This is a genomic window from Parapontixanthobacter aurantiacus (assembly GCF_009827635.1).
GTDB lineage: Bacteria > Pseudomonadota > Alphaproteobacteria > Sphingomonadales > Sphingomonadaceae > Parapontixanthobacter > Parapontixanthobacter aurantiacus.
This window is the reverse complement of record NZ_WTYW01000001.1, coordinates 759,933-873,340: the sequence shown is the minus strand read 5'-3', so window position 1 is coordinate 873,340 and position 113,408 is coordinate 759,933. Positions and strand designations below refer to the sequence as shown.

Annotated in this window: 111 protein-coding genes, 4 tRNA genes, 1 other RNA gene and 2 pseudogenes (2 of these 118 cut by a window edge); 62 read left to right on the top strand and 56 right to left on the bottom strand. The window is 60.1% G+C overall.

Annotated features, from left to right (window positions below; genetic code table 11):
- Nucleotides 1–378 carry the 3' portion of a hypothetical protein gene (locus GRI38_RS04255; protein WP_160681654.1) on the top strand. It extends 27 nt beyond the left edge of the window, so 378 of the gene's 405 nt are visible here — the last part of the coding sequence; the start codon falls outside the window, past its left edge; it ends in the stop codon at nt 376–378.
- Nucleotides 379–637: 259 nt separating this feature from the next.
- Nucleotides 638–1,174 (top strand): annotated as a pseudogene (locus GRI38_RS13915) (FxDxF family PEP-CTERM protein); the annotation flags it as partial.
- An 81-nt stretch (nt 1,175–1,255) separates the two neighbouring features.
- Here GRI38_RS13915 and GRI38_RS04245 read toward each other — a convergent pair.
- From GRI38_RS04245 to GRI38_RS14325, 10 genes and pseudogenes are all read right to left on the bottom strand, one after another.
- The gene (locus GRI38_RS04245) at nt 1,256–2,038 is read right to left on the bottom strand and encodes an N-acyl amino acid synthase FeeM domain-containing protein (protein ID WP_160681653.1); all 783 of its coding nucleotides are present in this window, start codon (nt 2,036–2,038) and stop codon (nt 1,256–1,258) included.
- Between the two features lie 204 nt (nt 2,039–2,242).
- Nucleotides 2,243–2,593: a hypothetical protein gene (locus GRI38_RS04240; protein ID WP_160681652.1), complete on the bottom strand. Its 351-nt coding sequence runs from the start codon at nt 2,591–2,593 to the stop codon at nt 2,243–2,245.
- 158 nt (nt 2,594–2,751) lie between these two features.
- Complete coding sequence (locus GRI38_RS04235) at nt 2,752–4,275, bottom strand: DUF3987 domain-containing protein (RefSeq protein WP_237487342.1); 1,524 nt, start codon at nt 4,273–4,275, stop codon at nt 2,752–2,754.
- Nucleotides 4,272–5,186, bottom strand: coding sequence for a DUF7146 domain-containing protein (locus GRI38_RS04230; RefSeq protein ID WP_160681651.1), 915 nt, complete (start codon nt 5,184–5,186; stop codon nt 4,272–4,274). Before GRI38_RS04230 ends, GRI38_RS04235 begins: the two co-directional genes overlap by 4 nt.
- On the bottom strand, nt 5,183–5,446 hold the full coding sequence (locus GRI38_RS04225; RefSeq protein WP_160681650.1) for a hypothetical protein: 264 nt from the start codon (nt 5,444–5,446) through the stop codon (nt 5,183–5,185). Before GRI38_RS04225 ends, GRI38_RS04230 begins: the two co-directional genes overlap by 4 nt.
- On the bottom strand, nt 5,443–5,607 hold the full coding sequence (locus GRI38_RS04220; protein WP_160681649.1) for a hypothetical protein: 165 nt from the start codon (nt 5,605–5,607) through the stop codon (nt 5,443–5,445). The genes GRI38_RS04225 and GRI38_RS04220 overlap by 4 nt, the downstream gene beginning before the upstream one ends.
- 177 nt (nt 5,608–5,784) lie before the next feature.
- Complete coding sequence (locus GRI38_RS04215; RefSeq protein ID WP_160681648.1) at nt 5,785–5,997, bottom strand: helix-turn-helix transcriptional regulator; 213 nt, start codon at nt 5,995–5,997, stop codon at nt 5,785–5,787.
- Nucleotides 5,998–6,128: 131 nt separating this feature from the next.
- Entirely contained in the window at nt 6,129–6,788 is a 660-nt protein-coding gene (locus GRI38_RS04210; RefSeq protein WP_160681647.1) for a hypothetical protein, read from the bottom strand.
- Nucleotides 6,789–7,067: 279 nt separating this feature from the next.
- On the bottom strand, nt 7,068–8,063 hold the full coding sequence (locus tag GRI38_RS04205; protein WP_237487341.1) for a tyrosine-type recombinase/integrase: 996 nt from the start codon (nt 8,061–8,063) through the stop codon (nt 7,068–7,070).
- A 33-nt stretch (nt 8,064–8,096) separates the two neighbouring features.
- Nucleotides 8,097–8,369, bottom strand: a pseudogene (locus GRI38_RS14325) (Arm DNA-binding domain-containing protein); the annotation flags it as partial.
- 321 nt (nt 8,370–8,690) lie between these two features.
- Here GRI38_RS14325 and GRI38_RS04200 point away from each other — a divergent pair.
- The 4 genes from GRI38_RS04200 (at nt 8,691) to GRI38_RS04185 (ending at nt 11,207) form a co-directional block, all read left to right on the top strand.
- Nucleotides 8,691–9,041: a PilZ domain-containing protein gene (locus GRI38_RS04200; protein ID WP_160681645.1), complete on the top strand. Its 351-nt coding sequence runs from the start codon at nt 8,691–8,693 to the stop codon at nt 9,039–9,041.
- Between the two features lie 79 nt (nt 9,042–9,120).
- The gene (gene ribB, locus GRI38_RS04195) at nt 9,121–10,380 is read left to right on the top strand and encodes a 3,4-dihydroxy-2-butanone-4-phosphate synthase (protein WP_160681644.1); all 1,260 of its coding nucleotides are present in this window, start codon (nt 9,121–9,123) and stop codon (nt 10,378–10,380) included.
- A gap of 5 nt (nt 10,381–10,385) precedes the next feature.
- Nucleotides 10,386–10,808, top strand: a complete 423-nt coding sequence (gene ribH, locus GRI38_RS04190; RefSeq protein WP_160681643.1) for a 6,7-dimethyl-8-ribityllumazine synthase — start codon at nt 10,386–10,388, stop codon at nt 10,806–10,808.
- 96 nt (nt 10,809–10,904) lie between these two features.
- Nucleotides 10,905–11,207, top strand: a complete 303-nt coding sequence (locus GRI38_RS04185; protein ID WP_160681642.1) for a hypothetical protein — start codon at nt 10,905–10,907, stop codon at nt 11,205–11,207.
- Nucleotides 11,208–11,237: 30 nt separating this feature from the next.
- Here the strand turns inward: GRI38_RS04185 and eno are convergent, their stop codons facing one another.
- Complete coding sequence (eno, locus tag GRI38_RS04180; protein ID WP_160681641.1) at nt 11,238–12,527, bottom strand: phosphopyruvate hydratase; 1,290 nt, start codon at nt 12,525–12,527, stop codon at nt 11,238–11,240.
- Between the two features lie 159 nt (nt 12,528–12,686).
- Here eno and GRI38_RS04175 point away from each other — a divergent pair, with 159 nt between their 5' ends.
- From GRI38_RS04175 to GRI38_RS04150, 6 genes are all read left to right on the top strand, one after another.
- Entirely contained in the window at nt 12,687–13,244 is a 558-nt protein-coding gene (locus tag GRI38_RS04175; protein WP_202389835.1) for a hypothetical protein, read from the top strand.
- A gap of 101 nt (nt 13,245–13,345) precedes the next feature.
- Nucleotides 13,346–13,828: a phage holin family protein gene (locus GRI38_RS04170; RefSeq protein WP_160681640.1), complete on the top strand. Its 483-nt coding sequence runs from the start codon at nt 13,346–13,348 to the stop codon at nt 13,826–13,828.
- Nucleotides 13,825–14,184: a hypothetical protein gene (locus GRI38_RS04165; protein WP_160681639.1), complete on the top strand. Its 360-nt coding sequence runs from the start codon at nt 13,825–13,827 to the stop codon at nt 14,182–14,184. Before GRI38_RS04170 ends, GRI38_RS04165 begins: the two co-directional genes overlap by 4 nt.
- 42 nt (nt 14,185–14,226) lie before the next feature.
- On the top strand, nt 14,227–14,802 hold the full coding sequence (locus GRI38_RS04160; RefSeq protein WP_160681638.1) for a hypothetical protein: 576 nt from the start codon (nt 14,227–14,229) through the stop codon (nt 14,800–14,802).
- A gap of 104 nt (nt 14,803–14,906) precedes the next feature.
- Complete coding sequence (locus GRI38_RS04155) at nt 14,907–15,137, top strand: DUF4170 domain-containing protein (RefSeq protein ID WP_160681637.1); 231 nt, start codon at nt 14,907–14,909, stop codon at nt 15,135–15,137.
- Complete coding sequence (locus tag GRI38_RS04150; RefSeq protein ID WP_160681636.1) at nt 15,134–15,622, top strand: GNAT family N-acetyltransferase; 489 nt, start codon at nt 15,134–15,136, stop codon at nt 15,620–15,622. Before GRI38_RS04155 ends, GRI38_RS04150 begins: the two co-directional genes overlap by 4 nt.
- Nucleotides 15,623–15,641: 19 nt before the next feature.
- Here the strand turns inward: GRI38_RS04150 and greA are convergent, their stop codons facing one another.
- From greA to carA, 4 genes are all read right to left on the bottom strand, one after another.
- The gene (gene greA, locus GRI38_RS04145; protein ID WP_160681635.1) at nt 15,642–16,109 is read right to left on the bottom strand and encodes a transcription elongation factor GreA; all 468 of its coding nucleotides are present in this window, start codon (nt 16,107–16,109) and stop codon (nt 15,642–15,644) included.
- Between the two features lie 121 nt (nt 16,110–16,230).
- Complete coding sequence (gene carB / locus GRI38_RS04140; protein WP_160681634.1) at nt 16,231–19,584, bottom strand: carbamoyl-phosphate synthase large subunit; 3,354 nt, start codon at nt 19,582–19,584, stop codon at nt 16,231–16,233.
- Nucleotides 19,584–20,180: a hypothetical protein gene (locus GRI38_RS04135; protein WP_237487340.1), complete on the bottom strand. Its 597-nt coding sequence runs from the start codon at nt 20,178–20,180 to the stop codon at nt 19,584–19,586. The genes carB and GRI38_RS04135 overlap by 1 nt, the downstream gene beginning before the upstream one ends.
- Nucleotides 20,177–21,358 carry a glutamine-hydrolyzing carbamoyl-phosphate synthase small subunit gene (carA, locus tag GRI38_RS04130; protein ID WP_160681632.1) on the bottom strand — a complete coding sequence of 394 codons (1,182 nt, stop codon included), beginning with the start codon at nt 21,356–21,358 and terminating at the stop codon, nt 20,177–20,179. Before carA ends, GRI38_RS04135 begins: the two co-directional genes overlap by 4 nt.
- A gap of 144 nt (nt 21,359–21,502) precedes the next feature.
- Between carA and GRI38_RS04125 the strand changes: the two genes are divergently transcribed.
- The 9 genes from GRI38_RS04125 (at nt 21,503) to GRI38_RS04085 (ending at nt 30,433) form a co-directional block, all read left to right on the top strand.
- A complete protein-coding gene (locus tag GRI38_RS04125; protein WP_160681631.1) occupies nt 21,503–21,955 on the top strand; it encodes a GatB/YqeY domain-containing protein in 453 nt (150 codons plus the stop codon).
- A gap of 48 nt (nt 21,956–22,003) precedes the next feature.
- Complete coding sequence (dnaG, locus tag GRI38_RS04120) at nt 22,004–23,902, top strand: DNA primase (protein ID WP_160681630.1); 1,899 nt, start codon at nt 22,004–22,006, stop codon at nt 23,900–23,902.
- A gap of 3 nt (nt 23,903–23,905) precedes the next feature.
- The gene (gene rpoD / locus GRI38_RS04115; protein ID WP_160681629.1) at nt 23,906–25,930 is read left to right on the top strand and encodes an RNA polymerase sigma factor RpoD; all 2,025 of its coding nucleotides are present in this window, start codon (nt 23,906–23,908) and stop codon (nt 25,928–25,930) included.
- Between the two features lie 237 nt (nt 25,931–26,167).
- A complete protein-coding gene (locus GRI38_RS04110; RefSeq protein ID WP_160681628.1) occupies nt 26,168–27,070 on the top strand; it encodes a polysaccharide pyruvyl transferase family protein in 903 nt (300 codons plus the stop codon).
- Nucleotides 27,071–27,135: 65 nt separating this feature from the next.
- The gene (gene rpiB, locus GRI38_RS04105; RefSeq protein WP_160681627.1) at nt 27,136–27,582 is read left to right on the top strand and encodes a ribose 5-phosphate isomerase B; all 447 of its coding nucleotides are present in this window, start codon (nt 27,136–27,138) and stop codon (nt 27,580–27,582) included.
- 10 nt (nt 27,583–27,592) lie between these two features.
- Nucleotides 27,593–28,903: a serine hydroxymethyltransferase gene (gene glyA, locus GRI38_RS04100; RefSeq protein WP_160681626.1), complete on the top strand. Its 1,311-nt coding sequence runs from the start codon at nt 27,593–27,595 to the stop codon at nt 28,901–28,903.
- Between the two features lie 20 nt (nt 28,904–28,923).
- Nucleotides 28,924–29,205, top strand: a complete 282-nt coding sequence (locus GRI38_RS04095) for a hypothetical protein (RefSeq protein WP_202389925.1) — start codon at nt 28,924–28,926, stop codon at nt 29,203–29,205.
- Nucleotides 29,206–29,208: 3 nt separating this feature from the next.
- The gene (gene nrdR / locus GRI38_RS04090; protein ID WP_160681625.1) at nt 29,209–29,712 is read left to right on the top strand and encodes a transcriptional regulator NrdR; all 504 of its coding nucleotides are present in this window, start codon (nt 29,209–29,211) and stop codon (nt 29,710–29,712) included.
- Nucleotides 29,705–30,433 (top strand): RNA methyltransferase, encoded by a 729-nt coding sequence (locus tag GRI38_RS04085; protein ID WP_160681624.1) that lies wholly within the window; start codon nt 29,705–29,707, stop codon nt 30,431–30,433. The genes nrdR and GRI38_RS04085 overlap by 8 nt, the downstream gene beginning before the upstream one ends.
- A gap of 1 nt (nt 30,434) precedes the next feature.
- Here the strand turns inward: GRI38_RS04085 and GRI38_RS04080 are convergent, their stop codons facing one another.
- On the bottom strand, nt 30,435–30,746 hold the full coding sequence (locus tag GRI38_RS04080; RefSeq protein ID WP_160681623.1) for a chorismate mutase: 312 nt from the start codon (nt 30,744–30,746) through the stop codon (nt 30,435–30,437).
- A gap of 203 nt (nt 30,747–30,949) precedes the next feature.
- Between GRI38_RS04080 and rpsD the strand changes: the two genes are divergently transcribed.
- Nucleotides 30,950–31,564 carry a 30S ribosomal protein S4 gene (rpsD, locus tag GRI38_RS04075; protein WP_160681622.1) on the top strand — a complete coding sequence of 205 codons (615 nt, stop codon included), beginning with the start codon at nt 30,950–30,952 and terminating at the stop codon, nt 31,562–31,564.
- 62 nt (nt 31,565–31,626) lie between these two features.
- On the opposite strand, the gene GRI38_RS04070 is transcribed toward rpsD, so the two are convergent.
- The gene (locus GRI38_RS04070; RefSeq protein ID WP_160681621.1) at nt 31,627–33,606 is read right to left on the bottom strand and encodes an alpha/beta hydrolase family protein; all 1,980 of its coding nucleotides are present in this window, start codon (nt 33,604–33,606) and stop codon (nt 31,627–31,629) included.
- Nucleotides 33,607–33,840: 234 nt separating this feature from the next.
- Between GRI38_RS04070 and GRI38_RS13910 the strand changes: the two genes are divergently transcribed.
- On the top strand, nt 33,841–34,011 hold the full coding sequence (locus GRI38_RS13910; RefSeq protein WP_237487339.1) for a hypothetical protein: 171 nt from the start codon (nt 33,841–33,843) through the stop codon (nt 34,009–34,011).
- Here the strand turns inward: GRI38_RS13910 and tgt are convergent, their stop codons facing one another.
- Nucleotides 34,012–35,136, bottom strand: a complete 1,125-nt coding sequence (gene tgt / locus GRI38_RS04065; RefSeq protein ID WP_160681620.1) for a tRNA guanosine(34) transglycosylase Tgt — start codon at nt 35,134–35,136, stop codon at nt 34,012–34,014.
- A 38-nt stretch (nt 35,137–35,174) separates the two neighbouring features.
- On the opposite strand from tgt, the gene GRI38_RS04060 reads away from it, so the two are divergent.
- Nucleotides 35,175–35,972, top strand: a complete 798-nt coding sequence (locus tag GRI38_RS04060) for a TSUP family transporter (RefSeq protein WP_202389833.1) — start codon at nt 35,175–35,177, stop codon at nt 35,970–35,972.
- Nucleotides 35,973–35,984: 12 nt separating this feature from the next.
- Here the strand turns inward: GRI38_RS04060 and queA are convergent, their stop codons facing one another.
- The 5 genes from queA to GRI38_RS04035 form a co-directional block, all read right to left on the bottom strand.
- On the bottom strand, nt 35,985–37,016 hold the full coding sequence (gene queA / locus GRI38_RS04055; RefSeq protein WP_160681619.1) for a tRNA preQ1(34) S-adenosylmethionine ribosyltransferase-isomerase QueA: 1,032 nt from the start codon (nt 37,014–37,016) through the stop codon (nt 35,985–35,987).
- Nucleotides 37,017–37,057: 41 nt separating this feature from the next.
- On the bottom strand, nt 37,058–37,741 hold the full coding sequence (locus GRI38_RS04050; RefSeq protein WP_160681618.1) for a peptidylprolyl isomerase: 684 nt from the start codon (nt 37,739–37,741) through the stop codon (nt 37,058–37,060).
- A gap of 117 nt (nt 37,742–37,858) precedes the next feature.
- Nucleotides 37,859–38,365 (bottom strand): pantetheine-phosphate adenylyltransferase, encoded by a 507-nt coding sequence (gene coaD, locus GRI38_RS04045; RefSeq protein WP_160681617.1) that lies wholly within the window; start codon nt 38,363–38,365, stop codon nt 37,859–37,861.
- 11 nt (nt 38,366–38,376) lie between these two features.
- A complete protein-coding gene (locus GRI38_RS04040) occupies nt 38,377–39,276 on the bottom strand; it encodes a polyprenyl synthetase family protein (RefSeq protein ID WP_160681616.1) in 900 nt (299 codons plus the stop codon).
- A 16-nt stretch (nt 39,277–39,292) separates the two neighbouring features.
- Nucleotides 39,293–39,544 carry an exodeoxyribonuclease VII small subunit gene (locus GRI38_RS04035; RefSeq protein ID WP_160681615.1) on the bottom strand — a complete coding sequence of 84 codons (252 nt, stop codon included), beginning with the start codon at nt 39,542–39,544 and terminating at the stop codon, nt 39,293–39,295.
- A gap of 84 nt (nt 39,545–39,628) precedes the next feature.
- On the opposite strand from GRI38_RS04035, the gene GRI38_RS04030 reads away from it, so the two are divergent.
- Genes GRI38_RS04030 through GRI38_RS04020 form a run of 3 tightly spaced genes read left to right on the top strand, consistent with a single transcriptional unit; the run spans nt 39,629 to nt 43,275 of the window.
- The gene (locus tag GRI38_RS04030; protein ID WP_160681614.1) at nt 39,629–40,309 is read left to right on the top strand and encodes a hypothetical protein; all 681 of its coding nucleotides are present in this window, start codon (nt 39,629–39,631) and stop codon (nt 40,307–40,309) included.
- A 10-nt stretch (nt 40,310–40,319) separates the two neighbouring features.
- Nucleotides 40,320–42,566, top strand: coding sequence for a phosphoribosylformylglycinamidine synthase subunit PurL (purL, locus tag GRI38_RS04025; protein ID WP_160681613.1), 2,247 nt, complete (start codon nt 40,320–40,322; stop codon nt 42,564–42,566).
- Between the two features lie 22 nt (nt 42,567–42,588).
- The gene (locus tag GRI38_RS04020; protein WP_160681612.1) at nt 42,589–43,275 is read left to right on the top strand and encodes a nitroreductase family protein; all 687 of its coding nucleotides are present in this window, start codon (nt 42,589–42,591) and stop codon (nt 43,273–43,275) included.
- A 16-nt stretch (nt 43,276–43,291) separates the two neighbouring features.
- Here the strand turns inward: GRI38_RS04020 and GRI38_RS04015 are convergent, their stop codons facing one another.
- Together GRI38_RS04015 and serB are read right to left on the bottom strand one after the other, a co-directional pair.
- The gene (locus GRI38_RS04015) at nt 43,292–44,146 is read right to left on the bottom strand and encodes a Coq4 family protein (RefSeq protein ID WP_237487338.1); all 855 of its coding nucleotides are present in this window, start codon (nt 44,144–44,146) and stop codon (nt 43,292–43,294) included.
- 81 nt (nt 44,147–44,227) lie between these two features.
- Nucleotides 44,228–45,112, bottom strand: coding sequence for a phosphoserine phosphatase SerB (gene serB / locus GRI38_RS04010; protein ID WP_337191235.1), 885 nt, complete (start codon nt 45,110–45,112; stop codon nt 44,228–44,230).
- Between serB and miaA the strand changes: the two genes are divergently transcribed.
- The 9 genes from miaA (at nt 45,105) to GRI38_RS03965 (ending at nt 54,842) form a co-directional block, all read left to right on the top strand.
- On the top strand, nt 45,105–46,067 hold the full coding sequence (gene miaA, locus GRI38_RS04005) for a tRNA (adenosine(37)-N6)-dimethylallyltransferase MiaA (protein ID WP_160681610.1): 963 nt from the start codon (nt 45,105–45,107) through the stop codon (nt 46,065–46,067). The genes serB and miaA overlap by 8 nt on opposite strands.
- 111 nt (nt 46,068–46,178) lie before the next feature.
- Complete coding sequence (gene ilvB / locus GRI38_RS04000) at nt 46,179–47,927, top strand: biosynthetic-type acetolactate synthase large subunit (RefSeq protein ID WP_160681609.1); 1,749 nt, start codon at nt 46,179–46,181, stop codon at nt 47,925–47,927.
- On the top strand, nt 47,924–48,436 hold the full coding sequence (gene ilvN, locus GRI38_RS03995) for an acetolactate synthase small subunit (RefSeq protein ID WP_160681608.1): 513 nt from the start codon (nt 47,924–47,926) through the stop codon (nt 48,434–48,436). Before ilvB ends, ilvN begins: the two co-directional genes overlap by 4 nt.
- Nucleotides 48,437–48,491: 55 nt before the next feature.
- Nucleotides 48,492–49,526, top strand: coding sequence for a ketol-acid reductoisomerase (gene ilvC / locus GRI38_RS03990; RefSeq protein ID WP_160681607.1), 1,035 nt, complete (start codon nt 48,492–48,494; stop codon nt 49,524–49,526).
- A 47-nt stretch (nt 49,527–49,573) separates the two neighbouring features.
- Nucleotides 49,574–50,230, top strand: coding sequence for a YceI family protein (locus tag GRI38_RS03985; RefSeq protein ID WP_160681606.1), 657 nt, complete (start codon nt 49,574–49,576; stop codon nt 50,228–50,230).
- An 89-nt stretch (nt 50,231–50,319) separates the two neighbouring features.
- Nucleotides 50,320–50,703, top strand: a complete 384-nt coding sequence (locus tag GRI38_RS03980) for an I78 family peptidase inhibitor (protein WP_160681605.1) — start codon at nt 50,320–50,322, stop codon at nt 50,701–50,703.
- A gap of 184 nt (nt 50,704–50,887) precedes the next feature.
- Nucleotides 50,888–52,591 carry a 2-isopropylmalate synthase gene (gene leuA / locus GRI38_RS03975; RefSeq protein WP_160681604.1) on the top strand — a complete coding sequence of 568 codons (1,704 nt, stop codon included), beginning with the start codon at nt 50,888–50,890 and terminating at the stop codon, nt 52,589–52,591.
- A gap of 170 nt (nt 52,592–52,761) precedes the next feature.
- Complete coding sequence (locus tag GRI38_RS03970) at nt 52,762–53,811, top strand: amidohydrolase family protein (RefSeq protein WP_160681603.1); 1,050 nt, start codon at nt 52,762–52,764, stop codon at nt 53,809–53,811.
- 74 nt (nt 53,812–53,885) lie between these two features.
- A complete protein-coding gene (locus tag GRI38_RS03965; RefSeq protein ID WP_160682455.1) occupies nt 53,886–54,842 on the top strand; it encodes an NAD(P)H-dependent flavin oxidoreductase in 957 nt (318 codons plus the stop codon).
- Here the strand turns inward: GRI38_RS03965 and GRI38_RS03960 are convergent, their stop codons facing one another.
- Nucleotides 54,843–55,271 carry a flavodoxin family protein gene (locus GRI38_RS03960; protein WP_419880258.1) on the bottom strand — a complete coding sequence of 143 codons (429 nt, stop codon included), beginning with the start codon at nt 55,269–55,271 and terminating at the stop codon, nt 54,843–54,845.
- A 141-nt stretch (nt 55,272–55,412) separates the two neighbouring features.
- Here GRI38_RS03960 and recJ point away from each other — a divergent pair, with 141 nt between their 5' ends.
- Nucleotides 55,413–57,200, top strand: a complete 1,788-nt coding sequence (gene recJ, locus GRI38_RS03955; protein WP_160681601.1) for a single-stranded-DNA-specific exonuclease RecJ — start codon at nt 55,413–55,415, stop codon at nt 57,198–57,200.
- 30 nt (nt 57,201–57,230) lie between these two features.
- Here recJ and GRI38_RS03950 read toward each other — a convergent pair.
- Nucleotides 57,231–57,305, bottom strand: a tRNA-Glu gene (locus GRI38_RS03950).
- Between the two features lie 103 nt (nt 57,306–57,408).
- On the opposite strand from GRI38_RS03950, the gene GRI38_RS03945 reads away from it, so the two are divergent.
- The 7 genes from GRI38_RS03945 (at nt 57,409) to phoB (ending at nt 64,781) form a co-directional block, all read left to right on the top strand.
- Entirely contained in the window at nt 57,409–58,683 is a 1,275-nt protein-coding gene (locus GRI38_RS03945) for a sensor histidine kinase (RefSeq protein ID WP_237487337.1), read from the top strand.
- A 198-nt stretch (nt 58,684–58,881) separates the two neighbouring features.
- A complete protein-coding gene (locus GRI38_RS03940; RefSeq protein ID WP_160681600.1) occupies nt 58,882–59,925 on the top strand; it encodes a substrate-binding domain-containing protein in 1,044 nt (347 codons plus the stop codon).
- 14 nt (nt 59,926–59,939) lie between these two features.
- Complete coding sequence (gene pstC, locus GRI38_RS03935) at nt 59,940–61,325, top strand: phosphate ABC transporter permease subunit PstC (protein WP_160681599.1); 1,386 nt, start codon at nt 59,940–59,942, stop codon at nt 61,323–61,325.
- A gap of 2 nt (nt 61,326–61,327) precedes the next feature.
- Nucleotides 61,328–62,578, top strand: a complete 1,251-nt coding sequence (gene pstA, locus GRI38_RS03930; protein ID WP_160681598.1) for a phosphate ABC transporter permease PstA — start codon at nt 61,328–61,330, stop codon at nt 62,576–62,578.
- A gap of 17 nt (nt 62,579–62,595) precedes the next feature.
- Nucleotides 62,596–63,363, top strand: a complete 768-nt coding sequence (pstB, locus tag GRI38_RS03925) for a phosphate ABC transporter ATP-binding protein PstB (RefSeq protein WP_202389894.1) — start codon at nt 62,596–62,598, stop codon at nt 63,361–63,363.
- Nucleotides 63,360–64,031 (top strand): phosphate signaling complex protein PhoU, encoded by a 672-nt coding sequence (gene phoU / locus GRI38_RS03920; RefSeq protein ID WP_160681596.1) that lies wholly within the window; start codon nt 63,360–63,362, stop codon nt 64,029–64,031. The genes pstB and phoU overlap by 4 nt, the downstream gene beginning before the upstream one ends.
- 60 nt (nt 64,032–64,091) lie before the next feature.
- Entirely contained in the window at nt 64,092–64,781 is a 690-nt protein-coding gene (gene phoB, locus GRI38_RS03915; RefSeq protein ID WP_160681595.1) for a phosphate regulon transcriptional regulator PhoB, read from the top strand.
- Between the two features lie 3 nt (nt 64,782–64,784).
- On the opposite strand, the gene GRI38_RS03910 is transcribed toward phoB, so the two are convergent.
- From GRI38_RS03910 to GRI38_RS03900, 3 genes are read right to left on the bottom strand one after another with little or no spacing between them, the layout of a single operon-like run.
- Nucleotides 64,785–65,522 carry an extensin-like domain-containing protein gene (locus GRI38_RS03910; RefSeq protein WP_237487336.1) on the bottom strand — a complete coding sequence of 246 codons (738 nt, stop codon included), beginning with the start codon at nt 65,520–65,522 and terminating at the stop codon, nt 64,785–64,787.
- Nucleotides 65,515–66,981 (bottom strand): UdgX family uracil-DNA binding protein, encoded by a 1,467-nt coding sequence (locus GRI38_RS03905; RefSeq protein WP_160681593.1) that lies wholly within the window; start codon nt 66,979–66,981, stop codon nt 65,515–65,517. The genes GRI38_RS03910 and GRI38_RS03905 overlap by 8 nt, the downstream gene beginning before the upstream one ends.
- Nucleotides 66,978–68,222, bottom strand: coding sequence for a putative DNA modification/repair radical SAM protein (locus tag GRI38_RS03900; protein WP_160681592.1), 1,245 nt, complete (start codon nt 68,220–68,222; stop codon nt 66,978–66,980). The genes GRI38_RS03905 and GRI38_RS03900 overlap by 4 nt, the downstream gene beginning before the upstream one ends.
- A gap of 176 nt (nt 68,223–68,398) precedes the next feature.
- On the opposite strand from GRI38_RS03900, the gene GRI38_RS03895 reads away from it, so the two are divergent.
- Nucleotides 68,399–68,881 (top strand): pyridoxamine 5'-phosphate oxidase family protein, encoded by a 483-nt coding sequence (locus GRI38_RS03895; protein WP_160681591.1) that lies wholly within the window; start codon nt 68,399–68,401, stop codon nt 68,879–68,881.
- Between the two features lie 51 nt (nt 68,882–68,932).
- Here the strand turns inward: GRI38_RS03895 and GRI38_RS03890 are convergent, their stop codons facing one another.
- A complete protein-coding gene (locus GRI38_RS03890; protein WP_160681590.1) occupies nt 68,933–70,363 on the bottom strand; it encodes a sodium-dependent transporter in 1,431 nt (476 codons plus the stop codon).
- 135 nt (nt 70,364–70,498) lie between these two features.
- On the opposite strand from GRI38_RS03890, the gene panB reads away from it, so the two are divergent.
- Nucleotides 70,499–71,371 carry a 3-methyl-2-oxobutanoate hydroxymethyltransferase gene (gene panB / locus GRI38_RS03885; RefSeq protein ID WP_160681589.1) on the top strand — a complete coding sequence of 291 codons (873 nt, stop codon included), beginning with the start codon at nt 70,499–70,501 and terminating at the stop codon, nt 71,369–71,371.
- A 9-nt stretch (nt 71,372–71,380) separates the two neighbouring features.
- Nucleotides 71,381–72,439, top strand: coding sequence for a DUF475 domain-containing protein (locus GRI38_RS03880; RefSeq protein ID WP_160681588.1), 1,059 nt, complete (start codon nt 71,381–71,383; stop codon nt 72,437–72,439).
- Here GRI38_RS03880 and GRI38_RS03875 read toward each other — a convergent pair.
- The 4 genes from GRI38_RS03875 to GRI38_RS03860 form a co-directional block, all read right to left on the bottom strand.
- Nucleotides 72,426–73,358, bottom strand: coding sequence for a bile acid:sodium symporter (locus GRI38_RS03875; RefSeq protein ID WP_160681587.1), 933 nt, complete (start codon nt 73,356–73,358; stop codon nt 72,426–72,428). The genes GRI38_RS03880 and GRI38_RS03875 overlap by 14 nt on opposite strands.
- 61 nt (nt 73,359–73,419) lie before the next feature.
- Complete coding sequence (gene prsR / locus GRI38_RS03870) at nt 73,420–74,787, bottom strand: PEP-CTERM-box response regulator transcription factor (RefSeq protein WP_160681586.1); 1,368 nt, start codon at nt 74,785–74,787, stop codon at nt 73,420–73,422.
- Nucleotides 74,788–76,878 (bottom strand): XrtA/PEP-CTERM system histidine kinase PrsK, encoded by a 2,091-nt coding sequence (gene prsK / locus GRI38_RS03865; protein WP_237487420.1) that lies wholly within the window; start codon nt 76,876–76,878, stop codon nt 74,788–74,790.
- A gap of 133 nt (nt 76,879–77,011) precedes the next feature.
- Entirely contained in the window at nt 77,012–78,367 is a 1,356-nt protein-coding gene (locus GRI38_RS03860) for a helix-turn-helix domain-containing protein (RefSeq protein WP_160681584.1), read from the bottom strand.
- A 156-nt stretch (nt 78,368–78,523) separates the two neighbouring features.
- Here GRI38_RS03860 and GRI38_RS03855 point away from each other — a divergent pair, with 156 nt between their 5' ends.
- Both GRI38_RS03855 and GRI38_RS13905 read left to right on the top strand, forming a co-directional pair.
- Nucleotides 78,524–80,122 carry an isocitrate lyase gene (locus GRI38_RS03855; RefSeq protein ID WP_160681583.1) on the top strand — a complete coding sequence of 533 codons (1,599 nt, stop codon included), beginning with the start codon at nt 78,524–78,526 and terminating at the stop codon, nt 80,120–80,122.
- A gap of 22 nt (nt 80,123–80,144) precedes the next feature.
- Nucleotides 80,145–80,318 carry a hypothetical protein gene (locus GRI38_RS13905; protein ID WP_202389832.1) on the top strand — a complete coding sequence of 58 codons (174 nt, stop codon included), beginning with the start codon at nt 80,145–80,147 and terminating at the stop codon, nt 80,316–80,318.
- 62 nt (nt 80,319–80,380) lie between these two features.
- Here the strand turns inward: GRI38_RS13905 and GRI38_RS03850 are convergent, their stop codons facing one another.
- From GRI38_RS03850 to efp, 5 genes are all read right to left on the bottom strand, one after another.
- Entirely contained in the window at nt 80,381–81,712 is a 1,332-nt protein-coding gene (locus GRI38_RS03850; protein WP_160681582.1) for an amidohydrolase, read from the bottom strand.
- A 15-nt stretch (nt 81,713–81,727) separates the two neighbouring features.
- Nucleotides 81,728–83,533 (bottom strand): SLC13 family permease, encoded by a 1,806-nt coding sequence (locus GRI38_RS03845; protein WP_237487335.1) that lies wholly within the window; start codon nt 83,531–83,533, stop codon nt 81,728–81,730.
- Between the two features lie 95 nt (nt 83,534–83,628).
- Nucleotides 83,629–83,713: transfer RNA gene (locus GRI38_RS03840), tRNA-Leu, on the bottom strand.
- Between the two features lie 79 nt (nt 83,714–83,792).
- Entirely contained in the window at nt 83,793–84,608 is an 816-nt protein-coding gene (locus tag GRI38_RS03835; RefSeq protein WP_160681581.1) for an inositol monophosphatase family protein, read from the bottom strand.
- A gap of 6 nt (nt 84,609–84,614) precedes the next feature.
- Entirely contained in the window at nt 84,615–85,178 is a 564-nt protein-coding gene (efp, locus tag GRI38_RS03830; RefSeq protein ID WP_160681580.1) for an elongation factor P, read from the bottom strand.
- Between the two features lie 102 nt (nt 85,179–85,280).
- Between efp and GRI38_RS03825 the strand changes: the two genes are divergently transcribed.
- On the top strand, nt 85,281–85,673 hold the full coding sequence (locus GRI38_RS03825; RefSeq protein ID WP_202389831.1) for an elongation factor P: 393 nt from the start codon (nt 85,281–85,283) through the stop codon (nt 85,671–85,673).
- 8 nt (nt 85,674–85,681) lie between these two features.
- Here the strand turns inward: GRI38_RS03825 and GRI38_RS03820 are convergent, their stop codons facing one another.
- The 7 genes from GRI38_RS03820 to tkt all read right to left on the bottom strand — a co-directional run bounded on the left by GRI38_RS03820 (nt 85,682) and on the right by tkt (nt 93,768).
- A complete protein-coding gene (locus tag GRI38_RS03820; RefSeq protein WP_160681579.1) occupies nt 85,682–86,374 on the bottom strand; it encodes a M23 family metallopeptidase in 693 nt (230 codons plus the stop codon).
- A 1-nt stretch (nt 86,375) separates the two neighbouring features.
- Complete coding sequence (locus GRI38_RS03815) at nt 86,376–87,593, bottom strand: L,D-transpeptidase family protein (RefSeq protein WP_160681578.1); 1,218 nt, start codon at nt 87,591–87,593, stop codon at nt 86,376–86,378.
- Nucleotides 87,594–87,632: 39 nt separating this feature from the next.
- A complete protein-coding gene (thiE, locus tag GRI38_RS03810; RefSeq protein ID WP_160682451.1) occupies nt 87,633–88,265 on the bottom strand; it encodes a thiamine phosphate synthase in 633 nt (210 codons plus the stop codon).
- The gene (locus GRI38_RS03805; protein WP_160681577.1) at nt 88,262–89,158 is read right to left on the bottom strand and encodes a fructose bisphosphate aldolase; all 897 of its coding nucleotides are present in this window, start codon (nt 89,156–89,158) and stop codon (nt 88,262–88,264) included. Before GRI38_RS03805 ends, thiE begins: the two co-directional genes overlap by 4 nt.
- Nucleotides 89,159–89,468: 310 nt before the next feature.
- Entirely contained in the window at nt 89,469–90,671 is a 1,203-nt protein-coding gene (locus tag GRI38_RS03800; RefSeq protein WP_160681576.1) for a phosphoglycerate kinase, read from the bottom strand.
- A gap of 84 nt (nt 90,672–90,755) precedes the next feature.
- On the bottom strand, nt 90,756–91,766 hold the full coding sequence (gap, locus tag GRI38_RS03795) for a type I glyceraldehyde-3-phosphate dehydrogenase (protein ID WP_160681575.1): 1,011 nt from the start codon (nt 91,764–91,766) through the stop codon (nt 90,756–90,758).
- A 16-nt stretch (nt 91,767–91,782) separates the two neighbouring features.
- Complete coding sequence (gene tkt / locus GRI38_RS03790; RefSeq protein ID WP_160681574.1) at nt 91,783–93,768, bottom strand: transketolase; 1,986 nt, start codon at nt 93,766–93,768, stop codon at nt 91,783–91,785.
- 183 nt (nt 93,769–93,951) lie between these two features.
- On the opposite strand from tkt, the gene GRI38_RS03785 reads away from it, so the two are divergent.
- From GRI38_RS03785 to GRI38_RS03765, 6 genes are all read left to right on the top strand, one after another.
- Nucleotides 93,952–94,191, top strand: coding sequence for a hypothetical protein (locus tag GRI38_RS03785; RefSeq protein WP_160681573.1), 240 nt, complete (start codon nt 93,952–93,954; stop codon nt 94,189–94,191).
- Nucleotides 94,188–94,661: a cell division protein ZapA gene (gene zapA, locus GRI38_RS03780; RefSeq protein WP_160681572.1), complete on the top strand. Its 474-nt coding sequence runs from the start codon at nt 94,188–94,190 to the stop codon at nt 94,659–94,661. The genes GRI38_RS03785 and zapA overlap by 4 nt, the downstream gene beginning before the upstream one ends.
- Nucleotides 94,662–94,722: 61 nt before the next feature.
- A non-coding RNA gene (gene ssrS / locus GRI38_RS14385) (6S RNA) lies at nt 94,723–94,907 on the top strand.
- Nucleotides 94,908–94,948: 41 nt separating this feature from the next.
- Entirely contained in the window at nt 94,949–95,554 is a 606-nt protein-coding gene (locus tag GRI38_RS03775; RefSeq protein ID WP_337191234.1) for a 5-formyltetrahydrofolate cyclo-ligase, read from the top strand.
- Nucleotides 95,551–95,781 (top strand): DUF2842 domain-containing protein, encoded by a 231-nt coding sequence (locus GRI38_RS03770; protein ID WP_160681570.1) that lies wholly within the window; start codon nt 95,551–95,553, stop codon nt 95,779–95,781. Before GRI38_RS03775 ends, GRI38_RS03770 begins: the two co-directional genes overlap by 4 nt.
- A 60-nt stretch (nt 95,782–95,841) precedes the next feature.
- Complete coding sequence (locus GRI38_RS03765) at nt 95,842–96,624, top strand: Fpg/Nei family DNA glycosylase (protein WP_160681569.1); 783 nt, start codon at nt 95,842–95,844, stop codon at nt 96,622–96,624.
- A 15-nt stretch (nt 96,625–96,639) separates the two neighbouring features.
- Here GRI38_RS03765 and GRI38_RS03760 read toward each other — a convergent pair.
- From GRI38_RS03760 to GRI38_RS03740, 5 genes are all read right to left on the bottom strand, one after another.
- Nucleotides 96,640–96,716 (bottom strand) — tRNA-Asp (locus GRI38_RS03760).
- Nucleotides 96,717–96,861: 145 nt separating this feature from the next.
- Nucleotides 96,862–98,247, bottom strand: a complete 1,386-nt coding sequence (locus tag GRI38_RS03755) for a dihydrolipoamide acetyltransferase family protein (protein WP_160681568.1) — start codon at nt 98,245–98,247, stop codon at nt 96,862–96,864.
- 6 nt (nt 98,248–98,253) lie between these two features.
- Nucleotides 98,254–99,252 carry an alpha-ketoacid dehydrogenase subunit beta gene (locus GRI38_RS03750; RefSeq protein ID WP_337191264.1) on the bottom strand — a complete coding sequence of 333 codons (999 nt, stop codon included), beginning with the start codon at nt 99,250–99,252 and terminating at the stop codon, nt 98,254–98,256.
- Nucleotides 99,253–99,329: 77 nt separating this feature from the next.
- Nucleotides 99,330–100,625: a 3-methyl-2-oxobutanoate dehydrogenase (2-methylpropanoyl-transferring) subunit alpha gene (locus GRI38_RS03745; RefSeq protein ID WP_160681566.1), complete on the bottom strand. Its 1,296-nt coding sequence runs from the start codon at nt 100,623–100,625 to the stop codon at nt 99,330–99,332.
- A 99-nt stretch (nt 100,626–100,724) separates the two neighbouring features.
- Entirely contained in the window at nt 100,725–101,675 is a 951-nt protein-coding gene (locus tag GRI38_RS03740; RefSeq protein WP_160681565.1) for a thymidylate synthase, read from the bottom strand.
- Nucleotides 101,676–101,790: 115 nt separating this feature from the next.
- Between GRI38_RS03740 and GRI38_RS03735 the strand changes: the two genes are divergently transcribed.
- Nucleotides 101,791–101,867 (top strand) — tRNA-Pro (locus GRI38_RS03735).
- A gap of 8 nt (nt 101,868–101,875) precedes the next feature.
- On the opposite strand, the gene GRI38_RS03730 is transcribed toward GRI38_RS03735, so the two are convergent.
- A complete protein-coding gene (locus tag GRI38_RS03730) occupies nt 101,876–102,343 on the bottom strand; it encodes a DUF3429 domain-containing protein (RefSeq protein ID WP_160681564.1) in 468 nt (155 codons plus the stop codon).
- 47 nt (nt 102,344–102,390) lie between these two features.
- Between GRI38_RS03730 and GRI38_RS03725 the strand changes: the two genes are divergently transcribed.
- Both GRI38_RS03725 and GRI38_RS03720 read left to right on the top strand, forming a co-directional pair.
- The gene (locus GRI38_RS03725; protein ID WP_160681563.1) at nt 102,391–103,743 is read left to right on the top strand and encodes an ABC1 kinase family protein; all 1,353 of its coding nucleotides are present in this window, start codon (nt 102,391–102,393) and stop codon (nt 103,741–103,743) included.
- Nucleotides 103,740–104,096, top strand: a complete 357-nt coding sequence (locus GRI38_RS03720) for an I78 family peptidase inhibitor (RefSeq protein WP_160681562.1) — start codon at nt 103,740–103,742, stop codon at nt 104,094–104,096. The genes GRI38_RS03725 and GRI38_RS03720 overlap by 4 nt, the downstream gene beginning before the upstream one ends.
- A 65-nt stretch (nt 104,097–104,161) precedes the next feature.
- Here the strand turns inward: GRI38_RS03720 and GRI38_RS03715 are convergent, their stop codons facing one another.
- Entirely contained in the window at nt 104,162–107,440 is a 3,279-nt protein-coding gene (locus tag GRI38_RS03715; protein ID WP_160681561.1) for an autotransporter domain-containing protein, read from the bottom strand.
- Between the two features lie 169 nt (nt 107,441–107,609).
- A complete protein-coding gene (locus GRI38_RS03710) occupies nt 107,610–109,409 on the bottom strand; it encodes a DUF885 domain-containing protein (protein ID WP_160681560.1) in 1,800 nt (599 codons plus the stop codon).
- 69 nt (nt 109,410–109,478) lie between these two features.
- Here GRI38_RS03710 and GRI38_RS03705 point away from each other — a divergent pair, with 69 nt between their 5' ends.
- A complete protein-coding gene (locus GRI38_RS03705; RefSeq protein WP_160681559.1) occupies nt 109,479–109,952 on the top strand; it encodes a low molecular weight protein-tyrosine-phosphatase in 474 nt (157 codons plus the stop codon).
- Here the strand turns inward: GRI38_RS03705 and recG are convergent.
- On the bottom strand, nt 109,949–112,012 hold the full coding sequence (gene recG / locus GRI38_RS03700) for an ATP-dependent DNA helicase RecG (protein WP_160681558.1): 2,064 nt from the start codon (nt 112,010–112,012) through the stop codon (nt 109,949–109,951). The two genes, GRI38_RS03705 and recG, sit on opposite strands and share 4 nt — an antisense overlap.
- Before the next feature lie 56 nt (nt 112,013–112,068).
- Between recG and GRI38_RS03695 the strand changes: the two genes are divergently transcribed.
- Nucleotides 112,069–112,365: a succinate dehydrogenase assembly factor 2 gene (locus GRI38_RS03695; RefSeq protein ID WP_160681557.1), complete on the top strand. Its 297-nt coding sequence runs from the start codon at nt 112,069–112,071 to the stop codon at nt 112,363–112,365.
- Between the two features lie 52 nt (nt 112,366–112,417).
- A protein-coding gene (gene mfd / locus GRI38_RS03690) for a transcription-repair coupling factor (protein WP_160681556.1) crosses the window boundary here: on the top strand, nt 112,418–113,408 show its 5' portion. It continues 2,501 nt past the right edge of the window; the window shows 991 of its 3,492 coding nt (coding positions 1–991); the start codon lies at nt 112,418–112,420; its stop codon lies off the right edge, out of view.

The following is a 113,408-nucleotide window of genomic DNA, read 5'->3' as shown; positions in this document are numbered from 1 at the left end:
TCGGCCCTCCCTTCGCCTGTGCTTCTCGAGAGCGCAATTCGCCACCTTTCGCGATCCGAACTGGCCGACCTATGCGAACACTTGATCGACCGGCTGGACTGGATGGACCCTGATCCCGATCTGGAGCCTAATGGCGACGAATTGGACGGAACCATGGGAGAGGACGAGTTCTGCACCCACAGCGTTCCTGGACGCTTACAGGGTGCAGGTTGTCCGCTGGCTGATGGCATCGAGGAAAGCGACGAGGATTACTGCCTAGCCAGCGATGATCGTGGATCGAGCGGACCAGCTGCCTTCTTCGCCGGATATTCGCCCCACAAGGCGTTCGAGTTCGACGAGGACTGCGAACGGTGGAGCCAGCCGGTTCACCTAAGCTGAAACATTAAAGTTGGACGATGGGCTGGCCTTCGGGCCGGCCCCTTTTTTGTAAACCGATAAAGCCTTTTCTTGTGCGCGTGCACGCAGCCGTAAAGCTCATTTGTCCCAAATAGAGAGTGGTTAGCTGCGCCCCGATTTTTTTCAGACTCCATCGTCGTTAAGAATGTGGTAACACTATCGAATCGGCACGTGCATCCGGTAACTTTTCGAAAGGTTCTTTGTTATGAGAAAACTTCGCATGTTAGCTGCAATGGCCTCGGCCTTTGTAATCGTACCGGCGGCCAATGCTGCTACCTTTGTTCCAGGCGATCCGGAGTTCCGGGTGTTCGGTGACGGAACGACTGGCACTGATCCAGTATCTGCTGTTATCGGAAATGGTGGACTGAGCGGCTCCGATATCGACCAGTTTATCTTCCAGATCGGCCCAGTGACTGGCGATCTTATCGGTTTAGGTAGCGGCTCGATCACCACCAGCTTCTCGGTTGAAGAAACCAATGGACTCAATTTCAATTCGGTTGTCTTTAATAACGGCGTTTCGGATTTCGTCGTCAGTATTATGAATGGCCGTGGCGGCCTCAGTGATATTCCGATCTTCTCGGGTAACGTCAACACGCTTACGGTTGATTACACCGCGAACACCAATGCTTCCTATGGCGGCAATCTTACATTCACGCCCCTGGCGGCGGCGGTTCCCGAACCCGCTACTTGGTTAATGATGATCCTCGGTTTCGCGGCGATCGGTTTCTCGATGCGGCGGAGGAAGGACTCGGCGGTACGCGTGAATTACGCGTTCTAAGCGTCGAGACGGAAATAAGAATGTAAAAGGGCAGTGGTTTTCCGCTGCCCTTTCTTCAACTTTCATCGAAACAATTGCCGATCAAGAGGCATTCAGAATATCAAAACGCGAATTTGGTCCAAGGTCAGCCATCCGTTCGTGTATCAAACATTCCTGTGCCGCCGTCAGAAAATACGGATAGAGCGACCTGCCCGATGGCGCTCGGCAGCCCGCATGTTCCTGAATGTACTTGCCGATATCGCAGACGTTCAGCCGCATAAGTTGGGAAGGCGCACCAACCGAACAATTAGTCCGCATCGTGCCGACCTTACTAAAACCCAGCATCGTCTCGTAAAAGCGAATGTGACGCGGATTGACCTCAATCAGAAGGTCTGTGCATTCGTAACGTGTGGTTCCGTATATAAAGATCGTATGGAACAGGGACGCTAAAATGTTCATCGGAGTGGATTTCGATGAGAAAGCGAACTTGGTGAGTTCGCATAACTTGACGCCCGGCGATGAGCGAAATTGAGCGATGAAATCGGGGAAACTCGCTTCAGAGGCCAATTGATCTCCGTTATCGATCGTCAATGATAAGGTGCCAACCAGCGAACCTTCCAGAAGCGCTACGAATGTGGAACAATGCCCGTTCGCACCCAAATCATGGTTGGACCCATAGCCTCGCCACCCGTATTTTTCATTGATGAGACTGCACACGGAGGCACGTTGCGCTCCGGTGACTATCAGATCGATGGAAAAGTCCTTTTCGCTTTCACTCGCATTTTCCCGCACAAGGCCCTCGTAAAGCGATAAGCTCGATTGGGTGTTTACCCTCGGTGGCGTGGCAAGCAGAAGTTCGCCATGCGTATCCCGGCATTGAAACATGATAGTGCGTCCCGTCCAATCCTCCGCACTATCGATGATTCTTGGGCATTAGCCTTTTTTAGGAACAAACCTTATAGCGCGGGGTTGTCTACGTCGGCGATCACTAGTCAATGCAAATCAAAAAAACTTCGCTTAAGCGATGAGTAGGTGCGCAAACTAGTTGAGTTGTGCGACTTCTTCGGAAATTCCCAAGCGAGGTCCGCGTTAGTCAAACTCGTTTGATGATGACAATTTTAGCCGTCCTTCATCCGTCAGTTCCCAAATTATCGGCAGCCCATGCCCACACGCCGGATTGCGTGTCATCCTGACCCCGAACTGGCGAACGTGGGCGATCGGGCCGTCGAACGCTAGCGATCGACTCCCCCGCAGGACTTGAGCCAGTCCACCGCCGGGTGGGTAATCGAGGCGGACGCCGAACAGGCCGGACGCTTTCCAGCCGTTTCGGACCGCATAGCGTGCGTGAGCCTCGTACAGCCAGCAGGCATCTTCGACCATCTGTGACCAGTCTCGTGCCGCTATGCCGTCCGGCGGCTGGTCAGGATCGAGGTTGCTCATTCGTTCGTGCCAGTAACGCAGAACTCGTTCAGGACGAACCACACCCCCCGGCACGTTAGGCACGTTTGGCACGTTTGGTCCGATTTGGGGCCTTTCGTGCCATTCGTGCCTATTGTGCCCAGCCTCCAAGATGGCTTTTGCTTCTTCGCGCCAGCCCATCATTCAGCCTCCAGCACTTGCGGATTGACGGCAAAGTCGAGACTGGTTCGCCCCGTGGTATCACCTTCCCGTCGTGGAGCCGGCTGAAGCCATCCGGCATCGACGAGATATTCCGCTGCCGCCCGCATCGTGTCGCCTTGCCGTAGAGCCGACAGGCGCGATTTGTGAGGCGATTGTTTCAGCGTTCGCAGGTTGATCGTCTTGAACTGGTAGCGACGGATATACCGGGCGAGCAATGCCGCGTGCCGTTCGACAGCAGGAAGCGCAGCATCGCCGTAGACCCTTTCTGACATCGGCTTTGCATAGTCGTCCACGAACCGGGCGGCTGCGGCGAGGGCGTAGGCTGATACTTCGGAAGGTTCCGGATCGTCCGAAAAGGCCCAGCTGATGAACTCTCCGACCAGCGCCAGCCGCAGAACCGCTCCGTCCATCTTGCCGACAAAGGACTTGAACAGCGCGGAAGCATCCTGATCGATCGCTGCATTGTCGGCTTGCCACGCCTCGAACAGATCAGCCGCAGGCGGCGCTAGGGGAAGCGTCAGGGCAATATTTGCCCCTTCGGCGGTCTTTGCCCAAGAAAGGCTGTCCAGTCGTTCGTATGCCCGTTGTAGCCGCCCCAGATCGGCCGCTTCGCGAGGGCGGCGAACGCTCGGCACCTTATCGGGCCATGCCCACAGGAAGCGAGCGACCAGTCCGTCATCCGGCGACGACAACAATGCGTCCGCCATCTTCGCAGGTTGAATGCCCCCGAGGACAGAGACCCCGTTGAACGGTATCGAGATTGGACCCTTCGTTCCCTTCCGATCGATTACGAACGGGCGGCCTCCGTATGCCTCAAGCCAGAACTCTCGTCCTCCCGGACTGTATCGTTCGTGCGAAGTGAGCCATCCAGCCAGCTCGTCACGAAAGGAAAGAACGCCTTGAGGGTTGCCTTGCAGGATCGCGCCCAACGCTTCCGGCGTGCTGTCCATCGTGAGCGTACGCCGTCGATGCGGCTCTTCGGGATCTTCGGCATCCTCCGGCATCTTGGGCTTGTCGAGGCCGTTCTTGATCGCTTCGGCAACCTCGTCCTGCCAGCGCTTCCTCGTCTGCTTGTTCCATTCACTGCGTTCCTGGAACTCGCGCAACGCATCTTTGTGATCGTCGGCCTTTGCCTGCTCCAACGTTCGCAAGGGCGCGGTTATTTGATCGAGCGCAGGCGACTTGCGCGAACTGGGGTCACCGACAGCGCCGCACCACAGGATGCACGGTTCGCTCCACGCCGCGGTGTCATAAGGCCGAATGCGGCGCTTGCCCCCGATAAGGCTTGCACAGGAAGCCAGCAGCGCCATTCCGGGATAATCGGGAGCGGTGCAGACCCCTTCAGCCACCGTCACGAGCAAGGGCCACGCAGGACCGAACAGATCGGCCGGCATCGCGACTGGGCTGCGTCGTCCTTCGTTCAGAACCGACATATCGGCTTGCGGCCAGATCGAAATCACTTCCGCATTCTCATAAGCGGCTTTCATCGTCGCAGCACTCATCCGCGCGACTCCTTTAGTTCTTCGTTGAAATCTTTGTGGGGCGGGCTGGGATAGAAAACCCGCACGCCATGACCCCTCGCGCTCATTGTCCGCGCAGCATTCTCGGCAGCGGCCCTACCGGACGCATCGTTGTCGCCTCCGATTGCTACGTCCCGCACGAAATCCGGCAATCTCATCGACGGCAGGTTCGATGCGCCACAGGCCACCCAGACAGGCCCGCCAATCGCTTCCTGCAACGACAGGCCATCCTCAAGGCCTTCGCACACTGTCAGGTGGCGAGAGACCGGTGCCAGTCGGATCGCGCCGCACCGGACACGACCGAGCGACAGCTTCGGCTTCGGAACGTCAGCCTTCCCCCGGCCATCGTCGGCAAGGTAAGTGCGTTGGATACCGCAAAGCCGGTTATCCGGGCCGGTTACGACCGCGACGAGGCAAGGATATTCCCGCCCGCGCTTCCCGTATTGCAGCCGTGCGAAGCGGATGGTTTCGGGAATTGGGATCGAGATACCACGCCAGCGCAGATAGGCCTCCACCGGAGTTCCCGTCGCCGGAACGGCGTTGCGCCAGATCGACCGTGCTTCCTCGGTCCGATCGCCTTCGTCATTCGCCGGAGGAAGGGGAGCGATGTTCGTGGTAACCACCTCCCCCTGGCCGAGCCGCAAGGCAGCATCGCGCAGGCCGATACCTTCGATGCGCGATACGAAGTCGAAAACATCACCTTCCGCTCCGCACCCGAAGCACATGAAGCGACGACCGTTGCTGTATATTGTGAAGGATGGGGTTTGCTCGCTATGGAACGGGCAGCAGGCTTTCCACTCCCTCCCTGCGCGCTTGAGTTCAACGACGCCGCCCACGACCGTCGGAAGCGGATTGCTCTCGCGGATGGCTTCCAGATCGAGCCGCCCGGTCATGCCGTCACCCGTTCGTCATGTTCGCGGGCCAGTCGATCGAGGTAATGCCGTTGCAGGCTGGACAGTTCGCCCTCAGTCGTGGCGATAGTCTGGAGAAGGCGGGCATCCCAGTTCGTCAGACCGGTACGTCCGCGAAGTATTTGGAGCGCCGTATGCTGGGTGAGCGTCAGCAAGCGAGGTCCGGCGTCGGGCAATTTGACGAACCACCTGCCATCCCAAGGCTGCAACGCGTGATAGAACTCGTCGAGGGGGGCGGTCATCGGACACCCCCTTCAACCAGAGCCACCTTTGCCTTGTTCCACAGGCGATCCGCATCATGCTGCGACAACCTGCCCGAACCGATAGTGCCGGAGCGCAACCATTCTTCCTTCGTCTCGGGAAGGGTGCGCCGCCTAATCTCCATGTCCCGACGAGACGACACGTAGAGATCGACTTCCGCCAGTTGCAGCGGCGTCAGTTTTTCGGTAAATGAGCTCTGCTCAGTGCTGGGGAGCCGAGAGCAATCTTTGGGGGGCTGTGCATCCGTCTTAATGGACAGAATTGCGCGGCCCCCGCGTCCTTTACGGTTTGGACGCGAACCTTTCCGATCCGACATCCGTCACGCTGCCGCTTGCTCAGAGGTAGATGTGAACCGTTGCTTCGAGGCGATCCAAGAGCGGTAATCGCCGAGCCTGTATCGGACTAAGTGGCCATCTTTAATAAAGGCCGGCCCTTCACCTTTCAGGCGTTCCTTTTCGATGCGGCTGGGAGGCACATTGCGCAGAGATGCGAGCTGTTCAGTTGTAAGCAGCTTGTCGTCGTCGTTTTCCATGATGAGGTCCGCTTAATTGCATCGCTCCGTAATGCGGCGATGCTTCGCGGAACCTCATTGAAAGCAGAAGAACTGTTTCGACCATCATTTAAAACTGACGCAACAGTTATTCTAACTGACGGTTTTCCGTCTTATCGCTCGGTGTCGGGCGGGCGTCCACCCTTGCCTAAGCCAGCCATTAGAGATGTTATTGCAGTCACCTTGGGTCGCGGCCCATCCTCATTTTTCCAGCGATCTTTGATATGATGCGATTTCACTTCGCGTATCGGGATTCCCTCTGCATCCAACTCATTTGCAAGCGCCTTCAGCTTCTCAGAGGATGGCTGAATTGGCCGCTCTCCCACTTTCTCATGACTGCCGGAAACGTGGTATGACCCTGAAACGCCGAGAACATCGCTCAGGCTTGCTGCGGTCACGAATAGCCAACCATTGGGCACTGGTGACGAAAGCCCTAGATCTTCGCCGTAGCCAAGAGTAGCGAACGGAACGAAGGGATAATCGATTTCCCATTCCTCGGGCGCAACAGGAATCGGCTTTTTCCCTCCGCCTTTTCGACGCCACGCAAACTTCAAAGTTCCGCTCAAAGCCAAGTCGTGGCATTCCGCCACAACCCCATCGCGCCGAATGACTGCCGATTGAACCCGATCAAGGCGACGATCATTATCGGCAGCGACAGCGCGCCAGAGGGGTTCGGGAATGGGAACTTTCGGATTGGGGTGTCCTGACCCGGCAGCCTTTATTACGTCCGGACCAAATTCACGGTGAATCCCAAAGCGCGGCGTGCCGTCCATGTAGGAGTCCTCCGCAGATGGTATCCGCCGCCCTACAGACTTTTCTGCTTCTTCTACCTCGTGGCCGGTCCAATCTGCCCATATGGTCGCTCCTAGCAGATCAAACGCACGGGCTAAAAAGATATAACCCTCAGGTTGATCTGGCCAAAGTTGACGATTCACCCATCCCGGCCAACGAAACCTCGTCATACACACCTCCGCGTGTGCTCCGATAGTTAAGATGGCGCGGCAGCCCGGTCGGAGTCCGGGTTTTCGGGAGCTACCCTAGCCACGCCGCCATCACGCCCGCCCTTTGGCGAGTGCGATCACGTTCGGCGCGCTCGCGCGCGCAATGAGCTTCTCCAAATATGCACCCCACGCTTCGAGTGCGTCGCGCTTCTCATCGGTGTAAGCGTGTAGGTTGTAGACGCCACGGATGCCCGCAGTTTCGCCAGACTTGTGATTTATGACCTTCTCGGTCACCTCAATCGGAACACCCAGTGCCTGCATCTGCGTCGTTCCGGTTCTGCGAATGTCATGAAAGCGCCACGGTCGAAGCAACACAAGCTCACGTTCGTCTCCGAGCGCATCGGCCCGCTTGTCCGCCATATCCTGAAGGATCGGAAGCATCTCGCGGTCGAGTTGCTTTTTAACCTTTGAAAACCCGGAAATCGGCGTTGCGCCGGTAGTTGAGAACACCAGCCCCTTACGCGGCCAACGCTTCGCCTCATGCCCGGTAGCGTTCGCCATTTCAGCAAGGACCGCAACGGCAAGCGGGTTGAGCGGCACAAGATGATCGTCCTCATTCTTCGCGCGTTCGCCATCAAGCATCCAGACTTTTTTTAGGCTGTTTAACTCAGCCCATGGCAATCCGGCGACCTCTCCGCGTCGCTGTAGAGTAGTTACCAACAATCGCACGAATTGCCCCATCGGGCGGGCCAGTTCGAAGCTCGCTTGCCAGAGCGCAACAATTTCATCGGGTGACAGGACGCGCTTTCTGGCCTTCACACCTGGCGGGGCAGCAGGGATCGGACTGGAAACTAGGTCACCTTGATCGACAGCCCAAGCGAACAGCTTACGAAGCGTCGCATGCGTGTTGCGGGCAAGAGCGGGCCTATCGCTCAACCGCCGAATGACACGCGCCAGATCGGCCTTTTCAATCTCAGGCAGCGCCTGCCCCCTCAGGTGCGGAATGACATGCAGTTCCAATTGGCGCTTTGCATCCGCCCACGAATCCCGCCATTCCGATTTAAGATAGGCGTCCGTGAACGTGTCCACGTACTTGGAAAATTCCAAATCGACCGCCTCGCGTGCACGCTTGCGTGCAGCGAGAACCGGATCGTCTCCGCGCTTAACATCGTACAGCAGTTCTTCGGCGCGCCCCCTCGCCTTTTCCGGCGTCCATGGCGAACCATGAATACCGATAGTGAGCCTGCGCGCATTGCGACCCGGCAAACGATACTGAAGCACATAGGATCGAACACCGCGTGGCGTGACGCGAAGACCGAAGCCCCGAAGTTCAGTGTCCCAGTAATAGGCGTCGCCTTTCTCGGGGATCGCTGCCTTGGGAACAGTCGTCAAAGTAAGCTTCAGTCGGGCCATGATCGCAGTCCACGTAATCACTGCGTAATCGATATACCGGAACCTAACGGAAGCCAACCGAAAACAACTGCGAGAACACAACGGGAATAGGACCGAATTTGTGCGGCTTTCGGAAAGTGGCTGAAATTCGTTGAAACGAGGGCCACAAAACTCTTAATCAGCGGGTCCTAGGTTCGAACCCTAGTGCGTCCACCACCCCCTCCCTGATCTGCGATTTTTGCGGGCCGCTCGGGTCTGTTTCCGGACGTCTTAGCAAATACTAAGACGTTTGCGGCTGGCCCCTTAAGATATTAAAAAGTTTGCCGATGCTACGCGTTGAGCATGTTTCCGATTACCGGCAAAACCTTCAGCGCACTCTTTCACAACCGGGGGCGCTCGCAAATACTCGCGACAGGCAAGTTGCGGCTCGATGACGAGTGGCGGACGTTCAGGATCAAGGACATTTCTGCCACCGGACTGAAGGGCATCGGCGTCCTCGACCTGCCCTGCGATCTGGAGGTGGAGGTGCAGATCAAGGACCATGAGCCGATTGCGGCAAAAGTCGTATGGTCGGAAGATCGAATGTTCGGCCTTCTCTTTACTTTTCCGATCAATCCCGATGATTACCGGACGACGGTAAGCGGAACATATGCGATGCCGCGGAAGCCTGTCACCAGACGACGGTCCGTTTAGCAAGCGCGCATAAGAATAATGCACATTCGAATGTGCTAGTTCGTTGCCGTTCACATTCCAATGTGATAGCGCACCTGATATGACCGACTTACCCCAACAGATAAGGCAACTCGTCGAAAGCAAAGCCTTTACCAAGGCCGGCATAGCCCGCGCCGCCGGGCTTCACGCGAATTCCCTGCGCGACTGTCTTTCCGACAGCTGGAATCCCACGACCGAAACGCTGGGCAAGCTCGAACGATTCCTTGCCGACAACGACAGTTCGCCGGTTCTCGTCGGCATCGAGGAAATTATCGACGAAGCGCGCAACGGGCGGATGTTCGTACTCGTCGACGACGAGGATCGTGAAAACGAAGGCGATCTGGTAATCCCTGCGCAGATGGCGACGCCCAACGCAATCAACTTCATGGCGACGCACGGGCGCGGGCTCATCTGCCTTTCGCTTGATCGTGCGCGAGTCGACACGCTTGGGCTCGAACCGATGAGCCGGTCGAACCGGACGATGTTCGAAACGGCCTTCACGACCTCGATCGAAGCGCGCGAGGGCGTAACCACAGGCATCAGCGCCGCGGACCGCGCCCGCACTATCTCCGTCGCCATCGATTCGACCAAGACGAAAGACGACATCGTCACGCCGGGGCACGTCTTTCCCCTGGTCGCGCGCGAGGGGGGAGTCCTCGTTCGCGCCGGCCACACGGAAGCGGCGGTCGACATCGCGCGCCTGGCTGGCCTCAACCCCTCCGGCGTCATCTGCGAGATCATGAATGACGACGGCTCGATGGCACGTCTCGACGACCTGATCGGTTTCGCGCGCAAGCACGGGCTGAAGATCGGGACGATCCGCGATCTCATCGAATATCGCCGACGCAACGATCATCTGGTCGAGCGACTGCACGAAGAGCAGTTCAAGTCCGACTATGGCGGCGACTGGCAACTCCTGACCTATCGCAACAAGATCGACGGCAGCGCCAGCTACGTTCTGCAGAAGGGACACGTGACGCCTGACCGCCCCACGCTCGTGAGGATGCATACGATCAGCATCCTCGACGATGTGCTGGGTCGCTCCGGACCGAAGAAGCGGGTGTTGCAGCGCGCCATGAGCCGGATCGGGGAAGAGGGCGCGGGCGTCATCGTCATCCTCATCAATTCGCGAGCGGCCAGCGCTGGCGACGAACCGCCCAGTTCCGCGAGCGGCGACTTCCGCAATTACGGGATAGGCGCGCAAATCCTAGCCGATCTCGATATCGAGGACATGGTCCTTCTGACCAATTCACACCGCAACGTCGTGGCGATCGACGGCTACGGCCTGAATATCGTCGCCGAAGAAGCTATCCCGGAGTAGACAGCATGGCTCGTATTCTGATCGTCGAGGCGCGGTTCTACGACGAATATAACGATCTGCTTATCGCAGGGGCACGGCGCGTATGCGAAGCAGAAGGCCATTCGGTCGAAGTGCTGACCGTGCCCGGCGCACTCGAAATACCGGGCGCGATCGCGCTGGCGGCGGAGAGCGAAAGCTATGACGCATTCGTCGCCATCGGCGTCGTCATCCGGGGCGAAACTTATCATTTCGAGATCGTCGCCGGCGAAAGCGCACGCGCAATCATGGCACTGACGATGGACGGGATTGCGATCGGCAACGGTATCCTCACCGTGGAGAACGACGCGCAGGCGATGGTCCGCGCCGACCCGGAGCAGAAGGACAAGGGCGGCGAATCAGCAAAAGCGGCGCTGGCCCTGCTGGCCCTGCAAGACCGGTTCGCAGCTTAAACTACTTTAGCGGAACGAGAACCGCCGCTGCCCGTCGATAGGTTTCGCGGGTGTCGCCCCGCTCGACCGAAACACCGGACGAAAGGCAGCTTCGACATGAACGGTCCGCTCGAATGGTTTGCCGCGATCGGCGCGGTCATCGCTGCCGCGATGATTGCTGCGGATATCGGGCGACGCGCGACCGGCTGGGCTTTCGTCCTGTTCAGCGTGGTGGCGATAGCGTGGGTCATCGTTGGCCTCACCGGCGGAGGCATGCCGCTTACGATCCAGAACGCCATTCTGCTCATCGTGAACCTGTGGGGCGTCTGGCAATATCTCCTCAGCCCGAAAAACAAGCGCAAGATCGAGAAGATGGAAGAGATCGAGAAGGAGGCGGAGCACGAGGTCGAAACCTCTTGACCCGCCCTTCCCTGATACACTTGAAATCTCTCAACCGATATTGATGCGCCCGAAGCAGTCGCGTCCGGCATAGCGGGCGCTCGAGCCGAGCTCTTCCTCAATCCGGATCAGCTGATTGTATTTCGCAAGCCGGTCCGATCGGGCGAGCGAGCCGGTCTTTATCTGCCCGCAATTGGTCGCCACTGCGAGGTCGGCGATAGTGGAATCTTCCGTTTCGCCAGAGCGGTGGCTCATCACCGATGTATAGCCGGCGCGGTGCGCCATATCGACCGCGGCGAGCGTTTCGCTGAGCGTTCCGATCTGGTTGACCTTGACGAGCAGCGAGTTGGCGAGCCCGCGCTCGATCCCGTCGCGCAGGCGTTCGGGGTTCGTGACAAACAGATCGTCGCCGACAAGCTGGACCCGGTCGCCCAGAGCTTCGGTCAAGGCCCGCCAGCCTTCGAAATCGTCCTCGTCCATCCCGTCCTCGATGCTGCGAATGGGGTAGGCATCGCACAATTCGACGAGGTAGCGGGTCATCTCGTCACCGTTCAGGCTGAGGCCCTCCCCGGCGATCTCGTACCGGCCATCGCGATGAAACTCGGTCGCTGCGCAGTCGAGCGCGAGGACGACGTCGTCGCCCGGCGTGAAGCCAGCCTTTTCGATGGATTGCATGATGAAGTCGAGCGCGTCGCGCGTTCCGGCGAGATCGGGCGCGAAGCCGCCTTCATCGCCCACGGCAGTCGAAAGCCCCTTCTCCGCAAGACCCTTCTTGAGGGTATGAAAGATCTCCGCACCCCAGCGGACGGCTTCGGCGAGCGAATCCGCACCGACCGGCATGACCATGAATTCCTGAATATCGATGGGATTGTCGGCATGCTCGCCGCCATTGATGATGTTCATCATGGGGACGGGCAGCGTGTGCGCCCCCACCCCGCCGACATAGCTGTAGAGCGGCAGCCCGCGCGCATTCGCCCCGGCCTTGGCGGCGGCGAGACTGACGCCAAGAATGGCGTTCGCGCCGAGCGATCCCTTGTTGGCAGTTCCGTCCAGGTCCAGCATCGCATGATCGAGATCGCGCTGGTCCTCGACATCGAGCCCGATCAAGGCCTCCCTGATCGTCTCGTTCACCGCGTCCACGGCTTTCAGAACGCCCTTGCCCATATAGCGGCTGGCATCGCCGTCGCGCAGCTCGACCGCTTCGTGAGCGCCGGTCGATGCTCCGGAGGGCACGGCAGCCCGTCCGAAACTGCCATCGGCGCACAGAATGTCGACTTCGACCGTCGGATTGCCCCGACTGTCGAGAATTTCGCGCGCATGGATGTCGAGGATGGCGGTCATCAGGCTTTGTCCCTTTCGTCGATCTAGGTGTAGCACAGGTCTAAGACACCTTGCCCGTCTCGTCTTTATGAGGCGGAACGTTTGGGTGCAAGTTGCATTGATACCAATGAAGCAGGTCGCATCAGCGATCCAACCACATTTAGAAAAAGGGGAAAAATTATGGCAGAGTTTTCAGCGACTAATACGACGACGACCCCGGTAGAGCCGGTCACGACGAAACCCGAAACGAACACGACCAACCCGCATCGCGCCGAGGCGAAGTCGCGTTTTAACGCGGCGCTCGACGAAGCTAAGGCTGGAGCCGCCGCCCTGAAGGCAGAGGCGACCGAGCGCGCCGGCGAATATCGCACTCGCGCCAAGGGCAAGGGAAGCGATCTAAAGGGCGATGCCCGTGCCTATGGCGACCAAGCCAAGGGCAAGGCCAGCGAGCTCGCGACCGATGGCAAGCACAAGACGAGCGAAGCGATCATTTCGCTGAGCCGGAAGATCGACGAAAATGCGACCTATGTCGAAGAACGCCTCGGTCCGAAATATGGCGACTATGCTCGCAACGCGTCGCGCAAGCTACAAGAAACCGGCACGCGCCTGGATGAGAAGAGCGTCGACGAACTGACCGAGGATGCGCGTGAATTCATTCGCCGCAATCCCGGCACCTCGATCGGAATTGCCGCGGTGACCGGATACTTCCTCTCGAAGCTTCTCAGCACGGGACGCTGACAAATTGGAATTCAGGGGCGGGTCGATACCCGCCCCTCTTTCCGCACTGGGCTGGAACGTATGCTCCAACCGTCATGAAAAGACCAACAAAGGCGAGATAATTGACTGGAAACGAAGCGATGTTGTCGGAGAGAGAAACCCACGATTTTGGCAGTTCGGACGACCCGGTTGATGCGACCGGCGACTATGATCCTGTCGCGGCCCGCCGTGCTGATGCCGAAGGGTATGACCCTGACCCGCCCTCTCTGATCGACGACGCAAAGGCGTTGTACGAAGACGGCACCGCTTATGTTCAAGCCGAACTCGCCTTCCAAAAGACCCGTGCGAAATATGCAGCCAACCGTAGCGGTCAGATCGCTGGCTACGCCGCCGGTCTGCTCGCTATCGTGCATTTGGCATTGATTGCGCTGGTTATCGGCGTTCTCATCGCTCTCATTCCGGCGGTCGGAGCTTGGGCGGCGACCGGTATCGTGGTCGGCGTGTTGCTGGTGCTTGCAGCGATTACGGGATTTGCTCTCAAGTCGAAGATCGACAGATTGCGCAACGTTCTCGCCGACAACCGCCCGACGGAGAACCTGCGATGACCCAGGACCTCGAACAGCAACTGCGCGAAGATCGCGTCCTTCGTGATGCCGCTTACGGTCTGGTCCGGGCAGACATCAAGCACTTGAAGGAAAACTACCAGCAGAAGGGCATCGCGGAACGCGGTGCAGACAAGCTGAAGGAAGGTGCGACGGACGTCTATGACGAGGCTCTGCTTGTCGCTTCCGACCACAAGGGTGCTCTTGCAGCACTTATCGCCGCCATCGGTCTCTGGTTTGCCCGCAATCCCATTCTCTCGGCCCTGTTCGGCGAGGAATACGACGAAGACGAGGAATGGGACGATGACGATGACTGGGACGACGACGAAGACGCATATGACCGCGAGGCCTACGCCTGACCGGCCCTCGCTACAAACAACAGATATTTGAAGGATAACCCCATGAACGACACGACAACAGCAACCCCGAACACAACGGATGCCGCAGTTCCTGCCAACGATGCGCAGACCGCCTCGAGCACGGAAATGACTGCCGAACAACGGCGCGACCTGCTGCGCGAACGCATCGAAGCCGGCGAACGCCGTAACGAGGAACGCTCGCTCGGCGATTATGCGAAGGAAACTGCGGACAACATCACCGACTTTGCCAAAGAACATCCGATCGCGACGATTGCAGGTGCCATCGGCATCGGTCTGGCCATCGGTGCTATGACGCGTCCGGGTCGCCGGGCCGCACGTCGCGGAGCGGCTAAGACCGGTGCGCTTGCTGCCCTGGCTTCCGAAGCGATCATGGCATTCGGGGCCAACGTTCTCGACGGTGCCGAAGATCTTGCACGCAACAGCGGCGATGCGATCGAGGATTTCGGAGATCACGTCGGCGATCGCGCACGTACTTTCCGCCGCGGGGCTGCCTATCGTGCGGGAACGCTGGCCGACAGCGCGAACAGCACGAAGCGGAACCTGACGCGCAAGGCGAAGCGAAGCTATCGCGATCTGCGTCACCGCGCAAAGCACTGATCAACGCGACGACTTAGCGAAAGCGGCGCACGGCATTGCCAGTTGCGCCGCTTTTGTTATGAGCGGCCTTCTATTCGCAACCACGCAATGCCGGATCGATCGAAATGCAGGAACAGGAAGTCAAGCAGCAGCTCTACATGGTCATGGGGGGCCGGGTTACCGATCCGCGCGACATCACCTTTCAGGATCCGGAAAGCATCCACGTCGCCGGTATATTCAGCGATTACGACCGGGCGGAAGAAAGCTGGCGGAGCAACGCCCAGCGCACGGTCGACGATGCAGAAATGAAATATGTCATCGTGCACCTGCACAAGCTGCTCGATCCTGCAGGATGACGGTTCGCATCCGCGATTTTCGAGACGAAGACGCGGATGACCTTTATCGGATAACGCAAGCCGCTATTCAACGCATCGGGGCCCAGGCCTACGATGCCGAACAGACCGCGGCATGGGCAGCGGGTCACATGAATGTGCAGCGTTTCCGCGAACGCGCAGCAAGCGGTGCAGTCATACTCGTCGCAGTTTGCAAGGACGATCGCCCACGAGCCTATACCTTGCTAGAGCCGGACGGCCATCTCGACCAGCTCTACACGCATCCCGGCTGGACCGGTCAGGGTCTGGCTTTGCGGCTACTGGCGGCAGCCGAAGACTTGGCGAAGAAATGGCAAATCAGGCTGCTCTATACCGAAGCCAGCGAGCTCGCCCACCCGGTCTTTCTGCGCGCCGGTTACGAGTTGAAGCACCGACGCGACTTCACAATCGAAGGACCGTCGGGACCCGTGCCGATTTATAACTACGCCATGGAGAAGCACGTCGGGTGATCCGACACGCGAACGGCGATCAGATGAACTCGATTTTCTCGACGAGATAGAACTTGTCGCCCGACGGTACGGTCACTTCGATCTCGTCCCCTTTGGACCGGCCGATAAGCGCCCTGCCCAGCGGCGAGCTGTAGGAAATGCGCCCCTTCGCTGCATCGGCTTCGGTCTGGCCGACAATCTGATACTTCACCGGCTTGTCGTCCTCGTCGAGCAGCGTGACGGTCGCCCCGAAGATGATCTTGTCGCCCGAAAGGGTCGTCGGATCGATAATCTGTGCACGGCTGGTGCGATCTTCTAGGTCGGCGATCTGTGCCTCGACCTGTCCCTGCCGCTCCTTGGCAGCGTGATACTCGGCGTTTTCGGAAAGATCCCCATGCGCCCGCGCTTCCTCGATCGCATCGACGATCTTGGGGCGTTCGGCACGCAAGGCCTTCAGATCGGCGGTCAAGCGTTCGTAACCTTCCGCCAGCATCGGCACCTTGTCCATCGGAAATCCTTCTTCTTTAATTCGGCTTGTCGCTGCCCTTCATCGACAATTCCGAGACGGCTCGTACGCGATCAGGCGCCAAGGGTTCCCGTTCAAGTTGTCGTGGAGGGCGTAAATTCGTTCAGCTATAATAGTCTTGCAGCGAGCGGACTTCAAGTTCGTCGGGCGAAACGTCCCTGATCGCCTGCGCCGCAGCCAGCGAAGCCGCCGCCGTGGTGTAATAGGGAACCTTCCGGTCGAGCGCCGAGGCTCTGATTGATGCGGAATCGAGTAGCGATTGCCAGCCCTCGGTCGTGTTGAAGATGAGATCGACATCGCCGTCCACGATCCGGTCGACGATATGGGGACGCCCTTCGGCGACCTTGTTGACCCGCTCGACGGCGAGACCGTGCTCGCTCAGATAGGCTTCGGTGCCGCCCGTCGCGACGATCGTAAAGCCTGCCTCGAGCAGCGTCTTCACGGCGGGCAGGATGATCGCCTTGTCGCTGTCCTTGACAGAAACGAAGAGCGTGCCCGAGCGCGGCAGCTTCTGCCCCGCCCCGATCTGCGATTTCAGGAATGCGCGAGGAAAATCGCGATCGATACCCATGACTTCGCCGGTCGACTTCATCTCCGGTGTCAGCACCGGATCGCTTCCGGGGAAGCGGGCGAAGGGGAACACGGCTTCCTTCACCGCCATGTGCGAAGGACGAAGATCGAAGGGCGCGAATTCCGTCAGCCTCGCTCCTGCCATGATGCGTGCCGCGATGCCGGCGACCGGCACGCCGGTGGCCTTGGCGACGAACGGCACGGTGCGGCTAGCCCTGGGGTTGACCTCAATGAGGTACACCTCGCCATCCTTGACCGCGAATTGCACGTTCATCAAACCATTGACTTTCAACGCCCTTGCCAAGGCCTCGGCCTGGCGCTCGAGTTCAGCGACGATGTCGTCCGACAGGCTGTAGGGCGGCAGCGTGCACGCACTGTCGCCCGAATGGACACCGGCTTCCTCGATATGCTGCATGACACCAGCAACGCGGACGTCCGTGCCGTCGGCCAGCACGTCGACGTCGCATTCGATCGCATCGCGCAGGAACTGGTCGATCAGCACCGGGCTGTCGCCCGACACGTTGACGGCGGTCGCGATGTAATTGTCGAGCTGCGCTTCGCTGTCGACGATCTCCATCGCCCGGCCACCCAGGACGTAGGATGGGCGCAGCAGCACCGGATAGCCGATCTGGCGCGCGACCGCAGCCGCCTCGTCCCGGCTGCGGGCAATACCGTTGGCGGGCTGCTTCAGCTTCAGACTGTTGACCAGCGCGGCGAAGCGTTCGCGGTCCTCGGCAAGGTCGATCGCATTGGGCGAGGTTCCGAGGATTGGGATACCCTCGTTCTCCAGAGCCTGCGCCAGCTTGAGCGGGGTCTGTCCGCCGAACTGGACGATCACGCCGACCAACGTTCCCGCCTGCTGTTCGACGCGCAGGATTTCCAACACGTCCTCGGCGGTCAGTGGTTCGAAATAGAGGCGGTCGGACGTGTCGTAATCCGTTGAGACCGTCTCCGGGTTGCAGTTGATCATGATCGTCTCGAAGCCCGCGCCCGGTTGCCCGTCGCTTTCGCGGGCCGGATCGCCAAGTGCGAAACAGGCGTGCACGCAGCAATAGTCGAACTCGATCCCCTGCCCGATCCGGTTAGGCCCGCCGCCGAGGATCACGATTTTCCTGGCGTCGGTCGGCCTGGCCTCGTCCTCCGGTTCTCCGAAGGTCGGCGCTTCGTATGTCGAATACATGTACGGGGTGATGGCCTCGAATTCCGCGGCGCAGCTATCGATGCGCTTGAAGACGGGCAGCACGCCGAGCTTGTGCCGCAGGCGGCGGACCTCGTCTTCCGAGGTCGCCCCTGCCATCGCCCGGAGGGTATCGTGAAGGAGGCCCGACCGCTTCGCCTGCGTTTCGGCCAGCCCTCCGGCGACCCCGACAGAACGGACCGCGAGCGTCGCCAGGCGCTTGTCGGAAAAGCCCATCGCCTTCAGCCGCCGCAACTCCTCTGCGGTATTGGGCAGTCCCTGATGGGACAGCATGCTTTCCTCGTAGATGATCGCCTCGATCTGCCGGAGGAACCACGGGTCGTAGGACGTCACCGTGTGGATGTCCTCGACGGACAGGCCTTCGCGGAACGCCTGCGCCACCTGCAGGATGCGATCGGGCGTGCGCTGGGCGAGTGCAGCGGTCAGGACGTCGCGACTGACCCCTTCGAGTTCCACGACGCGATTGAACCCGTCTAGTCCGGTTTCGAGACCGCGAAGGGCCTTCTGCATGGATTCCTGGAAGTTGCGTCCGATCGCCATGACTTCGCCGACCGACTTCATGGCGGTCGAAAGATCGTTCTTCGCGCCTTTGAACTTCTCGAAGGCGAAGCGCGGGATCTTCGTCACGACATAGTCGATGGTAGGTTCGAAACTGGCAGGCGTCGCCCCGGTGATCTCGTTACGCAATTCGTCGAGCGTGTAGCCGACCGCCAGCTTCGCGGCGATCCGCGCGATGGGAAAGCCGGTCGCCTTGGAAGCGAGCGCGCTGGAGCGAGAGACGCGCGGGTTCATCTCGATGACGATGAGCCGCCCGTCCTTCGGATTGACCGCGAACTGCACGTTCGAGCCGCCGGTTTCCACGCCGATCTCGCGCAACACGGCGATGCTCGCCGAGCGCATGATCTGGTATTCCTTGTCTGTCAAAGTCAGCGCCGGAGCGACGGTTATCGAGTCGCCCGTATGAACGCCCATCGGATCGACATTCTCGATCGAGCAGACGATGATGCAATTGTCGGCGCGGTCGCGCACAACTTCCATCTCGAACTCTTTCCAGCCGAGCAGCGATTCCTCGATCAGCACTTCGGTCGTGGGCGAGGCTTCGAGACCCGCGCGCACGATGCTTTCGAACTCGCTCCGGTTGTAGGCGATGCCGCCGCCCGTCCCGCCGAGCGTGAAGCTAGGCCGGATGATCGCCGGTAGGCCCGTGCGTTCGAGCACCGCGAAAGCCTCGTCCACGGTATGCGCCGTGCCGCTGCGAGCGCTTTCGAGGCCGATCGCGTCCATCGCCTCGCGGAACCGCATCCGGTTCTCCGCCTTGTCGATGGCGTCAGCCTTTGCGCCGATCATTTCGACGCCGTATTTTTCGAGCGTTCCGTTATTGGCGAGGTCGAGCGCGCAATTGAGCGCGGTCTGACCGCCCATTGTGGGCAGCACCGCGTCGGGGCGTTCCTTCGCGATAATTTTCGCCACGATGTCCGGCGTGATCGGCTCGACATAGGTGGCATCAGCCATGTCCGGATCGGTCATGATCGTTGCCGGGTTCGAGTTCACGAGGATGACGCGGTAACCCTCTTCGCGCAGCGCCTTGATCGCCTGCGTGCCGGAATAGTCGAACTCGCAGGCCTGTCCGATGATGATCGGGCCAGCGCCGATGACGAGGATCGAGGAGATGTCGTTACGTTTGGGCATTATGCTCTCAATGCTGCTGTTATGGCCGCTAAGAAGGTTCCAATCTGAACGATGTTAGCGAATGCAGGGTCGCGAATAAGCTCTACGAGTCCCTGTCGAGGTGGCTGCGGCAGGTCCAGTAGGGTCTTAATGGCCAATGCTAAGCCTAAAATTTGTGACCTAACTTCGTTTTCTCTTATTGCTTCAGCACAGTCTTCGATCTGACTCACTATACTAAGCACCTGCTTAATCTGGATAGGGGAGACTAATCCCGTCCAGTCACTGCTTGAAACACGAATGGCTTCTCCCAAGCGCTGGTGTTCATCCTCCCAAACTTCCAGCGCACGAGCTCCAAGCCCCGATAACCGAAAGACTTCTACGCCGCCCAAACGTGATGACTGTAGCATCTTTTCGACCACCAAATGTTGAAGACCCTTTCTGGTTTCGAGGCTCTTAGCGCCAATTTGCTCGCGCACTCGAGAACTAGTTACCCATCCCTCTTGTTGCGGTAACAGCGGTCCGTCATCCAATGCAGGATATTGCGTCCCAACGTCTCGAACCGCAGACAAGATTTCGTAGTCAAGGTCTGAGGTGTTTGATGACACCTCGGAACTCAACCCAACATCCCCACGAATTTCTCGAACAAATAGAAACTGTCCTGCGGACCCGGCGAGGCTTCCGGATGGTACTGCACTCCGAACGCCTTCTTGCCCGTGATGCTGATCCCGCAATTCGTGCCGTCAAACAGCGAGCGGTGCGTCTCCACCACACCTTCCGGCAGAGTTTCGCCATCGACCGCAAAGCCATGGTTCATGCTGGTGATCTCGACGAGGTTCTCGTTTTCGGCCCAGGTTCCGCCCACGCGCTGAACGGGATGGTTCGCCCCGCGATGCCCCTGGAACATCTTCATCGTCTTCGCCCCTGCGGCCAGTGCCAGTATCTGGTGGCCCAGGCAGATGCCGAAGATCGGAATGTCGCGCTCCAGCAGTCCCCTTACGACCGGCACGGCGTATTCGCCGGTCGCCGCGGGGTCTCCCGGACCGTTCGAAAGGAACACGCCGTCGGGCTGCAATTCGAGGACATCCTCGAGCGACGTCTTGGCGGGCACGACGGTCACCCGCGCACCGGCTTCCGCCAGCTTGCGGAAGATGTTGTTTTTCGCGCCGTAATCGAAGGCGACGACATGCGGCAGCCCTTCGCCGCCGACGGTCCGGTAGCCCTTGCCGAGCGCCCAGGCTCCGCCGTTCCACGTCGCGCGACCGTCGCGCGTCACGAGACCGGCAAGGTCCATCCCCTCAAGCCCGCTCCACTGCGCCGCCCTCGCCTTCAAGGCATCGAGATCGAAATTCCCGCCGGGATCATGCGCAATGACCGCGTTGGGCGCACCCTGTAGCCGGATGAGGCGCGTCATCGCCCGCGTGTCGATCCCCGACAAACCGATCTTTCCATGCGCGGCCATCCATTCGGCGAAGTGTTGTTCGCTGCGAAAGTTGCTTTCGGGCGTGACCTCCTCGCGCACGATGCAGCCGACCGCACTCTCGACCTGGCTCTCGAGATCTTCCTCGTTTGTCCCGACATTGCCGATATGGGGAAAGGTGAAGGTCACGATCTGCGCTGCATAGGACGGGTCGGTCAGGACCTCCTGATAGCCGGTGATCGAGGTGTTGAAGCAGACTTCGCCCACCGCGCTGCCGATGGCGCCGAAGCCCTTGCCCCAGACGACCGTTCCGTCCGCCATGACAAGGCATCCGGTCGCCTCTTTCGGCCGTGCAGGATGAGAGGCGGACAGGGCCATGATCGGGCGCTCCGTTGAAATTGTTTCCGGCGATGGTTGCTAAGTCGCCACCGCTAGTCCCGGACCTGGCGAGCGTCAACCTATCGCCATCGGCCTTGATGCGCTAATTCCCGCCACAGACCGAAATCATCCACAGGTAAAGCCATGATCCGCGAGAACATACAGAAGGAAACGATTGCCGCCATGAAGGCGGGCGACAAGCAACGCACAGCCGCGCTACGTCTCATTGGCGCGAAAGTGAAGGATCGCGACATCGAGATGCGGACCGCGACGTCGGTCCCGGACGACGACGATCTGCTGACCGACGTGCTCCTCAAGATGGCGAAGCAGCGCCGCGAATCGATTACGATGTACGAGGATGGCGGGCGCGAAGAACTTGCCGCGAAGGAACGCGCCGAACTCGCCGTGATCGAAGAATTTCTTCCGCAGATGCTCGACGAGGGGCAGATGCGCGTCGCAGTCGAGGAAGCGAAGAACACCGTTGGCGCGCAGTCGATGAAGGACATGGGTAAGGTCATGGCCGAACTGAAGGCTCGGCACGGCGTCCTGCTCGACATGAGCAAGGCTGGACCGATGGTGAAGGAAAGCCTGTCCTGACACCGCCCGTCGCTCGACTCGCGTGCATCTGTCGGGCAGTAGGAACGCATGGCCCTATCCCCGCAATGGCTGGACGAATTGCGCGCGCGCGTGACGCTGTCGAGCATCGTCATGCGCACGACAAAGTTGCAGCGCGTAGGCCGCGAATGGAAAGCCTGTTGCCCGTTTCATAACGAAAACACGCCCAGCTTTTACGTCAATGACGAGAAGGGTTTCTACCACTGTTTCGGCTGCGAGGCGCATGGCGATGCCATCCGCTGGATGACCGACCAGCAGGGTTTGCCCTTCATGGATGCGGTGAAGGAACTCGCTGCCGAAGCGGGCATGGAGGTCCCCGCCCCCGATCCGCAGGCCGCGCGCCGGGCGGAGGAACGGGCCAGTCTGCACGACGTATGCGCCGCCGCCCAGGACTGGTTTCGCGACAATCTTGCATCTGCGCAGGGCGCGGAAGCCAGAGCCTATTTGCAAAGGCGCGGCATTTCACACGAAGTCGCACGGCAATTCGGCTTCGGCTTTGCACCGACAGACCGGCAGGCGTTGAAGCGTGCGCTCTCCCGCTTTCCGGAAGCTATGCTGATCGAGGCAGGCCTGCGCATCGCGGTAGACGACAAGGCACCCTATGACAGGTTCCGCGGACGGCTGATGCTGCCGATCGAGGATGCCCGTGGTCGACCAATCGGCTTCGGCGGACGCATTCTCGACGAGAATACCAAGGCGCCGAAATACCTCAATTCTCCCGACACGCCGCTCTTCGACAAGGGACGCACGCTCTATAATCTGCATCGCGCCGCCCCTGCCGCCCGCCAATCGAGCCGCATGATCGTCGTAGAGGGCTATATGGACGCCATCGCCCTCGCGCAGCACGGCTTCGGCGAGGCAGTCGCCCCTTTGGGCACGGCGCTGACCGAGACGCAACTGGAATTGCTCTGGCGTCAGGTCGAACGTCCCATCCTGTGCTTCGACGGAGACAATGCAGGACAGCGCGCAGCCATGCGAGCGATTGCCCGGGCGCTTCCGCTTTTGAGGCCTGCCCATTCGCTTTGCATAGTCCGCCTCCCCGCCGGACAGGACCCGGACGACCTCCTGCAAGCCAGCGGAGCGGCTGCGATGGAGAAGCTGCTCGGCGAGGCGACCGGTCTCCTCGATGCCCTCTGGCAATTCGAACGCGATGCACGGCCGCTGAACTCGCCCGAGGACAAGGCGGGCTTGAAGGCTCGGCTTCTCGATCATGTCGAGACGATTAAGCATCCCGACATCCAATCCCTCTATCGCCGCGAACTCCTGGATCGCTATTCCGCCTTCGCCTATCCGCCACGGCAGCAACGCGAGTGGAAGGCCGGGGGCTTTAATCGTCGCGGAGCGATCCGGCAGAGCATACCGCAACTCTCGGCGACTGCGCGGACCGCGCTCGTGCGGGCGAGTAGCGGCGGCACGCGGGGCGAACTTTCGCTTGCGGTCATTCACGGACTGGCGCGCTATCCCCGCGAGATATTTCGTCACGAGGAAGCCCTCGCCCGACTTGCCGATCGCTCCGCCGAATATGCCGAAGCGATCGATCTGTTGATCGAATCGGCGGAAACGCTTGAAGAGAACGATCAACCGACCATATTGGACACAAGCGGCCTTCCTGCTCCGCCGGACAAAACCCGTTTCTCCTTCCTTTGCGAAGGCATCGATCCGGTCAGTGCAGTTGAGGATTTGGCCGAAGCCGTGTCGTTGCTCGTCGAACGACCCGCCATCGAGGCAGCACTCGCTGCGGCGACGGCGCGTTTTGCGAGCGACCCCGAAGGAGCTTTCGCGGAGCAGCAGCAATTGCTCAAACGAAAGCTGGAATTCGAGGCGCGACTCGGGCAGATAGCTTCGCACAAGGCCGGCAAGGCCGATCGTAATTCTGACTCCTCGCCCATGGCGGATGACCCCGGCGAGCACGAAACGGACCAGACCTGATTTATGGCTTCCAAGGTTAAAGCTGACAAGGACGACGCACCCCTCATCGATCTGAAGGGGGCCGACATCAAGAAACTGATCACCAAGGCGAAACGGCGCGGCTATCTGACGATAGACGAGCTGAACGAAGCCCTGCCTCAGGATCAGATGTCATCGGAGCAGATCGAAGACGTGATGTCGTCGATCTCGGAGATGGGCGTCAACATCATCGACAGCGAGGATGAAGCCGATTCCGACAACGAGACCGAAGTCGAGGAAATCGGCAAGGACGGCGGCGACGAAAAGGCAACGAAGAAGCCTGCGGAGAAGACCAAGAAACTCGCTGCCGGCGAACGCACCGACGATCCGGTTCGGATGTACCTGCGCGAAATGGGCGCGGTCGAATTGCTCTCGCGCGAAGGCGAGATTGCCATTGCCAAGCGCATCGAGGCAGGCCGCGACATGATGATCATGGGCCTGTGCGAATCGCCCATTACCTTCCACGCGATCATCGACTGGTCGAACGCCCTCAACAACGAAGAGATGCAACTTCGCGAGATCCTCGATCTCGATGCGATGCTCTCAAAGGAGCCGCCGGCGGACAAGTTGTCGGACGACGCCGAGGACGATGATGACGGCGAAATTTCGGAAGAGACCGCCGGCCCGACCATTCGCGACGACGACGATGATGACTCGGATAGCGATTCCGATGATTCCGAGGATGACGAGGACGGCGAAGAAGGCAGCTCCTCGAAGCGGGATGACGAGGAAGAGGAAGACAACACGCTGTCGCTGGCGCAGATGGAAGCGGCATTGAAACCCGAAGCGATCGAGCGGTTCGCGCGGATAACCGACCTCTTCAAGAAATTCGAGAAGCTGCAGGCCGAGCGCGTCGACGTCCTCGGTCGGGGCGATGAATTCCCTGCCGCCAAGGAACGCAAATACGAAGGTCTGCGCGAAGAACTGACGGCGGAGGTCGAATCGGTCCAGTTTCACGCTGCCAAGATCGAATTCCTCGTCGACAACCTGTACGCCTTTAACCGGCGCCTCACCGCGCTGGGCGGACAGATGTTGCGGCTTGCCGAGCGGCACAAGGTGAAGCGGCGCGACTTCCTCGACGCTTATATCGGCAACGAGCTCGACGACACCTGGCTCAGCGACCGGGCGAAGAAGGACAAGAAGTGGGCGGCCTTCGCGGAGAAGGAAGAAGAAGCGATCGAGCGCATTCGTGTCGAAATCTCGGACATCGCTGCCAATACCGGCATGAGCTTGTACGAATTCCGCCGGATCGTGAACATGGTTCAGAAGGGCGAGCGCGAAGCGCGTATCGCCAAGAAGGAAATGGTCGAGGCCAACCTGCGTCTCGTGATTTCCATCGCCAAGAAATACACCAATCGCGGCCTGCAATTCCTGGACCTTATTCAGGAAGGAAATATCGGCCTGATGAAGGCGGTCGACAAGTTCGAATACCGCCGGGGCTACAAGTTCTCGACCTATGCGACTTGGTGGATTAGGCAGGCGATCACCCGTTCGATCGCCGATCAGGCGCGAACGATCCGTATTCCGGTTCATATGATCGAGACGATCAACAAGCTCGTCCGCACGTCGCGTCAGTTCCTCCACGAGGAGGGTCGCGAACCGACCCCGGAAGAGATGGCTGCACGGCTCTCCATGCCGCTCGAAAAGGTTCGCAAGGTGATGAAGATCGCCAAGGAGCCGATCAGTCTTGAAACGCCGATCGGCGACGAGGAAGATTCGCATCTCGGCGATTTCATCGAGGACAAGAATGCGATCATTCCGGTCGACGCCGCGATCCAGGCGAACCTCAAGGAAACCGTGACGCGCGTTTTGGCCTCGCTCACGCCGCGTGAGGAGCGCGTCCTGCGGATGCGGTTCGGCATCGGCATGAACACCGACCACACGCTCGAAGAAGTCGGCCAGCAGTTCAGTGTGACGCGCGAGCGTATCCGGCAGATCGAGGCCAAGGCTCTGCGCAAGCTCAAGCATCCGAGCCGCAGCCGGAAGATGCGCTCTTTCCTCGACCAGTAGGTAGCACGCTCCAAGTTTACACTAGCGATAAGGGACGTTTGGGCGCCTTCGAAAATGGCGCCCGACGTCCGCGATAGGGCAAGCTGGTTAATCCATTCAGACGCACAGATTGGGCGCCCCGAACCTTGCTTATCGTCCCGATCCTGCACAGTGAATTTCGAATGAACTGGTCGTTTAAGATGCTATAACTCTTTCACAATAAACGGGCCTCGAAGCTCGAAATTTGGGGGAGAGAATATGGCATCGCGCAGGTTGTCGTTCGACGACATCGCCAGCCTTTTGAAAGGGTTGGGCGGGAAAATTCATTACGTGCCGAATACCGGCAATGCGGGCGACAGCCTGATAGCAGAAGCAACCTATCAGTTCCTCGAAGAGCATGGCATCGACTATTCGGTCGGTCGTCTCGATGAGCGTCTGTCCGAAAAGCGTATTGTCGTCGTCGGCGGGGGCGGGAACTTCAACGGCCAATACGGCAACGTGCGCAATTTCCTGAATGCGAATTTCGATCGCTTCGAGCGACTTGTCATCCTGCCCCATACCATTCGGGGCGAACCGGAATTGCTCGGCCGGATGGACGACCGTTTCACTCTTATTTGCCGCGAATTTCCGTCCTACGAACACTGCGCTGCCGTGGCTTCGAAGGCGAACGTCTACCTTTCGGATGACATGGCACTCGCCTGGAACGTCGATAAGACGCTCGCCTATGTCCGTTCGCTGAAGGCGCATGATCGGGTCGACCGGGCGTTTCTCTACCGGCAGGCGAAGCACGAGTTCAGATTGCTGCAGTATCGCGCCTGCAAGAAGACAGGATCGCTCAACGCCTTTCGCAAGGACATCGAAAGCTCGGGCAACGCCTTGCCGCCGAACAATGCCGACCTGTCCGATATTTTCGCGACCGACAACATGACGCGGCGCTTCGCCGCCAGTGCGGTAAGTTTCCTCGTCCGCTATCTCGCGAGCGTGAAGGAAGTGCACAGCGACAGGCTTCACGTTTCGATCATTGCGGCCATGCTCGGAAAGACGGTGTTCATGCACGACAACAATTACGGCAAGAATAGCAGCGTCTACGAAAATTCGCTGGAGCATCGCTTCGCCAATATCGCCTTCGTCGGACGTCCGGAGCGGCAGGTCGCTGCCTGACCCGATGGGGATTTTTCCCCGAAAGGCGACTGGAATATTCCCTGTGATTCTCCTATGGGCGCGGCATGCGAATTGCGATTGCCTCGGACCATGCAGCGGTCGGCCTGAAGGCCGAACTGCGCGAATGGCTGATCGATGCCGGGCACGAGGTCGCCGATCTCGGCCCTGATGCCGGCGAGAGCGTCGATTACCCGGACTATGGTTACAAGTTGGCCGATGTCGTCGCCGACGGCACGGTCGAGCGTGGCATAGCCCTGTGCGGCTCCGGCATCGGCATCTCGATGTCTATGAACCGCCATCCTGCCATTCGCTGCGCACTCGTATCCGAGCCGCTGTCGGCGAAGCTCGCCCGCGAACACAATGACGCAAACTGTTTGGCGCTGGGCGCGCGCCTGACCGGGATCGACATGGCCAAGGCTTGCGTCAGTGCCTTTCTCGAAGAGGAGTTTGCAGGCGGCCGTCATCAGCGCCGCGTCGACAAGCTCTCGCAACCCCCTGTCACGTCTGACTGAAAGAAACCCCATGAGCACCGCCTTCGCCGACACCCCTCTCGTCAACGGCCGTTTCTGGCATGACAATCTAGCCGAAGCCGATCCCGAAATCGCCGCCGCGATCGACAGCGAACTGGGTCGCCAGCGCGACAAGATCGAACTTATCGCGAGCGAAAACATCGCGAGCCGCGCGGTACTCGAAGCTGCCGGCAGCGTATTTACGAACAAATATGCGGAAGGCTATCCCGGCAAGCGCTACTATGGCGGCTGCGAATATGCCGACATCGTCGAGCAACTAGCGATCGAGCGCGCCAAGAGCCTGTTCGGTTGCAAGTTCGCCAATGTGCAGCCCAATTCCGGCAGCCAGATGAATCAGGCGGTCTTTCTGGCGCTACTCGAACCCGGCGATACCTTCATGGGGCTGGACCTCAATTCAGGTGGCCATCTGACGCATGGCTCGCCGGTCAATATGAGCGGCAAATGGTTCAATCCGGTCGCCTATGGCGTGCGCGAAAGCGACGAACTGATCGACATGGATGACGTCGCGAAGCTGGCTGCAGAGCACAAGCCCAAGCTCATCATCTGTGGCGGGACGGCCTATTCGCGCGAATGGGATTTTGCGCGTTTTCGCGAGATCGCAGACGATATAGGCGCCAATCTGCTTTGCGACATGAGCCATATATCGGGGCTCGTTGCCGGCGGCGCGCATGCCTCTCCCTTCCCTCATGCCCATATCGTGACTTCGACCACGCACAAATCGTTGCGCGGACCGCGCTCGGGCATCATCCTGTGGAACGACGAGAAGCTGACGAAGCCCTTGAATATGGCAGTCTTCCCCGGAATGCAGGGCGGTCCGCTGATGCACATCGTTGCGGCCAAGGCGGTCGCTTTCAAGGAAGCATCTCGTCCCGAATTCAAAGTTTATGCCCACAAGGTCGTCGAGAACGCGCGGGCGCTTGCAAGCGCACTCGAAGAACAGGGCCTAAGGATCGTGTCCGGCGGCACTGACAATCATTCCATGCTGGTCGATCTCACGGCGAAGGATGTGACGGGGAAAGCCGCCGAAAAGGGCCTGGATCGGGCTTGGCTCACCTGCAACAAGAATGGCATTCCCTTCGACAAGCGCAGCCCGTTCGTGACCAGCGGGATAAGGCTCGGAACACCGGCCGGCACCACGCGCGGCTTCGGACCGGCGGAGTTTCGTACCATCGGAAAGTTGATCGCGGAGGTTGTCGACGGCCTCGCAAAGCATGGCGAGGAAGGGGACGAAGCTGTGGAACAATCGGTTCGCGAGCGCGTCGCAGAACTGTGTTCCCGCTTTCCGGTTTACCCGGAACGCTAAGATTTGCGAAAGGTAAGAAGATGTCTGATTTCGATCGCGAAACCCCTCCGATGACCGCAACCGAAGACGAAGTGAAACCGACCCGCCAGGCTTATGGCGATCGCAGCACCCTCGCTAGCGATGCGCGTCGGGAAGCGTCCGCAATGGCGAAGGAGGGTCTTTCTCATCCCTCGACGAAGCCTGTTCTGACCGGGGCGGCGATCGGCGCCGTAGCCGGGGCTCTCCTGCCCTTCGTCACTTTGCCGCTCGGCCTTGCTGCGGGGGCCGGTTACGCGTTCTACAAGCGCGTACGACCCGACTGATTTATGCGATGTCCTTTCTGCGCCCATGACGATAGCCAGGTAAAGGACTCGCGCCCGACCGAGGACAGCACCGCAATCCGGCGGCGTCGCCAGTGCACGCATTGCGGCGCTCGCTTCACCACGTTCGAGCGCGTCCAACTGCGCGAAGTCATGGTCGTGAAGAGCGGCGCTCTTGGCTCAGGCAACGCACAGGAATTGCGACGAGAACCCTTCGATCGTGAGAAACTTGCGCGCTCGGTCGCACTCGCCTGCCGTAAGCGCGACGTTAGCGCCGAACGGATCGACCAGCTCGTGTCCGGCATCCAGCGGCAGGTCGAAACGGCAGGCGACAGCGACGTCGCCTCTTCCCGCATTGGCGAACTCGTAATGGATGGGCTGCGACAGATCGATAGCGTCGCCTATATCCGCTTCGCCTCCGTCTATCGCGACTTTGACGAGGCGCGGGATTTCGAAGAATTCGCGAGCACGGTGCAGGAAGCCGCTCCGGACGAAGCAAGGCATGGCTGAACAGCCAGCAATCGTACTCGTTCGCCCGCAACTCGGTGAAAACATCGGCAAGGCGGCGCGGGCGATGTTGAATTTCGGCCTTACCGACCTGCGCCTCGTTGCGCCTCGTGATGGCTGGCCCAATCCCGCCGCCGGACCGGCAGCCGCGGGGGCAGACGTGGTGCTGGAACGGGCGCGGGTTTACGAAACTACCGCCGACGCCGTGGCCGAATGCGCGCTCGTATTCGCTACGACCGTACGCAAGCGGGGTGATACCAAACCTGTCGTGGGTCCGGACGAAGCCGCAGAACAGATACACGGACTGGCGGGCAAGAGCGCGATCCTCTTCGGCCCCGAGCGCTCCGGGCTCGATGCTGCGGATGTCAGCCTGGCTCGAACGATCTTGACAGTACCGATAAATCCGGAGTTCGGTTCACTGAACCTGGCGCAAGCTGTCATCCTGTGCGCTTATGAATGGTCGAGAGCGAAGGATCTCGTCCAACCGCCCAAGACGGATGCCCTGCCCCCTGCCCCTCAGGAGGAGCTTGACGGCCTGATCGCGCATTTGGACCGTCTTCTCTCGCAAAAGAACTACTTCTTGCCGGAAGAACGTGCGGAGGCATCGCGGCGGACGCTTCGCAACGTATTGACGAGCGCGAACTGGAACCACCTCGAAGTGCGCACCATGCGCGGTATCTTCTCTACCCTCGAAAACCCCCCGCGGGGAGAGCGGCGTCGCTAGCTCAGCTGCGAAGTTCATCCCAATGCTCGAACTCATAGGCGATCGAGGCTTCGACCAAGCCGTCCCATAATTCGGCAATGGCAGCTTTCGGCAAGCCGTCCTGTTCCGCCCGGCGCGAAACGGCTTCGATGACAGCGCGCTTCCTCGCCTCGTCGCGAACATGACCGCGATCGGGCTTGATCCTCGCCGCGGCACGCATGTAACCGAAGCGCGTAGCCAGAAGGTCCATCAGCGCCTGATCCGTCGCATCGACGCCGCGACGCACCTCTTCCATCGTGGTGCACTCTTCTGGTCGCTCGGCAGATGTCTTCATGCGCGCTCCTCTGGCCGCTCGAGCGTGCTTTGTCGAGAGTGCAGCAGGCACTTGACCTTGCTTGTGATCCTGCTATCCGCGCGGCTTCGCAATTGGTTCCGCATCCCGGTGAAGCGGCAACCGCGTCAGGCAGAACGGCCTTTCGGGCGATACCGGGTTGAATGGCGGGGACAGGCCCCGTCTTGGCATATTGGAGAACAGACATGTCGAAGCGCACGCGCGCCAAGCATAAACTCGACCGCCGGATGGGCGAAAACATCTGGGGTCGTCCGAATTCCCCCGTGAACAAGCGCTCCTACGGACCTGGTCAGCACGGCCAGCGTCGCAAGAGCAAGATGAGCGACTTCGGCCTGCAGCTGCGCGCCAAGCAGAAGCTCAAGGGCTATTATGGCGACGTGACGGAGAAGCAATTCCACCGTACGTACCAGGAAGCTGCCCGGATGAAGGGCGATACGGGTCAGAACCTCATCGGACTGCTCGAACAGCGGCTCGACATGATCGTCTATCGCGCGAAATTCGCACCGACCGTTTTCGCCGCTCGGCAGATCGTCAATCACGGACACATTTACGTCAATGGCGTGAAGTGCAACATTCCGAGCCGCCGGTGTCACGTGGGCGACGTCATCAGCCTCGGCAACAAGGCGAAGGACATGGCCCTCGTCATCGAGGCGCAGAGCCTGCCCGAACGCGAGATACCCGATTATGTCGCACCCGACGGCACAGACAAGGTGACTTTCAATCGGGTTCCGACGCTCGACGAAGTGCCTTACCCGGTTACGATGGAACCGAACCTCGTCGTCGAGTTCTACTCGCGCTGATCCAGCGGCTGAAAATTCGTTCTAAAGAAGGGGCGGTTCCTAGCGGAGCCGCCCTTTTTCTTTCAGTTTCCGAGCGCGCTTGCGAGAAACTTGTCGATCGCGATCAGCATGTTCATGCGAACCTTGCTGTCGCCGAGATTGTGCTGGAGACCGTCGAACTCGGTATAAGTGACGTTCTTTCCGGCACTCTCCAGCCGCTTCGCCATCATTTGCGAGTGGCGCACATCGACATTCAGATCGAGGTCCCCATGGAATAGTTGCACGGGCGCCTTGAAGCGGTCCGCATGGCGCAACGGGCTGCCGGCGGCAATGTGCGGACCCTGCCCGAGCTGTTCGTCACGTAATGAGTAGTTGGTGTATCGGCGGGCATCTTCGCGCAGATATTCGAGATCGGTGACCGGGGCGATTGCGACCACTGCCTTGTACAGATCGGGTTCGATGACCTGCGACTGCAGCGCCGCGTAACCGCCATAAGACCAACCGGCGATGGCAAGTTTTTCGCCATCGGCCATGCCCGATGAGACGAGCCAGCGGCCAGCATCGTTGATATCGCTGATGGCGGTTTCCCAAGCCTGATAGCCATTCTTGCCGTACCAGTCTTCGCCATAGCCGGCAGAGCCGCGGTAATTGGGCTGCAGCACGAGATAACCACGCGAGGCGAAGAACTGAGGCAGCCAATCGAACCCCCATTCGTCGCGAGCCGCGGGTCCACCATGAGGCAGGACGATCGCGGGAAGGTTCTTCGCTTCGGCGCCGATCGGTAAGGTCAGATAAGCCGGGATCTCGGTTCCGTCGGCCGACTTGTAGGAAACCGGCGTCATCCGGCTCATCGCCTGTTCGCTCAACAATTCGCGTACCGCCAGAAGCGGTTCCAGCTGATTGCTCGTCTTGTCGTAGAGATAGACCATGCCCGGATCGGTATCGCTCGACGCGACGATCAACAGCTTGTTCTCATCCGCAGACGAGCCGATAATATTCACGAGCGGATGCTCGGGCAGCGCGTTGCCCAGGGCGGTGGCGAGCTCGTCGAGCTTCGGATCGAAATAGTCGATTGCCCGCTTTTCGGTAGCGTAGGTTGCACCGACGACCCGTCGCTGTCGCCCGATGCGAATGAGCGAATCGACATCGACGTCGTCGCGGCTCATCACGATGCGACCATTGGCAAGATTGTCGAGAGGCGCTTCGATGATGACATCGAAACCGTTTTCCTTGGCGTAGCCATAAACGACATTGCGACCGGCATCGACCGCTACGGGTGCGAAATCATCCCTGACCTTGCCGTTGACGGAAACAGGTTCCATTCTGTTCCACGAACTTTTTCCGGCATCGCGGTACATGAATACGCGCTCTCCACTGAGATAGCCCGAACCATCGACCAGATCGCGATATTTAAGCCGAATGTCGCCATTCTCGTCCGCTATGTATCGCGAAGCCTGGGCATCGGGCCGTTCGACGGACCTGGAACTCCCCTTGAATACATCGATCGAATCAACACCCAGTCCCTCCTGATCGTTGGCCAGTCGGGTACCGATCGTTGTTTCCTTCACATACTCTTTCGTGAACAAGATGCGGCCTTCGTCGCCCTCTACGTCGAGCGCAACGATGTCGCCGCCATTCTGGCGAAAGCCGAGCGCGCGGAAACTGTCGCGCTCGCTGATCATCTTCATGTCGCTACCGTCGTCGTCGATGGCGATCGTTCGCGTGAAGGGCAACAACAGACCCGACGCATTGCCTACCCCGTAGAGTTCGCACACCAGTCGGGAGTTGGTGACCCATTCGCATCCGGTAATATCGGCAATTTGCTCCGTATTGCCGGTAATGGACACGATATCTGCGCCGCCGTTCAGATCGACTATATTGACGACCTCGGTATGTCCCGGACCGGCCGAAACGTAAGCAATCTTGTCGCCCGATGGCGAAAGACTGATTTGCAGAATAGTCTCCCGCATGCCGAAGCGAGCGGCAGTATTTTCCAGATCCTCGGCAGCTGCGGAAACCGATGCCGTTGCCAGCGCGGCAAAACTTGCGACCCACTTATTCATAACGCCCCCTCGCGTATACAATCCCACACGATGATTATGGCTTCTGCCGATTTTTACAAAGCTAAATTTGATGGAGAACGATGGGTAAATTTTGGGGATTGAACAATTTTCCGAGATTGGCGAGCCGGGAAAGCGGAGATTTTCTCTTGCCCACGAATGGCCGATTGCACGCTCATTCTGATAAATTTTATATGCGCCGCATCCCGCGGAACTGGGGCAAAAAACGAGCGTTCGATGCGCATGACCGAGTACCGCTTCATCACCCGCAATCGCGTGGGCAAATGGTATGATGACCTGCGCGATGCGCAGCGCTTCGCCGAACGGATCGGCGCAGGCTTCCTCGATCCAGGAGGGCGCTTCGTTCCCTACCGGGGAACCGTCCTGGAATTTCGCGACAGAGGCTGATCAGCGGATATAATCGGTTCGGAAGGCGCGCGCGAAGCTGGCAAATCTTCCTTCCTCGATCGCATCTCGCATGGCCTGCATAAGTTGCTGGTAGAACGAGATGTTATGCTCCGTCATCAGCATCGCACCCAGGATCTCACCCGATTTGACGAGATGGTGAAGATAGGCCCGCGAATAGGTTGCGCATGTCGGACATGTGCATCGCTCATCGAGCGGTTGCTGGTCTTCCGCGAACCTCGCATTTCGCAGATTGATCGGTCCGGACCAGGTAAAGGCCTGCCCGTTGCGACCGGAGCGTGAAGGAAGTACGCAATCGAACATGTCGACGCCCCGTTCGACGGCTCCGACCAGATCGTCGGGCTTGCCGACACCCATCAGATAACGCGGCGCAGCTTCAGGCAACTGTCCGGGCGCGAAATCGAGGGTCGCGAACATCGCTTCCTGTCCTTCCCCCACGGCCAATCCGCCGATCGCATAGCCGTCGAAACCGATGTCCCGCAAAGCCTCCGCCGACACGCGGCGCAACTCCTCGTCCAGCGCGCCTTGCTGTATGCCGAACAGTGCCGCGCGTTGTGCATGTTCTCCTCCAGCGTCGAACGCGTCGCGGCTACGCCGTGCCCAGCGCATCGACATCTCCATGCTTCGAGCGATGGCGTCGCGGTCCCCGTCGGCGCGCGGGCATTCGTCGAACGCCATGACGATGTCCGAGCCGAGCAGCCGCTGGATTTCCATGCTCCGCTCGGCCGTCAGCATGTGCTTCGAACCGTCGATATGGCTTCTGAACTCGACGCCCTCTTCGGTCAGCTTGCGAAGGTCCGACAGGCTCATCACCTGATAGCCCCCGCTATCGGTCAGGATGGGGAACTTCCAGTTCATGAACTTGTGCAGCCCGCCGAGGCGCGCGACCCGTTCCGCCCCCGGACGGAGCATCAGGTGATAGGTATTGCCCAGAATGATGTCGGCGCCCGTCTGTCGCACTGTTTCGGGCTTCATCGCTTTGACGGTGGCTGCCGTTCCGACCGGCATGAAGGCCGGGGTGCGGATCGTGCACCGCTGCATCGTAATTTTGCCCGTCCGGGCAAGGCCGTCGCGGGCATGGATGGAAAAGGAGAACCGCTCACTCATTGCTTGCGGGCCGTAGCGATGCGAGCCATGGCGGGCAAATGCTATTGGATTTCGTCGTCGCGAGCGCAGGGCAGGAATGGACGCCGGAGGCGTATATGTTCGCCGCGCTCGCCGCAGTCGCCATCTTTACGGGTTTCGTCGACGCCATTGCGGGCGGTGGGGGCCTCGTGATGATGCCCGCTTTGCTCGCGACCGGAATGCCGCCACATTTCGCGTTCGGCACGAACAAGCTTCAGTCGGTCTTCGGCACGACGATAAGCTGCGCGAACTATACGCGCGGCGGTCTCGTCGACTGGAAAGGCAACTGGCCGCTCGCCGTCCTGGTGTTCGTCGCCTCGGCGAGCGGTGCGCTCGTGGTCCAGCAAGTCTCGACACGCATTCTGGCCTACATCATTCCCGTCATCCTGTTGATGATGGTCGCCTATCTCATATTCTCGCCGCGCATGAACGACGAGGATGCTCACGAGCGCCTTTCGCGGGTCGGTTATACGCCCGTAGCCGGCGGTATCGGCTTTTATGATGGCTTCTTTGGTCCGGGGACGGGTCAGTTCTTCACGACCTCGCTCGTCGCCTTGCGCGGCAATGGCCTCATCCGTGCCGTTGGCAATACGAAACTGCTGAACGCGACGACCAACTGGGCCGCGGTGCTCGTCTTCGCCCTGAGCGGCAAGATGATCTGGTTGCTCGGCCTGTCGATGGCCGCCGGGGCCATGCTCGGCGGGTACCTCGGCTCACGCTTCGCGATGAAGCATGGCGCGCGAGTCGTCAGACCGTTGATGATCGTTGCGTCCCTGGGCCTTACCGGAAAACTCGTCTGGGACTGGTTCGTGTCCTGATCGTGAAGAGAATCACTTCTCGGGAAGCAGGAGCGAACTGTCGCCATAGCTGTAGAAGCGATAATGCGATGCGATGGCATGTGCGTAGGCGGCCAGCATACGCTCGCGCCCCATCAACGCGCTAACCAGCATGAACAACGTGGACTTGGGCAAGTGGAAGTTCGTTATCAGACCGTCGATGGCCCGGAAACGATAGCCTGGCTTGATGAAGATGTCTGTGTCCGCCGCGAACGGCAGGATCGTCCCGTCCTGATCCGCAGCGCTTTCCAGAACGCGCAGGCTCGTCGTCCCCACGCCGATGATGCGCCCACCTTGCTGCCGTGCCTCATTCAGGCGGACAGCGGTCTCAGGACTGATCTGTCCCCATTCGGAATGCATCCTGTGCTCGTCGGTATCTTCCGCTTTTACCGGGAGGAACGTCCCCGCTCCGACATGTAGCGTCAGCGTTTCTCGACCGATGCCGCGCTCGTCGAGAGCAGCGACCAGTTCCGGCGTAAAGTGAAGCGCAGCGGTCGGAGCTGCCACCGCGCCTTCATTCGCCGCAAACATCGTCTGATAGTCGCTGAGATCGCGCTCATCGATCGCGCGTTTGCTCGCGATGTAGGGCGGCAGCGGCATTTCGCCGGCGCGCGAGAGCAGCAATTCGACCGGTTCCTCACCCTCGAAAGCCAGCGTGAAACTGCCGTCGTCGTGGCGTTCTTCGGCGATCGCCGCAACGCCGGAGCCGAAATCGATCCGGTCGCCTTCTCGAAGTCGCTTGGCATTGCGAATGAACGCCTGCCAGCGCCTCAAATCGAGCCGTTTGTGCAGGGTCGCGCCAATCCGCGCGTCGCCCCGGTACCCGGTCAGCTTTGCGGGGATGACCCTCGTATCGTTGAATACGAGGACGTCGCCCGGTTCGAGGAGATCCGGCAGGTCCCGCACGATCCGGTCCTGCAACCGCTCGCCCTCGACGAGCAGCAATTTGGCGGCGTCGCGCGGAGCGACCGGACGCAAGGCGATCCTGTCCTGCGGCAGCTCGAAATCAAACAGGTCAACGCGCATGATCCGCGCGCCTTAGGCGATGAGGCTGAGACGCAAAAGGGTCAGGATTCGATCGGTGCGCTGAGGTCGTCAGCCGTGATCGTTTCCGCCGGTACTTCGCGCCGCACCGGCACGGGCTTGTTCTGGCTCGCGAGGGAAGCCTGAAGGATGCGCGTCGGATTGGCGGGGGGCTCGCCACGATTGATGGCGTCCACCGCGTCCATGTTCGAAATTACCCGGCCGAAATTCGTGTACCGCTTGTCGAGCGAGAACCGTGGGTAGAACACGATGAAGAACTGGCTGTTGGCGCTGTCTTCCTCGTTGGCGCGGGCCATTGAGATCGTGCCGCGCACATGGGGGATCGGATTGAACTCTTCAGCGAGGTCCGGAAGCTCGGAGCCGCCCTGCCCCGTACCCGTGGGATCGCCGCTTTGCGCCATGAAGCCATCGATCACTCGGTGGAACACCACCCCGTCATAAAAGCCCTGCCGGGTCAGCGTCTTGATCCGCTCGACATGGTTCGGGGCCCACTGAGGCATCAGGCGGACGGCAACGCGCTCTCCGTTCGACAGGTCGAGCAGCAGGATGTTGTCGCGATCCTCGGCGATGTTGTAATTGATCTGCGCTGCGTAGTTGACCGTCTGTTCTTCGGGCGTAACCACCGCATCCTGAATCTGCGCAGAGGCGGCGCTTCCAAGCGCAAAAGCGGGGAAAGACAGTGCAAGGGCAGCGATGAAAGTCTTCATGGTGATATCGGCTCTACTGGTTCTGACACTGCGGAAGATGCTGGTCCGCGTTTCGGCTGCATCGCTTAGGCAGGTTCGACTGTCATTACAATGAATGAGGTGGCCGCGGGCGGCGGTTCAATAGTCCCCTTTTTGCCCGATCTTCGCAACCTGCGAGACGACGTCGTCGCGAACCGCTTGGCTGACGAACGGCGTGATGTCACCGCCGAACAGGGCAATTTCCTTGACGAGCTTCGAGGCGATGGGCTGGAGCGAGACGTCTGCCATAAGAAACACCGTTTCGATGTCGTCGTCGATCTGCTGGTTCATGCCGGCCATCTGGTATTCGTATTCGAAATCCGCGACTGCGCGCAGGCCGCGAAGAATGATGGTGGCGTTCTGCTTCCTCGCGAAATTCACGAGCAAGGCGTTGAACCCGACGACTTCGACATTGTCGAGATGCATCGCCTCGATCTCTCGCTCCACCATGGCTAGGCGATGATCGGCATCGAACATCGGGTTCTTGGACGGATTGGTCGTCACGCCGATGATAAGACGGTCGACGAGCTTCGAGCCGCGACGGATGATGTCCGCGTGACCGAGCGTGACCGGATCGAAAGTTCCGGGATAGATGCCAACTCTCATATCGTTCCTTCTTAGCGGTCGCGTTCCACGATGTAGCGCGCAAGATCGGCGAGGAGACTGTCCTGCGCTCCATGCGCCGCGAGGTGTCCGATCGCCTGCTCGGACAGCGCGTGAGCCTGGCGGCGCGCCGCGTCGACCCCCATCAGCGAAACGAAGGTCGCCTTGCCGGCATCCTCGTCCTTGCGCAGCGCCTTGCCAGCCTTAGCTTCGTCGCCTTCGACGTCCAGCAGATCGTCCGCGATCTGAAAGGCCAGTCCGATGTCGCGGGCATAGGCTCTTAGATAGGCCCGCCCCTCGTCCGGGACGCGTGCCAAGATCGCCCCCATTTCGACCGCGGCACCAAGCAGCGCACCGGTCTTCATCTGCTGAAGGCGCGTCACCGCCTGAAGATCGAATTGTCGCGCCCCTTCCGCCTCGGCTGCCATGTCCATCATCTGGCCGCCGGCCATTCCCGCGTGCCCGCTGGCGCGCGCGAGGGTCTCGATCAGTTCGGCACGGACGAACGGGTCCGAGCTCATGGCGGGATCGGCCAGCAATTCAAAGGCGAAGGCGTGCAGGCTGTCGCCGGCAAGCACCGCGGTCGCCTCGTCGAAACGCAGGTGGACCGTCGGTTGACCATGGCGCACGGCATCGTCGTCCATGCACGGAAGATCGTCGTGGATAAGCGAATAGACGTGGATCGCCTCGACCGCGCAGCCGGCCCTTACCGCCGCTGCCCGTTCGACGCCGTATAGTTCGGCAGTCGCCACGAGCAGGAGAGGACGTACGCGCTTGCCTCCGCCAAGCATGGCATAGCGCATCGCATCGACGAGCCGGCCGCGCTCGTCGTTCGGAACTTCGAGATAGCGGTCGAAGAAATCGCGCACTTCACGCTGCGTTCGCTGAAGCGCGCGCGCGAGGCGCTCGCTCATGCCGCTATGGCTTTCCTCAGCCGTCGGCATCGAACGCTTCCGTGCGCACCGGCTTGCCCTGATCGTCGGTGACGATCCGCTGAATGCGAGCCTGTGCTGCATCGAGCCGCGCCTGGCAATGCTTGCGCAGGGCTTCGCCCCGTTCGTACAGATCGATGGAATCGTCGAGCGGCACGTCGCCATTTTCCAATTGCCGCACCACGCCTTCGAGCTGCTTCAGCGCATCCTCGAAACTGAGATTGGATATTTCCGTCGTGACGTCGTTCATGGGGCGCGAGCATTGACGCGGCAAAACCGCATGGTCAAGCTGCGCCTGTCTCGGTCTGCACCGCTATCGCGGAGGAAGAAACGCATGTTCATCGGACACTGGGCTCCCGCCCTCGCCGTCGCGGCCTCTTCAAGACGAGCGCCGCAGCTGGGATTCCTTTTCGTGGCGGCACAATTGACGGATTTCGCATTCTTTTTCTTCGCGCTGATCGGCCTGGAGCATTTGCGCATCGTTCCGGGCATGACGGCGATGAACCCGCTGGACCTTTACCACTTGCCCTATACTCACAGCCTGTTGGGAACGGCGTTCTGGGCGACGGGCTTTGCCGCACTCGTGTGGCGTCTGAACAGGGACATGGTTGGTGCCATACTCGCCGGAAGCGTGGTCCTGTCGCACTGGTTCGTCGACTTTCTCGTGCACCGGCCCGACCTGACGCTGGCCGGCGGACCGGCTCGCTTCGGCCTAGCGCTGTGGGATGTTCCGGTCGCGGCCATCGCACTGGAATTGTCACTCGTTGCGGCGGCTTTCGCCTTTTACCTCAAGCGCACGAAAGGGCCGCCGATACCGGCATTTACGTTGCTTGTCCTGATGCTCGTCTTGCAGGCGGTGAACTGGTTCGGCCCGCCACCTGAAAGCGCAGATGCGCCCTTCCTTCTCGCCGGTCTCGCCGCTTTCACCCTAGTCGCGCTCGTCGCATGGTGGGTGGGGAAAACACGCTGGCATCGGGCGGAAACGGGATTGGCAGTTTCCTCGGTTGGCAGCTAAAGGCGCTCCCATGTCCCATCCAACGAATGCCATCACGCCCGAGATCGTCGCGCAGCACGGTTTCACTCCCGAGGAATACGACCGGGTTCTTACCGCTTTAGGGCGAGAGCCGAACCTTACCGAACTCGGCATCTTCTCGGTCATGTGGTCGGAGCATTGTTCGTACAAGTCATCGCGTCTCCACCTGAAGAAACTGCCGACAGAGGCGCCCTGGGTCATCTGCGGACCAGGCGAAAATGCGGGCGTCATCGACATCGGCGACGGGCAAGCGGCTATCTTCAAGATGGAGAGCCATAACCACCCTTCCTATATCGAGCCCTATCAAGGTGCGGCGACGGGCGTGGGCGGCATTCTGCGCGACGTCTTCACGATGGGCGCAAGGCCGGTGGCTAATGCCAACGCCCTGCGTTTCGGCAGGCCCGATCATCCGAAGATGAAGCACCTCGTGAAAGGTGTCGTTGCAGGCATCGGTGGCTATGGTAATTGCGTCGGTATTCCGACGGTCGCGGGCGAGACGAATTTCGACCCGGCCTATGACGGCAACATCCTCGTCAACGCCATGACCGTAGGCGTCGCGGACGCCGACAAGATCTTCTATTCGGCGGCCACGGGCGTCGGTAATCCGATCGTCTATGTCGGTTCCAAGACCGGGCGCGACGGCATCCACGGCGCAACCATGGCGAGTGCGGATTTCGGCGAAGATGCGGAAGAAAAACGCCCGACCGTTCAGGTCGGCGACCCTTTCACCGAGAAGCTGCTGATCGAAGCCTGTCTCGAACTGATGGCGACCGACGCGATCGTCGCGATCCAGGACATGGGCGCGGCTGGCCTTACTTCCTCCAGCGTCGAAATGGCGACGAACGGCAAGGCGGGCATTCGCCTCGACATGAACAAGGTGCCCTGCCGCGAGGACGGCATGACGCCTTATGAGATGATGCTTTCCGAAAGCCAGGAGCGGATGCTCATGGTGCTGAAACCCGGCAAGGAAAAGATGGCGGCCGCCATCTTCGAGAAGTGGGAGCTCGATTTCGCGGTCATCGGCGAAGTCACCGATACCCAGCACATGGTTCTCGAATGGAACGGCGAAACCGTCTGCGACATCCCGCTTGGCCCGCTGGCAGCCGAGGCGCCGCTCTATGACCGGCCATATCTTTCGCAGGACGAATACAAGGTCTGGGCGAAGATCAAACCACTCGAGGATGTACCCGAAACAAGCGATGTCGGCGCAGATCTCCTTACCCTGCTCGCTTCGCCGAACCTCGCCAGCAAGGGCTGGATATCGCAGCAATATGACAGCCAGGTCGGTGCCGATACGCTCCAGACAGGCGGCGATGCCGGCGTGGTACGGGTCCACGGCACGAAGAAGGCGCTGGCGATCACAACCGACTGCACGCCGCGCTATGTTTATGCCGATCCTTACGAGGGGGGAAAGCAGGCCATCGCCGAGGCTTATCGCAATCTGTGTGCCGTCGGCGCGCGGCCGCTCGCCGTCACGAACTGCCTGAATTTCGCCAATCCCCAGCGACCAGAGATCATGGCGCAATTCGTCCACGCGCTCGACGGGATGGGCGATGCCTGCCGCGCCCTCGACTTCCCGATCGTGAGCGGAAACGTCTCGCTCTACAACGAGAGTAAGGCGACGGGCGGCGGCAGCGCCATTCTTCCCACGCCCGCCATCGGCGGGGTGGGTATCATCGACGATTACGATGCGATGATGACGATGGGCTTCAAGAACGAGGGCGACGCGATCTACCTCGTCGCGGCGGAACATTGGGCGAAGCCCGACCCGACGCGCTCGCATCTCGGCAAGTCGCTCTGGCTAAAGACCGTTCACGGCCGGGACGAAGGGCGCACGCCGCCGACCGATCTCGTGCGCGAACGCGGAGCGGGCGACATCGTCCGGCGCCTGATTGCCGAGGGGATCGTCAACGCGGTGCACGACGTCTCCGATGGCGGGCTGGCCGTCGCTTTGGCGGAAATGGCGCTCGCCGGCGATCTGGGCGCGGAAGTGTCTGCCAACGAAGCCTATACGGCGGCTCAATGGTGGTTCGGAGAGGATCAGGGGCGCTACGTCGTGACCGCCTCCGATATCGAGGCATTCAACAAAATCGTTGCCGAGGGACCGGAGAATGCTGCGGCGGCGCAGGTCGGCTTCCGCCGCCTCGGCACAGTCGGCGGCACAGAGCTTTTCGGCAGAACCATCGCAGAATTGCGCGCTGCGCATGAAAGCTTCTTCAAGGAATGGATGGAGAGTTGAATTACCGAGGCGGGGGACATCTATGACGGACGGTCACCGGCCTTACCCCGCCCTGCCCCGCCTGACCGATGAGGAGCGCATCGCGAAGGCGCGCTCGTTGAGCGAGACGCTGGCAACGAGGCGATCATGCCGTCACTTCTCCAGCGACAGCGTCCCCAAGGAAGTGATCGAACTCGCGATACAAGCTGCCGGAACCGCACCCAGCGGCGCGAACCACCAACCCTGGCATTTCGCAGCCATTTCCTCTCCTGGCATCAAGCGTCGTATTCGCGAGGCCGCCGAGCAGGAAGAGCGGCGCTTCTACGGTTTCGATGGCGCGGAAGCGAAGGCCGGCAAGGCGTGGCTCGATGCGCTCGATCCACTAGGCACCGATGACCAGAAGCCGTTTCTCGAAACCGCGCCGTGGCTCATCGTCGTCTTCGCCCAGCGTAAGGGCGGCATCGCCGAGGATGGCGAAACGCAGAACTACTACGTCACCGAAAGCGTCGGGATCGCGTGCGGACTGCTGCTTGCGACGCTGCACAAAGCGGGGCTCGCGACCCTGACGCATACGCCCAGTCCGATGGGTTTCCTCCGCGAGATATGCAGGCGGCCCGAAACGGAGAAACCGGTGATGATCGTCGTTGCCGGTCATCCAGCTCCGGAAGCCAGCGTCCCGGATCACGCAGCGAAGAAAAAGCCGCTCGAGACAATCTCGAGCTGGCTTTAATTCTTCGAACATCGCGTCAGGCGTTCGACAGTTCCTGAGTATCCTGTGCTTCGGACGCCTTGCCCTGCCCGAGAATATCGTACGGGTCGATGCCTTCGGAGCGCCAGACTGCATGACATTCGCGATACCAGTGCGGCTCCGGAATGTTCAGCAGCTCGCGCGCATCCTCGAGATCGGTCGCCAGCAGCTCCATGATCGGTAGCCCGACGATCGCGGGACATGCGACGCCCGTGCGGTGTGCCTGACGAACCGCCTTCATGATCGGAGCCTTGCTGCCGCGCGTCTTCTGCTTGATGTTGAGCGCGCCGGCATAACCGATCAGCAGATGCCCCTGGCTCGGCTGCTGACCATGCGTGAAGAGGAGGACGCATTGCTCGCCGAGCGCGTCGCGGCCGTAGCCGGTCAAGATGTGCAGCAGGTCATGCGTATCGCGCGCGCGCTCTACGTACCACTGCCACAGATCGTTATATTTCGGACGGCCGAGCTTGTCGGCTTCGGCAACGAGACCAGCTGCCGACAGCCCTTCCCGCTCCATGAAGTCGCAATAGGCCTGCGCTACCGAATTCTTCGGAAAGGTCCGCAACTTGGCGTGATCGTCGAGCAATTCCGGCAAAGACGGCTCGACCTGACGCAGCCGGTTACCCTCTTCGCTAAGCGTCAGCTGTTCGACGCGTCGCCCGTAATTCTTCGACGGAAGCGATTCGAAAATGCGGAAGACGTGGCTCGTCTCTTCCTTGTCCTTCAGCAATTCGCGAAAATGATGCAGCGCCTTCAAGGGGCGGTATTGCGGCATCTTGCGCGCAGGATCGCGAAGCGGCGTTCCATCCGGGGCGCTCGGGGCGGTCGTTTCGAAGGTCTGTGGTGCGGTCATGGCAAAACCCTTACTGACAAGGATGTTAATATAGCGTTGCCAACAGGTTTTCCAAGCACGAATTTTTCTGACCGCGTCCGCCTATTCCGAGACGAATTCGTCGCGCGGGATCTGAAGCAGTACGAGCAGCCCTGACAAGGAGCCGCGAGCAATGCTGCCGTTCGATGCCTTCAGCGCGGCTTCCTTCCCATGATAGGCGACGCCGTAATGTGCTTCTTCGAGCATCGGAATGTCGTTTGCGCCGTCGCCGCACGCCATGACGACCGCGTGTTCGCCGAGCGCCCGCCGTTCTTCCTCCAGCGTCGCGCGCTTGGCCGTGCTGTCGACGATCGGACCGACGAGCGTTCCGGCCAACTTGCCGTCCGACACGGCCAGACGGTTCCCCACCACCCGGTCGAAGCCGAGTTGCCTGCCGATCTCATCGGCGAAATGATGAAAGCCGCCCGTGACGAGAACGGTGCGCGTCCCCTTGCTCTTGAGCGTTGACACGAGCTCCCGAGCGCCTTCGTTCGGGACGATTCGTTCGGCGAGGCAATCCGTGATGGCCTTCTCGTCCAGCCCGGCAAGGAGGCCGACGCGTTCGCGCAGCGCCTCCTTGAAGTCGAGCTCGCCCTGCATCGCCCGTTCGGTAATCTCCGCAATCTGCGGCTTCAGCCCCGCATAGTCGGCGAGTTCGTCGATACATTCCTGCCCGATGATCGTGCTGTCCATGTCGCTGATGAAAAGCTGCGGTATCTCGATGCTCTTCTCGCCTACCAATATGTCGCTGCCCGGCATCGCATGGCGCAGTATCTGGTGAATTTCCGTCGGCGTCCCGTTGGCGAAACTCATCTCGACGACGCCCTCCGCCTCGTCGATGATCTGCGACAGCGCGAGGCTGAGGCCAGCCTGCTCGATTTCCCCGACGGCTCGCTCGAAGCTTGCCGACAGGCTCGATGGATCTGCTATCACGCGGGCGATGGGCACTGATAATTCCTCTTTTTCTTTCTCGGACAAGCCGCTGCTCGGGCTCATCGCAGGGCCGACGGCAAGCGGCAAGACCGATCTGGCGCTCGCGCTGGCCGACCATCTGAGCGAGCGCGGGTGCAGGACCGCGATCGTCAACGCCGACAGCGCCCAGGTCTATCGCGATCTATGCGTGCTGAGCGCCCGCCCGACCGGCGCCGAGATGGCACGCGTGCCGCATTTCCTGTTCGGGGAATGGGACGGCGCTCAGCCGTGCTCGGCAGCCGACTGGGCGGCGAAGGCGAAAGAAGTCATTGCTCGCCTGCACGAGGAAAGCGTTCTGCCGATCCTCGTCGGCGGTACGGGTTTGTATATGCGCGTCCTGCTCGACGGCATTGCGCCGGTTCCGGCCATCGATCCACAGGTCAGGCAAACCGTGCGAAGCCTCAGTCAAGAAGATGCGTATCGGGCGCTGCTGGCGGAAGACCCGGAGGCGGCGGCTCGCCTCGCCCCCGCCGACAATGCGCGGACGACGCGCGCGCTGGAGGTCGTCCGCAGCACCGGCCGACCCATCGGCGAATGGCGAAGCGAGAAGGAAGGGGGCATCGCGTCTTCGGTCGATTTACGACCTGCAATTCTCCTGCCGGAACGGGAATGGTTGTACGAGCGGTGCGATCGGCGTTTCCGGCAGATGCTCGATCGCGGAGCGATAGAGGAGGTGGAGCGGCTGCTCGCACGCGGTCTCGACCCCAACCTTCCGGTTATGCGCGCCATCGGCGTTCCCGAAATCGCTCACTTGCTTGCGGACAGAATTAGCCGCGAGGAGATGATCGAGCGCGGGCAGAGAGCGACAAGGAACTACGCCAAGCGCCAGTTCACGTGGTTCAGGCGACAACCGCCGGAGGAATGGCCTCGCATAGAATATGATAATTTGAACGTAGCAAAAGAAATAATATTTCCGCTCTATCCCTGTTGACGTTATTTTTATGACTGCTAGAGGGGCGGCACTGGCCCGGTCGCGTATGCCCCTGCGCGTCGGGCCAATTTTCTGGAAACTGGCGGCGAAGAACTCTACGGTCGATGGAATATGACGGCATTTCGTAACGGTGCGGCCATTCTGGTCGAATGTCTCGAGCGGCAGGGGGTCGAATATGTCTTCGGCTATCCCGGCGGTGCCGTGCTGCCGATCTACGACGAATTGTTCGAGAACGAGAAGATACGTCACATTCTCGTTCGCCACGAAGCCGGTGCGGCGCACGCCGCTGAAGGATATGCCCGCTCCACCGGCAAGCCGGGCGTCGTGCTCATCACTTCGGGACCCGGGGCGACCAATGCCGTAACGGGTATCGCGGATGCCTATCTCGATTCCATTCCCATGGTCGTCATTACGGGACAGGTCCCGACGCCCCTCATCGGAACGGACGCCTTTCAGGAGGCGGACACGATCGGCATTACGAGGCACTGCACGAAGCACAATTACCTCGTGCGGGACATCGACCGGCTCGCCGACACGATTGCCGAAGCGTTCACCATCGCGACGACCGGTCGTCCCGGTCCGGTCGTGATCGACATTCCCAAGGACGTGCAGAACGCCGAGACGAACCTGTCCTTCGATGCTCCGTCGTCAAACGCCCGGCGGCGCTACGAGCCGCGGATGCTCGCCGCGCCGGGAGAAATCGCGCAAGCGGTCGAGATGCTGTCCGAAGCCAAGCGACCCATCCTTTACACCGGCGGCGGGGTCATCAATTCGGGCCCGCAAGCGACCAGGCTGCTGCGGCAATTGCAGGAACTCACCGGCGCTCCGGTAACCTCTACCCTGATGGGTCTCGGCGCATTTCCCGCGGACCATCCCGACTGGCTCGGCATGCTCGGAATGCACGGCACGCTCGAGGCGAACATGGCGATGAACCGCTCCGACGTCATGGTCTGTGTGGGTGCGCGGTTCGACGACCGGGTGACCGGGCGGATCGATGCTTTTTCGCCGGACAGCCGCAAGATCCACATCGACATCGACCGTGCCTCGATCAACAAGAATATTCCCGTCGAACTCGGCATTGTCGGCGACTGCGCGAGCGTACTCGAACAAATCATCGCCGCCTGGGGCGATCGCGACGGCCAAGACCTCACCGAATGGAAGGCGCGCATCGCGGGCTGGCGGGCGCGCGAATGCCTCGCCTTTCCCGAAAGCGGCGAAGCGATCATGCCGCAAAAAGCGGTGCAGCGCCTCTTCGCCCTTACGCATGAGCGCGATCCAATCATCACGACCGAGGTCGGCCAGCACCAGATGTGGGCGGCCCAGTATTACGGCTTTACCGGTCCCAACAAGTGGCTGACGAGCGGCGGCCTCGGCACGATGGGCTACGGCCTGCCCGCCGCGATCGGCGCGCAACTCGGCAATCCGGGCGCGCTCGTTATCGACATTGCCGGCGAGGCAAGCATCCAGATGAACATCCAGGAGCTCGGCACGGCGAGCCAGTATCGCCTGCCGGTCAAGATCTTCATTCTCAACAACGAGTATATGGGAATGGTCCGGCAGTGGCAGGAGCTGAACTACGATTCGCGCTACTCCAATTCCTATTCCGACAGCCTGCCCGATTTCGTCCGCCTGGCCGAGGCCTATGGCTGGAAGGGGATCCGCATCACGCAAGAGGCGGAACTCGACGCAGGGATCGAGGCGATGATCGCGCATGACGGTCCGGTCATCGTCGACTGCCAGGTATCGAAGGACGCCAACTGCCTGCCCATGATCCCGAGCGGGGCTGCGCATACCGAGATGCTTCTGCATGGCGACCGGGTCGACAATGTCATCGGCAATGAAGCAAAGGCGCTCGTATGATGGCCGAACAACAGGATGGAGAGCGTCACGTCCTGACGGTGACCGTCGACAACGAATCGGGCATTCTCGCCAAGATCGCCGGCCTGTTCACGGCGCGCGGCTATAATATCGACAGCCTGACCGTCGCGGACATCTCCGAAGATCACGCGGTCAGTCGCATCACCATCGTCACCAACGGACCGCCGCAGGTGATCGATCAGATTCATGCGCAGCTCGACCGGCTCGTGCCTGTTCACAAGGTCGTCGACCTGACCGAAGAAGGGCCGCATGTCGAACGCGAACTCGCCCTCGTGAAGGTCACGGGGTCGGGCAATGCGCGGGTCGAGGCGCTCCGCATCGCGGAGATATTCCGGGCGAAGGTGGTCGACAGCACGACCAGCAGCTTCGTCTTCGAAATTACCGGCGCGCCGGACAAGATAAACAGCTTCATCGTGCTCATGCGCGATCTCGGTCTGGCCGAGGTCGGACGCTCCGGTAGCGTCGGCATGATGCGCGGCGTAACGTCCTGACAACTCGAAACTGAATGACGCCGCCCCCGACGGGCGGGCGCGAAAAGGGGAAGTGATGAAAGTCTATTACGATGCCGATGCCGATCTGGACCTCGTCAAGGGCAAGAAGGTCGCGATCGTGGGCTATGGCAGCCAGGGCCACGCCCACGCGCAGAACCTGCGCGACAGCGGCGTCGGAGAGGTCGTCATCGCCCTGCGCGAAGGTTCGGCGACGCGCCGCAAGGCAGAAGAAGCAGGCTTCAAGGTGATGACCAATGCAGAGGCTGCCGCCTGGGCCGACCTCGTCATGGTTCTGGCGCCCGACGAGCATCAGGCAGCCATCTGGGCGAACGATCTCGCCGGAAACATGAAGCCCGGCTCCGCCCTTGCCTTCGCGCACGGCCTCAATATCCATTTCGGCCTCATCGAGCCGCCCGGCAATATCGACGTCATCATGATCGCGCCCAAGGGTCCGGGCCACACGGTACGCAGCGAATATCAGCGTGGCGGCGGCGTGCCCTGCCTCATCGCGGTTCATCAGGAAAGCGGCGAGAGCGGCGGCAACGGTTACGCGAAGGCGCTCGCCATGTCCTATGCCAGCGCCGTGGGCGGCGGACGCTCGGGCATTATCGAGACGAACTTCAAGGAAGAATGCGAAACGGACCTGTTCGGCGAGCAGGCTGTCCTGTGCGGCGGCATCAGCAACCTCATCATGGCCGGGTTCGAGACGCTGGTCGAAGCCGGCTATGCCCCGGAAATGGCCTATTTCGAGTGCCTCCACGAGACCAAGCTGATCGTCGACCTGCTGTATGAAGGCGGCATCGCGAACATGCGCTATTCCATCTCGAACACGGCGGAATATGGCGACTATCATACCGGCCCGCGCGTCATCACCGACGAGACGAAGGCCGAGATGAAGCGCGTGCTCGAGGACATTCAGGCAGGCCGCTTCGTCCAGCGCTTCATGCTCGACAATGCGGTCGGCAATCCCGAAATGAAGGCGGCGCGCAAGCGGCAGGCAGAGCATCCGATCGAGAAGGTCGGCGCGGAACTGCGTTCGATGATGCCCTGGATCGGTGCTAACAAGCTGGTGGACAAGGAGAAGAACTGACGCCAGTTTGGCGTTCCCCCTTCCCTGAACCGACAAGGAAACACCCGATGCTGTCATTTCGCCATATTCTAGCCGGCGGCGCCGCCGCCACGCTCGCCTTCGCCACGGTCAGCGCGCAGGACATGGCTGCGAACGAGCCGAACGCTGCCGTCGACATCTCGACGATTAGCGGCGGAACCTACTCTGTGGATTCGGCGCACAGCATGGTCGGCTGGCGCGTGCTTCATTTCGGTTTCAACGACTATCTCGGCATCTTCGGCGACGTTTCGGGCACGCTGAGGCTCGATACGGAGAACCCGGACCAGTCGTCCGTATCCGTGACGATCCCTATTGCTGCCGTAACCGTGCCGAGCTCCGAGTTGCGCGACCACCTGTTGCGTCCGGGGGCAGATGGCGGCGAGCCTGATTTCTTCGGTCCGAACCCCGAACCGGCAACCTTCGAATCGACCTCGGTCGATGTCGCCGCCGACAGAAGGAGCGCGATGATCGAGGGCAATCTGACGATGAATGGCGTCACGCGCCCGGTGACCCTCAATGCGCGTCTGACAGGGGCGGGAACGAACCCGATGAACCAGGCGGAGACCGTGGGCTTCGAAGCGGAGACCTCCATCGATCGCTCTGAATTCGGCATCGATTACGGGATGCAGGCCATCGGTGACACGGTCGATCTCAACATCACGATTGCGTTCGAAAAGGACGGCTGACGGCCCGTCCTCTTCGGGTCGCACCGCATTTAAGGAACGTCTTCGGCTCGCCTGTCGTTCGGAATAGCGATCGACTGGAGAAAATCTTGATGCGTTTTGCTTTTGCCCCCGCCCTTGCCGCCGTTGCCGTCCTTCTCGCCGGATGTAGCGAATCCACGCCCGTCGACGATGATGGCGAAACGGTGGCGCAGCCATCCGAAGTCAATATTCCCGAGTTCGAATATAGCCGAGAGCCCAATCGCGAGCCCATCGGCGTTACGGACGAGGCCGGCTGCAATGCCGGTCTCGCCCGACCGTTCGTCGGACAGGAAGCGACCTCGGAAACGCGCGGCGAACTGCTGAGCGCGGTCGCGCCTCTCGTGACCGTTCGCTGGATAAGCCCGGACGAAACGGAGAATGATGAGGTCAATCCGCGACGCCTCACGATCTCGCTCGACGAGGAGGGCGTGATCCAGACCGTTCGTTGCGGTTAGGAGTTTCGTCTGGACAAGATTGCTACTTGCGGCCATACGATCCGCGCAATGATCGAACGGAACGACACGACGCTACGACTTACGCGCCCTTGGGCGTGAGCGTGCTTTCCTGGACGGACGGCATGGAACGTTCAAGGGTCTGACCAGCGCCGCCTTTCGTTTAATAGCCATTTCGAGCCGATTCATGCCCCGCACATCCCTGATGCCGGACCCTTCCCGAAAATACCGGCCCTTCCCCCCCATCGACCTTCCCGACCGCCAATGGCCGAGCCGCCGGATCACGACCCCGCCGCGCTGGCTGTCGACCGACCTGCGCGACGGAAACCAGGCCATCGTCGATCCGATGGACGCGGTGAAGAAGAACCGTTTCTTCGACCTGCTGGTGGAAATCGGTGTGAAGGAGATCGAGGTCGGCTTTCCCAGCGCCGGCACGACCGAGTTCGATTTCATACAGGGTCTCGTTCGCTCCGGGCGTATACCCGAGGACGTCACCGTGCAGGTTCTCACCCAAAGTCGCGAGGACCTGATCCGCACGAGTTTCGCGAGCCTCGAAGGCGCGCGCTCGGCCATCGTTCATCTCTACAACGCGGTAAGCCCGGCATGGCGCGACATCGTTTTCGGGATGAGCCGGGAGCAGGTGCGCCAGATCGCGATCGATGGTGCCCGCATCATGCGCGAAGAGGCCGAAGCGAGGAGCGGGACCGACTGGAACTTTCAGTATTCGCCCGAGACTTTCTCCACCGCCGAACTCGATTTTTCGATCGAGGTATGCGCCAGCGTGATGGAGGTGCTCAAACCGACGTCCGAAAAGCCCATCATCCTCAACCTTCCTGCGACGGTCGAAGCGGCGACGCCGAACATCTATGCCGACCAGATCGAGTATTTCTGTCGCAACCTGCCGGACCGCGATGCCGCCGTCGTCTCGCTGCATACGCATAACGACCGGGGAACCGGCGTCGCGGCGGCGGAACTTGGCCTGATGGCGGGCGCGGACCGCATCGAGGGTTGCCTATTCGGAAATGGCGAGCGGACCGGTAATTGCTGCCTCGTGACGGTCGCCCTGAACATGTATACCCAAGGCATTGATCCTGGGCTCAATTTCTCCGACATCGACCGGGTGATAGAGATCGTGGAGTACTGCAACCAGCTGCCGGTGCATCAACGCCATCCTTATGGCGGCGAACTCGTTTACACCGCTTTTTCCGGCAGTCATCAGGATGCCATCAAGAAGGGCTTTGCCGCGCGCGAGCGGCAGAACGACGATGCCTGGCGAATACCGTATCTTCCTATCGATCCCGCCGATCTGGGACGCACCTACGAGGCGGTCATCCGCGTCAATTCGCAAAGCGGCAAAGGCGGCTTTGCCTGGGTGCTCGAACAGGATCAGGGACTGAAATTGCCCAAACGGATGCAGGCCGACTTCTCCCGTCAGGTACAGGCATTGGCGGATCAGGCGGGCCGCGAACTCAATGCAGCGGACATCTGGGATGTCTTTCGCCGGACATATTACGTGCAGACGAGCGACAAGCACTTCCAGCTCGTCGAATACGAGGAAAGCCGGGCCGGCGACGGTACGCGGATCTTCAGCGGTACGATTGCAGTCGACGGAAAGGAACAAAGTGTCAGCGGTCGCGGCAACGGGCTTATCTCGTCAGTGATTGCGACCTTGCGCGACAGCTTCGGCGTGGCGATCGAAGTGCAGGACTATTCCGAGCATGCAATCGGCAAGGGAACCGATGCGCAGGCCGCCGCCTATCTCGAATGCACGATGGATGGCGGTGGGACCGTATGGGGCTGCGGGATCGACGAGGATGTCGCCACGGCCAGCGTGCGAGCGGTTCTCAGTGCCGCAAATGCTGCCGCAGCGCTGAGCAAGGATGCTTGTTAAGGCTCGATTTCCTAACGCGGACCGTTCGGCTAGGGTGGCGCGATGAAGCACGCGAAACGATTGGCTGCATGACCGGGAATAAGGATCGGCAAGAAAGCTGGTCTCCTTCCCCAGGACAGTGTTCCATGTGTTCCATCGGTTCAGATAACACGCAGGGAGGATGAACAAGAATGACGGAAACGATACTCGAGCCCGACCTGCCGATCATCGATCCGCATCATCACCTATGGGATCTTAGGCCCCTTCTACCAGCATTGGCCGAGGTCGATCATCCGTTCATTCAGACCCTTCGCTGCGCGCCCTACTACAATTTCGACAGCCTGCTGGATGACACCCGGACCGGTCACAACATCATCGGCACGGTCTTCATGGAATGCGGCGCGTTCTACGATGCGCGCCGACCGGCCGAGCTCAAGGTCGTCGGCGAAGTCGAATATGTGAACGGTGTCGCCGCACAGGGCGCGAGCGGACTGTATGGGCAATTCGCTCCCTGCGCCGGTATTGTCGGTCACGCCGACCTGCAACGAGGCGAAAAGGCGGGCGAAGTGCTCGACGCTTTGATCGAAGCAGGGAATGGGCGGTTTCGCGGTATCCGGCATCAGGCGGCTTGGGACGCGGACGCCGAGGTTCTGGGTCCGCCATTTCATGCGCCGGAGGGTCTGCTGCGTCAGGATGACTTCCGCAAAGGGTTCGCCGAACTCGGCAAGCGCGGTCTGACCTTCGATGCTTGGGTGCTCGAACCGCAATTGGGCGACGTGATCGAACTCGCGCGCAGCTTCCCCGATCAGCCGATTTGCCTCGATCATTGCGGGACGCCCATTGGTATCGCCTCCTATCGCGGCAAACTCGACGAGAACTTCGAACGCTGGCGAGCGGGCATTCGCGAACTGGCCAAATGCGAGAATGTCGTCGTCAAGCTGGGAGGGCTCGGCATGGCGACCTGCGGATTGCCTGAAGAAGGTCCGGAAGCCGGATGCGAAAGCGAAACGCTCGCACGTCTATGGCGTCCCTATATCGAAACGTGCATCGAAGCCTTCGGGCCCGAAAGAGCCATGTTCGAAAGCAACTTCCCCGTCGATCGGTGGGGTGCGACCTATCCGGTGCTGTGGAACGCGTTCAAGCACCTCACCGCCGATGCGAGCGATGATGAAAAGGCGGCACTCTATGCCGGCTCGGCGGCTTCGTTCTACGGTATCGAACATTTGCTAGAAACGGCCTGATTGCCTAAAGCCTGCCAGTCGGTTTTCATTTGAAACGGAGAACGAGAGTGTTTGCGAAGCCGCCCTTCGACAAGATGCGCCTGCCGGTCATCGGAGCGCCCCTGTTTATCGTCTCCGGCCCCGAACTGGTCATCGCGCAATGCAAGGCCGGGATCGTCGGCAGTTTTCCCGCACTCAACGCGCGCCCCGCATCCATGCTCGACGAGTGGCTTCATCAGATAACCGAAGAACTGTCCGCCTTTCGCCGCGACAATCCCGACGCGCCGGTCGCGCCCTTCGCCGTCAACCAGATCGTCCACAAGACGAACAACCGGTTGGAGGAGGACGTCGCGCTCTGCGAAAAATGGCAGGTGCCGATGATGATAACCTCATTGGGTGCGAGGGAGGAAATCTTCGAGGCGGCCCATCGCTGGGGCGGCATCGTGCTGCACGACGTGATCAACGACCGGTTCGCGCGCAAGGCTATCGAGAAAGGCGCGGACGGGCTCATTCCCGTCGCTGCCGGAGCAGGAGGTCACGCAGGCACGATCTCGCCCTTCGCGCTGATGCAGGACATCCGGGAGTGGTTCGACGGCCCGATCGCGCTGTCCGGCTCGATCGCACATGGCCGCTCCATTCTGGCAGCCCAGGCTCTCGGCGCGGATTTAGCCTATATGGGTTCGGCCTGGATCGCGACCGAGGAAGCAAACGCCGACGAAGGCTACAAGAACGCGATCGTCGAGGCCAATTCGAGCGACATCGTCTATTCCAACCTCTTTACCGGCGTGCATGGAAACTACTTGCGGAAATCGATCGAGAATGCCGGGCTCGATCCGGACGACCTGCCCGAAAGCGATCCGAGCAAGATGAACTTCGGATCGGGAGGAAATACGAAGGCCAAGGCCTGGAAGGACATCTGGGGCGCAGGGCAAGGCAACGGACCGATCAAGTCGGTTGGAAGCGTGGCTGATCAGGTCGAACGGCTGGCGCGCGAATATGACGAAGCGAAGAAGCAACTTTTCGAAGCGTCGGAGGCCTTCCCGCGGCGCTGATCAGAAGATGCCGGCGCGCAATCCTTCGGCCATGGCTTCGCCGAGTTCGCGGCATTGCTTCCGTCGCTCCTCGTCCAGCGTTTTCTCCGCCAGTATCGCCTCGGGTTCCTGCGCATCGAAATTGAAGATTACCGGTTCAGCGATGCGCTTCAGTCGCCAGCCTTTCGCTATGCGGTCGATCTGACGCTGGGCTCCCTCACCGTCCGATCCTGCCGCGATCAATGTCGCGAAGGGGCGTCCTTCGAGCTTGCCGAGGCAGGGGTAATAGCAGCGGTCGAACATGTCCTTCATCATGCCGCTCATGCTGGCGAGGTTTTCGGGACAGACGAACAGGAAGCCGCCCGCGTCGAGAAGGTCCGCCGGTTCCACCTTCTCGGCGGGGAGCAACCGGGCTTCCTCGCCCGCGGCCTCGGCTGCGTTTTTGGCCATCGCTTGAGATGCGCCTGTCCGACTATGCCAGATGATCAAAAGTGACGAACTTGCCATGCTTGGGCGGACCTCCGCCATCGCTGCGGGAAAGTCAAACGCGCGGCCTTTGATTGCGGTTCGCGAAGCGCTAGATATCTGCCGATGAACACTTCTTTTTCTCCCCCTGCATTCGGCGTCGAACGTTCGCTGTCCGGCAAGCGATGGCGCTGGCGCGGAGGGAATATGGACATGCGCAGCGGAACCGCCGATCCGACGCAGGATCTGGTGACGCAGTTGCTCCGCGCGCGTGGCGTGAGCGAGAGCGATCTCGACCGGGAGCGGCAACCAACCCTGCGCAGCTTCCTTCCCGACCCGGCGGAATTTCGCGACATGACGACGGCTGCCGACCGCATCGTGCAAGCAATACTGTCCGAGGAAAAAATCACAATCTACGGCGATTATGACGTCGACGGGGCAACAAGTGCAGCCTTGCTCATACGCTTGCTGCGAATGCTCGGCGTCGAAGCCGAATATTACATCCCTGACAGGCTGCTCGAGGGCTACGGGCCGACGGGCTCGGCGTTGGTTGAATTGGGTCGACAAGGCAGCAGCCTCGTCGTTACGGTCGATTGTGGGGCGATGGCGCACGAGGCCCTAGCGATGGCCCACGAAGCTGGAGTCGACGTGATCGTCGTCGATCACCACAAATGTTCGGCGGACCTGCCGGTCGCCTCCGCCTTGGTCAATCCGAACCGTCTCGACGAAAGCGACCTTGCGGCATCGCACGGACACTTGGCAGCCGTGGGCGTCGCTTTCCTGCTGGCCATCGAAGTCGTACGCGTATTGCGCCAGCGCGACTATTTCGATGGGCGCGAAGAGCCCAACCTCCTGTCGCTACTCGACCTTGTCGCGTTGGGCACAGTAGCGGACGTCGCGGCACTGAGGGGTCTCAACCGCGCCTTCGTGGCGCAGGGTCTCAAAGTCCTGGCCAAGCGTCAGAATATCGGAATGGCAGCCCTGCTCGATACCAGTCGCCTGAAGCGTGCGCCAGTATGCAGCGATCTTGGCTTCGCGCTCGGTCCACGAATAAACGCTGGCGGCCGCGTCGGAGAATCAACCTTGGGCGTGCGCTTGCTGACGACGGAAGACCGGGAGGAAGCTCAGTTCATCGCGGAACAGCTCTCGGGCCTCAATGAGGAGCGTCGCGCCATCGAACGCGAAGTTCAGGAGGCATCGGAGCAACTTCTCGAAAGCCAGCGCGACAACGCCGTGCATGTTCTGGCCGGAGAAGGCTGGCACCCCGGCGTCATCGGGATCGTCGCCGGACGGGTGAAGGAAAAGACCGGCAAGCCCTCGATCGTCGTCGCGCTCGATAATTCGACGGGACAGGGGAAAGGCTCCGGTCGCTCGATACCGGGGGTGGATCTGGGCGCAGCCATTATCGCTGCGCGAGAGGCGGGCTTGCTCGCCGCAGGGGGCGGTCACGCGATGGCAGCCGGACTTACGATCGAGGCCGACCGTTTGAATGATTTGGCCGCGTGGCTCGACGAGCGCCTGGCAGGAGCGGTTGCGCAAGCGCGCCAGAGCCTCGATGTTGCACTCGACCTCGGACTTGCGCCGGGAGGTGTCAGTCCATCACTGGTCGAAGCCATGGAACTGGCCGGACCCTACGGTGTCGGCTGGCCCGGTCCACGGGTGGCCGTTGGTCCGGTAGAACTCGTGAAATGCGATGTCGTGGGAAGCGACCATGTTCGCCTGATAGCTCGCGGCGCCGATGGTCATAGTTTCAAGGCAATCGCCTTCCGCATTGCGGATAGCGACATGGGGCAGACGCTGCTTCACGCATCGCGGGGGCGCAAGCTGTGGCTGGCCGGGCGCGTGAAGATCGATGACTGGGGCTCGCGTCCCGCAGCGGAAATGCATCTCGAAGACGCTGCTTGGGCCGACTGACCGGTCTCTTACCGAAGCAATGTGTGGAGGTGGTGACCCCTACGGGAATCGAACCCGTGTTTCAGCCGTGAAAGGGCCGCGTCCTAACCGCTAGACGAAGGGGCCAAGAGGCCGGCTGAGCCGGACCGATGGTGTGGCGGCGCAATTACGTAGCATCGCCAAGACAGTCAAGCCTTGCTCCGCTATTTTTTGAAAACGCGTTCGAAAGATGGCAATTCGTCGGCGCAAGGCTGCTTGGCGTGGCGCGATGAAGCGGCTAGTCGAGCGCTCGATGAGTAGTCTTTCCGACTTTTCCTGGGCTGGGTTCGCACTCGCCGCACTGGCCGGCGTGGTCATGATTGCGGCAGGCGTCGATCCAATTCTCGTCGGGGTGGTCGTCCTTGTGTGGGTCGGCAGCCTCATGCTGGCAGCCTCCCGCCCCCCTCAGGTCGAGGCGAACTCCGCATCGTCGTCCATCAACGCAAAGGCGATGCGCGAAATGCTCGACTTGTCGGGATCGCCACTGATGATGACCAATCGGGGCAAGATCGAGATCGCCAATGCCGAGGCGCGGCGCCTTCTGGGCGAGCATATCGTCGGTCAGGACGTGCGCGTGGCATTTCGCAACCCGGAAGCAATCGAATTGCTGACCAGCGACAAGGGCGGTTCGACAATCGTGCAGGGACTGGTCAGGCGCCGCGACATCTGGCGCATTGGGCAGCAGGTTATCAGCGATCGCCATGCCGTCATCGAATTACTGGATCAAAGCTCCGAATCAGATGTCAGCCGCGCGCATTCGGACTTTGTCGCCAATGCGAGTCACGAATTGCGCACCCCCCTCGCCTCGATCATCGGCTATGTCGAAACGCTGGTCGAGGACGGCGAGGAGGTATCGCCGGCCAACAGGATCAGGTTTCACGAGACCATCCTGCGCGAAGCCAACCGAATGCTGGCGCTGGTCAACGACCTCATGTCGTTGTCACGCATCGAAGCGGAAAAGCACGATCCTCCGGCACAGCCCCTGGTGTTGAACGAATTGGTTGAGCAGGCAGCGAAGGACGGAGCGGGACCGGATCGCGAGGCGAGGCTGCGCTTCGATATGCAACAGAACTTCACAATTCGCGGGGACGAGCAGCAGATCGAACAGCTTGTCCGCAATCTGGTCGACAACGCGCTCAAATACGGATCGCAGACGGAAAGCGTGACGGTTGCGCTCGAAACTGCCCGCAATGATCAGGTGAGGATGGTTGTGAGCGACCGTGGAACGGGCATCGAAGCAGAGCACCTTCCGCATCTCACGCGGCGTTTCTACCGCACCGATCCAGGTCGCAGCCGCGCTTCGGGAGGGACGGGCCTCGGCCTTGCCATCGTCAAGCATATCGTCGAACGCCATCGGGGACGCATGACCATCGAAAGCAAGATCGGCGAGGGAACCCGGGTCGCTATTCGCTTTCCCTTGTATGATAACGGGGTTGGAAAAGTTTCGGAGAATCCGGAGAAATGAGCGCGAGAAATTTGTCTTGTGATTAAACTCGCGGACGTCCCTCCTCATTCCGCAATCAGTCGTCTAACGCATGGTCGTGCCAAAGATACAACGGGCGAACGGTAGTGGAGACAGGCATTGCGACGCTGTCTCCAATTCGTAACATTAGGTCGCTCTAGCGCGGCTATCTTTCCGCCAAACAGGCAAAGGTTGGCAGTCATGTATCGCAGTTTTCCTAGTATTTTCGTCGCCGCGGGCGCTCTGGCTCTCGCATCCTGCGGAGGTTCCGGCGGTTCCGATTCGCGGAACCAGGTTCGCGCTGTCGGATCCTCTACGGTCTTTCCGTTCGCAAAGAAGGTCGCCGAGCAATTGACACTCGACAATCCCGGCATCGGCTCGCCGATTATCGAATCGACCGGGACCGGAGCTGGTTTCAACTTGTTCTGCCAAGGCATCGGCGCCGATACGCCCGACGTGACCATGGCATCACGCCGGATCAAGAGTTCCGAGTTCGCGCAATGCCAGAGCAATGGCGTTGACGAAGTGGTCGAATTGCAGGTTGGCCTCGATGGCATTGCCTTCGCGTCCGCGCAGAACGGCATCTCGATGAACCTCACTCCGGAAATCGTTTACCGGGCTTTGGCCGCCAATCCCTATGGCGAAGAGCAGACGGCTGAGACCTGGTCGGACATCGATCCCTCACTGCCCGACGAGCCTATCCTGGTCTATGGCCCCCCTCCCACCTCGGGAACGCGCGATGCGTTGAAGGAACTGGTTCTCGAAGTCGGATGCGACGCCAATCCGGAAATGGAGCAGCTCGCCGAAACGGACGAAGAGCGGCACACTGCAATTTGTACCGAAGTTCGCAATGACGGTGCTTACGTCCAGCAGGGCGAGCAGGACAATCTCATCGTCCAGAAGATCGAAACCAATCCGCAGGCCGTCGGCGTATTCGGATATTCCTATCTCGAAGAGAACTCCGACCGGGTTCAGGGCTTGCCAATGAACGGTGTCGAACCGACTTACGAGAACATTGCATCGTTCGACTATCTCGGTGCACGTCCGCTGTATGTCTACGTCAAGAAAGCGCATGTCGGCAACATTCCGGGACTGCGCGAATTCATCGACCAGTGGACCAAGAGCTGGAACGAAGATGGCCCCCTCGCCGCTATCGGTCTGGTTGCCACACCAAATGACGTGCGCAGCGAACAGATGCGCCGCGCAACCGAATTGACGGCTCTTACAAGCGAAGATCTGAGCTGATCGTCCGCTGACTCATGACAATAACAACTCTCTTGCTGCTGGCTGTCGGGCTTGCACTGGCCGGATGGCTGGCAGCAAGGGCGCGTGCATGGAGCTTTCAAAAGGCTGATGGCGCGCGAAGACTGGCCGCGCGACCGCAATATCATGCGTGGTTCGTCGCGTTGTGGATCATCCTGCCAGTCCTGCTGTTCATCGGTTTATGGAGCGTCATATCGCCCCAACTCGTCACCCAATCCGTTCTCGCAAGTCCCGCTGGTCAGGCCCTGCCTGATTTCGATCTCGAGCGAACCAAACTGCTGAACGAAGCGCGTGCCGTCGCCGAGGGTTCGGCGATTGGTGTGTTCAACGAGGGAGCGCGGCCCCTTATCGAACCGTATCGCGATGCATTGTCGCGTTATCAGTTCATCGGTCTGGCGCTCACCGTCATTATCGCTCTGCTTGCCGGAATGCAGGCATTCTTGCGATTGAAGCCGGACTTCGCAGCGCGGACGAAAGTCGAGAAGATCGTGATGTCGGTGCTGATCTTGGCATCGCTGGTCGCCATTCTCACGACCCTTGGCATCGTCGTCAGCCTTGTCTTCGAAACCTTTCGCTTCTTCGAGAAGATCAGCCCGATCGATTTCCTGTTTGGAACCGAATGGGGTCCCGACCCGATCGCGAGTGCCGACAATCCCGATCCGAGCCGCTACGGTGCAATTCCGCTTTTCTGGGGCACGATCTATATTGGCGCGATTATTGCGATGATTGTTGCCATTCCCCTGGGCTTGATGAGCGCAATCTACCTCACGCAATATGCCAGTCCGAAATGGCGCAGCTGGCTCAAGCCGACGCTCGAAATTCTGGCTGGCGTACCGACCGTGGTTTACGGTTATTTTGCCGCGCTGACCGTCGCACCCTTCATCCGCGACATTGCGCGCGCTGCCGGGGTCGAGAATGCGTCGAGCGAGAGTGCCCTCGCAGCCGGTCTCGTTATGGGCGTGATGATTATACCGTTCGTATCATCCATGGCTGACGATTCGATCGCCGCTGTTCCGCAGTCCATGCGCGATGGCAGCCTCGCCATGGGTGCGACGACGTCCGAAACAATCCGCCGCGTCCTTGTACCCGCAGCCTTGCCGGGTATCGTGGCCGGTATCATGCTGGCCATCAGCCGCGCGATCGGAGAAACGATGATCGTCGTCATGGCCGCCGGTGCCGCTGCAAACCTGACAGCCAATCCTCTGGAAACCATGACGACTGTCACTTACCAGATCGTCGCGTTGCTGACTGGAGAAGGAAGCTTCGATCACCCTGCGACCCTCGCAGCATTCGCGCTCGGCTTCGTCCTGTTTCTCGTGACGCTCGGGTTGAACTTCATCGCTCTCCGCGTCGTTAAGCGATTTCGTGAGGCTTACGAATAGCCATGGCGAGCTTTTCCAATCCGACACGTACCGCCGAGTTCGACAAGCGCCTTCGCAAGCGCTATCTCGCCGAGAAACGTTTCAAGTTCTTCGGCCTCGCCGCTATCCTGTTTTCCATTACTGTCCTGGCGATTCTGCTCGTTTCGATGTCGCTCAATGCGGTTGGCGGGTTTCAGCGGACGGAACTGCAAGTCCCCATAGATTTCGCAGCCTCAGGCCTTGCCGGGGACGAGGCCACCCTGAGAAGCGAGCGAGCCCTCTCTTCCCTTGAAGCGCAAGGTCTTCCGCAGATCGTGGAAGCAGCGGTAGAGGCAGAGACCGGATTGGAAGGGTCTGCCATCCTCAACTCGTCGGCGTGGCGAGAGGTGGCCCAGCAAATTGTAGACGATCCTGGAATTTTGCAACGCGAGGAAGTCGTTTCGCTTCCCATCGATGCCAAGCTAGCATCGGGTTATGCGGGCGAGGGTTCGCCGGAAATGCAGGCTCTTGCTGACGAGTTGTCGGAAGCGGGCCTGATCGAAAACCGGTTCGACTGGGGCTTTCTGACCCGCTCGGATGCGACGAGCCCGCAACAGGTCGGCATTTGGGGGGCTCTGAAGGGTTCGATGCTGACGATGCTGGTCACTCTCGCACTTGCTTTTCCCATTGGAGTGCTGGCTGCGGTTTACCTTGAAGAATATGCGCCGAAGAACCGGCTCACCGATATAATCGAAGTATCGATCAACAATCTTGCCGCAGTTCCTTCCATCATTTTCGGACTTCTCGGCCTGGCTGTCTTTCTCTGGATTTTTCCGAACATGCGATCGGCACCGCTGATCGGCGGGATGACGCTGGCCCTTATGACCATGCCCGTCATCGTCATCTCGGGTCGCAACGCCATCAAGGCAGTGCCGCCCTCGATCAGGGATGGCGGGCTAGCCCTTGGCGCATCGCGCGTGCAGGTGGTTTTCCATCACGTCCTTCCGCTGGCCCTACCCGGCATTCTGACGGGCACGATTATTGGAATGGCGCGCGCCCTCGGCGAGACGGCTCCGCTTCTCATGATTGGCATGCGTGCGTTCGTTGCCAGTCCGCCAGACGGCTTCACGTCCCCGGCAACCGTATTACCCGTGCAGATTTTCCTGTGGTCCGACGAGATCGACCGCGGCTTCGTCGAGCGCACGAGTGCGGCAATTATAGTGCTATTGATCTTCCTCCTGCTAATGAACGGATTAGCTATCTACCTGCGCAATAAATTCGAGAAAAAGTGGTGACCAGAATACACCAGAACATGGAAGTCCGTGATGCGAAGATGCAGGCCCGCGACGTCTCGGTCTATTACGAGAGCAAGCGCGCCATCGACAACGTATCGATCGACATTCCGAACAAGCTGGTGACTGCGTTCATCGGACCATCGGGCTGCGGAAAGTCGACATTCCTGCGGACCTTGAACCGTATGAACGACACCATCCCCTCTGCCCGGGTAGACGGTGAAATTACGCTGGACGGCGAGAATATTTACAGTCCGAAAATTGACGTCGTACAGCTACGCGCACGTGTCGGGATGGTGTTTCAAAAGCCCAATCCCTTCCCCAAGTCGATCTACGAAAACGTCGCTTACGGACCGCGTATCCATGGCTTTGCGGAAAAGAAGGACGACATGGATGCCGTCGTCGAGCATTCGCTCAAGCGCGCCGGTCTTTGGGAAGAAGTGAAGGATCGGCTGAGCGATTCCGGAACCGCTCTTTCCGGCGGACAACAGCAGCGGCTCTGCATCGCACGCGCGATTGCGGTCGACCCGGAAGTCATCCTTATGGACGAACCATGTTCGGCACTCGACCCGATTGCGACTGCGAAGATCGAGGAGCTGATAAATGACCTCGCTGACAATTACGCGATCGTCATCGTGACCCATTCGATGCAGCAGGCAGCGCGCGTATCGCAGCGCACAGCCTTCTTTCACCTTGGGCAAATGGTCGAATACGGACCGACATCCGATATCTTCACGAACCCGCTGGAAACTCGGACCAAAGACTATATCACCGGAAGGTACGGATGATGGTGGAACATACAGTCAAGGCATTCGACGAAGACATCACCCGCCTGAGGGGTCTCATCGCAGAGATGGGCGGCCTCGCCGAAGTTTCCATTCAGGAAGCGATCGAAGCGATCGTCCGGGGCGATGTGGAACTCGGCAAGAAAGTGGTCGCTCGCGACAAGAAGATCGATGTCCTCGAGGCAGAGGTCGACACGCTTTCCGTGCGGGTCATCGCCCTAAGGGCGCCGATGGCCGACGACTTGCGCGAGGTAATCGCGGCGCTGAAAATTGCCGGTGTGGTCGAGCGGATCGGCGACTATGCAAAGAACATTGCCAAGCGGGTCGATCGGATTGAACAACGCAGCCGCTTCGAACCCCTAACTTTGATCCCCGCAATGGCCGAAGTCGCAGCAGAGATGGTCCATGACGTGCTGACGGCCTATGCCGCACGTGACCCTGATTTGGCGCTGGACGTTATCCAGGCCGATGAAAAGGTCGATGCGTTCTACGACAGCATCTTCCGCAATCTCGTCAGCCATATGGTTGAAAACCCCGCAACGATTTCGAGCGCCGCACAGCTGCTCTTCGTTGCCCGTAATATCGAACGTATCGGAGACCATGCTACGAATGTCGCCGAGATGGTCCACTTCGCCGCTACCGGCACCTATCCGATCGACGACGACCTCTAAGCAGCGGCGAGGCAATCGAGATGATCCCGGCGAACTGTGCGAAGAACGAAGACCGATAGGATGAAAGGCGCGAAGCTTATCCTTGTCGAAGATGATCCGGCCCTGTCGGAGCTTCTCGAGTATCGCTTTACCAACGAGGGCTATCGAGTCCGGGTAACGGCAGATGGCGACGAAGCTCTCGTCATGGCAAGCGAAGACCTTCCGGATCTTGTAATTCTCGATTGGATGATTGAGGGAACGAGTGGCATCGAAGTCTGCCGCAGACTGAGGCGCGACAAAACGACGGCGCACGTTCCGATTATCATGCTGACCGCCCGCGAAGGCGAGGACGATCGCGTTCGCGGTCTGGAAACGGGTGCGGACGACTATATCACCAAACCGTTCAGCCCGCGCGAGCTGCTCGCCCGTGTATCGGCTGTCATGCGTCGTATCCGCCCTGCCCTTGCCGGCGAAGCCATCGAAGTCGGTGACCTTCGTCTCGATGCCGTAGCTCATAAGGTCGAACGCCGCGGTCAGACTTTGCAATTGGGGCCTACCGAATACCGGTTGCTGAAGTTCTTCATGGAAAGTCCGGGGCGCGTTTTCAGTCGCGGACAACTTCTCGACGGGGTCTGGGGGACGGGAAGCGATATCGAACTCAGGACCGTCGACGTTCATATTCGTCGGCTTCGCAAAGCTATTCACATCGATGACGTCAACGACCCTATTCGCACGGTCCGTTCGGCCGGCTATGCTCTTGAGCCTGTGTAAACTTCATCGGCAAACGCCGCCAAAACGCTTCGACTGATCAAAATGAAAGTGGTCGCGATGGGCGGCATTGTAGTCCGGTGACAGCACCGTGGCATATACGGAGCATGCGCCGTCGCGAACTGCATTTAGGAACTCCTGCTCCCGATCCTCTCCGTTCCAGTCGTCCAGGACGCTGATACGCCGGCCGTTCGTGAGATTGAACGCGGCGATGTCGATTGCATTGCCTTGAGCATGCTCGCTCCACGTTCCTTCTGCAGAGTTGCCAATCCTGCGGCAGCTATAGGTGCCGAGATGTTCGACGGATGCGATGTCCTCCTCGAAAATTTCGATCGCTGCCGGCCTGACGGTCTGCTCGAGCCAAATTTCGAACGCGGCCAAGACGGGACACGATGCGACAGGTCGGTCAGGCGAAAGAGGTAGACCGGGGAGCACCGTCTTATCGCTTCTGCGGCATTGATCCTGCTGTCCCTCGTCGGGGGGTAAAATCTGAAAAGCCACTTCGCTGCGTTCGAGCACAGAGCGACATGTCTGCACATCGTCTCGAAGACTCTGCAGCTTTGCGGATGTCGCCAATCCGTAAGGTTCTCTCAGATCGAGTGGAGCCCACGGATTGTGTTGCGGATGTTGGTGCAGCCAAACGGCGCCCATGAGAATTATTCCGACTGCCATCACCAAACGGACCGTACGCAAATCGCCGGCGAAACGACCGATGCGGCGGGAGAACGACAAAGCGTCAGGCAAGTTCGCGCAGCCGCTCCGAAACTCTGGCCAAGTCGCGCTGGAATGCCTCGGCTTGTGCGTCTGCAGCTTCGCCATCGAGCCTCAGGAGGTAGGATGGATGGACGGTCGCCCATAATTCCCTGCCGCCGTCGAGCTTGATCGGCTCTCCGCGCACCTTCGTAATGCTGACCGTTTTTCCGAGAAAGGCTCGCGCCGCGCTTGCTCCAAGACTAAGGATAAGTTTGGGGTCGACTAGGTCAGTTTCGCTCTCAAGCCACCAGCGGCAGGTGTCGATTTCCTTCGCACCCGGCGACTGGTGAATTCTCCGCTTACCTCGCTGAACGTATTTAAAATGTTTGACGGCATTAGTGACGTAAGCCGACTTACGATCGATACCCGCGCGTTCGAGATGACCATCGAGCAGCTGCCCGGCGGGTCCGACAAAGGGTTTCCCCGTTCGATCCTCTTGATCGCCCGGCTGTTCGCCAACGATCATGAGACCGGAAAATGCTTCCTTATCAGCCGGTCCTTCTCCGGCGACGGCTTCGTTCTCAAGCAACCCGATTGGGCAGTTCGTGCAACCGTGAATGGCCCGATCTAGTTGATCGAGGGTGTCCGGCCTTTCCAGTTCTTCACGTTCACCCGTTGCAACCATTTCAGCTTCTCGCTTCTGCGCTCCCGAAATCAGCGCAGGGATCAGCTCCGCTTCCGGCAGATTTTTCCAATACTTCTTGGGCATCTCGCTGAGCATGGCCCCAACCTTCAAACGCGCAGGATTGAAGATGGACGCATAGTATCTTCGCCACAGCTCCTCTACCGGATCGCCATCGGGAGCGTCGGTAATCGACGCACCGGGCCCTGCCTTCAGAATTTCGCCATCCCAATGCAGCGATCCCTTGGGGGTCAAGATAGACCATTGCATGTTCGTGAAACGTCTTACGAAAAAGCCTGCATTTGCGCGAACGATATGGTGCTCGGGCTCGAACCACGCGACGTAACGGTTTCTGCCCTCTGGAGACCCGGCGCTCTCGACTTCGCGAAACCGAACGAACGCATGCATCTTGTGGCTGTCGCGGCGGACGTTCTTGTCCATCTCCTCCAGTCTGCGAACGTCGTCATCCGTCTTGTCTTCCATCAAGCCGCCATTGGTCTGCAAGCGCCAGAGCAAGCCATAAAGCAAAGCGAAGCGTTCCGGATCGGAATGGAGAGAAGCGTTCTTGGCCACGGCCATGAACCGCTTGCTGACGCGGATTTGTGACGGATGATCAGGCAAGTCTGGCAGTTCCGCCGTGCTGCCTTTCCCATCTGCTACTGAAAACAAGTCCGAGTTTCCGCCGGGTTCGATCCAAATGACCTGATCCGGTTTTATCCCGCATTGAACGAGACGGCGGGCTTTATCCCGCCACTCTTCGAAGTCGTCGGGAGCGGAGAGATGTATCGAATAGTATCTCCGATGCCATGTTTCTCCTCGCCCAGTCATGCGCCGAACAGTTCCAATTGTTCGGACTTAGGTGCAAGCAGCGTTCGCAGGTCAGCACGGTCGGTCAAAGTGGTCGGTCGCCAGTTTGACGCAATCAGAAACGGCCGAACTTTCGCAATCGATACGGTCAGCTTTGCGATATCGTCTAGCGTCAGCGAACGGTGCTTTCGCGCCGTAATAATGCGCTCGACAGCCTTTACCCCAAGACCTGGGACGCGCAAAAGCCGTTCCTTGCTCGCCCGATTGACATCTACCGGAAAGAATTCCCGAAATTTCAAAGCCCAAGCCAACTTTGGATCGATGTCCAGCGGAAGATTTCCGTCAGCTTCCGTTGCCTGCATGACCTCGTTCGGCTTGTATCCGTAGAAACGCATCAGCCAGTCTGACTGATAGAGGCGATGCTCCCTCACCAAAGGCGGTCTCTTCAATGGCAACACCGCGCTGGCATCAGGTATGGGAGAGAACGCCGAATAATAGACCCGACGCAGTTTGAAAGAGTCGTACAGACGGCTCGCTTTACCGACGATATCAGAGTCCGTCGCGGCGTCGGCCCCAACAATCATCTGCGTGGATTGTCCGGCAGGTGCAAATTTCGGAGCATGGCGAAATCTCTTAATTTCATCCTTCGACTGCGTGATTGCGCTTTTCACGCCCCCCATCGCCCCTTCGATTTGCATGGCATTCTTGTCAGGAGCTAGCCTTGTCAAACCGCTATCCGTCGGCAGTTCGACGTTGATCGAAACCCGATCCGCATACAAACCTGCGCGATAAACAAGTTCGGGATCGGCTTCTGGAATGGTCTTGAGGTGGATGTAACCGCGAAAATCGTAGTCGTCCCGCAAGATGCGAGCCACTTCGACCATCTGCTCCATCGTATGATTGGAACTTTTGAATATTCCCGAGGAGAGAAAAAGACCTTCGATATAGTTGCGGCGGTAGAAATTGATCGTCAGATCCGCAACTTCCTGCGGCGTGAAGCGCGCACGACGAACGTTGCTGCTCTTGCGATTGACGCAGTAATGACAGTCGAAGATGCAGTGGTTTGTGAGAAGGACCTTGAGAAGCGAGATGCATCGTCCATCGGGTGCATAGGCATGGCAGATGCCCATCCCCTCAGTCGAGCCGATACCCTTTCCCAAGCGGCTGTCCTTCTTCGATGTTCCGGAAGAAGCACACGATGCGTCATATTTCGCCGCATCGGCCAAAATTCCGAGTCTCTCGATTATGGTTTCATTTTTCATGGAACACCTCAATGTTCCATTTATGTTCTTACTTAAGTCATTTCCATCTTTTTCTAGGCAGTTCGCCATTAAACAAAGTCATAAAAGGGGGCATTGCGTCGCAAGTTTCTGGAGCAGCCCCTTCGGAACCACAGGCTTCGGCTAATCGTATTCAGTTGTGAAAATAGGAGAAAACCATGAAGTACGATGACGCCGACGCCGATAAGCTCAAGCACAAGTTCTGGAAGGCGCTCGCCGATTCCCCGTTCGTGTTTCTTGAACGCAAGGAAAATCCTGGAGAAGCCGTCGTGATGACGGCGCAGCTCGACAAGGACGCAAACAGCGAAATTTGGTTCTTCACGACACGGGACCATCATCTTGCCAAGATGGGTCCTGCAGTCTGCACCTTCGCTGGTGAAGACCATGAGATCTTTGCGCGTTTCGAAGGTGTTCTTAGCGAAGAGACAAGCCGCGAACGGCTCGAAAAGCAATGGAGCAACGTTGTCGAAGCGTGGTTCCCGGGCGGTAAAGATGACCCGAACTTGCTGATGATGAGCATGAAGCTTGCCGAAGCGGACATCTGGAACAGCAACCTAGGTACGATTACCACAGCGAAGATGTTGCTTGGCATGGACGTGAGAGAAGAAGGACGCGAAAAACACGCTGAAACTTCACTCTAATTTTGCTGTGATGAATGAAGGCCGGTCCCTCTGCGGAGGGCCCGGCCTTTTTTAGGTGCCCAGAATATCGGGGAAAATGCCAACGATCAAAATGGCGGCAAGAGCCGCCGGGCAAAGCCAGCGTACGAGGAAGAACCAGAACCGGTCGAGTCCGCCGCGAAGACCATTTTCGGCATCGATCATTCGTCGCTCGGCGATCCAGCCAACGAAAATCGTCGTCAAAAGCGCTCCAATGGGCATGAACAGCTTCGCTGTTACGCTATCCAAGGCGGTAAAGAGATTTTCTCCGGCGAAGAGTGGAATGAAGCCAAGCGGATGAAAGTCATTCAAGGCATTGAACGAATATGCGGACGCGACGCCCAGGATGAGCGCGAGGGCAGCGACCGTTCCCGCGGCGATAGGTCGAGCGAACCCAAAACGGTCTACCGCCCAGGCAGTTGGAACCTCCATTAATGAAACCGAACTGGTCAAAGCGGCAAAGCCGACCATGACGAAGAACGCCAACCCGATGACCGAACCAGCAGGCATGGACTGGAAAGAATGCGGCAGCGTCGCGAACATCAGGCCCATCCCCCCTTCCGAACTCAGGCCTGCCGCGAGGACGATCGGAAAGATACAAAGACCGGCAATCAGCGCGACGGACGTGTCGGCAAGCGCAATCGTCGTCGAGGTCTTGGCGAGATTGACGTCGCGAGCGACATACGATCCATAGGTTATCATGCCTGCCACGCCCAGCGACAGCGAGAAGAAGGCCTGACCTACTGCTGCCAGCATGACGGGACCCGTGAGGCGAGTGAAATCGAACGAGAAAAGAAATGCCAGCGTCTCAGTGAAGGCTCCTGTGAAGGCGCCGTAAACCGTTATGCCGATGAGGAGCAGGAAGAATGCTGGCATCAGCACGACAGACGCCTTTTCGATGCCACCTGAGACACCTCGAGCGACGAAATACAGGGTGATCGCGACGAAGACTGCGTCCAGAATGGACATCATCCCGCCCTGCTCCAGCAGGGTAGGAAAGATGCTTTCGATATCGCTTGCCGACATCCCCGCCAAAGCGCCGCCGGTTACACCGCTCGTAAACAGATCACCGACGAAGATTCCGACGTAATAAAGGACCCAGCCCCCGATCACACAATAGAACGCAAGAATCATGAAGGCTGAAAGAACCCCAAGCCCCGCTAGTCCGGTCCAGGCTTTCGACGCTCCTGATTCCGCCGCCATACGTTCGACGCTGCGGGTCGCTGATGCCTGTCCGTGTCGTCCGATGAGCGTCTCCGAGAGAAGAACCGGAAGTCCGATCAGCGCAATGCAAAAGATATAGAAGAGAACGAACGCACCACCGCCGTTTGCAGCCGCCTCGGCGGGAAATCGCACGAGATTACCGAGGCCTACTGCCGCGCCGATGGCTGCCAGTATGAATCCGCTTCGCGAGGACCAACCGTCGCGTCCCGCGGCCTCCTGCGTTTTGGTCGTGGCCACCATTCAATTCTCTCCCGGACTTTTATCGAGCGATCGAAGTTGTCGACCGCAAATCTACCGGAAACTTGCCGCTTCACCGCGTAAAAGCAATGGCTAGTGCCTTTGCATCTGTGGAACAGGACGGTTAGAGCGCTGCGAATGAGCACGACGTTTCAGATCGACACCGCGACCAGTCGCGCAAATCCCACGCCAGCCCCTATGAAACGGCTGACGGTGCCTCAGATCAGGACACGGAAAACGGACGGTTCGTCGGGCAAACCGCTCGTCATGCTTACCGCCTATACGGCGCGGCAGGCGCAACTTCTCGATGCGCATTGCGATCTGCTGCTGGTCGGGGACTCTCTAGGGCAAGTTATTTACGGACTTCCTTCTACGATCCCCGTTACGCTCGAAATGATGAGCAACCATGCCGCAGCTGTCGTGCGCGGATCTTATCATTCGGTCGTCATCGTCGACATGCCTTTCGGCTCCTACGAGGCAGGCAAGGAACAGGCTTTCGAAAGCGCAGCCCGCCTGTTGAAAGAAAGCGGAGCGGCGGGGGTCAAGCTGGAAGGCGGCGCAGCGATGGCGGAAACCGTTGCATTCCTTGTTGCGAGAGGAATTCCAGTGATGGGACACGTCGGGCTGACCCCGCAGGCGGTCAACGTTCTCGGAGGTTACATGGCTCGTGGCCGCGACGACAAGGAAGCGGAAAAGATCACAAGCGACGCGAAAGCGCTCGATGATGCCGGCGCGTTCGCGATTGTCGTCGAAGGCGTCGTAGAACCGATCGCGATCGAAGTAACAAGGGCCGTGTCTTGTCCGACGATTGGTATTGGCGCGTCGGCGCAGTGCGATGGGCAGGTCCTGGTCACTGAAGATATGCTTGGCATGTTCGAGCGCGTTCCGCGCTTTGTGAAGAAGTATGACGACATCGCCGAACGCATCGGAGACACCGTCGCGCGCTATGCGACGGAAGTCAGGGAACGCTCCTTCCCGACCAGCGATCAGACCTACAAAGCGAAATCCTAGGCTCGAACGATGTCGACACTCCTTCAGTTCTACAAGTTTTCGCTCGCCTTCATGGCAGTCTGTTTCGGACTGGCGGTCTGGTACGGCTACTCGAGTACGGGATCGATTGCGGCTACCGGAGAAATTCTTTGGATCGTTTTCGTTCTGACCATCCTCGAAGTATCGCTGAGCTTCGATAACGCCGTCGTAAATGCGACCGTTTTAAGGGACATGAGCGAGAAATGGCAGCGGCGCTTTCTCACTTGGGGCATTCTAATTGCCGTCTTCGGAATGCGGATCATTTTTCCGCTTGCGATTGTCGCAATTGCAGCGGGCATTGGCCCCGTCGACGCCATCAGATTGTCGTTGAACGAACCTGAAACCTATGAGGCCATCGTATCCAGTGCGCATGTCGGCATCGCTGGGTTCGGAGGCGCGTTCCTGATGATGGTCGGTCTCAATTTCTTTTTCGACGGAGAGAAGGACGTCCATTGGATCGTCGCGATCGAGAAATTCGTGACTAAGGTTTCCAACATCAAGGCCGCCGAAATCGCCATCGTCCTTCTACTCCTTTACGGTATTTCTCTCTGGCTCGAAGCAGCAGAAGCGCTCACCTTCATCGTGTCCGGCGTGCTTGGACTGGTCACGTATATCGTAGTCGACGGGATCGGGACCATTCTCGACATGACTGAGAAGAAGAACCTCGCCGAAGGCGCCGTGCGATCCGGTCTCGGCGGGTTTCTTTATCTCGAGGTGCTTGATGCGAGTTTTTCGTTCGACGGTGTGATCGGTGCGTTTGCTCTAACGAATAACATGCTGATTATCGCAATCGGACTGTCAATCGGTGCGATGTTTGTACGGTCGATGACCATTCATCTCGTGCGTGCGGGAACCCTGGCTCAATTCCGCTACCTCGAACACGGTGCTTTCTGGGCTATCATCGCACTGGGTACGATCATGCTGTTCTCTGCCGAATTTCACATTCCCGAAACGATTACCGGCCTCATCGGGGCGGTTCTGATCGGTCTTTCCCTATGGTGGTCTGTACGCCACAAGCGAAAGATGGCAGCGGTCGCTAACCCGACCTGATGTTGAGCCTCGCGGCGATTGGGGCTGCCACGACGAGTTGCAACAGGTGATAAAGCAGTAGCGGAACGATCACGAAGCCGGCGATATCGGGCTCGAACATGATTGCCGCTAACGGCGCACCGATTGCGGCGCTTTTCTGAGCTCCAGCGAACATGAAGGAGATCCTGTCCTTTCGCGGCTGTTGCAGACACCCAGCCAACCACCATGCGCCCGCATGAGCGATTGTCAGCAGCACGGCGGTGATAGCGAGAATAATGGCCCAGTCCGCGAGCGAGACACGTTGCCAAAGGCCTTGCTCGACCGCGCCGGACAGGGCGACATACACCGCGATCGCTATGACGAACCGATCCGCCCAACTCGCCAGATGGGCTCGCTTCATCACTACCGTCCGCAATAGTGGTTGAACGATCAGTCCGAGCAAGAGCGGTAAGATCAAAATGACTACGATCTTGGTGACCGCATCGAGGCCCACCGCCCCGCTCTCGTCACCCCCGAAAAGGAGGAACAGCGGGGCGCTTGCGAATATGCCGACGACTGAAAGTATAGCTGCGCTGACGACCGATAAAGCGCCATTGCCGCCCGCAATCATCGAATAGGAAGTCGCAGACTGCACCGTAGAAGGTAGCACGCCTAGGAATAGAAAACCTACGGAGAGGGTTGCCGGAAGGATGTGAAGCGTCAGCTTGCTCGCCAATAGTCCGATGCAACCCATTACGAGAAAGGTCCAAAGAACGAGCGGAAGCAGGAATCGCCAATTCAGAGTTCCTCGCCAGAGTTCCTCTCGGGTGATCCGTATCCCGTTCAGGAAGAAGAGCAGGAATATGGCAACTGACGAGACGTCGCTTGCGATACTTCGCCACGATCCTGCCGCCGGAAAGACAGCCGCCAGCACGATTGCGAACGTCAGCAGTCGCAGCATTGGATCTGCTGCTAGTCGTGCAAACTGACCTATGGTGATCTCCGTTTTCGGCGAAGCAGCCTTAAGGCTGAAGCGAATGATGCTTCATCAGATCATAAAGCGTCGGACGGCTTATGCCTAAAAGTTTTGCGGCCTTACTGATGTTGTTCTCCGACCGCGAGAGAGCCTCGATCACCATTCGCCGATCCGACTGTTCGCGCGCGGCTTTCAATTCGAGAAGCGCTGTCGCCTCGCCTTGTGCCTCGTCGTCGAAATCAAGATCGCTTACACTGATAAATTTCTCGTCGGTCATGATAACGGCGCGTTTCACTCGATTTTCGAGCTCGCGGACGTTGCCCGGCCAGTGCCATTCCGCGATCGCGGCCAGCGCTTCGGTTGTAAATCCCTTAATCGCCGGGTTCATTTCTGACCCGAATTTCGCGAGAAAGGCTTTCGCGAGCAAGATCGGATCCCCGGATCGTTCGGCGAGCGGGGGGACCCGTATCACCACTTCTGTGAGGCGGTAGAAGAGGTCTTCGCGAAAGAGCTTATCCTCGATCATCGATTCAAGGTCTCGGTGTGTTGCGCAAACGATCCGGGTATCGACCGAGATGGACGAACGGCCGCCAATCCGTTCGATCGTGCGCTCCTGCAGGAACCGGAGGAGCTTCACCTGGAGCTGCAAGGGGATGTCCCCAACTTCGTCGAGAAAGAGCGTACCGCCGGCAGCAAGTTCGATCTTTCCTTCCCTCAGCTTGACTGCTCCTGTGAAGGCCCCTTTCTCATGACCGAACAATTCGCTTTCTAGGAGTGTCTCGGGGATTGCAGCGCAATTAATAGCGACAAAAGGACCATGCCTTCTCGGGCTCTGCTCGTGCAGCGCTTTCGCAACCAACTCTTTCCCGGTTCCGCTAGCACCCAGGATGACGACCGATACGTCGGTAACAGCAACGCGTTCAATCGTACGCGCGACCTTGATCATCTCGGGCGCGCCCGTAATCATCCCGCCAAGTATCGTCTGCCCATCTTGCGATTTGAGCAGTAGTCGCCTATTCTCTTCCTCGATCGCAAAAAGGTGAAAAGCCCGGTCGACGATCATTCCGAGTGCGTCAATATCGATCGGCTTTTGATAAAAATCATATGCGCCTCGTGCGATTGCGTGGAGCGCGCTTTCCCGTTCTCCGTGCCCCGACGCCACGATAACCTTCGTCTGCGATGCTTCCTGCATGATCTGGTCGAGGATCGCGAAACCTTCGCTTGTTCCATCTGGATCGGGAGGAAGGCCGAGGTCCAGAGTGACTACAGCAGGCTTGATTTCACGAAATCGCGAAAGTGCAGCTTCCCTGTCGCCGACAATCGACACGGCGTATTTCTCATACGCCCATTTTAACTGCGCCTGGAGCCCCTCATCATCCTCGATCACCAGCAGTTCCGGTCGCTGTTCGTTCATCTAAGCAACCTTCGTTATCTTGTTAGCGCCGACAGCAGGCAGGATCACTGTGGCGATTGTCCCGATACCTTTCTCAGAGACGACGGCGATCTCGCCTCCGCATTCCCGGATAAGCTTTCGGGCTTCAAACGCTCCAATGCCAAATCCATTCGTTTTGGTCGAAACAAACGGCTTGAAGAGGTCGTTTCGAACGAACTCCGGCGACATTCCACAACCGCTATCGGCAATCGTCACCTGCACCTGCCCATCGACCAACTTGCAATCGACGACCACCGGTGTCGGGTTCTCGGTAGCATCCAGTGCGTTTTGCATCAGGTGAGACAAAGCTTGCACGAGTTTGTCCGGGAAGACCTCGACATAGCATGATTCGGTCATTCCGACCCTGATACTGTCTTGCGTCCCCAGTTTGCGGACCAGCGCTCTTAATGAATCCTCCAAATTTATAGTCCTGGACGCCTCTTCACCCATATCGTCGTAATTACCGAGCTTGGAGACGAGCCCGCGCATCTTGCGACTGCTATTCTCGAGCGTCGTCAACATATCAGCACGAAATTCCGGGTTATCGAGATGTGTTGCCGCGTTTCGCACGAGGAGGGACAGTTGGCTCGACAGGTTCTTTATGTCGTGCATCAGAAAAGCCATTCGCTTGTTAAACTCGTCGAACTTCTCGGCATCCATCAGACTTTTCTGCGCGCTATGTTCGGCTAGGTAACTGCCGATTTGAGAGCCTAGAACCTGCATGAGTTCGATGTCTTCCCAATCGAGCTTTCGTCTGAATGACGGCGCTTGCAGAAGGGCAACCCCCACGAGTTTATTGAAGTGAAACATGGGCACCAAGGCCCACCATTTTGCGACGTCGCCAAGCCATTCATGGAGCTCGGCCTTCTCTTCCTCAAGACCGCCATCGATCGCAACGATTTGCCTATTTAGCGTCAACTTATGGGCGATTGGCGTGGGAAGCCGCGAGATATGCAGGTCAGGTTTTGAGAGAGGGTAACTCGCTCCGTGCTGAAAGCCATCGACATCATCGACCGTGAAAAGATGTCCTCCACTCGTTTCTAACAGGTCGCACATTGTCCTGAGGCACCGTGCTTCGATATTTTCCACGCGACCGGTTCGCTGTCCAATGGTTTCAGAAAATTGGAGCCAGGAACGACGAAAATCGTAACGATGCTTGAACAAATGTCGGGCCGCCAACTCCCTCGCGCCTTCGCGAAACTGCTTGCTTGGAAGCCAGAGAAATCCGGTAACCAGCGTCGCTACCAGCAAGAAGGATACGATCCACTGGTCGATCCCCGTGGACGCCTCGCCGAACGAACGCGCAAGCGTGCCGACCGCAACGGCATACGCCGCGATCAAAAGCACCGACAGGCTTCTGAAAGTGACCGAACGGGACGGAGCGATGCGTATTTGCGCGTTTGCAGCTTTGGCTGCGACACACAAAGGGACTGCAAAGAAGATCGGCCCGATGCTTCGCCCGTAATGAATTGCCGACCATAATCCGTCTTCCGATGGATCGAGCGCGAAAAGCCCGACATAGGCACCCAGTTCGATGCCCCAGAAGCTCGCCATGGCGACAGCAGCCCAACGCAGAACGGATCTTCGTTGGTTTGCTTCTACGAAGAGATTATGGGTGAGGATCAAGGCTCCTACGCTAACGAGCATACGTAGGAGGATCGAGGCATCATCGATCAACTGACGCGCCTCTTCGTTATCGGACAAGGCAATCGAAGCCGCAACAAGGAGGAGCTGAACGGCTTCAGCCGCCAGAAGTACGAGGTTCAGCCATTTGACCTGCCGGAACAGCGTATCGCCCATAAGCGACCGGAAAAGAACGAAAATTAGGCTAATCCAGAAAAGATTACGGCAAACAGACGCAAGCTCGGAAAATATGCTGTCGTAACCTGACCCGACGAGCGCGATGCACCATATTCCGACCGAGATGAGCGCGGCAACCGACAGCATGCGGTCTCGTCGCGCCCGATCACCCGTGCGAAACAACCAAATGGCGCAAAAGAACGACGCTGCTGCCGCGAGCAACTGCCCCATCAGGAAGGCAGCATCAGCGATTTGTGAAAGATCCGCCTGCATCACGCGACGCTCACATGAGAGGTGACAGAGATCAAAATTTGCATCGACACCAAAATTGCCCGCCCGGTCACAACATCCTGCGAACACCTAGAAAAATTTGGTAAATTTGCTGTAACCGAACGGGGCTTCTTGTCTAAATGGAAGTGCGCCGTCCCTCGCTCCATTCAATTGTGCTCCCCTGCGGCGGAAATGCTCGCTGCGCGCAATTTCGTCTAAAGCAATACCGGCAGCCCGGCCCGATCGGTTCAGCACTTTCAGGAGCAAGCATGAACCCGCGCGACTGCGCCAGTTCATCGGCATAATCAGACTTAATGCCAAGCAAGATTGCAAACTGGCCGATGCCGCTACCCTCCGCGCGCTCGACAGATTGCGCCACGGAAAACCAGCTACCTTGTTTAGTATCGGCAAAGGTAACGAGATGTCGGTGCATTCCGGCAATGCCTGCGAAGCTGTCGAATACGCGCCAGAGCGGACATAGCTGACCGCTTTCGAACATTGCCGCTCCACTGGCCCCGAGAAGTTGCTTCGATATCTGACCGGCTCGATCGACCCTAATCAGAAAAAAGGGCAAACCGCGATCCCCAACGCGCTGCAGGGTCGTCAAGCGGTGGGAGAGCTGCTCAAAATTGACGCTGAAACGACGCGGAAGAATAGCGAGGTCGTAATTCGTCTGGCGACAGGCGCGTAGAAAGCGGCTGTAGGGCATCAGAATTGCCGCCGCGGCGTATGAAACGAGGTAGCGCGCAAACAGATCCGCTGCGCTTGTGTCGTCGGCATCGAAACCGCTTCTCGCTTCGGCCAGCAATTGTCGTAATTCCAGCTCGGCTAGCTGCGCGGCGAGCGAGAAATTGCGCGAATAGACACTGTGCATTTCGGATAGTTGAACCTGGCGTGCGTGCAGATCGAGCCTCCGCCGCTTGCCCAGCATGACTTCATCGGGAAGAATACGAACCGATAACTGATGACGCTCGCGCAGCCGCTCGGCAATGGCTGCCCCGACATCGGCGCGCGAAAGCCGAAGCTCGTCCGCCAAGCGTTCTGCCGCTTCGTCGATATTTCCGAAATAATTTTGCCAGCGTTCGATCTCTTTCCGGCATGCCGTCAGCGGGTCCGTAATTGAAGTGTCTCTCATGCTCGCCGTGTCATAAAGCCGCGCGAAGGCGCTTGCGAATTGGGGAGCGACCGCGAGCAACTCGTCTATATCTTCACGATCAAGCGACAGATCGGTGAACCGTTCGTCCGCAAGACGCCGCGACAGACCGTCGATGCCGCCGACAGTCTCATCCGCGCTCAGCTGCTTCGGGTCGAAGTCGAAGCCGCCTACCAATTGCATCATTACCCGCGCAGACAACGGCCTCTGGTTCCGCTCGAGCAGATTCAGGTAGCTCGCGGAAATGTCGAGACGCGAAGCCATGGCAGCTTGCGTAAGGTTCGCCTTGCGCCTCAATCTTCGCAAGGCGTGGCCAGCATAAATAGGCTGCGTGCTCATAACGAACCTGATAGTGTCAAGATATTTACAGACTTACAAGAAAACTATCGTTTGAACCATAGTTAGCACAGCTTTTATGTAAATTTCCTTCGGTTCTGACACCCCGGCAGATTAAGCAACGGTCAACCCAGTCACTAAGATTCTTGAGGGAACACTATGACCTACCAAAACACAGCAAGCCATCTCGAAAGCCTGATCTCCAAGGAGGGCAGTTCCTGGAGCGCAATCGATGCGGAAGCGGCTGCACGGATGCAGTTGCAAAACCGTTTTCGTACCGGGCTCGACATCGCGCGCTACACCGCGAAGATCATGCGCGAGGACATGGCGGCATACGATGCCGATCCGGCGCAATACACTCAGTCGCTAGGATGCTGGCACGGGTTCATCGGCCAACAGAAGCTGATCAGCATCAAGAAGCATTTCGGATCGACCGAGCGCCGTTACCTCTACCTTTCTGGCTGGATGGTCGCGGCCTTGCGCAGCGAGTTCGGCCCCCTGCCCGACCAATCGATGCATGAGAAAACGAGCGTTCCGAGCCTGATCGGTGAGCTCTACACCTTCCTCAAGCAAGCTGACGCCCGCGAGCTTGGAGGTATGTTCCGTGATCTCGACGCCGCACGGGAGAAGGGCGACGAAATGGAAGCCAAGCGGATCGAAAACGCTATCGACAATTACGAAACGCATGTCGTTCCGATTATTGCCGATATCGATGCCGGCTTCGGCAATGCGGAAGCGACATACCTGCTCGCGAAGAAGATGATTGAAGCAGGCGCCTGCGCGCTCCAGATCGAGAATCAGGTCTCCGATGAGAAGCAGTGCGGCCACCAGGACGGCAAGGTAACGGTTCCGCACGAGGACTTTTTGCAGAAGATCCGGGCAATTCGCTACGCTTTCCTGGAACTGGGCGTCGAAGACGGGGTTATCGTTGCTCGGACCGATTCGCTCGGCGCGGGACTGACGAAGCAGATCGCCTATGTCGAAGAGGCCGGCGACCTGGGCGACCAGTACAATTCTTTTCTTGATTGCGATGAAGTTGACGCGGCCGACGTCAAGAACGGAGAGGTCTTCATCAGTCGCGAGGGCAAACTGTTGCGACCCAAGCGCCTGCCATCAAACCTTTATCAGTTCCGCCCGGGAACCGGTGAAGACCGCTGCGTCCTCGACTGCATCACATCCCTGCAGAACGGCGCCGACCTCTTGTGGATCGAAACCGAGAAGCCGCATATCGGTCAAATCGGTGGCATGGTCGACCGCATTCGCGAAGTCGTCCCTAATGCAAAACTCGTCTACAATAATTCGCCGAGCTTCAATTGGACGCTGAATTTTCGCCAGCAGGTTTACGATGCATGGCAGGAAGAAGGCCGCGATGTCAGCAATTACGAGCGCGAGCGTCTGATGAACGAGAAATACGACGACACGGAACTAGCAGCCGAAGCCGACGAGCGTATCCGGACCTTCCAGAAGGATGCGGCGGCGCAGGCCGGAATTTTCCATCATCTCATCACTTTGCCGACCTATCACACGGCGGCACTCAGCACCGACAATCTCGCCAAGGAATATTTTGGCGAGGCCGGTATGCTGGGCTACGTCAAGGGCGTGCAGCGAAAGGAAATTCGCGAAGGCATCGCTTGCGTCAAGCACCAGAACATGGCTGGCTCGGATATTGGCGACGACCACAAGGAAAGCTTCGCCGGCGATGCGGCCTTGAAGGCGGGCGGCGCTCATAATACGATGAACCAGTTCGCCGCCGGATAACGAAGTCAGAGAGGAAATGACGATGAGCGAGGAAGAAACGAAAAAGCCGGAACCGGGGCGTGCCCGCGCCCTGCTTTCGACATCGGATTTCCGATTGTTGCGTGAAGCCTTGACCAGCCATGCACGAACGATCGACGATCGCGAGCAGCTGGCTAAAATTAATGCTTTGCATCACCGTCTAGGTAATTATACTTAACGCATTCCTTTTGGAGAGGATGACTGGCCGCGAGCAGTTTGACTGCCGCGGCCATTTTCTTTTCAGCCTCCGTTTGCGGGCGTCATGATGTCGAGCGTCATGCGTGTCATCGCTTCGGCTGCGGTTGAAATCACTTTCTCCGCGTCCGGTGCCCAGAACGGTGAGTGCAGCGAAGGCAGTTGCGCTTCGCCTCTTTGCGCCGCGGCGAACCGATCTTCGGGAACACCACCGACCCAGAAGATCAGCGATTCGATGGCGTCGGGGTCTTCGCGCCTGAAACGACCGAAATCCTCGCCACCCATGACGGAGGGAACCTGCATGACGCGCTCTTCGCCGAAATTTGCCCTCATTTTGGCCATCATTTCTTCGGTGAAATCGACGCTGTTGAAGGTGGACGGCGTGAATTCGTCATCGCGAAACGTTACCAGCGGCATCCGATCCTCCGGCATACCGGCAGCGATTGCTTCACCCTCAGCAATACGGGCAATTCCGTTCCGCAGCAGTTCGCGGCTTTCATCGCTGTAGGAGCGGACCGTCAATTGCAGTTTCGCCTCGTCGGAAATGATATTGTGCTTCGTTCCGGCGTTAAAGCTCCCGACCGTGACCACGGCAGGGTCCAGCGGCGAACTCTCGCGGCTGACCAATGTCTGCAGCTTCATGACGATGGCGCTGCCGAGAACGATGGGGTCCTTCGTCGTATGGGGATAGGCCCCGTGGCCGCCGACGCCTTTCACGAGAATGTCGACGCTATCGACATTGGCAAGAGCATAGCCTGGCGAGTATCCGATCATTCCCGCAGGAAACTGCGCCGCGTCGTGAAAGGCGATCGCGTAATCGGGTTTCGGAAAACGCGTATAGAGCCCGTCTTCGAGCATGGCCTTCGCTCCTTCGCCAGTCTCCTCGGCGGGTTGGAGAATCATCACCAGCGTCCCGGACCAGTCGTCCTTGCGTTCGACCAGTTGCTGCGCCGTGCCGATAAATGCGGTCATGTGCGTATCATGTCCGCAGGCGTGCATGATCCCGCTTTCGACCCCGGAGACGGGCGTGCCTCGCTTCGTCGAGGCAAAAGGCAGACCTGTCTGTTCCGTCACCGGCAGACCGTCCATGTCGGCGCGCAGCATCACGGTTGGTCCTTCGCCGTTTTTCAGTACGGAGACTACGCCGGTCTTGCCCACTTTCTCGGTCACTTCGAAGCCCATCGCTCGCATGCGATCAGCCAGTTTGGCCGATGTTTCGAACTCCTGCATGCTCAGTTCGGGGTTTGCGTGAAGGTCGCGATAGAGCTCCATCAAGGCGGGCATGTCGTCAGCCACCGCCTCGCGCAATTCGTTCGCCTGAAGCGGTGCGGCAAGGGCGACCGAACCGAGCAATGTCAGAACCGTTTTCGAGAACATCGGCGAAATCCCTTCCTACATTTCGTATGTCGTGACGAGTGCAAAGGACAGCACGGCAACCATCAGCACGACGAGCGGGACGCCGGTACGGATGTAGTCTTTGAACTCGTAGCTTCCCTCGGCCATAATCAGCATGTTCGTCTGATAGGCGATCGGTGTCGCATAGCAAAGGTTGCAGCCGAACAGCACGGCCAAGATCAGCGGTTCGGGCGGAAGGCCGAGTTGCGAGGCGATGTTGAAAGCGATCGGCGTTCCGACAGTTGCAGCTGTCGCGTTCGAGGCGAAGTTCGTCAGGAGCGTGACGAACAGCATGATGCAGGCGAGAACCGCTGCGGGCGACAGAAATTGCAGGCCGATCGACAAGACCTGCCCCAGCCACCCCGCAGCTCCGCTTTCGAGGATAATGCGACCGATCGCGATGCTGGCGGCCACCAGCACGATGACCTTTGCCGAAAGGGCCCGTCCGACGCGATCGAACTTCACGCAGCCGGTCACGAACATGAGGATCGCGCCGGCCAGCGCGGATATAGCGATTGGCAGCAATCCGATCGAAGCCGTGCCCACGGAACCCGTCATGATGACGGCTGACAGCACTGCCTTGGAACGCCGCGGTAGTTCCCGCACGCCTTCCAGTATCAAAAGACTGTCCGAACGCGCGAATTCCGAGAGGTTCTCCGGCAACCCCATGACCAGGAGGACGTCGCCCTCCCCGATCCGCATGTCGCCACCATCGCTGTATTCGTCTTTCTGCCCGATCAACCGGTTGGGGCGATGGATGCCGAGAACGGCAACGCCATAAAGGTCGGCGATGCCTGACGTTGGAAGGGTTCGCGAGATAAGGCGCGAGTCCCCGGTGACGGTCATTTCGACCACCGAAATGTCTTGCCCGAGCGCATTGGCCTGACGCTTGATGCGGTCGAGCACCCAGGACGGCGCAACCTCGCCGCGCAATTCGCGCGAGGCGGCTTCGATGGCTTCGTGGGGACCGGAAACATGCAGCCGGTCGAGCGCCTGTATCTCGCCCTTCGGCGCGTTGTGGAACTCAATCTCCTTCGGCAAGCGGGCCAGTATCTCGTCCATCTGCTTACCTTCGAGAAACCCGTCATCGCCGACGCGGAGCCGCGCGTGGAAGCGTCGCTGCTGACCGCTCACATCGACGCGGTTGTCTTTGAGGAGCCGCGGCATCACCAGCCACAGGTAGGGAAGCGCGAACATCGAGGCGAAGAGAACGATGGGTGTGAAGTGGAATACCGGCATCGACGGCATTCCGAGGTCGCGGGCGATGGAGACTACGAGAATGTTCGTCGAGGTGCCGATAGTCGTCGCCATCCCGCCGATCAGCACGGCAGCATTGAGCGGAATGAGCGTCTTGGATGCCGGCATTGCGCCGCGTGCAGCGAGGCTTACGAAAATTGGCAGTAGCAGGACCAGCACCGGGGTGTCGTTGACGCCCATGGACAGGGTGAACGCGATGATAAGCGAGACCAGCAAGCCGAGTTGCAGGTTAATCTTGAAGACGCGCTCCAGAAACCTTGCTGCCGGCTCGAGCGCACCGGTCACGACCAGTCCGCGGCCCATGATCATGAGCGCACAGATGGTGATCAGCGCGTAGTGACCGAAACCGGAAAAGGCGAGTTGGAGGCCATCCGCGGGGCCCATCCCCTCAAGCGGAAAGAAGTATAGCCCGACCGCGATGACCGCGATCGTCATGAGCGATACGATTTCGACGGATAGCTTACCGCGTGCAAACCCGATGAACATGGCGATCGTCAGGATCATCGCCGCAAGAGCATGGAACGATGGGAGACCAGGCAGCAGCATCGTTTAATTCCATACCATTTCAGCCTGTCATTATCAGGCGATCTCCTTGCCAACAAGGCAGGATTGGAGCGGTATCGCGCGCAATGAACGGGAGATGGTGCCCCTGGCCCGACTCGAACGGGCACTCCGTTAGGAACTCGATTTTGAGTCGAGCGCGTCTACCAATTCCACCACAGGGGCTCCCATGGAACGCGGGCGAGGTAGCCTGCCCGGCAACCTCAGGCAAGTGCGATCTTGCCGCAAGAGGCGAGGAGAGAGACTACTTCAGCGCGTTCGCGAGCAATTTGTGCAGGCGGCTGTGCAGGACATCGTTCGCTGCCAGTATCTGCGCTGAATGGATCGGCTGCGATCGGCCCCGAAAATCGGATACGAAGCCGCCAGCTTCTCTCACGATCAGGCACCCTGCCGCAGTATCCCAGTCATTGAGACCGCTTTCCCAGAACCCGTCATACCGGCCTGCCGCAAGCCATGCGAGGTCGAGGGACGCAGCGCCGTAGCGGCGAATGCCAGCTACATTCGGCCCGATGGCGCCGAAGATACGGCTCCATTCGCTGAAATCGCCGTGACCCGAAAAGGGCATCCCAGTCGAAATGAGCGCCTCGGACAATTGCTTGCGCGAAGAGACGCGCAGTCGCCCGTCATGCAGCCATGCGCCGCGCGATTTTTCTGCCCAGAAGGTCTCGTCCGTGACCGGGTTATATATGACGCCCGCAACGAGATCGCCCCAACCTCCGCCGCCCGGGCGGGGCTCCTGAACGGCAATCGATATCGCAAAATGTGGAATGCCGTGCAGAAAGTTGCTCGTACCATCGAGCGGATCGACGATCCAGCGGGGGCTGGACGGATCGCCCTCGATCGTCCCGGCTTCCTCCAGCACGAACCCCCAGTCGGGGCGCGCGTGAAGCAGTTCGTCGTACAAGGTCCGCTCCGAACGCTGGTCGGCTTTCGAAACGAAATCAGCGGGACCTTTACGGCTTACCTGAAGATGTTCCACTTCGCCGAAATCGCGACGCAGGCGATGGCCCGCCTTGCGCGCGGCGCGCTCCATGACTTTGACGAGGCCTGGCATTGCCATGACGGATCAGCCTGCCTTCCCGACATAGGTGCGCTCATAAACATCGACGACAATGCGCGTGCCGCTTTCGATATGCGGCGGAACCATAACGCGCACCCCGTTCTCGAGAACGGCGGGCTTGTAACTGGACGAGGCGGTCTGGCCTTTCACGACGGCGTCGGCCTCGACGATGGTGGCCTCGACCTGTTCGGGCAAGGCGACGCTGATCGGTTTTTCCTCGTGCATTTCGAGCGTGACCTGCATTCCGTCATCGAGGAATGCGGCGGCATCGCCCAACAGATCGGAGGGGAGTTCGATCTGCTCGTAGGTTTCCTGGTCCATGAAGACGAGCATGTCGCCCTCGGCGTAAAGATATTGGAACTCTTTCGTGTCGAGACGCACCTTCTCAACCGTATCGGCACTGCGATAGCGCACATTGGTTTTGCGCCCGTCAACGAGGTTCTTCATCTCGACCTGCATGTAGGCGCCGCCCTTGCCAGGCTGCGTATGCTGTATTTTGGCAACCTTCCAGATGCCGTTTTCGTATTCGATGATGTTGCCGGGACGAATGTCCACGCCGCTAATTTTCATGGAAAAACCTTCATAAAGACGCTGCCGAACGTTATATCGGCGGTGAGCACGAGCGCGCCTTAGCCGCTCGGTCAGACAGGAGCAAGCGGCCGGGAGATGAGTATGGCGCGAGCAAGTAGCATTCGAAGCGCGCCGGCGCTTGCCGCAGCCGTCGTGGCGAGCGCCAGTCTTGCATACGCGCCGCTCCATGCTGCGCCCGGCGGTTCCCTCGGAACGCTCCCGCGCGGCGATTACGTCTGCGGCGTCCCGGGATATGCGGGCGGCAAGGCCTGGATCGAGCGCGACGAAGCAAACTTCCGGATCGTGAACGGGTCCAGCTATCGCACACCCGAAGGTCGCGGGACCTATTTACTCGCCGGAGACAACGTCCGTTTCACGCGAGGACCCATGAAGGGACGAACGTTTTTAAGGGAAACGATGAACCGCCTGCGCGAAATCGGCAATGACGGCGAACTTGGCAGAATGCGCTGCAGCCGTCGGGTAAACTCGCGGTAAGAGGGCTTTCAGGACCCGCTCAGCAAGGGATAGGGATTGATCGGAGACGCCGGTTCCCACCATTCGCTTTCTGGCGTCGTCCGCAAGATCTGGAAATGCAGATGAGGTGCGTCCGCCTCAGCATTGCCGCTGCTGCCGACCGTTCCGAGCCGCTGACCTCGCGTTATTCGCTGTCCTTCGCGAAGTCCCCGCGCATAATCGTCGAGATGGGCGTAATAGTGAATGGTTCGACCGTCGAGCGAGCGAACGTAGATCGTATTCCCGCCGCGATCGGAGAAGAACAGTCGCTCGATCGTGCCCGGCCCGGCAGCGACGACGCTCGTGCCCTTCGGGGCCATAATATCGATCGCTTCATGCAGACGTTCGCCTTCGCCGCGGGAGTGTTCGTAGGTGTCGACCAGATCGCTGCGCCTGATGTTCAATACCGGCACGAGCAGGTTACGAGTCTCGTCCGCCGAAGGTGCGACCGGCGCTTCTCGGTCGAGGACCGGATTGGGCGCACTCCCGGATAAAATCGCGGCCTCCGTCAGTTGCGCTGCTGGCGGCGATTGTCCAACCGCTTCTGCGGGGCGGGTCTTATCGCGCTGGCTTTCGCCCGAAGCGTTTTCCATGAGCGTGCCGCCAAAAATGATCCAGACAGCCGAAGTGAGCGTTGCCGTGGCAACGATCGTCAGCATCCGGTCTACAATCGGTAACGCCATGTCAGCTTTCGAAAATCACCTGCGTATCGTTCGACACCATTTCCGCTAGTCTTGCCGCATCCCAGTTCGTCAGGCGCACGCAACCGTGGCTTTGCGTACGACCGATGGTCTGCGGCTCCGGCGTACCATGGATGCCGTAATGCTCCTTCGTCAAGTCGATCCAGACCACACCGACCGGTCCATTGGGCCCCGGCGGCAGCTGCTGATCTTCCTCGCTATCCGGGACATCCCAGAAGAGGTCGGGATCGTAGGAGAACTCGGGATTATGACCGACCCCGTTAATCTTCCACTCGCCTATCGGAAGCGGATCATTGGTGCTTCCAGTCGTAACGGTGAACAGGGCGACAAGATTGTCCTGCGCATCGAAGGCTCGCAAAGTCCCCGCGCTTTCGCTGACCACGATCCGCGCGACGTCGGGTTGCTCGGTGCCGACGCCGAGTGCGGCAAGCGTCTGTTGCCACCCCTTGTCCGATACCGCACCCGGCGCGATGCGATCTGCGCCAATATTGGGTACCCTGATCTGCTGACCGGCCGTAAAGTAGCTATCGGTCTTGCTTCCATTGCCTTGCGAACTCGTCCGCGAAGACGCGCTTCCGTCGGTCTCTGATTGGGCACCATTTTCACCCTGATTGGCGACAGTCATCCCTGCCGGGCGACCGTTCGGGTTGAGGCGCTTCAGAACATCGACCGTCGTGTGAAACCGTTCGGCCAGTTTCTCGTCCAGGCTCTCGTAGCCCAGTCGGTCGAGCTTCGCCTGCTCTGCAGGCTCATCGGGAATGTCGGTGTAGGAGATGCGGCCCCAGTTTGCCGGTATGGTGACGACACGTGTGGCAGGAATGTTATCCCATCGGGCAAGCGCCTGTTTCGTAGGCTCGTCCAACTCCCCCGTCACGGTCAGGTCATTCGCCTCCTGAAAGCCGCGCAAGGCGTTTTCGGTCGACTGACCCATCTTGCCGTCGATTACGCCGGGCCCGAAACCTCTTCGATCGAGGACGACCTGCGCCTGCATCATCGGGCGTTCCTCGCTGTCGGGTATGGTAACTTCGGTTGCAGACTGTCCATTGCGCGTATCGTTCGACGCCATCGAATCCGCGAGATTATCCGCCTCGGCCTGTTCGGTTGGCGCGGTATCCTGCTCTTCTTCCTTGTAACGGTCGGTACCGTTCAGGTCGCACGCCGCGAGCGCGAGAACGGATATTGCAGCAAAGAGGGTACGCATCGAATTCTCCAAAAGCTGACAGGCCTTTGGAGCGTAAACCTAGGAAGAAGCGAAAATATCCGCAAAAGCAGCAACAGCGCGTTTTTCGTCCGTGTTCCAGACGCCTCCGCTTACCGCCAGGAAATCGGCACCTGCCTCAACGAGCGGCTTGCAATTCTCTGGTGTTATCCCGCCGATTGCGACGCAGGGCAATTCAAACAGCGATTGCCACCACGCGAGAATCTGGGGTTCCGGTCGCGCGTCACTTTTCTTCGTGTCGCTCGCGAAGAAGGAGCCGAAAGCGACATAATCGGCGCCGGCCTCGCCAGCCTCCATGGCAAGGTGCCTGCTATCCTTGCAGGTGACGCCGATCTGCGCCTGCTTTCCCAGCGCCTCTCGCGCGTCGGCCACGGTGCCGTCCCCTTGCCCCAGATGCACACCGTCGGCGGACAGCCGTTTGGCGAGCGCAATGCTGTCATTGACGATGAAGGCAACGTCGCGAGCGGCGCAAATCTCTTGCAGCGGTTCGGCCAGTCGAGCGGCCTCGTGCTGATCGATGCCCTTGACGCGAAACTGGAACGCAGCCACCGGCCCGGCATCGAGCGCACGTTCGAGCCGGGCGGGAAAATCGCCGCCGGTTTCCAGCGGCGATATCAAGTATAACTGGCAGGGAAGCTCCCTCGGCAAGGTCAGGCGGGCTCCATCGAGGCGCACTGAATCTCGTCGATTGCATTGCCCAATGCCTGATCGAACTGCTCATCGTCCATGTGAGCCTCGAGCACTTCAAGCAGAGCCCGGCTGAAGCTGGCGATGACGCCTTCGTTCTTGCTCAGCTCCCGGCACGCTTCGTCACGGCTGTAGCCACCCGACAGCGCCACCACGCGGAGTACTTTAGGATGATCGACCAAAGGCTTGTAAAGATTGGCTTCGCTCGGGATCGTCAGCTTCAGCATGACATGCTTGCCGTCCGGCACGCGGTTCAATTCGTCGAGCATGTGCGTCAGTAGAAGCGCTTCGGCTTGAGCCCGGCTGTTGCTTTTCAGCGAGACTTCGGGTTCGAGAATGGGAACGAGACCATTGTCCAGGATTCGGAGGCCGTAATCCATCTGCTGCGCGACATTCGCCTTGATGCCTTCGTCGTTCGCTTCGTGGATGACGGAGCGCATCTTCGTCCCGAAAACGCCATAACCCTTTGCTTTTTGGCACATTTCTTCAAGCTGGGGGATCGGCTTCATGAGCTGCACGCCGTTCTCCTGATCGTGCATTCCCTTGTCGACTTTGAGGAACGGCACGATGCCCCGGCGCGACAGCAATTCGGGAATCGGCGAGCCGTCATCGGTGCAGCCCTCCATGGTTTTCTCGAACAAAATCGCGCCGATAACTTTGCCATTTCCGAAACTGGGTGAAGTCACAATCCGGCAGCGCATCTGGTGAATGCGGGCGAACATCTCATCCTCGCCCGACCATTCGTCCTCGCTGACGCCATAGGCCGCGAGCGCCTTGGGCGTCGATCCGCCGGACTGGTCGAGAGCGGCAATGAAGCCCTCGCCTTTTGCCATCTTTTCAGTCATTTCCTGCGTATTCATGCGTTCCTCGCGTAACTGTTCAAAACCGTTTCATCCTGGCCGGGCGGGTAGTCCTGCGCCGCTCATCCATCAAGCTTCGCCCGGTCCGATGTCCGTTACCGGGACAAGCAGCGGACAATTTGCAAAAGTCACACTTGGGTGTCGTTGTCGCTTCGACGCGCTTGGCCCAAGTGCTTCAATATCCTTGCCTTTTCCCCTTATGAAAGGCGCGACCCGCCGCTCGGTTCCGCAGAGATCACAATGATGTCGAGAAGGGGTCTAGCAGCACCTGACGCCGTGCAAACGTGGTCGAGACAGGCTTGGCTACGCATCAATTCTGCAACGCCGCGACGCCCGGCAATTCCTTGCCTTCCATCCATTCGAGGAAGGCACCGCCCGCCGTCGAAATGTAGGTGAAGTCTCCGGCCACTCCGGCAGCGGCGAGCGCTGCGACCGTATCGCCTCCGCCGGCGACCGAAACGAGCGAGCCTTCCTTCGTCAGCGCGGCGGCCGTGCGGGCGAGCGAGACCGTCGCCGCATCGAAGGGCTCGGTTTCGAACGCGCCGAGTGGGCCGTTCCACACGAGCGTCCGGCAGGTCTTGAGGACGTCGGCCAGCGCTTCGACGGCTTGCGGGCCGATGTCGAGGATCATTTCCCCCTTCCCGACCTCATGCACGTTGCAGGTGCGCAGGGATGGCGGGTTCGCCGCAAATTCCTGCGCCACGACGACGTCATAGGGCAAATGCACGGTGCAGCCTGCCCGGTCTGCGGCGTCGAGGATGGACGAAGCGGTGTCCGTCAGATCGTGTTCGCACAGCGACTTTCCGACATCGACGCCCTGCGCCGCGAGAAAGGTGTTCGCCATGCCCCCGCCGATGATGAGGTGCTGAACCTTGATCACCAGGTGTTCGAGCACGTCGAGCTTCGTCGAGACCTTGGCCCCGCCGACGACCGCGGCCACCGGCTGTTCGGGCGAGCCGAGCGCCGCGTCGAGCGCCTTCAGTTCCGCTTCCATCGCCCGCCCGGAATAGGCCGGCAGGATCCGCGCCAGCCCGACGGTCGAGGCATGGGCGCGGTGCGACGCGGAAAAGGCATCGTTGACGTAAAAGTCGCCATGAGCGGCAATCCCGGCGGCGAATTCCGCATCGTTCGCTTCTTCGCCCGGCCAGAAGCGCACATTGTCGAGCAAGCCGATGTCGCCGCGGTCCAGAATGTCGAGCGACTGCGCGACCACCGGCCCCATGACTTCGGGAATGAACATGATCTCCCGATCCAGGACCTTCTCGACATCGCCCTGCACGAAGCTGGTGCTCATGGTCGAGTGTCGCTGGCCCTTGGGCCGACCGAAATGTGCAAGCAGCAGGACTTTCGCGCCCCTGTCCGCCAGTTCGAGGATCGTCGGCTTCACCGCCTCGACCCGCGTCACATCGGTTGCCGAACCGTCCTGCATGGGTAGGTTGAGATCGACCCGGACCAGTGCGACCTTACCGGTGAGATCGTCGGGCAAATCGTCCAGCGTCTTGAAATTCGCCATATATGCTCCTTTGCCCGCCCCGCTTTGATCGAGGAAGGTGGCGCGGCCCGCCCGGTCGTTCCGGGCAGGCCGCAGCAAAACGACCTAGCCGATCAGACCGGCGACGACGCCGCTCGTGTCGATCATGCGGTTGGAGAAGCCCCATTCATTGTCGTACCACGATACGACGCGGGCGAGCTTTCCTTCCATGACGCTGGTTTCCAGGCTGTCGACGGTCGAGCTGGCCGGATAGTGGTTGAAGTCGCTGGAGACGAGCGGCTGGTCGGTAAAGTCAAGCACGCCCTTCATCTTGCCTTCCGCAGCCGCCTTGAGCGCCTCGTTCAGCTCCTCTGCCGTGGTGTCGCGACCCGGTACGAATACGAGATCGACGAGGCTGACATTGGGCGTCGGCACGCGCACGCTCGAGCCGTCGAGCTTGCCGTTCAGTTCCGGCAGGACGAGGCCGACGGCCCGCGCCGCACCGGTCGTCGTCGGAATCATGTTCTGCGCCCCGGCCCGCGCCCTGCGCATATCGGAATGCATCTGGTCGAGCATCCGCTGGTCGTTGGTGTAGCTGTGGATCGTCGTCATGAACCCGCGCTCGATGCCGACGGTATCGTTCAATACCTTGGCGATCGGGGCGAGGCAGTTGGTCGTGCAGCTCGCATTGGAAATGATGTCGTCATCGGCCGTCAGCGTGTCGTGATTGACGCCGTAGACGATGGTCTTGGAAACGCCCTTGGCCGGGGCGGAGATGACGACGCGCTTCGCACCTGCCGTAATGTGAGGCCGTGCGGCCTCGTCCGACTGGAAGAAGCCGGTGCATTCCATGACGATGTCGACGCCCATGTCCTTGTGCGGCAGGTCGCCGGGATTGCGCTCCGACGTTACGGCGATTTTCTTGCCATTGACGGTGATGCTGTCGCCGTCGGACGTGACTTCGCCGGGAAAGCGGCCATGCGTCGAATCATGGGCGAACAGCAGCGCATTGGCCTTCGCATCGGCAAGGTCGTTGATCGCGACCAGTTCGAGGTCGTGATCGTCGCGCTCCAGCAAAGCGCGTGCGACGAGCCGCCCGATCCGTCCGAAACCGTTGATTGCTACTTTGGTCGCCATTGAGTGTATCTCCTGCTTATCTTTTCAACTTGTCCATGATCTGCGGGACGATGGCGTCCGCAGTGAAACCGAATTGCTCGAACAGGACATTGCCGGGTGCGGAAGCGCCAAACCTGTCGAGCCCGATATTGAGACCATTCGCCATGGTATAGCGTTCCCAGCCCAGCGTCGCGCCCGCCTCGATCGAGACGCGAAGGATCGTGTCCGGATTGACATTGGGCAGCAGGTCCTCGCGATAGGCCTCGTCCTGCTCGGCAAAGGTTTCCATGCACGGCATCGAGATGACGTCGGCGCCGACGCCCTTGCTTTCCAGCTGCTGCGCGGTGGCAAGTGCCACCTGGACCTCACTGCCGGTGGCGATCAGGATGACCTTGCGCTCCGCCTCGGCAGACTTCAGGCGATAGGCACCCTTGGCGGACAGCATCCCGCCCTCGCGGCGAACCTGCGGCAACCCCTGGCGCGACAGGCACAGGACGGACGGCGTGTCGCGATCCATCAGCGCCAGCTTCCAGCACTCCGCCGTTTCGACGATGTCGGCCGGGCGATAGACCTTGAGATTGGGGATGAGGCGCAGCGACATGATCTGCTCGATCGGCTGGTGCGTCGGGCCGTCCTCGCCCAGCCCGATGGAATCATGCGTCATGACGTAGATCGCGCGAACCTGCTGCAAGGCCGACAGTCGAATGGCGTTGCGTGCATAGTCGCTGAAGATGAGGAACGTGCCGCCATAGGGGATCACGCCGCCATGCAGCGCCATGCCGTTCATCGCTGCCGCCATGCCGAACTCGCGAATGCCGAAATAGACGTAGCGCCCGGAATAATCGTCGGCGGAGAACGCCCCGATGCCGCCCGCCTTGGTATTGTTGGAGCCTGTCAGGTCGGCTGAACCGCCGATGGTCTCTGGGATGGCATCATTGATGACTCCAAGTGCCATCTCGCTCGCCTTGCGGGTCGCGACCTTCTGTTCTTTCGACACCAGATCGGCAATGTAATCGTCGATCGGCCCGAGGTCGGGCAGGTCGCCATCCATGCGGCGCTCGAACTCCTCGCGCTGGTCCGCTTCCTTCAGCCGGTTGAGCCAGTCGCGATGCGCGTCGCGGCCCCGGCTGGCGGTCGCCTTCCACGCGTCGCGGATGGGATCGGGAATGACGAAGGGTTCGTACTGCCAGCCAATCGCTTCGCGCGCGCCTTTAATCTCGTCCTCGCCGAGCGGAGCGCCATGCGCGGCCGCCGTGCCCTGCTTCGTGGGCGCACCCTTACCGATGACCGTGCGACAGGCGACGAGCGAAGGGAGTTCGCTTTCCTGCGCTTCCTGCAATGCGCGGCGGATGTCTTCGGGGTCATGCCCGTCGCAGCTCGTTACGTGCCAGCCCGTCGCTTCGTAACGCGCGGCGATGTTCTCGCTGGTCGACAATTCCGTCGAGCCGTCGATGGTGATGTTGTTGTCGTCCCACAGGACATTGAGATGGCCGAGCTTCAGATGACCTGCCAGCCCGATCGCTTCGTGGTTGATGCCTTCCATCAGGCAGCCGTCGCCCGCCACGACCCAGGTCCGGTGATCGACGAGCTCGTCGCCGAACGCGGAATTGAGGTGTCGCTCCGCCATGGCCATGCCGACCGCCATCGCGAGCCCCTGCCCCAGCGGGCCGGTGGTCGCCTCTACGCCGTCGAGGAGGAAGTTTTCCGGATGCCCGGCGCACGGCCCCTTCCACTGGCGGAAATTGCGAATGTCCTCGATCGTCGGCCGGGCATAGCCGGTTAGATTCAGGAGGGCATAGATCAGCATCGAACCGTGGCCCGCCGACAGGACGAAGCGGTCGCGATCGGACCAGTCGGGTGCGCTGGGATCGAATTTCAGGAAGTCAGAGAAGAGGACGGTGGCGACGTCCGCCATGCCCATCGGCATCCCTGGATGGCCCGAATTCGCCGCCTCGACCGCGTCCATCGCCAATGCGCGGATGGCGCCCGCCATATCCGCGAAACTCACTTCGTGCGAACTCATGCTGGTCGTGCCTCCATCGGCCGGAAAGGGGGGTTAGGCGCGCCGAGTCGCCATCGTGCGACTGCCTTTGCCGAGCGTGCTGGCAAGGTCAAGGCGCGCGCCCCCTTCCGTTCCCGGACGAAACGCCCTGCCGCACGGAGCGCACCGTTTGTGCAAAAGCTCTCAAGCGCGTGACGCAAACCGTTGCCATCCAAGCGTTTTGGCGCGATAAACCGCGCTATGGACGAGGACCGGATCGAAACCGCCATCGAGCGTATCGAAGCGGCGCGCCTGCGGCTCGTAGCTGCGGCCGAAAAGCTGGCGTCGCGCGAAGCCGACGATGGCGCCGATAGCGACCTTGCGGAACGTCATGCGGCGATGAAGCGGGCGGTTGCCGACAACCTCACCCGGCTCGACGACCTGATTGGGCGGCTGGAGGCATGAAGCAGCTCGATCTCGAAGTCGGCGGCAGGCGCTACCGCGTCGCCTGTGCGGAAGGGCAGGAACCGCGCATCCGCGAACTGGGCCAGGTCATCGACGACAAGCTGAAGATGCTCGGCCTGTCGCTGGCCCAGAACGATGCCAAGCACCTGTTGCTTGCCGCGCTTGTCTTGGCCGACGAGATGCAGGAGCACTCGGCCGCGCATCCCGATGCAACCGGTTCCGGCTCGCTCGCATCGCTGAAAGAAGAACTCGAACAGGCTCAGACCGAGCGCGATAGCCTGCGCAAGGATCGCGACCGGCTGACCGCGGAACTCGCCGCGCGCGACGAGGAGCCGCCGCAGACCCTGACCTTCGGGGTGGCCGCCAATCGCGAACTCGAACGGCAGAACCGCCAGCTGGCCGACCAGCTCGAAGCATTGGCCGATGCGCTGGAGAAGTCCGCCGACACGATTGAGAACAGCCTCGCCTGATAATTCGCCGAGCCCGGCTTTCCCCTTGAGCGCGGCACGGCGCACCCCTACATGGAAGGCGGCGGGGCTGCCCGGTACGAGCCATTGAACATCCCTGAGGCTATAAGCACATCCAAGGGAGCTGTCCCTGTCCCGGATCATGGGCCCCTTCCTCAACTGAGGAACCCCGGGGTTCGGGGTATACGGCGCCCACCTGACGTTCTCGCGTCAGTGGATCTCGAGGCAACGACCCATGGTGGTCCCGCCACTTCTCGATGCATCGCCGCATTCAGGCGCGAAGGAAACACGTGACCGAGCAAATAGTCACCGACAAGGCCGATCTGCGCCGCAGTCTGAGAGCGAAGCGAAAGGACCATGTCGCGGCCATCGACGACAAGGTGCGCGCGCTTCTCTTAATGCGTCCGCCCGCCGCAGTCACCGATCTGCTCGAAGCGGACGACGTCATCGGCCTCTATCATGCGATGGGCGACGAGGCGCCGACCCGCGCCTATGCTAAACATTTTCAGGAAAACGGCTATCGCATCGCCCTCCCTTATTTCGCAGAAGAAAATGCGGCGATGGAGTTTCGCGAATATACCGATCCGTTCGCGGACGACGATCTAGAAAGCGGTCCGTTCGACATTCCGCAACCGCGCAGCGAGGCGCCGCTGCTCGACCCGGACATCCTGTTCGTGCCCCTGATCGGATTTACCGAAGAAGGCCACCGCCTCGGACAGGGCAAGGGGCATTACGATCGCTTCCTCGGCGCGAACCTCGTGCGGCAGCGCATCGGCCTTGCCTGGGACGCGCAGCTCGTTGCTGAAATGCCCGTCGAACAGCATGACGAGCCGCTCGACATGATCGTGACGCCGACCCGCCTGTTCGGTCCGTTCGAAAAGCGAGCGGCGCGATGAGGCAGGAGCCGACCTGGCGCATCCCGATCGGAATTCTCGGCCTGCTGCTGGGGCTGGCCATCTACGGCATCGTCATCGCCCGCTATGCGCCCGACCTGATCGGCGACTGGCCGACGCTGGCACAGACGCTGGTCTATATCGTGCTCGGCGTCCTTTGGCTTCTGCCGCTGCGCCGGTTCCTCATCTGGATGGAGACGGGCCGCTGGAGCCCTCCGCCCGACGCCTGAGCGTGAAAGCGGGCCCGGTTTCGTAGCGGAACGGCGGCGCACAAGCCCCGTTTCCTTCCTATGCCCGAACTTCCAGAAAACGAGGCGCAACGCCGCCTGCTCGAGCGCGAATGCCTCAACCGCACGATCGAAAGCGTCGAACTCGGCGACGACACGAGCTACATCGAACTCCCCGGTGACAACGAACGCAAACGCCTTGTCGGGCGGCAATTCACCGAAACGCGGCGGCATGGCAAAAACGTGTTCGCGGGCAGCAAGACCGGGCCGTGGATGACGGTGCATCTCGGCATGACCGGGCAACTGATCCCGTTCGACGAACCCGCCGATCCGCCGGACTATACGAAGCTGCTGATCCGGTTCGAAGGGAACCGCGCCCTTGCCTTTCGCTGTCCGCGAAAGCTCGGCCATGTGCGCGTGATCGACGACCCTGACGAATATATCGCGAAGGAAGGCTTGGGACCGGATGCCCTTGCCATCGACCGCGACACTTTCTTGGAAACCTTCGGCAAGACGAAAAGCGCGATCAAGGCTGCGCTGATGAGTCAGGAGAAGTTAGCAGGGATCGGCAATCTCTGGTCCGACGAAATCCTGTTCGAGACCGGCCTGAACCCGCAATGCCGCGCAAACGAATTGTCGAAGGACACGCTCGGCGAACTCTACGATGCGATGCAGTCGATCCTCGAAACCGTCGTTTCGAAGGATGCCGATTATGAGAAGCTTCCCGATGACTGGCTGGTGCGCGGCCGCGATGAAGGCAGCGATTGTCCGCGCTGCGACGGGACGATCGTCACCGCGAAAGTCGGCGGACGCACCGCCTACTTTTGCGATAAACATCAGGAATGAGGTTAAAGTCCCAAGTGGCGCGAGTGACGGGACTTGAACCCGCGACCCTCGGCGTGACAGGCCGATACTCTAACCAACTGAGCTACACCCGCGCATTAAACGCTTGCAGCGCCCCTTGGGAGACGCGCCACTAAGACAGACCCGGAGGAGTGTCAATACTGGCGCGAGGCTTATTTTGCCGCTTTTTCGCAAAGGGGGGAAAACCGCCCGAAAACCCCTGCGAACGCGGCGAAAATTCTACGGCTGGCTGAGCAGTAGTACCGGCGTTTCGATGAGTTTCTTCAGCGCCTGCACGAAGCTCGCCGCATCGTAACCATCGACGACGCGATGATCGCAACTGATCGAGATGTTCATCAGCTTGCGCTTCTCGATCCGCTCGCCGCCCATGCCATCGGGAACGAACATTGGTCGTTCGATGATGCGGTTGGGGCCGATGATCGCGACTTCCGGGCGATTGATGACCGGGGTCGTCGCGACCCCGCCGAGCGGGCCGAGAGAGGTAACGGTCAGCGTTCCGCCCTGCATTTCTTCGGACTTGGCTGTGCCTTCGCGCGCGGCATCAGCGAGCCGAAGGATTTCACGTGCAAGCTGCCACGGGTTCTTCGCCTGTGCATCGCGGATGACGGGCACCATCAGCCCGGCATCGGTCTGCGTTGCCATGCCGAGGTGGACCGCGCCGTGACGTGTGACGATGCCTGCCTCATCGTCGTAGCGCGCGTTGATCATAGGATAGTCGGGCAGTGTCTTGCAGATCGCGGTAATCAGCAACGGCAGAATGGTCAGCTTCGGCTTCTCACCGCGATTGGCGTTGAGTTCGCTGCGCATCGCTTCGAGCGCGGTGACGTCCACTTCCTCGACATAGCTGAAATGGGGGATGTTGCGCTTGGAAGCCGCCATATTCTCGGCAATGCGCCGGCGCATCCCGATAACCTTGCGTTCTTCGTCCGAGCGGGTCTGCGCGGCACCGGTGAAGCCCGAATTATAGGACAGGAACTGGTCGAGATCGCCGTGTCTCAGGCGCCCGCCTTCGGCTGGCTTCACTTCGGCCAGATCGATGCCGAGATCCTTGGCACGCTTGCGGACTGCGGGCGACGCAAGAACCTTGCGGTCGCTGGTTGATGAAGAAGCAGCGGTGTCGGTCGGCTTGCTTGTGTCCTGCCCGCGGGCAATGGCATCGTTCGCATCGGACGGGTCAGGGTTCTCGACCCCGATCCGCTCCTCGACCGTGCTATCCTTCGGCGAAGGAGCAGGCGCCGGCGCGGGTTCAGGCGATTGTGAAGGCGTCGGAGCAGAAGTCGGCGCCGGGGCCGTGCCCGCGCCGGAGCCTGGCGCATGGTCCGCCACGGCCTCGTTCTCTTCCAGCACCTCGTCCGGAACTTCGCCTTCGACCTCGATCACCACCAGCATCGAGCCGATGGAGACCATGTCCCCTTCCTCGCCGGCGACTTCGAGCACCTTGCCCGTGACGGGGCTTTCCATCGGGACCGTCGCCTTGTCGGTCATCATGTCGACGATTTCCTGGTCTTCCTCGACCTTGTCGCCAATCTTGACGTGCCAGGCGACGATCTCCGCCTCGGCAATGCCTTCCCCGATGTCGGGCATATTGAATGTGAATTTCGTCATCGGGCTCTAGCCTTCCAGAAGTTTGTCCATGGCCTCGCCGATACGGATCGGGCCGGGAAAGTAAGCCCATTCCAGGCTGTGCGGATAGGGAGTGTCGAAGCCGGTCACGCGCTCGATCGGGGCTTCGAGATGGTAGAAACAGCGTTCCTGAACCAGCGCGGACAGTTCGGCGCCGAAGCCGGAAGTGCGCGTCGCCTCGTGCACGATCATGCATTTACCGGTTTTTTCCACCGACTTTTCCACAGCCTTGATGTCGAGCGGAACGAGTGTGCGAAGGTCGAGAATTTCCGCGTCGATGTTCTTCTCGCGCGCGACAGCCTCTGCCACGTGAACCATCGTGCCATAGGCGAGGACGGTCATCTGCGTGCCCTCGCGCACCGTGCGCGCCTTGCCGAGCGGGATGCGGTAATAGCCTTCCGGCACGACGCTGTCCGCGTGCTTCGCCCAGCTCTGGACAGGACGGTCGTAATAGCCCGAGAACGGGCCGTTATAGATGCGCTTGGGTTCGAAGAAGATGACGGGGTCGTTATCCTCGATCGCTGCGATCAGAAGCCCCTTTGCATCGTGCGGCGTGGAGGGGATGACCGTCTTGAGGCCAGCGACGTGGGTGAAGATGGATTCGGGCGACTGGCTGTGCGTCTGTCCGCCGAAGATGCCCCCGCCGAAGGGAGAGCGCACGGTCAGCGGTGCGATATACTCCGCAGCAGAGCGGTAGCGCAGCCGCGCCGCCTCGCTGATGAGCTGGTCGAGGCCGGGATAGATGTAATCGGCGAACTGGATTTCCGGGACGGGCCGCAGGCCGTATGCGCCCATGCCTACAGCGACGCCGATGATGCCGCATTCCGAGATCGGCGTGTCGAACACGCGCGTCTTGCCGTGCTTTTCCTGAAGATGCGCGGTCGCCCGAAAGACGCCGCCGAAATAGCCGACATCCTCGCCCATGATGATGACGTCGGGATCGCGTTCCAGCATGATGTCGAGCGCATCGTTGATCGCCTCGATCATGTTGAGGCGGCGGTCGCCGTCCGCATCCTTCGTGCCCTTCCGGCTCTTCGCGCCTTGCTGCTTGTCGGCCACGTCGCTCATTCCGGGAGTCCTTCGGGAAATTTCGTCTTGCGTTCGTGAATGGCCTGTTCCGCCTGCTCCTTGAGGTGCCAGGGCAACTCCTCGAAGACGTCCTCGAACATGGTGCGGAACGGATGGTGGAGACCATGGCCGAGAATGCCGTTCTTCTCGGCTTCCTTGGTCGTGCGCTTCACTTCCTCGGCGGCCTCGCGGTCCATTTCCTCCTGCCGCTCCTCGTCCCATTCGCCGAGCGCGATGAGGTGACGCTTGAGGCGCATGACCGGATCGCCGAGCGGCCATTCCTCCCGCTCCTGCGCACTGCGATAGCCGGACGGATCGTCGGAGGTCGAATGACCCTCTGCGCGATAGGTGAAATACTCGATCAGCGTCGGCCCGCCATTCGCCCGCGCCCGGTCGGCCGCCCATTTCTGGCTGGCATAGACGGCGAGCGGATCGTTGCCGTCGACGCGCAGACCCGCCAGTCCGTAGCCGAGCGCCCGCGCGGCGAAGGTCGTCCGCTCCGCCCCGGCAAATCCGGAAAAGCTCGAGATCGCCCACTGGTTGTTGATAACATTGATGATAACCGGTGCATTATAGACCGTCGCGAAGGTGCAGGCCGAGTGGAAGTCACCCTCCGCAGTCGAGCCCTCCCCGACCCAGGTCGCCGCGATCCGGCTGTCGTTCTTGATCGCGCTCGCCATCGCCCAGCCAACCGCCTGCGGCGTCTGCGTCGCCAGATTGCCGGAGATCGAGAAGAACGAATGTTCGCGGCTCGAATACATGATGGGCAGTTGCCGCCCCTTCAGCTTGTCGCCCTTGTTCGAATAGATCTGGTTGATCATCTCGATGAGGGGATAACCGCGTGCGATGAGGACGCCCTGCTGCCGGTAGGAGGGAAACACCATGTCGTCCGAGGCCAGCGCCATCGCCGCCGAGACGCTGGTCGCCTCTTCGCCGGTGCATTTCATGTAGAAGCTGGTCTTGCCCTGCCGCTGTCCCCGAAACATCCGCTCGTCAAAGGCGCGCACGAGGGCGAAATGGCGCAGCATCGTCCGCAGCGTTTCCGGATCGAGCTTCGGGTCCCACGGACCGTGCGCCCGGTTGTCGTCGCCCAGCACACGAATGAGGTCATGGCAAAGCGGCGCAGTTTCCTTCGCCTCGCATGCTTCGTCGGGGCGCGGCTGCTCGCCCGCTGGCGGGATCGACAGATGCGAGAAGTCCACCTGATCGCCGGGCCGGTATTTCGGCTCCGGCACGTGCAGCGACAGTTGCGGTTTGTTGGAAGCCGCCGGCTCGTCGGATGCGCTCGTCAAATGTCTCTCCTCCGCCGCGTAAGGCTCGCTCTCTCGATGTAGCAATCTTGCAGCTTCGTGTTATTTTATTTCAGCCGCTAGTCCGGGTCAAGCCGCGTCTCAGACCGCGACCGGAGCGGAGATCGGGGGATGCGGATCGTAGCCGTGAACCTCGAAATCCTCGATCGCGTAACCGAAGATGCTGTCCGGTTTTCTCTTGATCTCAAGCGTCGGATGGCCGCGCGGTTCCCGCTCGACTTGCTCGGTGACGAGATGCGCGTGATTGAGATAGAGGTGGACGTCGCCGCCCATCCAGACGAGTTCGCCCGGCGCGAGCCCGGTTTGCTGAGCCATCATCTGCGCGAGCAGTGCCGCGGACCAGAGGTTGAACGGCAGACCGAGCGCCACGTCGCAGCTGCGCTGGTAAAGGATGCAGTTCAGCCGGTCGCCGGCGACATGGAACTGGTAGGTCTTGTGGCATGGCGGAAGAGCCATCGAGTCCAGTTCGGCGACGTTCCAGCCTTCTATGATATGGCGCCTGCTGCCCGGATTATTGATGAGCGAATCGACGGTCTGAGCGACCTGGTTGATGCCCTCACCCTTGCGGTAATTTCCGTTGCCCGTCTGTTCATAGGTCGGCCAGTCGACCCATTGCTTCCCGTAAACCGGCCCGAGATCGCCCCATTCCTCGGCGAAGACGGGATCGTCGGCGATCCGCGCGACGAATGCCTCCAATGAGAGGTCATCTCCCGTATCGCGGACATAACGCGCGTGAGGCCACTCGTTCCAGATCTTGACGCCCTGCAAGACGAGCGGCCGGATATTGGTGCTGCCCGTCAGGAACCAGAGAAGTTCGCGCGTCGCCGTCTTCCAATAGACCCGCTTGGTCGTGACGAGCGGCATGGCTCCGCCCGACAGATCGTACCGCAACGTCGCGCCGAAGATCGAGCGAGTGCCGACGCCCGTTCTGTCGCTGCGCTCGTTCCCGTTCTTCCAGATATCCTGCATCAGATCGAGATATTGCTGCTCTGGATGCGCGGTCTCGGCAGCGGGAATCGGACGGGTCGCCATCGCGCGACCTTAGACCGCGAAAAGCGCGCTTGCCACCCTCGCCTGCCGGCTTTATAGCGCCGCCTTCTGCAGGTCCGGACCCTCACCCGGGAAGCGAGCCTGCGGCACGATCGGTCGGGAAGTAGCTCAGCCTGGTAGAGCACCGTCTTCGGGAGGCGGGGGCCGGAGGTTCGAATCCTCTCTTCCCGACCAGGTCTTTCTTACGCGACGCGAACGACCAGAATGCCGAGCAGCAGCGTCAGCGCTCCCAGTCCAAGCGAAAGATGCCAGCGCAACCGCAGGAACGCTGGCGGCGCCAGGCCGAGCGCGCGGTCGACGAAGGGCGACAGCGTCAGGAAGATGCCCAGCCAGATGAGCGAGGGATCGGGCCAGCGCCATCCCAGCGTCCAAGGCAGGTACAGCGCGAGCGATAGGAGGCTTGGCAGGACGGCAACGGCGAACGCCCAGCGCGGCTTCCCCCCGCTTTGCATGGCCTGTCCCCACCACACCCCGCCGAGAAATGAGAAGATCAGCGCCGCATAGGCGAACCCTCCGGCCAGCGCGACGAAGCCCCATTCCCCTCCGCGAAGCACCAGCAGTACGGCGAGCAACTGAGGCAGTAGCCCCGCATAGCCGAGCCACAGATACGACGAAGTGTCCGGCCCGGTGCGTCCGCTTTCGGGGTTCATGCTTTCTCCTGCTTGTAAGGTGGATGTGCGAACCGCATATCCTGTCTATGTCCGATAACGACAATCCGGGCCGCCACCGCGCGGTTCCCTCGGGTCGCCTTTCCCGCCTTTCCGGCTTCACGCGGCTTGCCGGAGGTGTTGCGGGAGGAATGATGGCCGAAGGCGCACGACGGCTCGCGGCAGGCGAACGACCGCGCGTCAACGAGATGCTGCTGACGCCCGGCAATGCGAAGCGGCTGACGGAGCGACTTTCCCATTTGCGCGGAGCGGCAATGAAACTCGGTCAGATGATCTCGATGGATGCGGGCGACGTCCTGCCGCCCGAACTCGCCGACATTCTCGCCTCGCTACGCGACAACGCCAATTTCATGCCGCCGAAGCAGCTCGACACGGTTCTGGCGGCGCAATGGGGCAAAGACTGGCGCAAGCAATTCCGCCGGTTCGAGCCGCGGCCCATCGCGGCGGCCTCCATCGGGCAGGTTCACCGCGCCGTTACCCGCGATGACAAAAGCCTTGCAATAAAGGTCCAGTATCCCGGTGTCGCGCGCAGCATCGATAGCGACGTGGACAATGTCGCGAGCCTGCTTCGCTTGTCGGGCTTGTTGCCGAAGGAACTCGACATCGATCCCTTGCTCACGGCTGCCAAGGAACAGTTGCACGAAGAAGCGGATTACCTGCGGGAGGGAGAGCAGATGCGCCACTTCGCCGAGCGGTTGACCGGCAATCCTGATTTCACCGTCCCGCGCCTGTATGAAGAACTCACCCGGCCGCAGATCCTTGCAATGTCCTTCGAGGAAGGCATCCCCATCGAACAGCTTGCCGGGGAAGCGCAGGACGTGCGCGACCGCGTTTTCGGCAAGTTCATCGAGCTTGTCTCGAAAGAGTTGTTCGAATTCGGCGTCATGCAGACTGATCCGAACTTCGCGAATTATCGCTACAATCCCGAGACGGGCCGGATCGTCCTTCTCGACTTCGGCGCGACCCGTGACCTGTCCGATACGATCAGGGGCAATTACAGGCGGTTGATCGAAGCAGGCCTCGCGCAGGACAGCGAGCGACTTATGACCGAAGCCGTCGCGGCCGGGTTCGTCTCGCCGGCCACGATCGAACGCCACCGCCCGCGCGTCGAACGCATGATCGACATCATCGTCGGCGAGATGGCGGCGGACAAGCCCTTCGACTTCGGCAACCGCGCCTTCGTGCCCCTGCTGCGCGACGAGGGCATGGCGATCGCGCAGGACCGCAAGAGCTGGCACATTCCGCCCGCCGAAACGCTTTTCGTTCAGCGCAAGGTGAGCGGGACGGCCTTGCTCGGCGCCCGCCTGAAAGCGGTCGTCGACGTGCGTGGCATCGTATCTGAAACGCTCGCCGCCAACCCCGTTACAGGAGCCGACCAATGAATACCCTGACACTTCTAGCGATGGCTGCCGGCCTCGCCATGACCGCCTGCGCACCGCAATCCACTCCCGAGGATACCGGCGTCACGGACGACAATGCGCAAGCCGCGAACGAGAACGAACGCAACGTCGAACGGTTCAAGGAAGCGCTCGAAAGCTGCGATGCGTCGGCGGCTTCGGAACTCATCGGAATGCAACTCACCGACGAACTTCGCGAGCGTGCGCTGGCTTTGGCGGGTGCCGAGATGCTGCGCGTCATTGCGCCTGGAACCGTCGTAACGATGGATTATCGCACCGACCGCCTGAACGTCATGACCGATGAAGAAGGTGCCATCACCGGCTTTCGTTGCGGCTGATCGCGCAAGAGAAAGGGCCGCGCCTCGCAGCGCAGCCCTTCCCTTGATCAGCGAAACGAGCGGGATCAGAAGCGGATATTGATATCCGCGACCGCCCGGTCGTTGCGGACCGCATCGCGGCCGATATCCGTTTCGAACCCGGCTCCGAACCGGACGAGCCCGCGAGTGACCGAAACGCCGCCCTTCACTTCGGCCCAGTTGCTGTCGCCATTGGCGAGCGGCAGCAGGATGGGAACGTCGCTCGCCGCGGCGAAGCGCACCGTCATGCCGTCCTGTGCCCCGTCGAGGATACGGACGTAATTCGCCTGCATCTGCGGAACGAAGGTCCAGCCATTGCCCAGATCCTGCGAGCCCGCGAGCTTCGCACCGAGGCGGGCCTGCACTTCGCTCGTCGCGAAATCGTCGATCGCGAGCGCCGTTTCTCCGCCCGTTTCCGCAAACCCGTCGAGCGACGTGCGGTTATAGGCAAGCTGAGCGCGCGGCGTCAGGGTCAGTCCGTCCGACACGGGCACGTTAATGCCGGTTTCCGCAACCGCGGACATGCGCTCGCTCGACCGGTCGCCTTCGAGATTGTATTCGCCGAAGCCGTCCGAGCCGAACCGCAGCGTTTGCGTCCGGGCCATCTGGTAGTTGGCTGCAAGACCGACATAGGCGCCGTCGTCGAGGCGATAGGAGCCGTAGGCGGCGACCTGGTTCACTTCGCTTTCGGCCGTGTCGAAACCGCTATTGGCAAGTCCGCTGGCATAGCCGTAGCCGACGCCCACGGTCAGGCGCTCGGCAACTTCGTGCTCGATGCCCATACCGACGTAGCGGCCCTGCTGGCGGTCGTCGAGATTGCCCGTCGCGCCGCCGCTATTGTGCGAGGCGAAGGTGCCGCTCGATACGAAGCCGGTGAAGCCCTCGGGAAGCGCCAGTTCCTGCTGCCGGTCCGGTGCAAGGTTCGCAAAGCCGTTGCGCACGGCAGGCGAAGTTTCGCGGTCCGAGCCGACCAGGCCCCGCAGCGAGCCAGCTACACTGAGCGTGCCCGTATCCTGCGACCCCATCAGCGAGAGGCGGTCGGTGACGTTGTCGAACAGCATGCTGGCCTGCTGTTCCTGCAGGAGAGAGGCATCGTCGTTGATCCGCGGCGCCAGCGAAGCCAGCGCATTGGTCAGATTGGCCCCTTCCAGAAGGTCGAACGTGCCGTAGAGGTTGTACAGATCGTTGTAGGACGAGGAGCGAAGCTGATCGAGCGCGGAGGCAAATGCCCTCGCAGTCGGGTTGTTACGACCGATGATCTCCACGAACTTGCCAGCGCGCAGTTCTGCAATGACGCTCGTGTCCGTGTAGCTCAGTTCGGGACGAAGGACGCCTTGGAACGAGTAGACTTGTCCGAACGTGCCCTGAACACCTCCATCCGCCGTGGCGATGACGAATGCATCGCCGTCGCGCGGCTTGGGCGCCTTGCCGCCGATGGGCTTGTTGAAGACGACGGACGCACCCGGCGCATCCGGATCGTTCGGGTCCGACAGGGACAAGACACCCGTGACGGCCAGCGTATCAGCGCCGGAACGATCGGCATCGATATAAAGCGCGGAGCCCGATGCGAGGATCGCGTTGCCGTCGATCGTCAGGGTTCCGATCCGGTCGGCGCCACCGGGCGCAACGATGCCCGCTACCGACGTAAAGAAGGGCGTTTCGAACGTTCCGGTGCCTGACAGCAATCCGGTCAGCAGGAACGCCTCGCCGGTGCTCAGCGTGCCGTCGACATTCGTCCAGCCGGTGATCTGCGTCCAATCGCCGAGCGTTGTCAGCGAACCGCTCTCTTCGATGTCGAGAACACCGCCTTCCATCGTCAGCCGGTCGATCGTAATCTCCGCATCAGACAGCGTCGTGATGCCCTCGTAAAGGGTCACGTCGTAGTAACGCGGCTTGATCCGGTTGACGACATCGCCGGAGTAGTTGTCGGGTACGAAATTCTCCGAGCCCGGTCCGCCTTCGACGAAATACTGATCGCCTGTCGCGCCGACGATCGGATCCTGGTCGAACTCCTGACATTCGCCGGTCTGGAGGAACGGGAAGTTCAGTTCGATGCCGCAGATCTGGCCGTATTTGGCGCCTTCGCCGCTCAGTTCGGCACCGGGCGCGTCGGGGAGGCGATTGATGAGTTCGCCATCGAGTGCGACGTAGTAATTCGGGTCCATCGCTTGAACCCAGTGACCGGGATCGGTCCACTCGCCGTTTCCGCCCTTGGTCGTTGCATAGACGTAAGGATTGTTTGCGACGATGACCTGCCAGAACGCATGGAGCGGCTGGTAGAAGCTGTAGGAGCCATATGCATCGCCGAATGCGGTCGAACCGAAGATGCTACCGCCACCGGACAGCACGCCCAGAACGAGATCGAGATCGTATTTCTCGTCGAGGATCAGCGGACCGCCGCTGTCGCCTCCGGCAGTCGTGCCTTCACGGGGGAGGGATACGTCGTCGGTCCCGAATACGCCGAAATCGAGCCGAAGCTGCGAAACGTCGTAAATGCCGTCAGGATCGGTGAACGACGTCCAGTAAAGATTCTGCTCGAGGCCGCTGCGCGAACCGAAAATGCCCTCGTCATAATCGTCGAGCGAGCCGAGGAACGATACGAAGTTTTCCGCAGACCGGCGGCGGAAGTCGATGCCCTGATTGCCGAGAGCGTTCGTTCCGGCACCGCCATAGCCCGAAATCGTGACATGCTCTTGCTGATCGAGCGGAGTGAACAGCATTGCCCAAGTGGGAACGTCGAAAGCCGGAGTATCGAGCGTGGCAAGCGCGATGTCCGCTTCGAGGAAGCCGAATTCAAGCGAACGTTCGTCGTACCAGAGGTAGTCGACATTGTAGAATGAGCGGCCCTCGACCGTGTCGAACCCGCTATTAATCCATGAAATGGCGCCCGGACGTGCGTTCTGCTCAAATCCGAAACCGATCGGTGTGCCCCCCGTATCGGCTCCATAGGCCTCCTGAGGACGAGAATTGACGCAGTGCGCGGCTAGGAGAACCGTGCGCGGATTGATCAGCGTTCCGGTACACAGGCCGACCGAACCTCCGCCGTTCCAGACAATCATCTGACCGATGCCATTGACCCCGTCGATGTCGAGGCTGCCATCGGGATTATCCGCATTCGGATCGATGTCGTCGCGCGTAATGATGCCGGGTGAATATGGATCGTCGCCGATGCTCACGTCGATCGAACCGGCCATCGGTGCATTCGACATGCCGGCCGTAGCGAGACTGACGTCGTTGTCCTGAGCGGATGCCGGGAAAGCAGCTGCAAGCGCAGCGACCGACGTAGCCGCGACGAGAGAATGGCGGAAATGTAAGGATTTTGTCATGAAGGGACCCCTGACTGTCGTTTGAACGAAAGCCCGCCGATCCTCATACCGGCGATTCGCTGTTCGTCCGATGCAAGGACGATACCAAGAGAGCCCCCCATTGAAAGGGACCTTACCAAAAAATTAACAAATATGTCCGGAGTTGTTCAGGATTGGCACAAAGGCTTTGTCAGTTGACCAATTGTTCTTCGATCCAGCGGTCGATATGCGCGTCGAGAACATCAAGCGGCACGGCGCCGTTCTCGAGAACCGCATCGTGAAAATCGCGGAGCGAAAATTCTGTGCCGAGCGCTTCGCTGGCTCTTTCCCGCAACTCCCGAATTTTCAGTTCGCCGATCTTGTAGGCAAGCGCCTGACCCGGCCAGGTAATGTAGCGATTGACTTCGGCATCAATATTCGCCGGCGACAGCGCCGTATTGTCGAGCATGAACTCGACCGCGCGTTCTTTCGACCAGCCTTTCGAATGAATGCCCGTATCCACGACGAGCCGCGCCGCTCGCCACATCTCGTAGGACAGGCGTCCCATCTCTTTCGCGGGCGTGTCGTAAAGCCCCATTTCGATACCCAGCCGCTCGCTGTAAAGGCCCCATCCCTCGACGAATGCGGTGAAGAAGGTGCCGTTGCGACGGAGCGGATGCAGGTCGAGTTCCTGCTGCAGGGCGATCTGATGATGATGACCGGGAACCGCTTCGTGCACACCAAGCGCCGGCAATTCCCACAAGGGACGCTGATCGAGCTCCGTCGTATTTACGCGATAGATACCGGCCTGACCGGTTTCCAGAGAGCCAATCTCGTAATAGGCCGTCGTGTTGCCGGGGGCGGTGGCCGCCGGGATGGGCAAGACGGTATAGGGCTGGCGCGGCAGCATTCCGAACAGCTTCGGCATGAACCCGTCGATCTGCTTGGCAAGCGCGCTGGCCGCCTCCATCAGTTCTTCCGGCGTTTCGGCATAATATTGCGGATCGGTGCGCAGATGCTCGATGAACGCCTCACGCGATGCGAAGCCCGCATCGGCGGCGACCTCCTCCATCTCCGCGCGAATTCGCGCGACTTCGGACAGGCCGAGCTGATGTATCTCGTCAGGCGTCATGTCCGTCGTGGTGAAGCTCCTCACGCGATAGGCATAATAGTCCGCCCCGCCAGGCGTTTCGAGAATGCCCGGAGCGCCCGTCCGGCAGTTCGGGGCATATTCGTCTTCATAGAATGAGACGAAGGCGCGATAGGCTGGGAAGACATCATCGACGATGGCGGTCCTGCCGCGTTCCTTCAGCGCCTCCCAATCGCTCTCCGAAATGGTCGAGGGACGCTCTGCGAATGGCTGCCACAGGGCGGATTGGGTCGGATCGTCGGTAATCTGCGCTTCGATCCGGTCCGCGAATCCTTCCATCGGGCCGCAAGGTTGCGTCAGGCCGCGCGCCACCGCTTCGCGCGAGCGTGCAATTCCGTCCTCGTTATAGGCCGGGTACGCCTCGAGCCGGGCGACGTAGCTTTCGTAATCCGCTTTCGTGAAGAACGGTGAGCTATAGGGGAGCGCGGAAAGCGCCTGGAACCAGCCTCCGCGATTGGTGAAGATGACGTAGCGCGACTGGTCGAACTCGGCGAAGGCAATCTCGTCCGCCAAGCCCCGACGCGCGATCGCCAGATCGACCCGGAGGTCGTCGGGCAGCGCGCTCTCTTCGATCGCGTCGAGCCGATCGACAAACCCCCGGGCTTCCGCGATGTTGCGCTCGTATCCGTCAAGCGACAGATCGCCCAGCTTGCCGTCGCCGCGACGATCACCGACGCTGGTGGCCGTGCCCGGAGAATTGTCGAGCACCCATTGCCAAATTTCTTCGCGCAGAGCCTCGTAGCGTTGCACCTCTTCACTTGTAGAAGCGTTCGTCTGCTGCTGCGCTTGAGCCGAACCGGGTGCAAGAACCGAAGCCAGGCAGGCGGACGACAAGAGGACGGCGGAAAGGATGGTTCTCATACTGCGGGCTCCGTGTTTCTTCGCGTGTTCTATTGCGGTGGGGCGGTTTGGTCCAGTAAGCCGCCGGACATGAGCGATCGTCATTCAGTCCTGTTCGTATGCCTTGGCAATGTCTGTCGCTCTCCGCTTGCCGAAGGTGCCTTTCGCGCGGCAGCCCAGCGGGCGGGCCTCGATGTCGAGGTCGATTCGGCGGGAACGGCGGACTACCACATCGGAAAACCACCCAACCCGCGAGCCATTGCCGAAGCGCAGAAGCACGGTATCGACATATCGAACCTTCGCGCCCGCCAGTTACACACGCGGGACTTCGCTCGCTTCACGCATATCTTTGCGATGGACAGGCAGAACCTGGAGGACGTCAAGGCGCGCAACGTTACCGACGGGACGGCGCGTATCGGCCTGTTGCTCGATGCGGTTCCCGGTCGCGAGGGCGCGGACGTCGCGGACCCCTATTATGACGGAGAAGAGCACCTGAGCGATACATGGGAGGATGTCGCAGCTGCCGCCGAGGCGCTCGTCGCCCGCTTTTCCACGCAGTCCTAACCGCCTCGCAGCAACTGGACGCCGTAATCGCGCTCGAACAGGTAGAGAAGGATGCGCGCCGCTTCCCCTCGCTCGCCGGTGAGACCGCCATCGCGTTCAATTAGAAGTCGCGCATCGTCATGCGCCTTTGGCAGCAAGCGCGTAATCTGATCCAGGCTGGCAATCCGAAAGGCGTTGTCGCCCGATTGCCGCGTGCCAAGCAACTCGCCGCCACCGCGAAGGCGTAGGTCCTCCTCAGCGAGCCGGAAACCGTCCTGCGTCTCGCGCATCAGGGCGAGCCGTTCGCGCGCTGTCTCGGACAGCGTCTCGCCGCGCAGCAGCATGCACACGGATTTGGCGGCACCACGTCCCACCCTCCCGCGAAGCTGGTGCAACTGGGCAAGCCCGAACCGCTCAGCCTGCTCGATTATCATGAGGGTGGCATTGGGCACGTCCACACCCACTTCGATGACGGTGGTGGCGACGAGTATCTTTGCCTCGTTCGCGACGAACCGTTCCATCGCCGCATCCTTCACTTCGGGGGCGAGTTGGCCGTGGACGAGGGCAACGTCGTCGCCGAAGCGTTCGCGCAAGGCGGCATAGCGCGCTTCTGCTGCCGCAATGTCGTCGCCAACTGCATCATTGTCCCGGACCATCGGACAGACCCAATAGGCCTGCCCGCCCTTCTCGACATGACGCGCAACTCCGTCGACGATCTCGCTCATCCGGTCCAGTCCGGCGACGCGGGTATCGATCGCCTGCCGGCCCGGCGGCAATTCGTCGAGCTTGCTTACATCGAGTTCGCCATATTGCGCGAGGGTCAGGGTACGCGGAATGGGCGTGGCCGTCATCGCCAGCGTGTGCGGCGCGCGGCGGCCCTTGCTGGCGAGCATCAGGCGTTGGGCAACGCCGAAACGGTGCTGTTCATCGATCACGACGAGAGCGAGATCGCGGTAAGCGACAGTGTCCTGGAAGATGGCATGAGTGCCCACAACGATGTCGATGCTGCCATCCATAAGACCCATCAGAGTGGCCTCGCGCGCCCTGCCCTTGTCGCGTCCGGTCAGCAGCGCCATGCGGACGCCGGTGGGAGCAGCCATCCTGCGCAATGTCTCAAAATGCTGGCGTGCGAGGATCTCGGTCGGTGCGAGCATGGCCGATTGCGCACCGGCTTCGGCAGCGATCAGCATGGCACTCAGAGCCACGACCGTCTTTCCAGCACCGACATCGCCCTGCAACAGTCGCAGCATCGGTGCTTCCTGCTGAAGATCGCCTTCGATTTCCCGAATGCTGCGCGCCTGCGCTCCGGTCAGCGCAAAGGGCAAAGCCAGCTTTTCTCGAAGCGACCCGTCGCCGGCCAGCGCCCTTCCCTTCCGGCGGCGATTGTCGGCGCGCACCAGCAGCAAGGCGATGCTATTGGCCAGCAATTCGTCGTAGGCGAGGCGCTCGCGAGCCGCTTCATGCTCTCCGCGATGCGCCAGATGCAGCGCCTCTCTCCAGGCGGGCCAGTCGTCCTTCGCAGCCTTGCTCGGCTCGATCCATTCAGGAAGATCGGGCGTACGTGTCAGCGCCTGTTCGATCAGACCGGCAATACGCGGCTGGGTGAGCCCTTCCGACAGCGCATAGACCGGCTCGCATACCCGATCGAGCGAAGCGTCGGGCTCGTCCAGGATGTGATCGGGATGCACGATTTGCAGCATGTCGCCATATTGGTCGAGCCGACCGACGATCCACCGCTTCTCGCCGGCCGGAAGTTGCTTGCGGGCGGAATAGGATGCCCGCCCGAAGAAGGTGAGCGAGACGACATTGCCGATCTGGTCCTGCGCCAGGACGCGGTAAGGTCCGCGACCCGAACTCGCCTTATGCTGCGTCGGGGTGAGCGCGACGATAATCTGTTCGCCGATCCCCGCTTCGTCGAGACTGTCGACGCGGCGACGCATCACGAAGCGTTCCGGCAAGTGATAGATCATGTCGCGGATGCGCGTCAGGCCCAGCTTTTTTAGCGGTTTCCTGAGTTTCGGTCCGACACCGTCGAGCGTATCGGTTTCGGCAAAAAGGGGATTGAGAATGTCCGGCCGCATCGCGGGTCCTTATAGGCGCTTGCGCCATGTTTGCGAGTGGCTTAGGCGCCTTTGTCATGCATGAAAGCGACGATCTGAAGCGAAGGTTCGCCCGCGCGAAGTTTCGCGCCTGGCATCGCGGCACGCGCGAGGCGGATTACATGATCGGCGGCTTCTTCGATCGCTATGCTGCCGAATGGAGCGCCGCCGAACTCGCCTGGTTCGAGGCCTTGCTGGACGAGGACGATGTCGACGTCATGGCATGGGCGTTGCAAGCCGCGCCGGCGCCCGAGCATATCGAAGGCCGACAGCTCGAATTCATGCAACGGCTCGACTATGTCGGCATCGGTCCTACCGCCGCGGACCGCAAGTAGGATTTTCGCGCGACGAGGAAACCGGTTCGCGGTTTCGACGCTTGGAAGAACAATGCCCGATTTCGACAAGATCCTCTCCGCCCGCTCGCCGCTGACCCTGGCGCGCGTCGTCAAGGGCAGCCAGCCTCTCGTCATGGCCGATCTCGCCCGCGCGGCGAAGGGTCGCGCCGTGTTCGTGACCACCGACGAGGCAGCCATGCGCGTGACCAGCGAGGTTGCTCGCTACTTCGCGCCGGAACTCGAGATCATCGAATTCCCGGCGTGGGACTCGCTGCCTTACGACAGGGCCAGCCCTGCCCTTTCGATCAGCGCGCAGCGGCTTTCTGCCCTTCATCGGTTGCAGACAGGAAAGTCTGCGGCGCAACTGGTCGTGACGACGGTCAATGCCGTCCTGCAAAGAGTGCTGACACCGTTCCGCATCCGCGAGAACGTTCGCGAGTTCAAACCGGGCAGCGAGATCGGACGCGAGAGCCTCGCTGCGCTTCTTCAGCGGCAAGGCTATTCTCGCAGCGACACGGTCATCGATGCCGGCGAATACGCCATTCGCGGGTCGATCGTCGACATCTACCCGAGCGGTCTCGACGCCGGCCTTCGCCTCGACTTCTTCGGTGACGAACTAGAAAGCCTGCGGACCTTCAACCCGAATACGCAGATGACGACGGGCACGCTCGACCGTCATCTTCTCCTGTCGGCGAGCGAGGCCTTGCTCGACGACGATACGATCAAGCGATTCCGCAGCCGCTATCGCGAGATGTTCGGCGCCAACGCGACGCAGGACCCGCTATACCAAGCGGTAAGCGAGGGTCGCCGACTTGCCGGAATGGAGCACTGGCTTCCGCTGTTCGAAGACAAGCTCGCGACGTTGTTCGATTATCTCGACACAGACAACGACGTGGTCGCGATCGATCAGGCGGCGATCCAAGCCGGACAGGACCGGCTGGCCGATGTAACGGACTTCTATGCGGCGCGAAAGGAAACCGCAGGGCAGAAGGCAGGCAGCTATCGGCCACTGAAACCCGAAGCACTCTATCTGTCCCCTGAAG

Coding starts and splice junctions, on each gene's coding strand:
- pstB (WP_202389894.1), top strand. CDS start 62,596: ATGGAAGTCCGTGATGCGAAGATGCAGGCCCGCGACGTCTCGGTCTAT.
- GRI38_RS04015 (WP_237487338.1), bottom strand. CDS start 44,146: ATGACCGCACCACAGACCTTCGAAACGACCGCCCCGAGCGCCCCGGAT.
- GRI38_RS04175 (WP_202389835.1), top strand. CDS start 12,687: ATGGCAGAGTTTTCAGCGACTAATACGACGACGACCCCGGTAGAGCCG.
- GRI38_RS13910 (WP_237487339.1), top strand. CDS start 33,841: ATGCGCATGACCGAGTACCGCTTCATCACCCGCAATCGCGTGGGCAAA.
- GRI38_RS03960 (WP_419880258.1), bottom strand. CDS start 55,271: ATGGCCAAAAACGCAGCCGAGGCCGCGGGCGAGGAAGCCCGGTTGCTC.
- GRI38_RS04035 (WP_160681615.1), bottom strand. CDS start 39,544: ATGAACGACGTCACGACGGAAATATCCAATCTCAGTTTCGAGGATGCG.
- GRI38_RS04185 (WP_160681642.1), top strand. CDS start 10,905: ATGAACGGTCCGCTCGAATGGTTTGCCGCGATCGGCGCGGTCATCGCT.
- tgt (WP_160681620.1), bottom strand. CDS start 35,136: ATGAGTGAGCGGTTCTCCTTTTCCATCCATGCCCGCGACGGCCTTGCC.
- GRI38_RS03825 (WP_202389831.1), top strand. CDS start 85,281: ATGGCGCGAGCAAGTAGCATTCGAAGCGCGCCGGCGCTTGCCGCAGCC.
- rpoD (WP_160681629.1), top strand. CDS start 23,906: ATGGCTTCCAAGGTTAAAGCTGACAAGGACGACGCACCCCTCATCGAT.
- GRI38_RS04085 (WP_160681624.1), top strand. CDS start 29,705: ATGGCTGAACAGCCAGCAATCGTACTCGTTCGCCCGCAACTCGGTGAA.
- eno (WP_160681641.1), bottom strand. CDS start 12,527: ATGACCGCCATCCTCGACATCCATGCGCGCGAAATTCTCGACAGTCGG.
- GRI38_RS03740 (WP_160681565.1), bottom strand. CDS start 101,675: ATGGCGACCCGTCCGATTCCCGCTGCCGAGACCGCGCATCCAGAGCAG.
- GRI38_RS03880 (WP_160681588.1), top strand. CDS start 71,381: ATGTCGACACTCCTTCAGTTCTACAAGTTTTCGCTCGCCTTCATGGCA.
- GRI38_RS04160 (WP_160681638.1), top strand. CDS start 14,227: ATGAACGACACGACAACAGCAACCCCGAACACAACGGATGCCGCAGTT.
- GRI38_RS03855 (WP_160681583.1), top strand. CDS start 78,524: ATGACCTACCAAAACACAGCAAGCCATCTCGAAAGCCTGATCTCCAAG.
- ilvN (WP_160681608.1), top strand. CDS start 47,924: ATGATGGCCGAACAACAGGATGGAGAGCGTCACGTCCTGACGGTGACC.
- GRI38_RS04210 (WP_160681647.1), bottom strand. CDS start 6,788: ATGGACGGCACGCCGCGCTTTGGGATTCACCGTGAATTTGGTCCGGAC.
- zapA (WP_160681572.1), top strand. CDS start 94,188: ATGAAGCAGCTCGATCTCGAAGTCGGCGGCAGGCGCTACCGCGTCGCC.
- GRI38_RS03715 (WP_160681561.1), bottom strand. CDS start 107,440: ATGACAAAATCCTTACATTTCCGCCATTCTCTCGTCGCGGCTACGTCG.
- GRI38_RS04245 (WP_160681653.1), bottom strand. CDS start 2,038: ATGTTTCAATGCCGGGATACGCATGGCGAACTTCTGCTTGCCACGCCA.
- GRI38_RS03770 (WP_160681570.1), top strand. CDS start 95,551: ATGAGGCAGGAGCCGACCTGGCGCATCCCGATCGGAATTCTCGGCCTG.
- GRI38_RS03945 (WP_237487337.1), top strand. CDS start 57,409: ATGGCAATTCGTCGGCGCAAGGCTGCTTGGCGTGGCGCGATGAAGCGG.
- GRI38_RS03725 (WP_160681563.1), top strand. CDS start 102,391: ATGTCCGATAACGACAATCCGGGCCGCCACCGCGCGGTTCCCTCGGGT.
- GRI38_RS03940 (WP_160681600.1), top strand. CDS start 58,882: ATGTATCGCAGTTTTCCTAGTATTTTCGTCGCCGCGGGCGCTCTGGCT.
- queA (WP_160681619.1), bottom strand. CDS start 37,016: ATGCGCGTTGACCTGTTTGATTTCGAGCTGCCGCAGGACAGGATCGCC.
- glyA (WP_160681626.1), top strand. CDS start 27,593: ATGAGCACCGCCTTCGCCGACACCCCTCTCGTCAACGGCCGTTTCTGG.
- GRI38_RS03985 (WP_160681606.1), top strand. CDS start 49,574: ATGCTGTCATTTCGCCATATTCTAGCCGGCGGCGCCGCCGCCACGCTC.
- GRI38_RS04155 (WP_160681637.1), top strand. CDS start 14,907: ATGCAGGAACAGGAAGTCAAGCAGCAGCTCTACATGGTCATGGGGGGC.
- GRI38_RS04080 (WP_160681623.1), bottom strand. CDS start 30,746: ATGAAGACATCTGCCGAGCGACCAGAAGAGTGCACCACGATGGAAGAG.
- GRI38_RS03965 (WP_160682455.1), top strand. CDS start 53,886: ATGCGCCTGCCGGTCATCGGAGCGCCCCTGTTTATCGTCTCCGGCCCC.
- GRI38_RS03820 (WP_160681579.1), bottom strand. CDS start 86,374: ATGGCGTTACCGATTGTAGACCGGATGCTGACGATCGTTGCCACGGCA.
- GRI38_RS04235 (WP_237487342.1), bottom strand. CDS start 4,275: ATGAGTGCTGCGACGATGAAAGCCGCTTATGAGAATGCGGAAGTGATT.
- ilvB (WP_160681609.1), top strand. CDS start 46,179: ATGACGGCATTTCGTAACGGTGCGGCCATTCTGGTCGAATGTCTCGAG.
- GRI38_RS04110 (WP_160681628.1), top strand. CDS start 26,168: ATGGCATCGCGCAGGTTGTCGTTCGACGACATCGCCAGCCTTTTGAAA.
- tkt (WP_160681574.1), bottom strand. CDS start 93,768: ATGAGTTCGCACGAAGTGAGTTTCGCGGATATGGCGGGCGCCATCCGC.
- coaD (WP_160681617.1), bottom strand. CDS start 38,365: ATGAGAGTTGGCATCTATCCCGGAACTTTCGATCCGGTCACGCTCGGT.
- GRI38_RS04215 (WP_160681648.1), bottom strand. CDS start 5,997: ATGGAAAACGACGACGACAAGCTGCTTACAACTGAACAGCTCGCATCT.
- carB (WP_160681634.1), bottom strand. CDS start 19,584: ATGCCCAAACGTAACGACATCTCCTCGATCCTCGTCATCGGCGCTGGC.
- GRI38_RS03705 (WP_160681559.1), top strand. CDS start 109,479: ATGAGCGATCGTCATTCAGTCCTGTTCGTATGCCTTGGCAATGTCTGT.
- GRI38_RS03765 (WP_160681569.1), top strand. CDS start 95,842: ATGCCCGAACTTCCAGAAAACGAGGCGCAACGCCGCCTGCTCGAGCGC.
- gap (WP_160681575.1), bottom strand. CDS start 91,766: ATGGCGACCAAAGTAGCAATCAACGGTTTCGGACGGATCGGGCGGCTC.
- GRI38_RS03875 (WP_160681587.1), bottom strand. CDS start 73,358: ATGCTGCGACTGCTGACGTTCGCAATCGTGCTGGCGGCTGTCTTTCCG.
- GRI38_RS03900 (WP_160681592.1), bottom strand. CDS start 68,222: ATGAAAAATGAAACCATAATCGAGAGACTCGGAATTTTGGCCGATGCG.
- recG (WP_160681558.1), bottom strand. CDS start 112,012: ATGCGGCCGGACATTCTCAATCCCCTTTTTGCCGAAACCGATACGCTC.
- GRI38_RS03905 (WP_160681593.1), bottom strand. CDS start 66,981: ATGACTGGGCGAGGAGAAACATGGCATCGGAGATACTATTCGATACAT.
- GRI38_RS04020 (WP_160681612.1), top strand. CDS start 42,589: ATGACGGACGGTCACCGGCCTTACCCCGCCCTGCCCCGCCTGACCGAT.
- GRI38_RS04200 (WP_160681645.1), top strand. CDS start 8,691: ATGTTTCCGATTACCGGCAAAACCTTCAGCGCACTCTTTCACAACCGG.
- greA (WP_160681635.1), bottom strand. CDS start 16,109: ATGGACAAGGTGCCGATGCTGGCGGAAGGTTACGAACGCTTGACCGCC.
- dnaG (WP_160681630.1), top strand. CDS start 22,004: ATGGCCCTATCCCCGCAATGGCTGGACGAATTGCGCGCGCGCGTGACG.
- GRI38_RS04070 (WP_160681621.1), bottom strand. CDS start 33,606: ATGAATAAGTGGGTCGCAAGTTTTGCCGCGCTGGCAACGGCATCGGTT.
- phoB (WP_160681595.1), top strand. CDS start 64,092: ATGAAAGGCGCGAAGCTTATCCTTGTCGAAGATGATCCGGCCCTGTCG.
- prsK (WP_237487420.1), bottom strand. CDS start 76,878: ATGCAGGCGGATCTTTCACAAATCGCTGATGCTGCCTTCCTGATGGGG.
- phoU (WP_160681596.1), top strand. CDS start 63,360: ATGATGGTGGAACATACAGTCAAGGCATTCGACGAAGACATCACCCGC.
- GRI38_RS03730 (WP_160681564.1), bottom strand. CDS start 102,343: ATGAACCCCGAAAGCGGACGCACCGGGCCGGACACTTCGTCGTATCTG.
- GRI38_RS03850 (WP_160681582.1), bottom strand. CDS start 81,712: ATGTTCTCGAAAACGGTTCTGACATTGCTCGGTTCGGTCGCCCTTGCC.
- rpsD (WP_160681622.1), top strand. CDS start 30,950: ATGTCGAAGCGCACGCGCGCCAAGCATAAACTCGACCGCCGGATGGGC.
- GRI38_RS04095 (WP_202389925.1), top strand. CDS start 28,924: ATGTCTGATTTCGATCGCGAAACCCCTCCGATGACCGCAACCGAAGAC.
- GRI38_RS03835 (WP_160681581.1), bottom strand. CDS start 84,608: ATGGCAATGCCAGGCCTCGTCAAAGTCATGGAGCGCGCCGCGCGCAAG.
- carA (WP_160681632.1), bottom strand. CDS start 21,358: ATGGCCCTGTCCGCCTCTCATCCTGCACGGCCGAAAGAGGCGACCGGA.
- GRI38_RS03695 (WP_160681557.1), top strand. CDS start 112,069: ATGCATGAAAGCGACGATCTGAAGCGAAGGTTCGCCCGCGCGAAGTTT.
- GRI38_RS03710 (WP_160681560.1), bottom strand. CDS start 109,409: ATGAGAACCATCCTTTCCGCCGTCCTCTTGTCGTCCGCCTGCCTGGCT.
- GRI38_RS03890 (WP_160681590.1), bottom strand. CDS start 70,363: ATGGTGGCCACGACCAAAACGCAGGAGGCCGCGGGACGCGACGGTTGG.
- rpiB (WP_160681627.1), top strand. CDS start 27,136: ATGCGAATTGCGATTGCCTCGGACCATGCAGCGGTCGGCCTGAAGGCC.
- GRI38_RS04240 (WP_160681652.1), bottom strand. CDS start 2,593: ATGAGCAACCTCGATCCTGACCAGCCGCCGGACGGCATAGCGGCACGA.
- pstA (WP_160681598.1), top strand. CDS start 61,328: ATGGCGAGCTTTTCCAATCCGACACGTACCGCCGAGTTCGACAAGCGC.
- nrdR (WP_160681625.1), top strand. CDS start 29,209: ATGCGATGTCCTTTCTGCGCCCATGACGATAGCCAGGTAAAGGACTCG.
- ribB (WP_160681644.1), top strand. CDS start 9,121: ATGACCGACTTACCCCAACAGATAAGGCAACTCGTCGAAAGCAAAGCC.
- GRI38_RS03860 (WP_160681584.1), bottom strand. CDS start 78,367: ATGAGCACGCAGCCTATTTATGCTGGCCACGCCTTGCGAAGATTGAGG.
- GRI38_RS04150 (WP_160681636.1), top strand. CDS start 15,134: ATGACGGTTCGCATCCGCGATTTTCGAGACGAAGACGCGGATGACCTT.
- GRI38_RS04225 (WP_160681650.1), bottom strand. CDS start 5,446: ATGACCGCCCCCCTCGACGAGTTCTATCACGCGTTGCAGCCTTGGGAT.
- GRI38_RS03750 (WP_337191264.1), bottom strand. CDS start 99,252: ATGATCGAGGCGATCAACGATGCGCTCGACATCATGCTGGAACGCGAT.
- GRI38_RS03800 (WP_160681576.1), bottom strand. CDS start 90,671: ATGGCGAATTTCAAGACGCTGGACGATTTGCCCGACGATCTCACCGGT.
- recJ (WP_160681601.1), top strand. CDS start 55,413: ATGAACACTTCTTTTTCTCCCCCTGCATTCGGCGTCGAACGTTCGCTG.
- GRI38_RS04050 (WP_160681618.1), bottom strand. CDS start 37,741: ATGAAGACTTTCATCGCTGCCCTTGCACTGTCTTTCCCCGCTTTTGCG.
- GRI38_RS04230 (WP_160681651.1), bottom strand. CDS start 5,186: ATGACCGGGCGGCTCGATCTGGAAGCCATCCGCGAGAGCAATCCGCTT.
- GRI38_RS03815 (WP_160681578.1), bottom strand. CDS start 87,593: ATGCGTACCCTCTTTGCTGCAATATCCGTTCTCGCGCTCGCGGCGTGC.
- panB (WP_160681589.1), top strand. CDS start 70,499: ATGAGCACGACGTTTCAGATCGACACCGCGACCAGTCGCGCAAATCCC.
- GRI38_RS13905 (WP_202389832.1), top strand. CDS start 80,145: ATGAGCGAGGAAGAAACGAAAAAGCCGGAACCGGGGCGTGCCCGCGCC.
- purL (WP_160681613.1), top strand. CDS start 40,320: ATGTCCCATCCAACGAATGCCATCACGCCCGAGATCGTCGCGCAGCAC.
- GRI38_RS04040 (WP_160681616.1), bottom strand. CDS start 39,276: ATGAGCGAGCGCCTCGCGCGCGCGCTTCAGCGAACGCAGCGTGAAGTG.
- GRI38_RS03970 (WP_160681603.1), top strand. CDS start 52,762: ATGACGGAAACGATACTCGAGCCCGACCTGCCGATCATCGATCCGCAT.
- efp (WP_160681580.1), bottom strand. CDS start 85,178: ATGAAAATTAGCGGCGTGGACATTCGTCCCGGCAACATCATCGAATAC.
- leuA (WP_160681604.1), top strand. CDS start 50,888: ATGCCCCGCACATCCCTGATGCCGGACCCTTCCCGAAAATACCGGCCC.
- pstC (WP_160681599.1), top strand. CDS start 59,940: ATGACAATAACAACTCTCTTGCTGCTGGCTGTCGGGCTTGCACTGGCC.
- GRI38_RS03980 (WP_160681605.1), top strand. CDS start 50,320: ATGCGTTTTGCTTTTGCCCCCGCCCTTGCCGCCGTTGCCGTCCTTCTC.
- GRI38_RS03755 (WP_160681568.1), bottom strand. CDS start 98,247: ATGACGAAATTCACATTCAATATGCCCGACATCGGGGAAGGCATTGCC.
- miaA (WP_160681610.1), top strand. CDS start 45,105: ATGGGCACTGATAATTCCTCTTTTTCTTTCTCGGACAAGCCGCTGCTC.
- prsR (WP_160681586.1), bottom strand. CDS start 74,787: ATGAACGAACAGCGACCGGAACTGCTGGTGATCGAGGATGATGAGGGG.
- GRI38_RS04165 (WP_160681639.1), top strand. CDS start 13,825: ATGACCCAGGACCTCGAACAGCAACTGCGCGAAGATCGCGTCCTTCGT.
- GRI38_RS03895 (WP_160681591.1), top strand. CDS start 68,399: ATGAAGTACGATGACGCCGACGCCGATAAGCTCAAGCACAAGTTCTGG.
- GRI38_RS03720 (WP_160681562.1), top strand. CDS start 103,740: ATGAATACCCTGACACTTCTAGCGATGGCTGCCGGCCTCGCCATGACC.
- ilvC (WP_160681607.1), top strand. CDS start 48,492: ATGAAAGTCTATTACGATGCCGATGCCGATCTGGACCTCGTCAAGGGC.
- GRI38_RS04125 (WP_160681631.1), top strand. CDS start 21,503: ATGATCCGCGAGAACATACAGAAGGAAACGATTGCCGCCATGAAGGCG.
- ribH (WP_160681643.1), top strand. CDS start 10,386: ATGGCTCGTATTCTGATCGTCGAGGCGCGGTTCTACGACGAATATAAC.
- GRI38_RS04030 (WP_160681614.1), top strand. CDS start 39,629: ATGTTCATCGGACACTGGGCTCCCGCCCTCGCCGTCGCGGCCTCTTCA.
- GRI38_RS04060 (WP_202389833.1), top strand. CDS start 35,175: ATGCTATTGGATTTCGTCGTCGCGAGCGCAGGGCAGGAATGGACGCCG.
- GRI38_RS03805 (WP_160681577.1), bottom strand. CDS start 89,158: ATGAATACGCAGGAAATGACTGAAAAGATGGCAAAAGGCGAGGGCTTC.
- GRI38_RS03845 (WP_237487335.1), bottom strand. CDS start 83,533: ATGCTGCTGCCTGGTCTCCCATCGTTCCATGCTCTTGCGGCGATGATC.